The 112534-nt window shown below is 66.9% G+C and carries 102 protein-coding genes and 4 tRNA genes; 40 read left to right on the forward strand and 66 right to left on the reverse strand.

The window, feature by feature from the left end; genetic code table 11:
* Positions 1 to 78: 78 nt before the first annotated feature.
* The 6 genes from J8I34_RS16165 to J8I34_RS16190 form a co-directional block, all read right to left on the reverse strand.
* Positions 79 to 1077 (reverse strand): tripartite tricarboxylate transporter substrate binding protein, encoded by a 999-nt coding sequence (locus J8I34_RS16165; RefSeq protein ID WP_209806440.1) that lies wholly within the window; start codon positions 1075 to 1077, stop codon positions 79 to 81.
* Between the two features lie 133 nt (positions 1078 to 1210).
* Positions 1211 to 2044, reverse strand: a complete 834-nt coding sequence (locus J8I34_RS16170; RefSeq protein ID WP_029047688.1) for a phosphate/phosphite/phosphonate ABC transporter substrate-binding protein — start codon at positions 2042 to 2044, stop codon at positions 1211 to 1213.
* Complete coding sequence (locus J8I34_RS16175; RefSeq protein WP_029047689.1) at positions 2041 to 3042, reverse strand: ornithine cyclodeaminase family protein; 1002 nt, start codon at positions 3040 to 3042, stop codon at positions 2041 to 2043. Before J8I34_RS16175 ends, J8I34_RS16170 begins: the two co-directional genes overlap by 4 nt.
* A 386-nt stretch (positions 3043 to 3428) precedes the next feature.
* Positions 3429 to 3698, reverse strand: coding sequence for a hypothetical protein (locus tag J8I34_RS16180; protein WP_029047690.1), 270 nt, complete (start codon positions 3696 to 3698; stop codon positions 3429 to 3431).
* Complete coding sequence (locus tag J8I34_RS16185; RefSeq protein ID WP_209806441.1) at positions 3695 to 5107, reverse strand: LutB/LldF family L-lactate oxidation iron-sulfur protein; 1413 nt, start codon at positions 5105 to 5107, stop codon at positions 3695 to 3697. Before J8I34_RS16185 ends, J8I34_RS16180 begins: the two co-directional genes overlap by 4 nt.
* 17 nt (positions 5108 to 5124) lie before the next feature.
* Positions 5125 to 5850, reverse strand: coding sequence for a (Fe-S)-binding protein (locus J8I34_RS16190; RefSeq protein WP_029047692.1), 726 nt, complete (start codon positions 5848 to 5850; stop codon positions 5125 to 5127).
* Positions 5851 to 6085: 235 nt separating this feature from the next.
* On the opposite strand from J8I34_RS16190, the gene J8I34_RS16195 reads away from it, so the two are divergent.
* From J8I34_RS16195 to J8I34_RS16205, 3 genes are all read left to right on the forward strand, one after another.
* Positions 6086 to 6871, forward strand: a complete 786-nt coding sequence (locus J8I34_RS16195) for an IclR family transcriptional regulator (RefSeq protein ID WP_029047693.1) — start codon at positions 6086 to 6088, stop codon at positions 6869 to 6871.
* A gap of 154 nt (positions 6872 to 7025) precedes the next feature.
* A complete protein-coding gene (locus J8I34_RS16200) occupies positions 7026 to 7754 on the forward strand; it encodes a FadR/GntR family transcriptional regulator (protein ID WP_209806442.1) in 729 nt (242 codons plus the stop codon).
* 22 nt (positions 7755 to 7776) lie between these two features.
* Positions 7777 to 9189 carry an FAD-binding oxidoreductase gene (locus J8I34_RS16205; RefSeq protein ID WP_209806443.1) on the forward strand — a complete coding sequence of 471 codons (1413 nt, stop codon included), beginning with the start codon at positions 7777 to 7779 and terminating at the stop codon, positions 9187 to 9189.
* Between the two features lie 63 nt (positions 9190 to 9252).
* Here J8I34_RS16205 and pbpG read toward each other — a convergent pair whose 3' ends face one another.
* From pbpG to J8I34_RS16230, 5 genes are all read right to left on the reverse strand, one after another.
* Positions 9253 to 10467 carry a D-alanyl-D-alanine endopeptidase gene (gene pbpG, locus J8I34_RS16210; protein WP_156914389.1) on the reverse strand — a complete coding sequence of 405 codons (1215 nt, stop codon included), beginning with the start codon at positions 10465 to 10467 and terminating at the stop codon, positions 9253 to 9255.
* Positions 10468 to 10718: 251 nt separating this feature from the next.
* Positions 10719 to 11432 carry a nitroreductase gene (locus J8I34_RS16215; RefSeq protein ID WP_209770538.1) on the reverse strand — a complete coding sequence of 238 codons (714 nt, stop codon included), beginning with the start codon at positions 11430 to 11432 and terminating at the stop codon, positions 10719 to 10721.
* A 25-nt stretch (positions 11433 to 11457) separates the two neighbouring features.
* Positions 11458 to 11904: an acyl-CoA thioesterase gene (locus J8I34_RS16220; RefSeq protein WP_029047698.1), complete on the reverse strand. Its 447-nt coding sequence runs from the start codon at positions 11902 to 11904 to the stop codon at positions 11458 to 11460.
* A 97-nt stretch (positions 11905 to 12001) separates the two neighbouring features.
* Entirely contained in the window at positions 12002 to 12928 is a 927-nt protein-coding gene (locus J8I34_RS16225) for a DMT family transporter (protein ID WP_209806444.1), read from the reverse strand.
* Positions 12925 to 13845, reverse strand: coding sequence for a histone deacetylase family protein (locus tag J8I34_RS16230; protein ID WP_209806445.1), 921 nt, complete (start codon positions 13843 to 13845; stop codon positions 12925 to 12927). The genes J8I34_RS16225 and J8I34_RS16230 overlap by 4 nt, the downstream gene beginning before the upstream one ends.
* A 359-nt stretch (positions 13846 to 14204) precedes the next feature.
* Between J8I34_RS16230 and phaP1 the strand changes: the two genes are divergently transcribed.
* The gene (phaP1, locus tag J8I34_RS16235) at positions 14205 to 14783 is read left to right on the forward strand and encodes a TIGR01841 family phasin PhaP1 (RefSeq protein WP_029047701.1); all 579 of its coding nucleotides are present in this window, start codon (positions 14205 to 14207) and stop codon (positions 14781 to 14783) included.
* 360 nt (positions 14784 to 15143) lie between these two features.
* Here phaP1 and lpdA read toward each other — a convergent pair whose 3' ends face one another.
* The 4 genes from lpdA to aceE form a co-directional block, all read right to left on the reverse strand.
* Entirely contained in the window at positions 15144 to 16916 is a 1773-nt protein-coding gene (lpdA, locus tag J8I34_RS16240; RefSeq protein WP_209806446.1) for a dihydrolipoyl dehydrogenase, read from the reverse strand.
* A gap of 33 nt (positions 16917 to 16949) precedes the next feature.
* Positions 16950 to 17579: an Ntn hydrolase family protein gene (locus J8I34_RS16245; RefSeq protein ID WP_029047703.1), complete on the reverse strand. Its 630-nt coding sequence runs from the start codon at positions 17577 to 17579 to the stop codon at positions 16950 to 16952.
* Between the two features lie 59 nt (positions 17580 to 17638).
* A complete protein-coding gene (gene aceF, locus J8I34_RS16250; protein ID WP_209806447.1) occupies positions 17639 to 19312 on the reverse strand; it encodes a dihydrolipoyllysine-residue acetyltransferase in 1674 nt (557 codons plus the stop codon).
* A 167-nt stretch (positions 19313 to 19479) separates the two neighbouring features.
* Positions 19480 to 22167, reverse strand: a complete 2688-nt coding sequence (gene aceE / locus J8I34_RS16255) for a pyruvate dehydrogenase (acetyl-transferring), homodimeric type (protein ID WP_209806448.1) — start codon at positions 22165 to 22167, stop codon at positions 19480 to 19482.
* A 421-nt stretch (positions 22168 to 22588) separates the two neighbouring features.
* Between aceE and J8I34_RS16260 the strand changes: the two genes are divergently transcribed.
* Together J8I34_RS16260 and J8I34_RS16265 are read left to right on the forward strand one after the other, a co-directional pair.
* Positions 22589 to 25174: a PAS domain-containing sensor histidine kinase gene (locus J8I34_RS16260; protein ID WP_029047706.1), complete on the forward strand. Its 2586-nt coding sequence runs from the start codon at positions 22589 to 22591 to the stop codon at positions 25172 to 25174.
* 148 nt (positions 25175 to 25322) lie between these two features.
* Positions 25323 to 25955: a response regulator transcription factor gene (locus J8I34_RS16265; protein ID WP_029047707.1), complete on the forward strand. Its 633-nt coding sequence runs from the start codon at positions 25323 to 25325 to the stop codon at positions 25953 to 25955.
* 85 nt (positions 25956 to 26040) lie between these two features.
* On the opposite strand, the gene J8I34_RS16270 is transcribed toward J8I34_RS16265, so the two are convergent.
* Complete coding sequence (locus J8I34_RS16270; RefSeq protein ID WP_209770553.1) at positions 26041 to 26721, reverse strand: hypothetical protein; 681 nt, start codon at positions 26719 to 26721, stop codon at positions 26041 to 26043.
* A gap of 195 nt (positions 26722 to 26916) precedes the next feature.
* Between J8I34_RS16270 and folD the strand changes: the two genes are divergently transcribed.
* The 4 genes from folD (at position 26917) to J8I34_RS16290 (ending at position 32723) form a co-directional block, all read left to right on the forward strand.
* Positions 26917 to 27768, forward strand: a complete 852-nt coding sequence (gene folD, locus J8I34_RS16275) for a bifunctional methylenetetrahydrofolate dehydrogenase/methenyltetrahydrofolate cyclohydrolase FolD (RefSeq protein ID WP_029047709.1) — start codon at positions 26917 to 26919, stop codon at positions 27766 to 27768.
* Between the two features lie 133 nt (positions 27769 to 27901).
* Positions 27902 to 29995, forward strand: coding sequence for a M3 family metallopeptidase (locus J8I34_RS16280; RefSeq protein ID WP_209806449.1), 2094 nt, complete (start codon positions 27902 to 27904; stop codon positions 29993 to 29995).
* Positions 29992 to 30822 carry an exodeoxyribonuclease III gene (gene xth, locus J8I34_RS16285; RefSeq protein ID WP_198030827.1) on the forward strand — a complete coding sequence of 277 codons (831 nt, stop codon included), beginning with the start codon at positions 29992 to 29994 and terminating at the stop codon, positions 30820 to 30822. The genes J8I34_RS16280 and xth overlap by 4 nt, the downstream gene beginning before the upstream one ends.
* 53 nt (positions 30823 to 30875) lie before the next feature.
* Positions 30876 to 32723 (forward strand): SulP family inorganic anion transporter, encoded by a 1848-nt coding sequence (locus tag J8I34_RS16290; protein ID WP_245175961.1) that lies wholly within the window; start codon positions 30876 to 30878, stop codon positions 32721 to 32723.
* Positions 32724 to 32954: 231 nt separating this feature from the next.
* On the opposite strand, the gene J8I34_RS16295 is transcribed toward J8I34_RS16290, so the two are convergent.
* On the reverse strand, positions 32955 to 33218 hold the full coding sequence (locus tag J8I34_RS16295) for a DUF1488 family protein (RefSeq protein ID WP_029047712.1): 264 nt from the start codon (positions 33216 to 33218) through the stop codon (positions 32955 to 32957).
* Positions 33219 to 33443: 225 nt separating this feature from the next.
* Here J8I34_RS16295 and J8I34_RS16300 point away from each other — a divergent pair.
* Positions 33444 to 33519, forward strand: a tRNA-Lys gene (locus J8I34_RS16300).
* Between the two features lie 120 nt (positions 33520 to 33639).
* Here the strand turns inward: J8I34_RS16300 and J8I34_RS16305 are convergent.
* Both J8I34_RS16305 and J8I34_RS16310 read right to left on the reverse strand, forming a co-directional pair.
* Positions 33640 to 35028: an 8-oxoguanine deaminase gene (locus J8I34_RS16305; protein WP_209806450.1), complete on the reverse strand. Its 1389-nt coding sequence runs from the start codon at positions 35026 to 35028 to the stop codon at positions 33640 to 33642.
* 123 nt (positions 35029 to 35151) lie between these two features.
* Complete coding sequence (locus J8I34_RS16310; protein WP_209770567.1) at positions 35152 to 36060, reverse strand: LysR family transcriptional regulator; 909 nt, start codon at positions 36058 to 36060, stop codon at positions 35152 to 35154.
* Positions 36061 to 36199: 139 nt separating this feature from the next.
* Here J8I34_RS16310 and J8I34_RS16315 point away from each other — a divergent pair.
* The 3 genes from J8I34_RS16315 to J8I34_RS16325 all read left to right on the forward strand — a co-directional run bounded on the left by J8I34_RS16315 (position 36200) and on the right by J8I34_RS16325 (position 38307).
* Positions 36200 to 36275, forward strand: a tRNA-Lys gene (locus J8I34_RS16315).
* Positions 36276 to 36641: 366 nt separating this feature from the next.
* A complete protein-coding gene (locus tag J8I34_RS16320; protein ID WP_209770569.1) occupies positions 36642 to 37622 on the forward strand; it encodes a Bug family tripartite tricarboxylate transporter substrate binding protein in 981 nt (326 codons plus the stop codon).
* A gap of 322 nt (positions 37623 to 37944) precedes the next feature.
* Positions 37945 to 38307 (forward strand): hypothetical protein, encoded by a 363-nt coding sequence (locus tag J8I34_RS16325; protein WP_209770573.1) that lies wholly within the window; start codon positions 37945 to 37947, stop codon positions 38305 to 38307.
* A 68-nt stretch (positions 38308 to 38375) separates the two neighbouring features.
* Here J8I34_RS16325 and scpC read toward each other — a convergent pair whose 3' ends face one another.
* On the reverse strand, positions 38376 to 39893 hold the full coding sequence (gene scpC, locus J8I34_RS16330) for a succinyl-CoA:acetate CoA-transferase ScpC (RefSeq protein WP_209806451.1): 1518 nt from the start codon (positions 39891 to 39893) through the stop codon (positions 38376 to 38378).
* 410 nt (positions 39894 to 40303) lie between these two features.
* On the opposite strand from scpC, the gene J8I34_RS16335 reads away from it, so the two are divergent.
* A complete protein-coding gene (locus J8I34_RS16335; protein ID WP_029047718.1) occupies positions 40304 to 40906 on the forward strand; it encodes a winged helix DNA-binding protein in 603 nt (200 codons plus the stop codon).
* A gap of 206 nt (positions 40907 to 41112) precedes the next feature.
* Entirely contained in the window at positions 41113 to 45981 is a 4869-nt protein-coding gene (locus J8I34_RS16340; RefSeq protein ID WP_209806452.1) for an NAD-glutamate dehydrogenase, read from the forward strand.
* A 44-nt stretch (positions 45982 to 46025) separates the two neighbouring features.
* On the opposite strand, the gene J8I34_RS16345 is transcribed toward J8I34_RS16340, so the two are convergent.
* The 4 genes from J8I34_RS16345 to J8I34_RS16360 all read right to left on the reverse strand — a co-directional run bounded on the left by J8I34_RS16345 (position 46026) and on the right by J8I34_RS16360 (position 47571).
* Positions 46026 to 46403: a hypothetical protein gene (locus tag J8I34_RS16345; RefSeq protein WP_245175962.1), complete on the reverse strand. Its 378-nt coding sequence runs from the start codon at positions 46401 to 46403 to the stop codon at positions 46026 to 46028.
* Between the two features lie 109 nt (positions 46404 to 46512).
* Entirely contained in the window at positions 46513 to 46701 is a 189-nt protein-coding gene (locus J8I34_RS16350; RefSeq protein WP_029047721.1) for a hypothetical protein, read from the reverse strand.
* 41 nt (positions 46702 to 46742) lie between these two features.
* The gene (locus J8I34_RS16355) at positions 46743 to 47132 is read right to left on the reverse strand and encodes a DUF6566 family protein (protein WP_029047722.1); all 390 of its coding nucleotides are present in this window, start codon (positions 47130 to 47132) and stop codon (positions 46743 to 46745) included.
* A 184-nt stretch (positions 47133 to 47316) separates the two neighbouring features.
* Positions 47317 to 47571 carry a hypothetical protein gene (locus J8I34_RS16360; RefSeq protein ID WP_209806453.1) on the reverse strand — a complete coding sequence of 85 codons (255 nt, stop codon included), beginning with the start codon at positions 47569 to 47571 and terminating at the stop codon, positions 47317 to 47319.
* Between the two features lie 116 nt (positions 47572 to 47687).
* Between J8I34_RS16360 and J8I34_RS16365 the strand changes: the two genes are divergently transcribed.
* Together J8I34_RS16365 and J8I34_RS16370 are read left to right on the forward strand one after the other, a co-directional pair.
* Positions 47688 to 48194, forward strand: coding sequence for a cupin domain-containing protein (locus J8I34_RS16365; protein WP_029047724.1), 507 nt, complete (start codon positions 47688 to 47690; stop codon positions 48192 to 48194).
* 192 nt (positions 48195 to 48386) lie between these two features.
* Positions 48387 to 48635: a hypothetical protein gene (locus J8I34_RS16370; protein ID WP_029047725.1), complete on the forward strand. Its 249-nt coding sequence runs from the start codon at positions 48387 to 48389 to the stop codon at positions 48633 to 48635.
* A 115-nt stretch (positions 48636 to 48750) separates the two neighbouring features.
* Here J8I34_RS16370 and J8I34_RS16375 read toward each other — a convergent pair whose 3' ends face one another.
* From J8I34_RS16375 to phaZc, 14 genes are all read right to left on the reverse strand, one after another.
* Complete coding sequence (locus tag J8I34_RS16375; RefSeq protein WP_245175963.1) at positions 48751 to 49032, reverse strand: hypothetical protein; 282 nt, start codon at positions 49030 to 49032, stop codon at positions 48751 to 48753.
* 133 nt (positions 49033 to 49165) lie between these two features.
* Positions 49166 to 49242 (reverse strand) — tRNA-Pro (locus J8I34_RS16380).
* 56 nt (positions 49243 to 49298) lie between these two features.
* Entirely contained in the window at positions 49299 to 49721 is a 423-nt protein-coding gene (locus tag J8I34_RS16385; protein ID WP_029047726.1) for a MerR family transcriptional regulator, read from the reverse strand.
* Between the two features lie 133 nt (positions 49722 to 49854).
* Positions 49855 to 50265: an integration host factor subunit alpha gene (locus J8I34_RS16390; RefSeq protein WP_029047727.1), complete on the reverse strand. Its 411-nt coding sequence runs from the start codon at positions 50263 to 50265 to the stop codon at positions 49855 to 49857.
* An 89-nt stretch (positions 50266 to 50354) separates the two neighbouring features.
* Entirely contained in the window at positions 50355 to 52802 is a 2448-nt protein-coding gene (gene pheT / locus J8I34_RS16395) for a phenylalanine--tRNA ligase subunit beta (RefSeq protein WP_209806454.1), read from the reverse strand.
* Positions 52803 to 52872: 70 nt separating this feature from the next.
* Positions 52873 to 53904 carry a phenylalanine--tRNA ligase subunit alpha gene (pheS, locus tag J8I34_RS16400; RefSeq protein WP_029047729.1) on the reverse strand — a complete coding sequence of 344 codons (1032 nt, stop codon included), beginning with the start codon at positions 53902 to 53904 and terminating at the stop codon, positions 52873 to 52875.
* 250 nt (positions 53905 to 54154) lie between these two features.
* Positions 54155 to 54511 carry a 50S ribosomal protein L20 gene (rplT, locus tag J8I34_RS16405; protein ID WP_008650487.1) on the reverse strand — a complete coding sequence of 119 codons (357 nt, stop codon included), beginning with the start codon at positions 54509 to 54511 and terminating at the stop codon, positions 54155 to 54157.
* A gap of 28 nt (positions 54512 to 54539) precedes the next feature.
* Entirely contained in the window at positions 54540 to 54737 is a 198-nt protein-coding gene (gene rpmI / locus J8I34_RS16410; RefSeq protein WP_006575466.1) for a 50S ribosomal protein L35, read from the reverse strand.
* A gap of 169 nt (positions 54738 to 54906) precedes the next feature.
* Positions 54907 to 55428: a translation initiation factor IF-3 gene (gene infC / locus J8I34_RS16415; RefSeq protein ID WP_081479471.1), complete on the reverse strand. Its 522-nt coding sequence runs from the start codon at positions 55426 to 55428 to the stop codon at positions 54907 to 54909.
* Positions 55429 to 55476: 48 nt separating this feature from the next.
* Positions 55477 to 57384, reverse strand: coding sequence for a threonine--tRNA ligase (gene thrS / locus J8I34_RS16420; protein ID WP_029047730.1), 1908 nt, complete (start codon positions 57382 to 57384; stop codon positions 55477 to 55479).
* Between the two features lie 384 nt (positions 57385 to 57768).
* Positions 57769 to 57845 (reverse strand) — tRNA-Val (locus J8I34_RS16425).
* 21 nt (positions 57846 to 57866) lie between these two features.
* Positions 57867 to 60092: a RelA/SpoT family protein gene (locus tag J8I34_RS16430; protein WP_029047731.1), complete on the reverse strand. Its 2226-nt coding sequence runs from the start codon at positions 60090 to 60092 to the stop codon at positions 57867 to 57869.
* Between the two features lie 15 nt (positions 60093 to 60107).
* A complete protein-coding gene (locus J8I34_RS16435; RefSeq protein ID WP_029047732.1) occupies positions 60108 to 60470 on the reverse strand; it encodes a RidA family protein in 363 nt (120 codons plus the stop codon).
* A 50-nt stretch (positions 60471 to 60520) separates the two neighbouring features.
* Complete coding sequence (gene phaZc / locus J8I34_RS16440) at positions 60521 to 61399, reverse strand: 3-hydroxybutyrate-oligomer hydrolase PhaZc (protein ID WP_209806455.1); 879 nt, start codon at positions 61397 to 61399, stop codon at positions 60521 to 60523.
* A gap of 243 nt (positions 61400 to 61642) precedes the next feature.
* Between phaZc and J8I34_RS16445 the strand changes: the two genes are divergently transcribed.
* Together J8I34_RS16445 and J8I34_RS16450 are read left to right on the forward strand one after the other, a co-directional pair.
* Positions 61643 to 62419: a 3-hydroxybutyrate dehydrogenase gene (locus J8I34_RS16445; protein WP_029047734.1), complete on the forward strand. Its 777-nt coding sequence runs from the start codon at positions 61643 to 61645 to the stop codon at positions 62417 to 62419.
* 16 nt (positions 62420 to 62435) lie between these two features.
* A complete protein-coding gene (locus J8I34_RS16450) occupies positions 62436 to 62924 on the forward strand; it encodes a DUF411 domain-containing protein (RefSeq protein WP_029047735.1) in 489 nt (162 codons plus the stop codon).
* 52 nt (positions 62925 to 62976) lie between these two features.
* On the opposite strand, the gene J8I34_RS16455 is transcribed toward J8I34_RS16450, so the two are convergent.
* From J8I34_RS16455 to J8I34_RS16465, 3 genes are all read right to left on the reverse strand, one after another.
* A complete protein-coding gene (locus J8I34_RS16455) occupies positions 62977 to 63357 on the reverse strand; it encodes a putative zinc-binding protein (RefSeq protein ID WP_029047736.1) in 381 nt (126 codons plus the stop codon).
* Between the two features lie 205 nt (positions 63358 to 63562).
* Positions 63563 to 64201, reverse strand: coding sequence for a CoA transferase subunit B (locus J8I34_RS16460; protein WP_029047737.1), 639 nt, complete (start codon positions 64199 to 64201; stop codon positions 63563 to 63565).
* A 12-nt stretch (positions 64202 to 64213) separates the two neighbouring features.
* Complete coding sequence (locus J8I34_RS16465) at positions 64214 to 64915, reverse strand: CoA transferase subunit A (protein WP_209806456.1); 702 nt, start codon at positions 64913 to 64915, stop codon at positions 64214 to 64216.
* A gap of 180 nt (positions 64916 to 65095) precedes the next feature.
* Here J8I34_RS16465 and J8I34_RS16470 point away from each other — a divergent pair, with 180 nt between their 5' ends.
* On the forward strand, positions 65096 to 65641 hold the full coding sequence (locus J8I34_RS16470) for a PAS and helix-turn-helix domain-containing protein (protein WP_029047739.1): 546 nt from the start codon (positions 65096 to 65098) through the stop codon (positions 65639 to 65641).
* A gap of 15 nt (positions 65642 to 65656) precedes the next feature.
* Here the strand turns inward: J8I34_RS16470 and J8I34_RS16475 are convergent, their stop codons facing one another.
* The 5 genes from J8I34_RS16475 to J8I34_RS16495 all read right to left on the reverse strand — a co-directional run bounded on the left by J8I34_RS16475 (position 65657) and on the right by J8I34_RS16495 (position 70168).
* Positions 65657 to 66058 (reverse strand): acyl-CoA thioesterase, encoded by a 402-nt coding sequence (locus tag J8I34_RS16475; protein ID WP_029047740.1) that lies wholly within the window; start codon positions 66056 to 66058, stop codon positions 65657 to 65659.
* Positions 66059 to 66110: 52 nt separating this feature from the next.
* Positions 66111 to 67139: a DctP family TRAP transporter solute-binding subunit gene (locus J8I34_RS16480; RefSeq protein ID WP_209770594.1), complete on the reverse strand. Its 1029-nt coding sequence runs from the start codon at positions 67137 to 67139 to the stop codon at positions 66111 to 66113.
* Between the two features lie 62 nt (positions 67140 to 67201).
* Positions 67202 to 68506, reverse strand: coding sequence for a TRAP transporter large permease (locus J8I34_RS16485; RefSeq protein WP_207951277.1), 1305 nt, complete (start codon positions 68504 to 68506; stop codon positions 67202 to 67204).
* The gene (locus J8I34_RS16490; protein ID WP_209770603.1) at positions 68503 to 69105 is read right to left on the reverse strand and encodes a TRAP transporter small permease; all 603 of its coding nucleotides are present in this window, start codon (positions 69103 to 69105) and stop codon (positions 68503 to 68505) included. The genes J8I34_RS16485 and J8I34_RS16490 overlap by 4 nt, the downstream gene beginning before the upstream one ends.
* Positions 69106 to 69382: 277 nt before the next feature.
* A complete protein-coding gene (locus J8I34_RS16495) occupies positions 69383 to 70168 on the reverse strand; it encodes an SDR family oxidoreductase (RefSeq protein ID WP_029049693.1) in 786 nt (261 codons plus the stop codon).
* Between the two features lie 302 nt (positions 70169 to 70470).
* Between J8I34_RS16495 and J8I34_RS16500 the strand changes: the two genes are divergently transcribed.
* A complete protein-coding gene (locus tag J8I34_RS16500) occupies positions 70471 to 72159 on the forward strand; it encodes an electron transfer flavoprotein-ubiquinone oxidoreductase (protein ID WP_209806457.1) in 1689 nt (562 codons plus the stop codon).
* A gap of 81 nt (positions 72160 to 72240) precedes the next feature.
* On the opposite strand, the gene J8I34_RS16505 is transcribed toward J8I34_RS16500, so the two are convergent.
* Positions 72241 to 73146, reverse strand: a complete 906-nt coding sequence (locus J8I34_RS16505) for a flagellar brake protein (protein WP_209806458.1) — start codon at positions 73144 to 73146, stop codon at positions 72241 to 72243.
* 246 nt (positions 73147 to 73392) lie between these two features.
* Between J8I34_RS16505 and J8I34_RS16510 the strand changes: the two genes are divergently transcribed.
* Together J8I34_RS16510 and J8I34_RS16515 are read left to right on the forward strand one after the other, a co-directional pair.
* Positions 73393 to 74103 (forward strand): FadR/GntR family transcriptional regulator, encoded by a 711-nt coding sequence (locus J8I34_RS16510; RefSeq protein WP_209770616.1) that lies wholly within the window; start codon positions 73393 to 73395, stop codon positions 74101 to 74103.
* 69 nt (positions 74104 to 74172) lie between these two features.
* A complete protein-coding gene (locus J8I34_RS16515) occupies positions 74173 to 75279 on the forward strand; it encodes an NAD(P)/FAD-dependent oxidoreductase (protein WP_209770618.1) in 1107 nt (368 codons plus the stop codon).
* On the opposite strand, the gene J8I34_RS16520 is transcribed toward J8I34_RS16515, so the two are convergent.
* The 5 genes from J8I34_RS16520 to J8I34_RS16540 all read right to left on the reverse strand — a co-directional run bounded on the left by J8I34_RS16520 (position 75201) and on the right by J8I34_RS16540 (position 80964).
* Positions 75201 to 76484, reverse strand: coding sequence for an MFS transporter (locus tag J8I34_RS16520; protein WP_245175964.1), 1284 nt, complete (start codon positions 76482 to 76484; stop codon positions 75201 to 75203). The genes J8I34_RS16515 and J8I34_RS16520 overlap by 79 nt on opposite strands.
* Position 76485: 1 nt before the next feature.
* Entirely contained in the window at positions 76486 to 77607 is a 1122-nt protein-coding gene (gene aroC, locus J8I34_RS16525) for a chorismate synthase (protein ID WP_209806459.1), read from the reverse strand.
* Between the two features lie 74 nt (positions 77608 to 77681).
* Complete coding sequence (locus J8I34_RS16530; protein WP_029049700.1) at positions 77682 to 78404, reverse strand: glutathione S-transferase C-terminal domain-containing protein; 723 nt, start codon at positions 78402 to 78404, stop codon at positions 77682 to 77684.
* A 33-nt stretch (positions 78405 to 78437) separates the two neighbouring features.
* Positions 78438 to 80336, reverse strand: a complete 1899-nt coding sequence (locus tag J8I34_RS16535; RefSeq protein ID WP_209806460.1) for an MFS transporter — start codon at positions 80334 to 80336, stop codon at positions 78438 to 78440.
* A gap of 184 nt (positions 80337 to 80520) precedes the next feature.
* Positions 80521 to 80964 carry a CBS domain-containing protein gene (locus J8I34_RS16540; RefSeq protein WP_029049702.1) on the reverse strand — a complete coding sequence of 148 codons (444 nt, stop codon included), beginning with the start codon at positions 80962 to 80964 and terminating at the stop codon, positions 80521 to 80523.
* 236 nt (positions 80965 to 81200) lie between these two features.
* Here J8I34_RS16540 and J8I34_RS16545 point away from each other — a divergent pair, with 236 nt between their 5' ends.
* The 3 genes from J8I34_RS16545 to J8I34_RS16555 all read left to right on the forward strand — a co-directional run bounded on the left by J8I34_RS16545 (position 81201) and on the right by J8I34_RS16555 (position 83749).
* Complete coding sequence (locus J8I34_RS16545) at positions 81201 to 82508, forward strand: O-acetylhomoserine aminocarboxypropyltransferase (protein WP_029049703.1); 1308 nt, start codon at positions 81201 to 81203, stop codon at positions 82506 to 82508.
* Positions 82508 to 83332, forward strand: a complete 825-nt coding sequence (locus J8I34_RS16550) for an alpha/beta fold hydrolase (protein WP_029049704.1) — start codon at positions 82508 to 82510, stop codon at positions 83330 to 83332. The genes J8I34_RS16545 and J8I34_RS16550 overlap by 1 nt, the downstream gene beginning before the upstream one ends.
* Before the next feature lie 99 nt (positions 83333 to 83431).
* Positions 83432 to 83749 carry an Mpo1-like protein gene (locus J8I34_RS16555; protein ID WP_209770630.1) on the forward strand — a complete coding sequence of 106 codons (318 nt, stop codon included), beginning with the start codon at positions 83432 to 83434 and terminating at the stop codon, positions 83747 to 83749.
* A 62-nt stretch (positions 83750 to 83811) separates the two neighbouring features.
* On the opposite strand, the gene J8I34_RS16560 is transcribed toward J8I34_RS16555, so the two are convergent.
* Positions 83812 to 85152: a YihY family inner membrane protein gene (locus J8I34_RS16560; RefSeq protein ID WP_209770639.1), complete on the reverse strand. Its 1341-nt coding sequence runs from the start codon at positions 85150 to 85152 to the stop codon at positions 83812 to 83814.
* Positions 85153 to 85337: 185 nt separating this feature from the next.
* On the opposite strand from J8I34_RS16560, the gene wrbA reads away from it, so the two are divergent.
* The 3 genes from wrbA to J8I34_RS16575 are packed head-to-tail and all read left to right on the forward strand — an operon-like array spanning position 85338 to position 87796.
* Complete coding sequence (gene wrbA, locus J8I34_RS16565) at positions 85338 to 85940, forward strand: NAD(P)H:quinone oxidoreductase (RefSeq protein WP_029049707.1); 603 nt, start codon at positions 85338 to 85340, stop codon at positions 85938 to 85940.
* On the forward strand, positions 85937 to 86344 hold the full coding sequence (locus J8I34_RS16570; protein ID WP_029049708.1) for a DUF2069 domain-containing protein: 408 nt from the start codon (positions 85937 to 85939) through the stop codon (positions 86342 to 86344). The genes wrbA and J8I34_RS16570 overlap by 4 nt, the downstream gene beginning before the upstream one ends.
* A 33-nt stretch (positions 86345 to 86377) precedes the next feature.
* Entirely contained in the window at positions 86378 to 87796 is a 1419-nt protein-coding gene (locus tag J8I34_RS16575; protein WP_209806461.1) for an FAD-binding oxidoreductase, read from the forward strand.
* A 6-nt stretch (positions 87797 to 87802) separates the two neighbouring features.
* Here J8I34_RS16575 and J8I34_RS16580 read toward each other — a convergent pair whose 3' ends face one another.
* The 9 genes from J8I34_RS16580 to J8I34_RS16620 form a co-directional block, all read right to left on the reverse strand.
* Positions 87803 to 88669 (reverse strand): N-formylglutamate amidohydrolase, encoded by an 867-nt coding sequence (locus J8I34_RS16580; protein ID WP_209806462.1) that lies wholly within the window; start codon positions 88667 to 88669, stop codon positions 87803 to 87805.
* 2 nt (positions 88670 to 88671) lie between these two features.
* Complete coding sequence (locus tag J8I34_RS16585) at positions 88672 to 89682, reverse strand: porin (protein ID WP_209806463.1); 1011 nt, start codon at positions 89680 to 89682, stop codon at positions 88672 to 88674.
* Positions 89683 to 89915: 233 nt separating this feature from the next.
* Positions 89916 to 90875, reverse strand: a complete 960-nt coding sequence (locus tag J8I34_RS16590; protein ID WP_029050023.1) for an ABC transporter ATP-binding protein — start codon at positions 90873 to 90875, stop codon at positions 89916 to 89918.
* Positions 90872 to 91840: an ABC transporter ATP-binding protein gene (locus J8I34_RS16595; protein WP_209806464.1), complete on the reverse strand. Its 969-nt coding sequence runs from the start codon at positions 91838 to 91840 to the stop codon at positions 90872 to 90874. Before J8I34_RS16595 ends, J8I34_RS16590 begins: the two co-directional genes overlap by 4 nt.
* A 15-nt stretch (positions 91841 to 91855) precedes the next feature.
* Complete coding sequence (locus J8I34_RS16600; protein ID WP_209806465.1) at positions 91856 to 92815, reverse strand: ABC transporter permease; 960 nt, start codon at positions 92813 to 92815, stop codon at positions 91856 to 91858.
* Between the two features lie 54 nt (positions 92816 to 92869).
* Complete coding sequence (locus J8I34_RS16605; protein WP_209806466.1) at positions 92870 to 93841, reverse strand: ABC transporter permease; 972 nt, start codon at positions 93839 to 93841, stop codon at positions 92870 to 92872.
* Positions 93842 to 93866: 25 nt separating this feature from the next.
* The gene (locus J8I34_RS16610; RefSeq protein ID WP_209806467.1) at positions 93867 to 95501 is read right to left on the reverse strand and encodes an ABC transporter substrate-binding protein; all 1635 of its coding nucleotides are present in this window, start codon (positions 95499 to 95501) and stop codon (positions 93867 to 93869) included.
* A 149-nt stretch (positions 95502 to 95650) separates the two neighbouring features.
* The gene (locus tag J8I34_RS16615; RefSeq protein WP_029050028.1) at positions 95651 to 96409 is read right to left on the reverse strand and encodes an IclR family transcriptional regulator; all 759 of its coding nucleotides are present in this window, start codon (positions 96407 to 96409) and stop codon (positions 95651 to 95653) included.
* On the reverse strand, positions 96409 to 97224 hold the full coding sequence (locus J8I34_RS16620) for a hypothetical protein (protein ID WP_371748085.1): 816 nt from the start codon (positions 97222 to 97224) through the stop codon (positions 96409 to 96411). The genes J8I34_RS16615 and J8I34_RS16620 overlap by 1 nt, the downstream gene beginning before the upstream one ends.
* A 202-nt stretch (positions 97225 to 97426) precedes the next feature.
* Here J8I34_RS16620 and J8I34_RS16625 point away from each other — a divergent pair, with 202 nt between their 5' ends.
* The 8 genes from J8I34_RS16625 (at position 97427) to J8I34_RS16660 (ending at position 106860) form a co-directional block, all read left to right on the forward strand.
* Entirely contained in the window at positions 97427 to 98041 is a 615-nt protein-coding gene (locus tag J8I34_RS16625; protein WP_209806468.1) for a CoA transferase, read from the forward strand.
* 221 nt (positions 98042 to 98262) lie between these two features.
* A complete protein-coding gene (locus J8I34_RS16630; RefSeq protein WP_209806469.1) occupies positions 98263 to 99243 on the forward strand; it encodes a Bug family tripartite tricarboxylate transporter substrate binding protein in 981 nt (326 codons plus the stop codon).
* 300 nt (positions 99244 to 99543) lie between these two features.
* On the forward strand, positions 99544 to 102393 hold the full coding sequence (locus J8I34_RS16635) for a winged helix-turn-helix domain-containing protein (protein ID WP_209806470.1): 2850 nt from the start codon (positions 99544 to 99546) through the stop codon (positions 102391 to 102393).
* Positions 102394 to 102733: 340 nt separating this feature from the next.
* Positions 102734 to 103873, forward strand: coding sequence for an acyl-CoA dehydrogenase family protein (locus J8I34_RS16640; protein WP_209806471.1), 1140 nt, complete (start codon positions 102734 to 102736; stop codon positions 103871 to 103873).
* 37 nt (positions 103874 to 103910) lie between these two features.
* Positions 103911 to 105098 (forward strand): lipid-transfer protein, encoded by a 1188-nt coding sequence (locus J8I34_RS16645; protein ID WP_209806472.1) that lies wholly within the window; start codon positions 103911 to 103913, stop codon positions 105096 to 105098.
* Positions 105099 to 105124: 26 nt separating this feature from the next.
* Positions 105125 to 105565, forward strand: a complete 441-nt coding sequence (locus tag J8I34_RS16650; protein ID WP_209806473.1) for a MaoC family dehydratase N-terminal domain-containing protein — start codon at positions 105125 to 105127, stop codon at positions 105563 to 105565.
* 14 nt (positions 105566 to 105579) lie between these two features.
* Positions 105580 to 106008 carry a MaoC family dehydratase gene (locus J8I34_RS16655; protein WP_209770662.1) on the forward strand — a complete coding sequence of 143 codons (429 nt, stop codon included), beginning with the start codon at positions 105580 to 105582 and terminating at the stop codon, positions 106006 to 106008.
* 27 nt (positions 106009 to 106035) lie between these two features.
* Complete coding sequence (locus tag J8I34_RS16660) at positions 106036 to 106860, forward strand: SDR family NAD(P)-dependent oxidoreductase (protein WP_209770664.1); 825 nt, start codon at positions 106036 to 106038, stop codon at positions 106858 to 106860.
* Positions 106861 to 106976: 116 nt separating this feature from the next.
* On the opposite strand, the gene J8I34_RS16665 is transcribed toward J8I34_RS16660, so the two are convergent.
* The 3 genes from J8I34_RS16665 to J8I34_RS16675 form a co-directional block, all read right to left on the reverse strand.
* A complete protein-coding gene (locus J8I34_RS16665) occupies positions 106977 to 107855 on the reverse strand; it encodes a pirin family protein (protein WP_209806474.1) in 879 nt (292 codons plus the stop codon).
* Between the two features lie 189 nt (positions 107856 to 108044).
* Positions 108045 to 108515, reverse strand: a complete 471-nt coding sequence (locus J8I34_RS16670; protein WP_209806475.1) for a MaoC family dehydratase — start codon at positions 108513 to 108515, stop codon at positions 108045 to 108047.
* Positions 108516 to 108564: 49 nt separating this feature from the next.
* Complete coding sequence (locus J8I34_RS16675; protein ID WP_029049777.1) at positions 108565 to 109548, reverse strand: tripartite tricarboxylate transporter substrate binding protein; 984 nt, start codon at positions 109546 to 109548, stop codon at positions 108565 to 108567.
* A 163-nt stretch (positions 109549 to 109711) separates the two neighbouring features.
* Between J8I34_RS16675 and J8I34_RS16680 the strand changes: the two genes are divergently transcribed.
* A complete protein-coding gene (locus J8I34_RS16680; protein WP_209806476.1) occupies positions 109712 to 110611 on the forward strand; it encodes a LysR family transcriptional regulator in 900 nt (299 codons plus the stop codon).
* A 132-nt stretch (positions 110612 to 110743) separates the two neighbouring features.
* The gene (locus J8I34_RS16685; RefSeq protein ID WP_209806477.1) at positions 110744 to 111934 is read left to right on the forward strand and encodes a CaiB/BaiF CoA transferase family protein; all 1191 of its coding nucleotides are present in this window, start codon (positions 110744 to 110746) and stop codon (positions 111932 to 111934) included.
* A gap of 64 nt (positions 111935 to 111998) precedes the next feature.
* Here J8I34_RS16685 and J8I34_RS16690 read toward each other — a convergent pair whose 3' ends face one another.
* Positions 111999 to 112433, reverse strand: coding sequence for a VOC family protein (locus J8I34_RS16690; RefSeq protein ID WP_029049774.1), 435 nt, complete (start codon positions 112431 to 112433; stop codon positions 111999 to 112001).
* Positions 112434 to 112534 lie beyond the last annotated feature (101 nt).

Below are 112534 nucleotides of genomic sequence, written 5' to 3' on the forward strand. Positions count from 1 at the left end.
GGCTACATAATAGTCTCAAAAATAGCCGAAACCCAGCGCCGATGCGGGTTCCGGCTATTTGGGAAGTCAAAGTTCGGGCTAGTCGATCGTGATACGGCGCTGCTTGATCACTCCCGCCCACCGCGTACTCTCCTTCTGGATGGCCGCAGCCAGCTGCTGCGGCGTACCGCCCGCCGCCTCCATCCCCAGCGTCGCCAGCTTTTCCTTCAGCACCGCATCGGCCAGCACCGCGTCGACGTGCTGGCTGAGCTTGCGCACGACCTCAGGCGGCGTACCCGCCGGTGCCATCAACGCATACCACGACACCGCCTCGAACTTCGGGAAGCCCTGCTCCGCGATCGTCGGCACATCGGGCAGCACCGTCGAGCGCTGGGCGCTGGCCACGCCCAAGGCACGCAGCTTGCCGGCCTTGATGTAAGGCAGTGCCGCCGACAGCTGGGCGAACATCATCGTCACCTGCCCGCCGACCACATCGGTCATGGCGGGGCTCACGCCCTTGTACGGTACGTGGTTCAGCTTGACGTTGGCATCGAGCTGCAGCAGTTCGCCGGCCAGGTGCGCCTGGCTGCCGGCGCCGGGCGAGGCGAAGCTCAGTTCGCCGGGCTTCTGCGCGGCAAGCTTGAGCAGATCCGCCAGTGACCTGACAGGCGTGGCCGCGTTGACCACCAGCACGTTTTCAGCGGTGGCGAGCATCGCCACCGGCGCCAGGTCGGACTGCTTGTAAGGCAGGTTCGGCATCAGCGTGGGATTCACCGCGATATTGCCGACCGGCACCAGCGCGAGGGTGTAGCCATCGGGCGCGGCCTTGGCCACCATGTCGACACCAATGGTGCCGGCGGCGCCGGCCTTGTTCTCGACCAGCACGCTTTGGCCGGTGGCCTTGGCAACGCCTTCCCCGACGGCGCGCGCCAGCACGTCGGCCGGGCCACCGGGGGCGAATGGCACCACAATGCGCACCGGCTTGGCGGGATACGCCGGCGGCTGGGCATGCGCCGCCGCTGCGCCGAACCATGTCGCGCAGGCTGCCGCGCAAGCGAACAGGCACTGCGTGGCAAGGCGCCGGATGTCAGGATTCATGAAAGGATTCAAAGCAGCATTTACAGCGAATTTCATGACGGTTTCCCCAATTTGGCAGTAATCAGGCTATGGCTCCTCCACCGCGCCGGCAGTCTTGTTCTCGCCAATGGCCGTGTGCGGTCCGACGCGTTGCCTATCCCGTGCCCCGCTCTCCGGCCGCGGGATCGGTCAGCGCAAAGCTCGCCAGATCCGCTTCGTTCGCCATCGCGGGCAGGCAGGCGTAGTCGGCGGGTTGCACCGCGGCGAAGCGCGCCAGCCCCAGCATGGCCAGCAGCGCGGCGCCCGCGGCATCCTCATGCATGCCCAGCAATGCCGCGCGCACGCGCGCACACTGCTGCGGATCGGCTCCCGCCGATGCGACCAGCACCGGGATCGGTGCGGGCGGCGTCAGCGCCAGCGTCTTCAGTTGCGCAACAAGCCCAGGGGCATAGCGGCGCAGCAGGTCCATCACATAGCTGTCGATCACCCCCACTTCAGCATCGCCTGCAAGCACGGCACCGATGACCTCGCTCGGCGTTGGCGTCACCATCGCAGCGGGCCGGTACAGCGCCCGCGTACCCGCCGGTGCCAGCCGCATCAGGTAATGGCGCGGCGCGTTATAGCCCGAGTTCGACTCAGGCAACATGCATGCCAGCCGCCCGCCGAAAGTCTGCGCCAGCGACTGCGCCGGCGCATCGGCGCGCATGATGAACTCCGTGAAGTACACTGGCCGTCCGTCGTAACGCGACCGCGACGGAACCGGCGCGGCCAGCAACTGCGGCGTTACCGGCGCGCTCGCGTACGGATAGCCGCACATGAACACGCAGCCGCAGTCCTGCCTCGCCCACAGCGCGTTAATCGGCTCTGGCGCCGGATGCCCGACATACGGCAACGCCACGCCCGCACGCTCGGAAACGCGCGCCAGCAGTGCGCGCCATGCCCCTTCGGCCTGCGGCGTTACCGCGTACATGCGGGCATTGGCGATCATGCGTACACCAGCTTCTGGCCCAGCCCGCGCTGCCCGGCCTTCTTCAGGATGGCGTGTCCCAGCGCGATATCGCTCAGCGACAGGCCGCGGTGCCAGAACAGGTTGGTCTCGTCGTCGCTCTGGCGGCCCGGCTTGCGTCCGGCGGCGATCTCGCCCAGTTCGCCGTATAGCGTCTGTTCCGACAGCTTGCCCGCTTCGACATGCGCGCGCAGCGAGCCGAACATGCCGCCCTTGCACTGCCCCCAGTCGTCCACCACCATCCTCGTCATGATGTCGGTCAGCGACAACTCGACCGCGCTCATGGTGCCGTAGGGCACCACAAACGCGCCGGGCTTGATCCATTCGGTCTTGAGCATTGGCGTCGGGCGTTCCAGGCGCGAGGCCTCGACCACGATGTCGGCGCCACGCACGCACGACTCCCAGTCCTCGGTCACGACGATCTTCTTGCCGAGATCGCGCTCCAGCCGCGCGGCAAAGGCATTGCGGCTTTCCGGCCGGCGCGAATGCACGCGGATCTCGTCGAAGTCATAGAGGCTGTCGAGCAGGCGCACGTTCCAGTACGAGGTGCCGCGCGCGCCGATGTGGCCCAGCACCTTGCTGTCGCGGCGTGCCAGGTGCTTGGCGCCGAGCGCGGTCAGCGCGCCGGTGCGGGCATCGGTGATGAAGGTGGCATCGATCACCGCTACCGGCATGCCGGTGCGCGGATCGAACAGGTTCAGCATGGCCATCTCCGAAGGCAGGCCAAGCTTGTAGTTGTCGACGAAATCGCCAACGACCTTGACGCCGGCCAGCCCCAGCGGCGCCACGTAGCCGCGCAGCACGTTGAAGTGGCCGTTGAAGGCGGGATCCGGCATCAGGTGCACGCGCGGCTCGATCACGGTCTGGCCGTTGCCCTGCGCGACCAGTGCCTGCTCCACCGCCTCGATGATTTCGGCGTCGGTCATTTCCAGCCGCGCAATGTCCCGGCCGTTGAGGTAGGTAAGATGAATATCAGCCATATGGTCGCCGCCCTCCAGGTCAGTGTGTGTGGTGTATCGATGGAGTCCAGTTTAGGTATGGCGCCATTGACTGTCATATGCTTATATGTCCGCCACCCTTAACATCAGGTTAATCCCACGAGAATGAACCTGCGCGCAAGCGAGGCGGTCGCTTGGCGAAGTCAAGGCGGTCTTTAAGGGGATCGAGCCTGCTGGCACGAGATGTTCGGCAACGCTGGCGATCCGGCCCGGCATGCAGGTTCAGGTCGAGCGGGCCTGTGTGGCGGGGGCGTTGTGCAGGCGGAGCCGCTGTCGCGGCTGTCGCTGGAATTCGTGGAGACGCTGAAGGGATGATGAAGCGTTGCGCGGAAGGGGCCGCTGAAGGGCCCCGGCGAAGCGTTGCGGCCTCAGGCCGTTGCCGCCTTGTCCAGCCAGCGCGCCAGCTGGTCCGTCACCGCGCTGCTCGAGAACGAGCAGCTGTCCTGCGCAAACACTGCCGACATCTCCAGCCTGCGTAGCAGTTCTTCCATCGCCTGCCCATAGACAGGAGGCAGCGTCAGCCCGCTGCCGGCATCGCGCCATGCGCGCACGAGTTCCTGCGCGGGCATCGACCCGGTAACGTGCTGGTCCAGTGCGGCGCGCATGCGCGCCAGCGTTTCCGTGTTGGCTGCGCTCATGAACGCGCCCTCCTTTCCTTGTAGAGTTCGCGGAACGTGCGGCCCGACGGGGCCGGCATGTCGCGGGTTTCGGTCCAGCCCTTGCCGGCCATCGGCAGGCTGGTGATCAGCCGGTTGCCGCCGCCCATGCGGCCCAGCAGCCAGGCACCGATGCGCGTGGCAAAGGCATACAGGTCGGGCCGCTTCGCCACGTAGCCCCAGGCCTTCAGCGCAAACCGCTCCTGCCACGGCCGCAGACCGCGTTCCATCTGCTTCTCGCGCAGCTTGCGCAGCAGATCCGACAGCGGGATAGAAGCCGGGCAGACCCGGTTGCACTCGCCGCACAGGGTCGCCGCCTGCGGCAGGTCCACCGCATTCGCCAGGCCTACGTAGCTGGGCGTCAGCACGCTGCCCATCGGCCCCGGATAGACCCAGCCATAGGCATGGCCGCCGATCTTCTGGTAGACCGGGCAATGGTTCATGCACGCGCCGCAGCGGATGCAGCGCAGCATCTCCTGGAAGTCGCCGCCGATCAGCCCCGAGCGGCCGCCGTCGACCAGTACGAAGTACATATGATCGGGGCCGTCGCGTTCGCCTTCGGCGCGCGGGCCGGTCAGCAGCGAGAAATAGTTGGAGATCGCCTGGCCAGTGGCCGAACGCGGCAGCAGGCGCATGACCGTGGCCAGGTCTTCCAGCGTCGGCAACACCTTCTCGATGCCGGTCACGGCCACGTGCACGCGCGGCATCACCGTGCACATGCCTTCGTTGCCTTCGTTGGTGACCACCGCCACCGAGCCGGTCTCGGCAATGATGAAGTTGCCGCCGGTCACGCCCATGTCGGCGCTCAGGAATTCGGGGCGCAGCACTTCGCGCGCCTCGCGGGTCATCTCCGGGATGTCGGTCAGGCGCGGCTTGTGGTGGACTCTGGCGAACAGGTCGGCGATCTCGTCCTTGTCCTTGTGCACCACCGGCGCAATGATGTGCGACGGCGGCTCCGAGTCGTTGATCTGCAGGATGTACTCGCCGAGGTCGGTCTCGATACTCTGCACGCCCATCTCGCCCAGCACCTGGTTCAGGCGCATTTCCTCGGTCACCATCGACTTGCTCTTGATGACCTTCTTCACGCCGTGCTTCTGCGCGATCTCGGCGACCAGGCGCGCGGCGTCGGCGGTGGTCTCGGCGAACAGCACCGTGGCGCCGCGCCTGGTAGCGTTCTGCTCGAACGTCGCCAGCCAGACGTCGAGGTCTTCGAGCGCGCGGTTGCGGCGTTCCTTCAGCGCCTCGCGCGTCGCGTCGAAGTCGATGTCGCGGATGGCATCGGCGCGTGCCGTGACGAACTTGGTCGAGAGCTTCTTCAGGTTCTGCTGCAGGCGCTGGTCGGCCAGCTTCTGGCCGGCGCGCGCCTTGAATTCCATGCTGTGGACTTGCATCGTGGCGTCTCTCGTGGTCAGGCGTCGCCGGCCAGCACCTGGGCGATATGCAGCACGCGGGTCTGGCTGTCGCCGGTGCGGCGCAGCCGGCCTTCGATATTGAGGATGCAGCCGAGGTCGCCCAGCACCACCGCGCCAGCGCCGCTGGCCTTGATGTTGGCGCACTTCTCGTCGACGATGGCCGTCGAGATATTGCCGTACTTGACCGAGAAGGTGCCGCCGAAGCCGCAGCAGGCTTCGCAGTCCTTCATCTCGGTCAGCTGCACGCCGGGCAGGCGCGACAGCAGCTCGCGCGGCTGCTGCTTGATACCCAGCTCGCGCAAGCCGGAACAGGAGTCATGGTAGGTAATGTGCCCGGCAAAGCTGGACGGCAGCGTCTCGACGCGCGCCACGTTGACCAGGAAATCGGTCAGCTCGTACACCCGTTCCCGCAGGCGCGCATAGCGGCCGTTCAATTCCGGATCGTCGCGCAGCAGGTCGCCGTAGTGGTGGCTGATCATGCCGCCGCAGCTTCCCGACGGGACCACGATGTAGTCGAACATCTCGAACTCGCGCAGGAATTTCTCGGCGAGATCCCGCGAGACGGCGCGCTCGCCCGAGTTGTACGCCGGCTGGCCGCAGCAGGTCTGCGCCTCGGGCACCATGACCTCGTAGCCGGCGGCTTCCAGCAGCTTGAGCACCGAAAATCCGATCTCCGGACGCATCAGGTCCACCAGGCAGGTGGCGAACAGACCGACTCGCATTGTTGGCTTCTCCAGACCCCAAAAACCCCGCAATTATGCGCGCCTTGGACCGCGCGTGGCGCACAAACGGTTCATCGCCGCATTGAATCCGGTGCAAATCAGATCACTTTGCCGGATGACATCACCCCAGGATTCTTACGGTAATGTCATTTCACCTATTGAAATTTTCACGATGCGAGATAGAATCAGGCAAACACATAAAAATGCCGCAAAGCAACATTTCTCTCTCCTAGCTATGTCCGAAGCAGACAAGTCACCGGGCAAGACGTCCATCCAGGTCATCGAGCGCATGATGACGCTGCTGGACGCCCTCGCCCAGCACGCCGACCCGGTCAGCCTGAAAGAGCTGTCGCTGGCCACAGGCCTGCACCCCTCGACCGCCCACCGCATCCTTAACGACATGGTGGCCTGCCGTTTCGTCGATCGCTCCGATCCGGGCAGCTACCGTCTTGGCATGCGCCTGCTGGAACTGGGCAACCTGGTCAAGGCGCGCCTGTCGGTGCGCGACGCCGCGCTGGCGCCGATGCGCGCGCTGCACCGCGTCACCGGGCAGACGGTCAACCTGTCGGTGCGACAGGGCGACGAGATCGTTTATATCGAGCGCGCCTATAGCGAGCGCTCCGGCATGCAGGTGGTGCGCGCCATCGGCGGCCGTGCGCCGCTGCACCTGACCTCGGTCGGCAAGCTGTTCCTGGCCGCCGACGAGTCGGCGCGCGTTCGCAACTACGCCACCCGCACCGGGCTGGCCGGACATACCCGGACCTCGATCACCGACCTGACCAAGCTGGAGCGCGAGCTGAACTGGGTCCGCACCAACGGCTATGCCCGCGACAACGAAGAGCTGGAACTGGGCGTGCGCTGCATTGCCGCCGGCATTTACGACGACTCGCGCCGGCTGGTGGCGGGCCTGTCACTGTCTGCCCCGGCCGACCGGCTCCAGGACAGCTGGCTGCAGAACCTGAAGGAAACCGCGCTGCAGATCTCGCGCGGCATGGGCTACGTATCAGAAGCCGCTGCCTGAGCGCAGCTTCGTTCCGCCAGCACCACGACGCGCGGGCCGCCAGCGATGGCGCCCCGCGCGTTTTGCATCCGGCGCCGGACATATCAGGATCAGGCTCAACACTAACGTTTACCCTTAGTTTTCAGATAACCAGCAAACCTTATAATCGCCCACCATGCGAACCCGTGCCGTCACCCTCACCGAACAGGTCACCCGCCAGGTGCGCGCCGATATCGAAAGCGGCGCGTACCCGGTCGGGACCCGGCTGCCGACCGGCAAGCAGCTCTCGGAGCAGTACGGCGTCAGCGCCGCGGTGATACGCGAAGTCACCGAGCATCTGCGTTCGCAGGGCTTTGTCGAGACGCGCCAGGGTGTCGGCTGCACCGTGCGCTCGCGCACCGGCGCGGCGGGATTCCAGCTGCCGCGCGAGCCGGATATCGACGCCGCCGGCCTGGCGGACCTGTATGACCTGCGCATCGACCTGGAGGGCGCCGCGGCCGCACTGGCGGCGGTGCGCCGCACCGATGACGACATCGCCGCGCTGGCAGGGCTGCTGCAGCGGCTGCATGCCCACCTCTACGACGGGCAGCCGGCAGCCGATATCGACGCGGCCTTCCATATCGGCATCGCCGCGGCGACGCATAACCCGTACTACCGCCAGTTGCTGCAGTACCTGAACCTGCAGCTGCACCAGGCGGTCGCCACCGCGCGCGCCAACACGCTGCGCCAGCCTGGGCTGGCCGAAGGCGTGCATGGCGAGCATGAAGCCATCGTCGACGCGATCCGCCGCGGCGACGCCGAAGCGGCCCGGAGCGCAGCGGTCACCCACCTGCAGAACGCGGCGCGGCGTCTTGGCCTGACGCTGCGCGCGCGTGCCGCCAGCCCGTCCCTCGCACAGTCCTGACACCACGGAAACACGGAACAACATGCAAACCGCTCAACTCGCCCAACGCCTCACCGAAGCGCTCGGTGCCGACACTGTCCTGACCAACCCGGACGACATCGCACCGTGGCTGTCGGACTGGCGCGGCATCTATCGCGGGCAGGCACAGGCAGTTGTGCGTCCGCGCAATGTGGAACAAGTCTCGCGCACACTGGCGCTGTGCCAGCAGGCAGCGGCACCAGTGGTGCCGCGCGGCGGCAATACCGGCCTGTGCGGCGGCGCCACGCCCGACGCGCAGGCCGCCAACGTGGTGCTGAGCCTGGACCGCATGAACGCGGTACGTTCGCTCGACACCATCGCCAATACCATGGTGGCCGAAGCCGGCTGCATCCTCGGCAACCTGCGCCGTGCCGCACAGGAAGCCAACCGGCTGCTGCCCCTTTCGCTGGCGGCCGAGGATTCGTGCCAGATCGGCGGCAACCTTGCGACCAATGCCGGCGGCGTCAACGTGGTGCGCTACGGCATGACGCGCGAACTGGTACTTGGCGTGGAAGCCGTGCTGCCCAACGGCGAGGTGTTCAACGGCTTGCGCACGCTGCGCAAGGACAACACCGGCTATGACCTGAAGCAGTTGCTGATCGGCTCGGAAGGCACGCTGGGCGTGATCACGGCGGCGGCGTTGCGGCTGTTCCCGCGCACCGATACGCGCAGCGTGGTGCTGGCGGCGGTTGCCTCGCCGGCGCAATCGCTGGAGCTGTATGAACTGCTGTTCGCGCAATGCGGCGCGCGCCTGCAGGCGTTCGAGTTCTTTACCGGCGATTGCCTGGACCTGGTGCTGGTGCACGCGGAAGGCGTGCAGGAACCGTTCGCGCAGCGCTACCCGGCCTATGTGCTGGTGGAACTGGCGGACACCACGGATGAGGATGCACTCAACGCGCTGCTGGAGCGCGTGATCGGCGAAGCGCTGGAGCGCGAACTGTGCCTGGACGCGGCGGTCTCGGCATCGCTGGCGCAGTTGCAGGCGATGTGGAAACTGCGCGAGGAAATCTCCGAAGCACAGCGCGCCGATGGCCCGCACCTGAAGCACGACGTGTCGCTGCCGATCGAGCAGATCCCGGCGTTCATAACGTCAATGGAAAGCCGCCTGCGCGCGCTCGACCCGGCGATCCGGCCTTTTGTCTTCGGCCACTTCGGCGATGGCAACCTGCACTACAACCTGTCGCGCCCGGCCGGCGCCCCCAGGGACTGGGCAGCGACCCATGGCGATGCGGTCACTGACGCGGTGCTGGATGAAGTGATGCGCTACGGCGGCAGCATCAGCGCCGAGCACGGCATCGGCCAGCTCAAGCGCCATGCCTTCCTGGCGGTCAAGGATCCGCTGGAGTTGCGGCTGATGCGGGAGATCAAGGCGGTGTTCGATCCGGCCGGGATCATGAACCCCGGCAAGCTGCTCTGAGCGCTGTCGCGCTGGCAAAAAAAACGCGCCGGGCTCCGGCGCGTTTTCATTGCAGGTCAGCGATCAGATGCCGCGAGCCTGCTGCGAAGCCAGGATCGCGTGCGCGCCGCCCGGGCGCTGCGTCAGGTTAGGGGAAGAGGGAAAGCCGTGCGGCTGCGACGGCGAATGCTCGAGCCAGTCCTTGACCCGGTTGGCATCGGCAAAACGCGACAGCTTGCCCGCCGAATCCAGGAACACCATCACCACGTTGCGGCCCTGCACGCGCGCCTGCATCACCAGGCACTGGCCTGCCTCGGAGATAAAGCCAGTCTTCTGCAGGCCGATCTCCCAGTTGCCGCCGCGCACCAGGCGGTTGGTGCTGACATAGTGCTGCGTGCGGCCCATCACGTTGACTTCATGCTCGGTCTGGGTCGAGAACTCGCGGATGGTCGGGTTGCGGTACGCGGCATTGACCATGCGCACCAGGTCCATCGCGCTCGACACATTGCTGCTCGACAGGCCACTCGAGTCGACGAAATGGCTGTCGTTCATGCCCAGCTCGCGCGCCTTGCGGTTCATCGCCTGCACGAAAGCCGGCAGCCCGCCCGGATAGTGGCGGCCCAGCGCCGAGGCGGCGCGGTTCTCGGACGACATCAGCGCCAGCAGCAGCAGTTCCTGGCGGGTCAGCTGCGTACCGAAGCGCAGGCGCGAGCTGCTGTGCTTCTCGGTGTCGCGATCGTCCTCGGTGATGGTCAGCACCTCGTCCATCGGCAGGCGCGCGTCCATCACCACCAGCGCGGTCATCAGCTTGGTGATCGAGGCGATCGGCAGCACGGCCGAGGCGTTCTTCTGGAACAGCACCTCGTTGGAGCCCTGGTCCATCACCAGCGCCACGCTGGAGCGCAGCGCCAGTGCGTCTTCGGTATCGCGCAGCCCCATCGCCTCGCCCAGCGACGGCTTGGCCGGCGTGAACACGGCGCGCACCGGCGCGGCGCGATGCGCGGCCACGACCTGGCGCTTGCCGTTTTTCAGCACGATCACCTTGCGGCCGGAACCGGCTTCACTCCTGGCGACCCTGCTGCTGCGCGACTTCGCGGACACAGTCTTGGAAGCGGATTTTTTGGTGACTTTAGCGGTAGTTGCCTGCTTTTTAGACGCTTTTTGCGTACTTGCAGACTTGCTGGCAGCCTCAGCGACGGGAGCTGCAACCATCGACACCGACACCAGCACCGCGGCGGCAACGGCGGACAAGGGCGTGGAGCCGAAGAATCTGGAAAAAATGGAATCAGACCGAAACATGATTCGTTCAGCGCATCAGGAATGGCGCTAGTGTAGGAAATTAAGAAATTGTTAGCAAGATTAAAGACTTACAGACGCTCCTTAAAGTTCGATTTGCAAACATTTCCACATGGTGGAAAAAGTTGACCTCAGGTCACGTTCGCAAACGAACTGCATTCGCTCCGCCTTGCTCACCCCAGTAACAATTGCGGCCAGTACGGCATTTCGCTCTCTATATCGGCAGCAATCGTTACACATTGATACAAACCTCTCTATGAGAGGAAACGCGCAAACCCGCTTACCGGCTCCCGTTCGGTGGCCAGGCGGTTTTCCGGCGCGTCCGGATCCGCAAACCCCAGCGACATGCCGCACACCACCATTTCTTCGGGTGGCAGCAGCAAATGGCTGCCAATGATCTTGTGGAACTGCGTGAACGCCGCCTGCGGGCAGGTATCCAGCCCGCGCCCCCGCGCGGCAACCATGATGCTTTGCAGGAACATGCCGTAGTCGAGCCAGCTGCCCTGCTCCATGATGCGATCGATGGTGAAGATCATGCCCACCGGCGCATCGAAGAAACGGAAATTGCGCGCGTGCTGCTCATGCATGCGCGCCTTGTCCTCGCGGCTGATCTCAAGCAGGCCATACAGGTCCCAGCCCACCTTGCGCCGCCTCGCCAGGTACGGGTTGGCCCATTCGCGGGGATAGTACGGGTATTCCTCCAGGTACTTGGCATCGCGCTCAGGGTCGTCGTAAGCGGCAAGGACATCGGCGCACAGCTTTGCCTTGGCCTCGCCCGACAGGACATAGACCCGCCAAGGCTGCGTATTGGTGCCGGAGGGGGCGCGGCTGGCGACGGCCAGGATCTCTTCCACGGTCTCGCGCGGCACGGGCGTATCGAGAAAGGCCCGCACCGAACGCCGCGTCAGGATCGCGCGATCCACACACGCCACGGCGTCCTGCGAACCCGGTTGCATCTCGAGGGACATCTTGTTCGTCTCCATCGCCCCGCCCTCACCCTTGCGCGCCTGCGACCGCCAGCGGCAGCAGCGCCTCGCGCAGCGGCGCCGGCAGCGGTACCGGCCGGCGCGTGGCGCGATCGACATAGACGTGGATGAAATGCCCCTGCGCGGCGGCAACCTCGTTGTCGCCGCTGAACAGGCCGACCTCATAGCGCACGCTCGACGTGCCGAGCCTGGCGACGCGCAAGCCTGCGACCACGGTCTCCGGGAAGCTGAGCGACGAGAAGTAATTGCACTGCGTCTCGATCACCAGCCCGATGGTCTTGCCCGACTCGAGATCGAGCGCCCCCTGCCGGATCAGGTAGGTATTCACCACGGTGTCAAAATAACTGTAGTAGACAACGTTGTTAACGTGGCCATAGACATCGTTATCCATCCAACGCGTCGTGATCGGCTGGAAGTACGGATAGGCACTGCGCGGCTCGGCTTGTGGTTTCATGGGGCGAGGAAGGAACTGGGCAGGAACGGAAAGTGGAATCGGAGTGCGCCAGGGCAACTGTTGACGCGTTCGCAACCGCAACACGAACGCACCAGCGCTACCTGCGGATGACCAGTGCCACGCCTAACGCAGCAAGCACCATGCCGGCGGCGGCGAGCGGCGGGAAGCGTTCGCCGAAGAGCAGCCAGGCCATCACGGCGGTGGTCGGTGGCGTCAGATACATGAGGCTAGACACCCTGGTCGCCGCACCTTGGCGGATCAGCAGGAACAGCAGCGAGATGGCGCCGATCGACAACGCCACCACCGACCACGCCAGCGCGCCGATCATGGCGGCGGTCCACTGCACTTCGCGGGTCTCGAACAGGAACATGAACGGCAGGCAGGCCAGCGCGGCGGCGCCGAACTGGATCACGGATCCCATGCGCAGGTCGAACACCGGGCAGAAGTGCTTCTGGTAGACGGTGCCGACGGCAATGCTGATCAGCGCGCCGACCGCCAGCGCCAGGCCTGCCGGCGTCAGCGCGCTGGTGCCGAGCTTGTTGGCCACCACCAGCGCCACGCCGGCGATGCCCAGCAGCAAGCCCAGCCACTGGTGCCCGCTGATGCGCTCGCCCAGCCGTGCGGCGATCAGCGCGGTCAGGATCGGCTGCATGCCTGCGATCAGCGCCGACACGCCGGCCGGCATGCCGAGCCTGATCGCCGCCCACACGCCGCCGAGGTAGCCGGCCTGCAGCAGCAAGCCCGCCACGGCAAGATGGCCGACCATGCGCCAGTCGGCATGCGCCGTGCCCGCCGCGCGCGGCAACGGCACGCCGGCCAGCAGCACGAACGGCACCATCAGCACCAGCACGCCGACAAAGCGCAGAAACAGGAATGTCATCGGTTCCGCGTACGGCATGCCGTACTTGGCGACGATGAAGCCGGTGCTCCAGATCAGCACGAACAGCCACGGCATCGCCGCCACCCATGCCGTCCGGCGGGCGGCGGCATCGGCCGTGCGGCCGGGTTCTGCGGCGGCGCTCATGACGCCGCCGCCAGCACGCCGTGGCGGGCATGGTATTGCGCGGCCAGGCGCACGGTCTGCGCATGGACCGCGACCGTGTCTTCGATCTGGTTACCGTAGCCGCCGGCCATCGCCACCGCTACCGGGAGGCCACGCGCCATGGCGGCGTCGAATACCAGCCGGTCACGCCGTGCCAAGCCAGCGAAGGTCAGTTTGAGCCGCCCGAGCCGGTCGCCCTCGTGCGGATCGGCGCCGGCCAGGTAGATCAGCAGGTCGGGCGCGAAGCGGCTGAACAGCGTATCCAGCGCCACCTGCAACGAATGCGCATAGGCGTCGTCGTCGCAGCCGTCCGGCAGCCCGACGTCGAGGTCGCTGGCTTCCTTGCGGAACGGATAGTTCTTCTCGCCGTGCAGCGACAGCGTGAACGCAGAGGGATCGCCTTGCAGGATCGACGCCGTGCCGTTGCCCTGGTGCACGTCGAGATCGACCACCGCCACGCGGCGCACGTCGCCGTCGCGCTGCAGCACGCGCGCCGCGATGGCCGCGTCGTTGAACACGCAGAAGCCGCCACCCTTGTCGGCATACGCGTGGTGCGTGCCGCCGGCGAGGTTCACGGCAATGCCTTCGCGCAAGGCTGCCCGGCACGCTTCAATGGTGGCGCCGGCGGAGCGCCGCGAGCGCTCGACCATGGCTTCGGACCACGGGAAGCCGATTTCGCGCTGGCGGGCAGCATCCAGCGTGCCAGCGGAAGCGGCCTGGACGTATTCCGGCGTATGCGCCAGCAGCAGCGCATCGTCGCCGGCGCGCGGCGCCTCGGCCAGGCGCAAACCGGGAATCTGGGTTGCAACCGTGTCGCGCAGCATGCTGTACTTGCGCATCGGGAAACGGTGTCCCGGCGGCAGCGGCAACACGAAATGGTCGGCGTAGAAGGCAAGCATGGATCGGCCTGTGCGGTTCTGTTCACGTCTTGTCGGTTTCGCAGGCGGCGGCCAGCCGTACAGCGAGGGAATCCGCGATGGTAGCACCGCTCACCGCACCTCGCCGCCTAGCCAAAATGGCTGCTGCGGCACAAATACCAGCACAGCGGCCCAATATTTTTGTGCAACGCACAAAATGCGCTTGACATTAAACCTGGCTTCCCTAGAATTGGAATTGTTGCGGCGCATCAAACCATCGGGCGCGGCACACAACCACCCACCTACGCCTGGGCTGGCCGAAGCGGGACACACCGTCACGGCCTTGACATCTAGGCGGCTTATTTTTGCTTGACCTTGAAGTTCACCACTGGAGACCAGCAATGATCCTGACCCCGGAACAAGTCGCAGCAGCGCAAAAAGCAAACCTGGAAACGCTGTTCGGCCTGACTACCAAGGCATTTGAAGGCGTCGAAAAGCTTGTCGAACTGAACCTGCAGGTCGTGAAGACCACGTTGGCCGAAAACGTGGAAAATGCCAAGAAGGCCCTGTCGGCCAAGGACGCACAGGAACTGCTGGCCCTGCAGGCCGCAGCCGTGCAGCCGGTCGCCGAGAAGACCCTGGCTTACACCCGTCACCTGTACGAAATCGCTTCGGAAACCCAGAGCGAGTTCACCAAGGTGGCCGAGGCCCAACTGGCCGAAGGCTCGAAGAACGTGCAGGCGCTGGTCGAGAACTTCGCCAAGAACGCCCCGGCCGGTTCGGAATCGACCGTGGCCATCGTGAAGTCGGCGATCTCGGCTGCCAACAACGCCTACGAGTCGGTGCAGAAGGCGACCAAGCAAGCCGTGGAAATCGCTGAAACCAACTTCCAGGCCGCTGCTTCCGCCGCCACCAAGGCTGCCCAGCAAGCCAGCGCCACGGCCCGTACGGCCACGGCGAAGAAGGCTACGGTTGCCTGATAGCTGTTTGCCTTGACGATGGACCGGCTCCGGCCGGTCCGTTGGCAAAGCGCATCGATTCGGCATCTTGCCGGTGCGTTTTGCCAACGATGATGGTGGTGTCCCGACCGAGGATAGCGGCACTGCCTAGTCTGCCGATGTCTCCTCGGTACCGCGGTCTCCTTGTCCAAAGGTATCGTTAAAGCCTGGCCTGCAGAGGCCGGGCTTTTTTTTGCCCGTTTCGTTCTTCCTTCCCGCTTGTATAAGGCCCCGCCCCGCTGGCTCCATCCGTTGGTGGGTTTGACTTCTGGCGGTTAATTGCATTAACAGGGCAAAAAAGAACCCGCCCGAAGGCGGGTTCTGCGTTTCCGTCGGGAACGCTCAGCGCTTGCGCGGCGGCGGCACGTCGGTACACGTGCCTTCGTAGATCTCCGCCGCCATGCCGATCGATTCGCCCAGCGTCGGGTGCGGGTGGATGGTCTTGCCGATATCCACCGCATCCGCGCCCATCTCGATCGCCAGGCACACTTCGCTGATCAGGTCGCCGGCATGCATACCGACGATACCGCCGCCGATCACGCGATGCGTTTCCTCGTCGAAGATCAGCTTGGTAAAGCCCTCGTCGCGGCCGTTGGCAATGGCGCGGCCCGAAGCGGCCCACGGGAACACACCCTTGCTGTACTTGATGCCCTGCGCCTTGCACTCGTCTTCGGTCAGGCCGGCCCAGGCCACTTCCGGATCGGTAAAGGCCACCGACGGGATCTGCTTGGCATCGAAGAATGCCTTCTCGCCATGCGCGGCTTCCGCGGCCACGTGGGCTTCATGCACCGCCTTGTGCGCCAGCATCGGCTGGCCCACGACGTCGCCGATCGCGAAGATATGCGGCACGTTGGTGCGCATCTGCTTGTCGACGTTGATAAAGCCGCGGTCGGTCACGGCCACGCCCGCCTTCTCGGCGGCGATGCGCTTGCCGTTGGGCGCGCGGCCCACCGACACCAGCACCAGGTCGTAGCGCTGCGCCTCGGACGGCGCCTGCTCGCCCTCGAACTTGACGTAGATGCCATCCGGCTTGGCTTCCACCCCGACGGTCTTGGTATTCAGCATGACCTTGCCGAAGCGGTCCTTGTTCTTCTTTTCCCAGACCTTGACCAGATCGCGGTCGGCACCGCCCATCAGGCCCGGCAGCATTTCGACGACATCGATCTCGGCGCCCAGCGTGCTGTACACCGTGGCCATTTCCAGACCGATGATGCCACCGCCGATGACCAGCATCTTGTTGGGCACTTCCGGCAGTTCGAGCGCGCCGGTCGAGTCGACGATGCGCGGGTCTTCCGGAATGAACGGCAGCTTCACCGGCTGGCTGCCGGCGGCAATGATGGCCTTCTCGAAGCGGATCACGGTCTTCTTGCCAGTGCTGCGCTTGCCCTCGCCCTCGGTCAGCTCGACTTCCATGTGGTGCGGATCGAGGAAGTTGCCGATGCCGCGCACCACCTGCACCTTGCGCGCCTTGGCCATGCCGGCCAGGCCGCCGGTCAGCTTGCCGACTACCTGGTTCTTGTAGTGGCGCAGGCCGTCGAGGTCGATCTTGGCTTCGCCGAACAGGATGCCGTGGGCGGCCAGCGCCTTGGCTTCGTCGATCACGGCGGCGTTGTGCAGCAGCGCCTTGGAGGGGATGCAGCCCACGTTCAGGCAGACGCCGCCAAGCGTGCTGTAGCGTTCCACCAGCACCGTGTTCATGCCCAGGTCGGCAGCACGGAAGGCGGCCGAGTAGCCGCCAGGGCCAGCGCCCAGCACCAGCATGTCGCACTGGATGTCGGCACCGCCGCCATGCGTTGCCGCGGCCGGTGCCGCGGCGGCCGGCGCAGGGGCCGGAGCCGGAGCCGGAGCTTGAGCGGGCGCCGGTGCAGCGGCGGCTGCCTGGGCCTCCACGGTGCAGATCACCGCGCCCTGGCCGACCTTGTTGCCCACCTTGACCTTGACCTCCACCACCTTGCCTGCTGCCGACGACGGCACGTCCATGCTCGCCTTGTCGGACTCCAGCACGATCAGGGACTGCTCCAGTTCGACCGTATCGCCGGCCTTGACCAGTACCTCGATCACTTCCACCGCGTCGAAATCGCCGATATCCGGCACCTTGACTTCGATCACACTCATATTTGCTCCTCAATACGCGCCCGCCTCTCGGCTTCAGGGCGCGCCGTCGTTGTTGGTTGCCGCATCCGCCCCCGGGGCTGCGCCATTGTCTGCTTCGTGCAGCTGGACCGTATGGACCTCGATCGGCCCCGATGAACTCTTGTCGAACTCCACGCCCGCATCGACGCCGATGCGCGCGATCTCGCCCGCATCCAGGTCCGGCCGGTCATACACCGCGTGCATTGCGCCCAGCGCGTAGTTGCGGCCCGAGCCGATGCCCCAGAAGCGGTCGAACGAAAACACCTCGCGATACGAGTAGACGCCGAAGATGCCCGCCGGATTGGCGATCAGGCAGACGATCTGCGACGACTCGTAGGGATCGTCCTCGTCTTCCTTGGTGTTGACGAAGTAGTCCGTCTTCAGCTTCTCATGCACCTTCAGGAAGGTGCGGAACACGTCGTCGCGCGAGCCCAGCCTGCACTCCTCACCCAGGCCAGCCAGCAGCGTGCGCATGACCGGGAAGTGCGCGGTCGTCCCGGCCAGCGCGATAAAGCCGTCGCCGACCGGAAAGACCTTCTGGTTGCGCTCATACGCGCGCGACAGCCGCGTATCGCCGAAGGTGACCAGCGCGTCCGCCGCGATCGCCACCTCGGCGCCCTTCTTGACGACAACACAGGTAGTCATGGCTCGCTCCTATCGTCCGGCTTGGGCGCACACCGGCAATGCCGGTGCGCGCTGCCGAGTTAGAGCAGGATACGGCGGAAGTCCGCCAGCAGTTGCGCGAAGTACGTGTTGAAGCGCGCGGCCTCGGCGCCGTCGATGACGCGATGGTCCCACGACAGCGACAGCGGCAGCGTCAGGCGCGGCGCAAACTGCTTGCCGTCCCACACCGGCTTCTGGAACGACTTGCACACGCCCATGATGGCCACTTCCGGCGCATTGATGATGGGCGTGAAGTACGTGCCGCCCAGGCCGCCCAGCGACGAGATCGAGAAGCAGCCGCCCTGCATCTGGTCCGGCTTGAGCTTGCCGTCGCGCGCCAGCTTGGCCAGCTCGCTCATTTCCTGGCTGATCTCCAGCACGCCCTTCTTGTCGGCGTCCTTGATCACCGGCACGACCAGGCCGTTCGGGGTGTCGGCGGCGAACCCGATGTTGAAGTACTTTTTCAGCACCAGATTGTCACCGTCGAGCGACGCATTGAAGTTCGGGAACTTCTTCAGCGCCGCGACCGTGGCCTTGATCATGAAGGCCAGCATGGTCACCTTGATGCCGGACTTCTCGTTTTCCTTGTTCAGCTGCACGCGGAAGGCTTCCAGCTCGGTGATGTCCGCTTCGTCATGGTTGGTGACGTGCGGGATCATGACCCAGTTGCGGTGCAGGTTGGCGCCGGAAATCTTCTTGATGCGCGACAGGGCCTTGCTTTCCACCTCGCCGAAGCGGGTGAAATCGACCTTCGGCCACGGCAGCAGGCCGAGCTCGCCACCACCGCCGCCGCCAGCCGCGGCCGCCTGGGCCGGCGCAGCGGCCTGGCCGGTCATTACGCCCTTGACGTAGTTCTGCACGTCCTGCTGGGTGATGCGGCCCTTGGGACCGGTGCCGGCCACGCGCGACACGTCGACGCCCAGCTCGCGCGCGAACTTGCGCACCGAGGGGCTGGCATGGGCGGTCTTGCCGCTTACGCCAGCGACGGCCGGTGCGACGGCAGCCGCTGCTGCCGGAGCCGGAGCTGCAACCGGTGCCGGGGCGGGCGCGCTGGCAGCCGCCGGTGCCGGAGCCGCCGCGGCAGCCGGAGCCGGTGCTGCGGCCGCGCCAGCGCCTTCCAGGATCAGCAGCAGCGTACCCTCGGACACGTTGTCGCCAACCTTGACCTTGACTTCCTTGACCACGCCGCCCTGCGGCGAGGGCACGTCCATGGTGGCCTTGTCGGACTCCAGCGTCACCAGCGCGTCTTCCGCGCTGATGGTGTCGCCCGGCTTGACGTGGACTTCGATGACCGGCACAGCGTCGTAGTCGCCGATATCAGGCACCTTGACTTCGATGGTGCCGCCACCGCTCGCGGCTGGGGCTGCCGCGGGAGCTGCTGCCGGCGCGGGAGCGGGCGCGGGCGCGGGTGCTGCAGCAGCCGGCGCCGGAGCCGGCGCTGCGGCCGCGGCAGGCGGTGCTGCAGAGGCCTCGTTGGCCGCTTCCAGCATCACCAGCACCGAGCCTTCGGACACGTTGTCGCCCACCTTGATGCGGACGTCCTTGACCACGCCGGCCTGCGGCGAGGGCACGTCCATGGTGGCCTTGTCCGACTCCAGCGTCACCAGCGCGTCTTCCGCGTTGATGCTGTCGCCGGGTTTCACATGCACTTCGATGACGGGGACGGCGTCATAGTCGCCGATATCCGGCACCTTGATTTCAATTGCTTGACTCATACAGTGTCTCCTGGGCAGGCCGGCGCGCGCGACATCCGCAAGCGGCGAGATTACCTTCGCCGCCCGCTTCTGTCACGCCGCCATGCCGCAAGGCGCCAGCCGGCGGTTTGCCGGGGCGCCCGCGGCACGGCGTCGCCGTACTGCGGGGGTGGGTGCAGGCTGCCGGATCAGACCGACATCGGGTTGGGCTTGCTCGGGTCGAGGTTGTACTTCTTGATGGCCTCGGCCACCTTGTCACGGCTGATGGCGCCCTCGTCGGCCAGCGCCTTGAGCGCGGCCAGCGTGACCCAGTGGCGGTCCACTTCAAAGAAGTGGCGCAGCTTCTCGCGGGTATCCGAGCGGCCGAAGCCGTCGGTGCCCAGCACCACGTAGCGGCGCGGCACGAACGGACGGATCTGCTCGGCGAAGGCGCGCACGTAGTCGGTCGAGGCGATCACCGGGCCGCGGGCTGACTTCAGCTTCTGCGTGACAAAGGCTTCGCGCTGGGCTTCGGCCGGGTGCAGCAGGTTGAAGCGCTCGGCAGCCTGGCCTTCGCGGGCCAGCTCGGTGAAGCTCGGGCAGCTCCACAGGTCGGACTCGACGCCCCAGTCCTTCTTCAGCAGTTCGGCGGCGGCGACCACCTCGCGGAAGATCGTACCCGAGCCCAGCAACTGCACGCGCGGCGCGTTGCTGTTCTCGACGCCCTTGCGGAACTGGTACATGCCCTTGACGATGTCCTTCTCTACGCCAGCCGGCATTTCCGGATGCTCGTAGTTCTCGTTCATCACCGTCAGGTAGTAGTAGACGTCTTCCTGCTCGGCGTACATGCGGCGCAGGCCGTCCTGCATGATCACCGCCAGTTCGTACTGGTAGGTCGGGTCGTACGAGATGCAGTTCGGGATCGCGGCGTGGAACACGTGCGAGTGGCCGTCTTCGTGCTGCAGGCCTTCGCCGTTCAGCGTGGTGCGGCCGGCGGTGCCGCCCAGCAGGAAGCCACGCGAGCGCATGTCGGCAGCGGCCCAGCACAGGTCGCCGATACGCTGGATGCCGAACATCGAGTAGTAGATGTAGAACGGGATCATCTGCACGCCGTGCGTCGAGTACGACGTGGCGGCGGCGATCCAGTCGCACATGGCGCCGGCTTCGTTGATGCCTTCCTGCAGCACCTGGCCAGTCTGCGATTCCTTGTAGAACATCAGCTGGTCATGGTCTTCCGGCACGTACTTCTGGCCTTCCTGGTTCCAGATGCCGACCTGGCGGAACAGGCCTTCCATGCCGAAGGTGCGCGATTCGTCCGGCACGATGGGCACCACGTGCTTGCCGATCTGCTTGTCCTTGAGCAGCGTGTTCAGGATCCGCACGAAGGCCATGGTGGTGGACACTTCGCGGCCTTCGCCGGTGGCTTTCAGCAGCGCGTCGAACGCGGACAGCTGCGGGATCTGCAGCGCTTCGGCCTTCTGGCGGCGGGCCGGCAGGTAGCCGCCCAGGTTCATGCGCGCCTGGCGCATGTATTCCAGTTCCTTCGAGCCTTCTTCGAAGGTCAGGTACGGCACCTCGTCGAGCTTGTCGTCGGGCACGGGAATATTGAACTGGTCGCGGAACTTGCGGATCGCGTCCACCGGCATCTTCTTCTGCTGGTGGGCCACGTTCATGGCCTGGCCGGCATCGCCCATGCCATAGCCCTTGATGGTCTTGGCCAGGATCAGCGTCGGCTGGCCCTTGTGCTCGCTCGCGGCCTTGTAGGCGGCGTAGATCTTGTGCGGGTCGTGGCCGCCGCGGTTCAGGCGCCAGATGTCCTCGTCGGACCAGTCGGCGACCATCGCCTTCAGCTCAGGCGTGTTGAAGAAGTGCTCGCGGACGTAGGCGCCATCCTTGGCCTTCATGGTCTGGTACTCGCCGTCCACGCAGTCCATCATGCGTTTCATCAGCAGGCCCTTGGTGTCGCGCGCCAGCAGCGAATCCCACTTGCTGCCCCACACCACCTTGATCACGTTCCAGCCGGCACCGCGGAACTCGGATTCCAGTTCCTGGATGATCTTGCCGTTGCCGCGCACCGGGCCATCCAGGCGCTGCAGGTTGCAGTTGATGACGAAGACCAGGTTGTCGAGCTTCTCGCGGCCAGCCATGCCGATCGCACCCAGCGATTCCGGCTCGTCGGTCTCGCCGTCGCCCAGGAAGGCCCACACCTTGCGATCGCCGGCCTTGGCCAGGCCGCGGCTGTCCAGGTACTTCATGAAACGGGCCTGGTAGATGGCCATGATCGGGCCCAGCCCCATCGACACGGTCGGGAACTGCCAGAAGTCCGGCATCAGCCACGGGTGCGGGTATGACGAGATGCCCTTGCCGTCCACTTCCTGGCGGAAATTGTCGAGCTGGTCCGGGGTCAGGCGGCCCAGCAGGAAGGCGCGCGAGTACACGCCCGGTGCCGAGTGGCCCTGCACGAAGACCAGGTCGCCACCGCTCTGTTCCGAGGGGGCGCGCCAGAAATGGTTGTAGCCGACGTCATACAGCGTGGCCGCCGAGGCAAACGAGGAGATATGGCCGCCGACGTTGGTGTGCTTGTTGGCGCGCAGCACCATCGCCATGGCGTTCCAGCGGGTGTACGAGCGGATGCGGTGCTCGATGTCCTGGTCGCCGGGGATGCGGGCCTGCTGCTCCACCGGGATGGTGTTGATGTACTGCGTCTCGGCGTGGAACGGCTGGGTCACGCCGTTCACGCGTGCGTACTCGATCTGCTTGTCGATCAGGAACGCGGCGCGCGCCGGTCCCTCGGCTGCGAGGACGCCCTGCAAGGCATCCAGCCATTCATGGGTTTCCTGGGGATCGGCGTCGTTGGCGCTGGATGCGCCGAGAATCTGCTCTGGTACGGCGGACATGACTGTCTCCTGGGTGAATTCGTGCTTCCGTGCCTGCGCTTCCGGCGCCGGCTCTGGGGCTCTACGGGTTGACTCGCACCGTTGCGGGTTCGGCGCTGCCGCGCCTTGCATCGGGCCGCCGCCGGGGTACCTGTTCCGGTTCCTCCGCACGGCAGGCGCATGGCTACCGCCCGCATTCTTGGGTCGAACCGATTCTATGGAAGCCTATGGGGCAACACAAGTGAAATTTTCAAATTGCGATATCGTTTTTTACAATGCGAAATAATACCGCAGCGCATCAAGAGCCATGCCCCGACCCGCATGGCGCCAGACGCAAGGGCGCCCACGCGGACAGCGCCGAGGGGGATTTCATTGGCGCTTTCCCCAAGCGACGCACTGCAATAATCTCGGTACACTGAACGGTCAGCCGTCAATACCTCCCATGCCGTTCCTCGATCGCTTCCTTTCCCGCCTGCGTGCAGCCATGCTTTCGCCCGATGCCTCGGGCACAGCCAAGGCCGCCGGAGGCGATACCGGCCACACCCCTTCCGCGGCCGCCGGGCTTGGTCCGATCGACACGCTCGGCCCCGACGACGGCGCGCCGGTGGCGGCCCCGCGCGGCCTGTGGTGGCTGCGCTGGCGCAACCTTGTCGCCACCAGCTGGTTCATGTTCATCCCGCTGGTCGCGATCGTGCTGTTCACGGTGGCGATGGGCGTGATCCTGTGGTCGCTGCACGAGACCGAGCGCCAGCAGCAGCGTGATGCGCTGTACCGCGACGCCGCCTGGGCGCAGCAGCGCGTGCGCCTGTCGCTGCTCAGCAACCAGGACCAGCTGGCCTCGCTGGCGCGCGACATCGCCGCCGCGCAGCTGGAGCAAGGCGCTTACCGCACCGCCGCCCAGGAAATCCTGCGCGAGAACCCGGAGATCGTCTTTGTCAACTGGCTCGACGCCACCAAGCGCGGCCGCTGGTCGCTGCCGTCGACGTCCGAATTCGCGGTGCGCCTGCGCGAGAACCAGGACCAGCCGCTCGAGCCGGAAGTGCTGGACACCTTCGATGCCGCGCGCGAGACCCAGCGCGTGGTCTACTCGCGCCCGCTGGTCAACGACCGCGGCGACAGCTTCATGCTGATGCAGGTGCCGATCGTGCGCGACAACGAGTTCCTCGGCACGCTCGGCGCGCTGTACTCGATCAACGGCATCCTCACGCACCTGCTGCCGCCGGAGCTGACCGAGCGCTACCGCTTCTCGCTGATCGACAAGAACAACCAGACCCGCGCCAGCACCTCGCTGCGGCCGGTGCCCGGCAACGCGCTGTCGTACGAAGTGCTGCTGGACCCGCCCGGCCACTCGCTGTCGCTGCGCGCCGACGCCTACCCGCCGCCGTCGAACCTGCCCAACAACATGCTGCTGTGGCTGGTGGTGGGCCTTTCCTGCTTCCTGCTGTGGAGCCTGTGGAGCATGTGGCGCCATACCAGCCGCCGCTCCGAGGCGCAGCGCGCGCTGCTGGCCGAGACCTCGTTCCGGCGCGCGATGGAAAACTCGATGCTGATCGGCCTGCGCGCGCTCGACCTGAACGGCCGCATCACCTATGTCAATCCGGCCTTCTGCCGCATGACCGGCTGGCAGGAGAACGACCTGGTCGGCCGCCTGCCGCCCTTCCCCTACTGGCCGCCGAACGACCAGCAGGAGATGCAGAAGCAGATCGACCTGACGCTGCAGGGCAAGTCGCCCGCCGGCGGCTACGAGATGCGCACGATGCGCCGCGACGGCAGCAGCTTCTACGCGCGCATGTACGTGTCGCCGCTGGTCGACAGCCGCGGCCGCCATACCGGCTGGATGAGCTCGATGACGGACATCACCGAGCCCAAGCGCGCGCGCGAGGAACTGGCCGCCGCGCATGACCGCTTCACCACGGTGCTGGAGAGCCTGGACGCCGCGGTGTCGGTGCTCGCCACCGACAAGGCCGAGCTGCTGTTCGCCAACCGCTATTACCGCCAGCTGTTCGGCTGGGAGGCCGAGGGCCACCTCAAGCTCGCCGGCGACGATCTCGACAAGGAACAGGTCTCGAGCGACAACACCGATTACGTCGACGCCTACGCCGGCCTGCCCGCTTCCGAGTTGATGCCCTACGCGTCGGACGCGCGCGAGGTGTTCGTGCCCGACATGCAGAAATGGTTTGAAGTGCGCCGCCGCTATATCCAGTGGGTCGACGGTCACCTGGCGCAGATGCAGATCGCCACCGACATCACCGTGCGCAAGGCCGCCGAGGAAATGGCGCGCCAGCATGAAGAACGCCTGCAGTTCACCAGCCGCCTGACCACCATGGGCGAGATGGCGTCGTCGCTGGCGCACGAGCTGAACCAGCCGCTGGCGGCGATCAACAACTACTGCATGGGCGCGGTGGCACGGCTGCGTTCGGGCCGCAGCACGCCGGAGGACCTGATCCCGGTACTCGAGAAAACTTCCGCGCAGGCCGTGCGCGCGGGCACCATCATCAGCCGCATCCGCGGCTTTGTGAAACGCAGCCAGCCGCAGCGGCGCGAAGCGGCGCTGCACGATATCGTCGCCGATGCCGTGGGCCTGGCCGACCTGGAAGCGACCCGGCGCCGCGTCACCATCCTGACCCGGCTGCCGGCGCCGCCGGTGGCAATCTATGTCGACCCGGTACTGATCGAGCAGGTGCTGGTGAACCTGCTCAAGAACGCGGTCGAAGCCATGGCCGGCCTGCCGGCGTTGCGCGCCGGCGGCGTGGTGCGCCTGCATGCGCGCGTGGAGCCGGGCGAGATCGGCGACAACATCCATATCGACGTCATCGACCAGGGTCCGGGCGTCGACGAAGCCACCAAGGAGCGCCTGTTCGAGCCCTTCTTCAGTACCAAGTCCGACGGCATGGGCATGGGGCTGAATATCTGCCGCTCGATCATCGAGTCGCACCAGGGCCGGCTGTGGGTGGAGAACAATGTCGACGGCATTGGCTGCACCTTCAAGATCATGCTGCCGCTGCATCCCGTGATGGCTGAGCAATAACCCCGCATTCCACCGCTGTCCGAATCGTTCCGGACATCCCCGGCAGGCCGGCGCCAGACTCCCTGCGCATGTGGGGGCCCTGTCTCGCCACAGAGGCCCCGGGGCGGTTACACTTCGCAGCAATGAATTGTTGTCCCGAGGAGACTACATGACCGCAACGCCAAACCCCACGCCCCACCGCGGCGAGACCGTGTTCATCGTCGACGACGATGAAGCCATGCGCGACTCGCTGACCTGGTTGCTGGAGGGCAATGGCTACCAGGTACGCAGCTTTACCAGCGCCGAGCAGTTCCTCGCCGCCTATGACGCCAGCCAGGTGTCCTGCCTGATCCTCGACGTGCGCATGCCCGGCATGAGCGGCCCGGAACTGCAGGAGCGGATGATCGCCGAGAATATCAATATCCCGATCGTCTTCATCACCGGCCACGGCGACGTGCCGATGGCGGTATCGACCATGAAGCGCGGTGCCATCGATTTCATCGAGAAGCCGTTCGACGAATCCGAGCTGCGCGCGCTGGTCGAGCGCATGCTGCAGAAGGCCCGCACCGACCATTCCGCCGCACGCGAGCAGCGCGCCGCCAAGGATTTGCTGGGCAAGCTGACCACGCGCGAGCAGCAGGTGCTGGAGCGCATCGTGGCTGGCCGCCTGAACAAGCAGATCGCCGATGACCTGGGCATTTCCATCAAGACAGTGGAGGCGCACCGCGCCAACATCATGGAAAAGCTCAACGTCAACACGGTGGCAGACCTGCTGCGCCTGGCGCTGTCGCGCAACAGCTGACGCCGCCGGGGCCCGTCAGCACCATGCGCTGGCCCTGTCATGTGGCCGCCCGCCTCCCGGGCGCGCGCAAGCGCCCGCTTTCTGCCTAGTTATTCAGGTATTCCTCGTCCCGGAAGGTGACCACCCATTGCGGCCGGTAGACCACAAAGATGGCCACCAGCATGCCGGTCAGGAACGCCTCGCCAAACGCCAGGATCACCGTTGCCGTCAGCGTATCGGCCACGGTGAACGGCAGTCCCGGCGCCATCACGTGCCGCCACGCCGCCTGCGCCGCGCTGGCGCCCAGCGCCGCCACTCCCGCGGTGAAATAGCCGTGCCCCAGGATAAAGACGAACGGATGACGCGGCAGCCAGCGCCGCAGCAGCGCCTGCAGGCCGGCCGAGATCAGTGCCGGCACCAGCGCCAGCCAGGTATAGCGCACCCACAGCGAGGGCCAGTCGAACAGCGCCCAGCTGTGCCCGGCCAGGTATTCGAGCCCGAACAGCGACACCAGGTCCACCACGAACAGCGACAGCAGCGCCAGTGGCAGCCCGAACAACGTCACCATCAGCGTGGCGCCCAGCAACTGGATCACCAGCCCGCCGACCAGCGTGGCGCGTACCGTCCACAGCAGCGCCACCAGCACCATCGCCCCCAGCCAGGCGTGCTGCAGCGAATTGCGCCGCAGCAATTGCCACGGGCGGCGTGCCAGCGCCCACAGCAGTCCGGTGAGGGACACGACGACCAGCAGCGGGTCTGACAGCAGGGACGGGAGCGCGGTGTGCATACATCCGATGCTACCAGCCCTGCACCCGTACCAGCCTTGCATCCGATCAAGCTGCGCGCGCCAGCCCGCACCGACCCTTTATAATTCGCCTTTGATCCGCATGCCCGCATGACGGGCGCACGCCACCCGCGGCCAAAGCAATCTGCCGGATCCGTTCAAATTCGCACAAACCCGCCCAAACCGGTCTTTTCCTCCATGTCTGCCCAACTGATCGACGGCAACGCCCTTGCCAAACAAATCCGCTCCGAAGCCGCCCAGCGCGCCGCCAGCCTGACCGAGCGCGGTCACCGCCCCGGCCTGGCCGTGATCCTGGTCGGCGAGGATCCGGCCAGCCAGGTCTACGTGCGCAACAAGGTCAAGGCCTGCCAGGACAACGGCTTCCACTCCTCGCTGGACCGTTACCCGGCCGACCTGTCCGAGGCGGAATTGCTGGCCCGCATCGACGCGCTCAACCAGGACCCGAGCATCCACGGCATCCTGGTGCAGCTGCCGCTGCCCAAGCACATCGACAGCCACAAGGTGCTGGAAGCGATCGCCCCGGAAAAGGACGTCGACGGCTTCCACGTTGCCAATGCCGGCGCGCTGATGACCGGCGCCCCGCTGTTCCGCCCGTGCACGCCTTACGGCTGCATGAAGATGCTGGAGTCGATCCAGTACCCGCTGCGCGGCGCGCGTGCCGTGGTGGTCGGCGCCTCCAACATCGTCGGCAAGCCGATGGCGATGCTGCTGCTCCAGGCCGGCGCCACCGTCACCATCTGCAACAGCAAGACGCGCGATATCGGCGCCCACACCCGCGAGGCCGACGTGATCGTCGCCGCGGTCGGCAAGCGCAACCTGATTACCGCCGACATGGTCAAGCCGGGCGCCGTCGTGATCGACGTGGGCATGAACCGCGACGACAACGGCAAGCTGTGCGGCGACGTTGACTTCGCCGGCGTGCGCGAGGTGGCGGGCTACGTCACGCCGGTGCCGGGCGGCGTCGGCCCGATGACCATCACCATGCTGCTGGTCAACACGCTGGAAGCGGCGGAACGCGCCGCGGGCTGACGCGCCCGCGCGTTCGGCGTACATCCGGCGCACATCCGACGTACAGTACGCCACAAGGGGTGCTGGAAATGCCCGCCCCCCGCCCCCATCTGCGGGGCATCGACCTTTGAGGCCAGCCAACCGAGAACACGCCATGGACCAAGCCGCACAAGCCACCCCGGCCAACAATCCGCTGCTGGACTTTTCCGACCTGCCCCGCTTCGCCGAGATCCGGCCCGAGCACATCAGCCCGGCGCTGGACGTGCTGCTGGAACGCGCGCAGCAGGCCGTCGCCCGTGCCGAGGACCCTGCCACGCCAGCCGACTGGGCCAACGCCGTGCAGGCACTGGAAGCCGCCACAGAGCCGCTGGGCCGCGCGTGGGGCGTGGTCAGCCACCTGAGCGCCGTCGCCGACACGCCGGAGCTGCGCAAGGCGCACGCCGACAACCTGCCGCGCATGACCGAGTTCTGGTCGTCGCTCGGCCAGAGCCTGGCGCTGTATGAAAAGTACAAGGCGCTGGCCGCCAGCCCCGAATTCGCGGGCATGAGCGCAGCCCGCCACCAGCTGATCGACAATGAGCTGCGCGGCTTCCGCCTGGGCGGCGCCGAGCTGCCTGAAGACCAGAAGCCGCGCTTCGCCGAGATCCAGGAGCAGCAGGCGCAGCTGTCCAAGGCCTTCTCCGACCACGTGCTCGACGCCACCAACACCTACGCACTGGTTATCGAGGACGAGGCACGCCTGGCCGGCCTGCCCGACGATGCAAAGGAAGCCGCCCGCCACGCCGCCGGGAAAGACGGCAAGGCCGGCTGGAAATTCACGCTGCACTTCCCCTCATACTTCCCGGTGCTGCAGTACGCCGACGACCGCGCGCTGCGCCAGACGCTGTACGAGGCCAATGTCACGCGCGCCTCGGAACTGGGCGCGCAATACGGCCAGGGCCAGGGCGAGTGGGACAACACGGCCAACATGCGCGACCAGCTGGCGCTGCGCCGCGAAGAAGCGCAGATGCTCGGCTACCAGTGCTACGGCGAAGTCTCGCTGGTGCCGAAGATGGCCGAATCGCCGGCCGAAGTGCTGAAGTTCCTCGACGAGCTCGCCGTCAAGGCACGGCCCTTCGCCGAGAAGGACTGGGCCGAACTGAAGGCCTTCGCCGCCGCCGAACTCGGCCTGTCCGACCTGCAGCCGTGGGACGTGGCCTACGCCTCGGAAAAGCTGCGCCAGCAGCGCTACGCGTTCTCCGAGCACGAGGTCAAGCAGTACTTCCCGGAGCCCAAGGTACTGGAAGGCCTGTTCGGCGTGGTGCAGAAACTGTTCTCGGTACGCATCGAGGCCGAGCCGGCGCAGACCTGGCACAAGGACGTGCGCTTCTTCCGAGTGACCACCGCCGACGGCACGCTGCTGGCCCAGTTCTACATCGACCTGTACGCGCGCGAAGGCAAGCGCGGCGGCGCGTGGATGGACGACGCCCGCGGCCGCAAGGTGCTGGTGCACGGCGGCGTGCAGACGCCGGTCGCGTACCTGACCTGCAACTTCTCCGCGCCGGTGGGCAACAAGCCCGCGCTGTTCACGCACGACGAAGTGATCACGCTGTTCCATGAGTTCGGCCACGGCCTGCACCACATGCTGACGCAGGTGGGCGAGCTGGGCGTATCGGGCATCAACGGCGTGGAATGGGATGCGGTGGAGCTGCCGTCGCAGTTCATGGAGAACTTCTGCTGGGAATACGAAGTGCTGACCGGCATGACGCAGCACGTCGACACTGGCGCCCCGCTGCCACGCGCGCTGTTCGACCGCATGCTGGCCGCCAAGAACTTCCAGAACGGCATGATGACGCTGCGCCAGATCGTGTTCTCGTCGTTCGACATGCACCTGCACACGGACTTCGACCCGGCCGGCGCCGCCTCGGTGCTGGATCTGTCGCGCCAGATCAATGACCGCGTGCACGTGGTGCCGCAGCATCCGCTGTCGCGCTGGCCGAACACCTTCAGCCATATCTTTGCCGGCGGCTACGCGGCGGGCTACTACAGCTACAAGTGGGCGGAGGTGCTGTCGGCCGACGTCTACGCTGCGTTCGAGGAAGCGGCACAGCTGTCGGGCACCGTGCTCGACAGCGAGACCGGCGCACGCTACCAGCGCGAGATCCTGTCGGTGGGCGGCAGCCGCCCGGCAATGGAATCCTTCGTCGCCTTCCGCGGCCGCGCGCCGCAGATCGATGCGCTGCTGCGCCACGGCGGGATGGCGGCATGAGCGCGGTTGCACTGCCCACCACCGGTCCGCTGCGGATCGCCAGCTGGAATGTCAATTCCCTGAAGGTGCGCCTGCCGCAGGTGCTGCAATGGCTGGCCGAGCAGGACCAGGCCGGCGCGCCGATCGACGCGCTGTGCCTGCAGGAACTGAAGCTGCCGGACGACAAGTATCCGCTGGCCGAACTGGAGAATGCCGGCTTCCACAGCATCTATACCGGCCAGAAGACATACAACGGCGTTGCCATCCTCGCCCGCGACGCCAGCATGCCCGGGCCGGTCGACGTGGTGCGCAACATCCCCGGCTTCGAGGACGCGCAGCAGCGCGTGATCGCCGCCACCTACGGCGACCTGCGGCTGGTCTGTGCCTACTTCCCCAACGGCCAGTCGCCCGAGTCGGAGAAGTTCACGTACAAGCTCAAGTGGCTGGAAGCGATGACCGCGTGGCTGCGCGAGGAAATGCAGCGCCATCCGCGCCTCGCGCTGCTGGGCGACTTCAATATCGCGCCCGAGGACCGTGATGTGCACGACCCGGCCAAGTGGGTAGGCCAGAACCTCGTGTCGCCGCCGGAGCGCGCCGCCTTTGCCGCACTGGTGGAGCTGGGCCTGGCCGATGCCTTCCGCAGGTTCGAGCAGCCGGAGAAGAGCTTCTCCTGGTGGGACTACCGCATGATGGCGTTCCGCCGCAATGCCGGGCTGCGCATTGACCATATCCTGCTGTCGCCGGCGCTGGTGGAGCAATGCTCCGGCTGCGTGATCGACCGCGTGCCGCGCACCTGGGAGCAGCCTTCGGACCACACGCCCGTGGTTGCCACGCTGCACTGCGGCTAGCCCCCCATATACGGCCCCGTGCAGGCCGCCGACGAGTCAGTACCTGCTCTCCCATGACAGCATCCACGCAAGGCACTTTCCTGCATCGCATGTTCCCGTGGCGCCAGCGCATCGACCGCGCCACGCTGCGCGCCGACGTGGTCGCCGGCCTGCTCGGCGCGGTGCTGGTATTGCCGCAGGGCGTTGCCTTCGCCACGCTGGCCGGACTGCCGCCGCAGTACGGCATCTACAGCGCGGTGGTGCCCTGCATCGTCGCGGCGCTGTTCGGTTCGAGCTGGCACGTGATGTCAGGGCCGACCAATGCCAATTCGCTGGCGATGTTCGCGATGCTGAGCCCGCTCGCGTTCGCCGGCAGCCCCGCGTATATCGGGCTGGCGCTGACGGTGACCATCGTGGTCGGCGTGATGCAGCTAGCGGTCGGCACGCTGCGGCTCGGTTCGCTCGCCAACTTTATTTCGCCGTCGGTGCTGCTCGGTTTCACCTGCGGTGCCGCGACCCTGATCGGGCTGTATGCGCTGAAGGATGTGTTCGGCCTGCAAGTGCCGACCGGCACCAGCGCCTTCGGCGTGCTGCGCCACCTGGCCGGACACGCCGACACCATCAACTGGTCCGCGGCGGCCGTCGCTGCCGTGACGCTGGCGGTGACGCTGCTGTGCAAGCGGCTGTGGCGCAAGCTGCCGTTCATGCTGCTGGGCCTGCTGGCCGGCTATGGCGTGGCGCTGCTGCTGAACCAGGCAGGCACCGGCACCCAGCATGTGAACGTGGTCGGGCCGATCCCGTCGGCGCTGCCGCATTTCCATGTGCCCGACCTCGACTGGCGCAAGCTCCCCGACCTGCTCGGCATCGCCTCGGCACTGACCATCGTCGCGCTGGGCCAGTCGATCTCGATCGCCAAGGCGGTGGCGCTGCGCTCGGGGCAGCATATCGATGCCAACCGCGAATTCATCGGCCAGGGCCTGTCCAATATCGCCGGCGGCTTTTTCTCCGGCTATATCTCGTGCGGCTCGCTCAACCGCTCTATGCCCAACTTTGAAGCCGGCGCGCGCACACCGCTGGCCAGCGTGTTCTCGGCGCTGTGGCTGGTAGCGCTGGTCGCGCTCAGCGCGCCGCTGCTGGCGCAGATCCCGATGGCGGCGATCGGCGCCATGCTGCTGCTGGTGGCGTGGGGACTGCTCGATATCGCACGGCTGCGGCGCATCTTCACGCTGAGCCGTACCGAGTTCGCGATTGCCATCGGCACCTTCGCCGCGACGCTGGTGATCCGGCTCGAGATGGCGGTGCTGCTCGGCACCGTGTTGTCACTGGTGGCCTACCTGTACCGGACCTCCAGGCCGGCAGTGCGCAGCCTGGTGCCGGATGCCGACGACCCGGACCGGCGCTTCACGCCGCTGGACGAACTGCACCGTCCGCAGCCGGAGTGCCCGCAGCTCAAGCTGCTGCGCATGGAAGGCGCGATCTACTTCGGCGCCGTGCAGTACGTGACCGACCGCCTGCACTGGCTGCGCACGGTCAATGCCGGCCAGACGCACTTGCTGGCGATGACCAAGAGCATGAATTTCATCGACCTGGCAGGCGCGGAGATGTGGGAAAACGAGCTGGTCGAGCGCCGCGCCATGGGCGGCGACCTCTACTTCCACCGCCCACGCACACAGGTGCTGCAGACGTGGGAGCAGACCGGCTTCAGCAACAAGCTGGGGCCGGACCATATCTTCCCGACCAAGCGGCAGGCGCTGCACACGATCATCGGCAAGCTCTCGCCCGAGATCTGCGCGCAGTGCCGCGTCAGGATCTTTGAAGAATGCGCGTCACGGCCGGGAGCATCCGCTCACGACGCCGTCAATGCGGATGCGGCCAGCAGCGCACCGCGGCCGGGGGCATGCGCCACTGCGGCGGCACGCTGACGCGTCGCGCTGATACGTCGCACACAAGATGCCGTCAGCAAGAAAAAAACGCTGAGGACAGTGTTAAACAACCGGAAATTGAAACAGCAAGGAAGACGTTGGTGCCTGCGCCGGCGTTGCCGGGCCGGGTACGCAAGGCCGGACGGCCATGAGCGTTGATCTAGGCGGTGATGCCTGATGGTGGATGGGCGCCCGCGGCATGCCGACGGCTGGCCGGGGCATCCATCCTCATCAGATCGGCGCCACGTGGGCGCGCTTGACGACGATTGGCTGGGGCGCGCCCTGCTCGATCAGCACCACGGCGGCGCGTTCGATGGTTTCGCGGCCGGCACGGAATGCCTCTTCCAGCGACAGCACCTGGTCTGCGCTGAAGCCTTCCCACAGTGCCTCGCGTGTCACTACGCAAGTCACTTTCTCGCCATTGACGATCGCCTGAAAGAGCAAGCCTTCATTGTTGATGTCGTAGCGCTCTTGCTCTTGGAATTTAATATCCATCGGTGCAGCCCTCCATATGCAAGTGGAGAAGAATCCTAACATGGCTCCGGCGATATCGTGCGGATCCAGCTTGTGCGATTGCGCTCAATCCGAAGACCAGCAAGGGTGGCGTTCGGTTCCGTTCACCTGACGGTTGCCGGCATCGGCATGCGCGAAAGCGTTGCGCCGGGTTGCGCGCAAACTGTTGACAGCGCCGAAAATCATGCTAGAATCTCGTTCTTCGTTGGGGCGTTAGCTCAGTTGGTAGAGCAGCGGACTCTTAATCCGTAGGTCGAGTGTTCGAGTCACTCACGCCCCACCAGCGAATACAAGAAGGCCGGAAGCAGCAATGCTTCCGGCCTTTTGCTTTTCCGTCCGGTGTTTCGTCGAACGCTGGCGCAGGCATGCAATGCCTGCGCCAGGTCGCCTCGCTGCAGTCAGGTCAGGCGCCGACGCTGGCGCGCTCGAACAGCGTGCGCGCCAATGCGCGATGCCGCGTCAGCACGCTGGGCAGGTCCGCTGTCAGCAGCACACCATCGCGCACCACTTCGCGGCCGTTGATCACGCTCGCTGCGACATTGGCCGGGGTGCAGAACACCAGCGAAGCGACCAGGTCGTGGCCGCCGCCGGCAAAGCCCACCCCTGACATATCGAAGGCAACAAAGTCCGCCGACATGCCCGGCGCGAGCGCGCCGATATCGTCGCGGTTGAGCACGCGTGCGCCCCCCAGCGTGGCGATCTCCAGCGCCTCGCGCGCGCTCATCGCGGCCGGGCCATAGCCGACGCGCTGCAGCAGCATGGCCTGGCGCGCTTCGCCCAGCATGTGCGCGCCATCGTTCGAGGCGCTGCCGTCGACACCCAGGCCGACCGGCACGCCGGCTTCGCGCATCGCGCGCACCGGTGCAATGCCCGAGGCGAGCCGCATGTTCGAGCACGGGCAATGCGCCACGCCGGTGCCGGTACGCGCGAACAGCGCAATGCCCTCTTCATCGAGCTTCACGCAGTGCGCATGCCAGACGTCGTGACCGACCCAGCCCAGGTCTTCGGCATACTGCGCCGGCGTCAGCCCGAACTTCTCGCGCGAGTACGCGATGTCGTTGTCATTCTCGGCCAGGTGGGTGTGCAACGACACGCCGTAATGGCGCGCCATCACCGCCGACTCGCGCATGAGATCGCGCGACACCGAGAACGGCGAGCACGGCGCCAGCACCACGCGCAGCATCGCGTGGCGCGCGCCGTCGTGGTACTGCTCGACCAGCCGCTGGCTGTCGCGCAGGATCGCGGCCTCATCTTCGACCACGACGTCGGGCGGCAGGCCGCCCTTGCTTTGGCCCACGCTCATCGAGCCGCGCGCGGCGTGGAAGCGCATACCCATCTCCTGCGCGGCGGCGATCGAATCGTCCAGGCGCGAACCGTTGGGGAACAGGTAGAGGTGATCGCTGGTGGTGGTGCAGCCGGACAGCATCAGCTCGGCCATCGCGGTCCTGGTCGACACGGCGATCATTTCCGGCGTCAGGTGCGACCACAGCATGAACAGGTTGGTCAGCCACGAGAACAGCTCGGCATCCTGCGCGGCGGGCACGGCGCGCGTCAGGCTCTGGTACATGTGGTGATGCGTGTTGACCAGGCCTGGCGTCACCACGCGGCCGCGCATGTCGAGGACCTGCGCGCTGCCGTCGTCGACCATGCGGCGGTATTGCGCCGGCAGGTCGGCCGTCGGACCGACCCATTGCACCGCCGGCCCTTCGGCGACCAGCGCGCCGTCGCGGATCTCGCGGCGCTGCGCGTCCATGGTGACGAGTACGTCGGCGTTCAGGGCAATCAGGGTCATGGCGGCATTCCTTCGGTTCTTGGGGGACAGATGCCGCCAGTCTAAGGCGAAGGCATGCTCGCGCCTAAGCATCGAATTCCGAGCACCTATGTCCACAAAAAGTGGACACCTGCGCCATCCCGACTAGCGGGCCTGGGCGAACAACGTGGCCAGCGCATCGCCGATGCGCTCGGCCATCAGTTCCGCGGCCGCGGATAGGGTGCCGCGGGCACGCGCCACCAGCGTCAGCGTCTGCCCCTGCAGGTGGCGGTCGCGCAGCGGCACGTACACCAGCGCCTGTCGCGCGCGCTCCTCCATGACATCGAGCGGGTTCAGCAGCGCCACGCCGGTGCCCAGCATGACCAGCTGGCGGATCAGCACGGTCGAGGTCGACTCCGCCACTGGCGACACTTCGATGGCATTGCGGGAGAAGGCGGCATCCAGCAGCGCGCGGATCGACAGCGACGGCGCGGGCAGGATCAGCGGATAGCCGACGCATTCGCTCAGCAGCACGGACGGATGCGCCGCCAGCGCATGGCCCGGCGGCACCACCGCGCCAATCTGCCAGTCGCTGCTGGCCAGCGCGCGGAAGGCGGGCAGTTCCGGCAGATCGTAGCCAAGCCCGAGATCGGCATCGCCCTGCTCGACCGCCGCGACGATCCCGGCGACCGGCAGGTCATTGACGCGCACCACGATGCCCGGGTAGCGCTGGCGGAAGTCATGCACCAGCGACGGCATCAGCGAGCCGGCCAGCCCCGCGGTGACCGCCACGGTGACGTCGCCGCGGCGAGCGCCCTTGAATTCTTCGATACGCTCGCGCAGTGCTTCATGCTCGCGCAGCGTCTGGCGGACGTGGGCCAGCACCATCTCGCCCAGGGGCGTCAGCCGCAGCCGCTTGTTGATGCGCTCGAACAGCGGCGCCCCCAGTTCGGCTTCCAGGTCAAGGATCTGCCGGTTCACGGCCGTTGGCGCCACGTGCAGGTGCTCGGCCGCCTTGCGGATCGAACCGCGGCGGACAACCTCGTCGAGATAGCGCAGGACTCTGGCGTGCATGGGCTGGCGGTGTGTACCGGATATCAGGGCGTGCCGAATTGTAGCGGCGGGCGCAAGCCCTGCTGCCGCCCGCCTTGGCAAGAATGGCGAAAGGGTATTGCGCAGTATCCGATACCTTGCTACAATCTTTTTCTTCGTTGGGGCGTTAGCTCAGTTGGTAGAGCAGCGGACTCTTAATCCGTAGGTCGAGTGTTCGAGTCACTCACGCCCCACCAGCGAATTCAGGAAAAAGCCGGAAGCTTGCTTCCGGCTTTTTTCATTTTGGCCTGCCCTTTCCCTTCCTTTCCGGCGCCTGCGCAAACCGTGATCGGCCGCACGGCACTTCCGCTGTTTTCTTGATACGCGGGTTGTCACCAATACCCTTCTGCGCCCTTTCCCGGTTGAATCGCTTCCGCGCACGTTGTGGAACATGGTTCCGTATCGCGGAACCATCGCAATGTGCAGGCCGCTGCCGCACCCCGGAGCGGCCGGGTCAGCCGGCGGGGAAGACTGACGGCGCGGGGCGCACGATGGCGTTGCGCCCGAGAGAACGCCCGCAGCCCGCCTGGCAAGCAATCAGTGAAAGAAGAACGGAGGCATCCTTGAAAGCAGTCAACAAAGCAGGCGCAGCCGCCTGCGTCGCAGCCATCGGCCTGGCCTGTGCCGGCCTTGCCCAGGCGCAGTCCTACCCCACCAAGCCGATCCGCCTGATCGTCCCGTTCGCGGCCGGCGGCACCACCGATATCGTCGCGCGCGCGGTCTCCGACAGCCTGGGCCGCGAGCTGGGCCAGCCGGTGGTGGTCGAAAACCGCGGCGGCGGCGGTGGCGCGATCGGGGCCGACGCGCTGGCCAAGTCCGCGCCGGACGGCTACACGCTCGGCATCGCCACGGTCAGCACCATGGCGACCAACCCGGCCACCAATCCGAAGAATCCGTACGACCCGCTCAAGGACTTCGTGCCGATCACCAACCTGGTCAACGTGCCCAACGTGCTGACGGTGAACCCCAAGGTGCCGGCCAAGACGCTGAAGGAATTCGTCGCGCTGCTGAAGGCCAACCCCGGCAAGTACAGCTACGCTTCCGCCGGCAAGGGCAGCATCTCGCACCTGGATGGCGAGCTGTTCAAGGACATCACCAAGACCGACATGGTCCATATCCCCTACCGCGGATCGGGCCCGGCGCTGAACGACACGCTGGCCGGCCAGGTCAACGCGCAGTTCGACAACCTGCCGTCGTCGATGCCGCATATCCAGGCCGGCAAGCTGCGCGCGCTGGCGGTGGCGGCACCCAAGCGCGTCGAAGGCCTGCCGGACGTGCCGACCTTTGCCGAAGCGGGCATGAAGGACATGAACAACATGGCCTGGTACGGCCTGGTCGCGCCGGCCGGCACGCCCGCTGCCATCATCACGCGCGTGCACGACGCCGCGGTCAAGGCCCTGCAGGACCCGAACGTGAAGCGCCGGCTGGCTGAAAGCGGCGCCTACACTGACGGCAATACCTCGGCCCAGTACGCCGCGCAGATCAAGCGCGAACTCGACCTGCGCAAGAAGATTGCGCATGACCAGAACATCACGCTGGAATAACCGGCGCTCTACACAAAGAGCTCAGCAAACGGCTGCCCGATGGCAGCCGTTTTTTCGTCTGGACGTCACCAAACGTGCCGATAACGGCACTAATGCTGGGAAATTTCCACTCCCATCAACTGAATCTTGATCTTGAACAGGACGCAAGACCCGCCCAAGCGTTTCAATATCCCTAGAAGAAACTTTCACTTTGCGGACACGCGCCAACTCGGTACATTAGCTGGGTGATCCGCCACACGGCCGGCACCGCATGCCGGTCCACGCTCGGCCCCAACCCGGCATCGCGCAGGCGCTGCGATGCCGAATTCGCGAGGATAAAGAGATGCTGAAGAAGACCGTTTCGACCCTGATCGTTGCAGCATTCGCCGCTGTGGGTGCGACGCAGGTGTATGCACAGAAGAACTACACCGATGGCGGCGACCTGTACGGCGGCAGCCATACCAAGAAGCAGGCCAGCCCGAACCAGAATCCGGCAAAGTCGGGCAAGTTCGATCCCTACACCGATGGCGCCAAGCAGTCGACGCGCACCGACCTGACCAACTCGGGCAAGAAGGTCGACCCGAACACCGACGGCGCCAAGGCCGGCAAGTACGATCCGTACACCGACGGCGCCAAGACCGGCAAGTACGATCCGTACACCGATGGCGCCAAGGCGCCTGCCAGCCAGGGCAACAAGGCGCAGTAAGCCTGCAACAGCCAAGTTAAAACAGCCCGCTTCGGCGGGCTGTTTTGTTTTTTGGCCGATGGTCGCCGTCAGGCAGCCAGCGCCTGCGCCGGTTGTGCGGGCCGCATCGTGCCGCGATCGCGGAAGCCGACATGCCAGGACAACGCCTCCTCCAGCAGGTGGGGCGTCTGGCCGCCGTGGGCGCTTGCGCGGCGGAAATAATCGCCCAGCAACTCGCGGTATTGCGGACCGGCGCAATTGGCGATGATGGTGCGGGCGCGCTCGCGCGGCGCCAGGCCGCGCAGGTCAGCCAGGCCGTGCTCGGTGACGATGATGTCGACGTCGTGCTCGGTGTGGTCCACATGCGCCACCATCGGCACGATGCTCGAGACATCGCCCCCCTTGGCCACCGACTTGGTTACGAACACCGACAGGTGCGCATTGCGCGCAAAGTCGCCGGAGCCGCCGATGCCGTTCATCATGTGGGTGCCGCCTACGTGCGTGGAATTGACATTGCCGTAGATGTCGCACTCCAGCGCGGTGTTGATGGTGATCAGACCCAGCCGGCGCAGGATCTCGGGATGGTTGCTGATCTCCTGCGGGCGCAGCAGCAGCCGCGAACGGTAGCGGTCCAGGTTCGACAGGAAGCGCTGGTAGACCTCGCGCGTCAGCGTCACCGACGAGGCCGAGGCAAACGATAGCCGGCCCGCATCGAGCAATTCGATGGTGCTGTCCTGCAGCACCTCGGAATACATCTTCAGGTCGCGGAACGGCGAGTCGACCAGCCCGTGCAGCACGGCGTTGGCAATCGTGCCGATGCCGGCCTGCAGCGGCTGAAGCGATGGCGACAGCTTGCCGGCGCGCACTTCGCGCAGCAGGAAGTCATTGAGGTGGCCGGCGATGCCGCGGGTTTCGTCGTCGGGCGGCAGCGCATTGGAGGGGCTGTCGTCCTTGGCGGTGATGACGATGGCGGCAATCTTTTCAGGATCGATCGGGATGTACGGCAGGCCGATGCGCTGTTCCGGAGCGATCAGCGGGATCGGCTGGCGGTACGGGCGCTGGACCGGGAAATAGATGTCATGCAGCCCTTCCAGCTCCAGCGGCATGTTCATGTTGATCTCGACGATCACCTTGCGCGCCAGCATGGCAAAGCTTGCCGAATTGCCCACCGAGGTGCTGGGGATGATGCCACCCTGCTCGGTGATGGCCACGGCCTCGACCACCGCCACGTCGACCGGCGCGATCTGGCCGGAACGCAGCTGCTCGACGGTTTCGGACAGGTGCTGGTCGATGAACATGACTTCGCCGGCGTTGATCTTGCGGCGCAGCGTGCCATCGGACTGGAACGGCAGGCGGCGCGCGATCACGTCGGCCTCGGACAGGACACGGTCGATGTCGTTGCCGAGCGAGGCGCCCGTCATCAGGGTGATGCGCAGCGGCTCCGTCGCCGCGCGCCGCGCCAGTGCGAACGGGACTTCCTTGCAGTCGCCCGCGCGGGTGAAACCGCTCATGCCCACGGTCATGCCGTCGCGGATCAGCGCGGCGGCTTCGTCGGCCGAGACTACCTTGTCATGCAGCCTGGCCAGGCGAATGCGTTCCTTGTACATCGTGATCTCCGGTCTGGCGGCGCAGGCCCTTGCCCGTGCCGCTCGCCCCGTGCCTTTGCTTGCCGGCAGGCTGGCTTGCGGGGTCTCCGGCTGGCAGTGTAGCCAGCCGCCTCCATTCCGGCTGGGATTTAAAGTCATGCATCCCAGTCGGATTTTTCATAACACCGGCTGATCGATGGGGCGCCCGCAACACTAAGTTCAGCCAGCGTCTCAGGGCATACCCGCAATGTCACAAAAATGGCAAAAGTTTCTGGTAGTGTCTCGCCCTATCGGCTGAACGGATCCCAGAGAGGTCCGGCAACCGTGCCGCCCGGGCCGGCCATGCTCGGCCCATCAACCCGTTGCACAAGCGTGGCGGGTACTCGCAGCATCGTAGTGGCGGCAAATTTAAAAATCAGGAGACGCCATTCATGCAGCCCAGACCTCTCGAACCCAACGAGCCGGTCGTCCTTGCACTGGTCGACGCCGTCACCGCCTGGCAGGACGCCCTGGAGCAGACCCTCTCCGCCTCTGGCCTGAATTACGCCAAATGGCTTTTGCTGCGCGCGATCAGGCGCGGCGACTTCGTACGCGGCGCGCCATTGCCGGGCGCCATGCCGATCGATGTTCCGCAGTCTGAACTGCTGCTGCATGAACTGCGCCGCGACGGCTGGATCGAGTACGCCGAGGCCAATTCGCCCCGCATGCCCCGCATCTCCGACACCGCCGCGAGCCGCCTGGAACGCGCCTCGCAGGCGCTCAGCGCGCTGCACAGCGTGTCGGTAGCACCGTTCAGCCCGCAGGAACGCGTGGCGCTGGGCAGCCTGCTGGAACGGATGAAGATCCGGCTGAACGACCACACCACGCGCCAGATCCGCGTGGGCGGCGAAGCCGCGCGCCAGGACAAGCCGGCGACTGCCGGCGGGGCCGCGGCCCAGGCCGGCATGGCGGCGTCCGTCGTCCCCTGCACGGGACTGCTCCCGGTTGCGCATCGCCCGGCCTCTTGTCCTACCCTCGCCAGCGCGCGCTTCTGACGCGCGCGCCCAGGCCGGTGGCCGCCTCCCTTGCAGGCGGACCGGCCGCACTGTACGGATCCCTCGCTTTCTTCGCGACTTTGTCCCGCCGGGTGCGTTGATTTTTCCTAAAGTATGAGCATGCCCCGGCACATGCCGGACCGGCGGCGAAATTGCCGCGCGGGCCGCACTGGCCGCGTCGTCCATCGATACCGCGAGGAGGGATCATGCCGCAGGAGAACGAAGACAAAGTCGCGCACCTGCTGGACGAACTGCTTGCGTTTGCGCGGGAGCGGCTGCCGGCGGCGACATTCGGCGTCGCCGAGCCCTTCCTGCGGCACTATTACGACCAGGCCGACACCGACGACCTGCTGCACCGCGAGGTCGAGGACCTGTATGGCGCCGTGATGGCGCACTGGCAGACCGCGCAGAAGTTCGTCCCAGGCAGCGCGCGCATTCGCATCTACAACCCCACCCTGGAAGAGCATGGCTGGCACTCCGACCATACCGTGGTCGAGATCGTCAACGACGACATGCCCTTCCTGGTCGACTCCGTGACCATGGAGATCAACCGGCAAGGGTTGGCTTTGCATTCGGCGATCCACCCGGTGTTCCGCGTCTGGCGTAGCGCCGCCGGCGGAATCGAGCGCATCGCCCTGGGCGGCGCCAGCGAACCCGGCGACGATTCGCGCCTGGAATCCTTCATCCACTTCGAGGTCGACCGCAGCGGCGAGGCCGCCCGGCTGGACGCGCTGCGCAGCGGCATCGCGCGCGTACTGGGCGACGTGCGCGCCGCGGTGGAAGACTGGCCGGCGATGTGCGACGTCACCCAGGCCACCATCGCCGCGATGGCGCAGGCGCCTCATGCCGCCTCGCCCGACAGCACCGAGGCCCGCGCCTTCCTGGAATGGATGATGGACGACCATTTCACCTTCCTCGGCCAGCGCGACTACCAGCTGGTGGCACAGGAAGGGCGCTATTTCCTGCGCGGCGTGCCGGGCTCGGGCGCGGGTATCCTCCGCGAGAGCCTGCGCGAGCCGGACGCGCAGGACCTGACGCCGCTGCCCGCCGCGGCCACCGCCATCATCGAGGGGCCCGCGCCGATCTTCGTCACCAAGGCCAACTCGCGCGCCAGCGTGCACCGGCCGGGCTATCTCGACTATGTCGGTGTCAAGCTGCTGGATGCGCAGGGCCAGCTGTTCGGCGAGCGCCGCTTCGTGGGCCTGTACACCTCGACCGCCTACACGGCGCCGATCGCCGAGATCCCGCTGGTGCGGCGCAAGTGCGCCAATATCCTGGCGCGCGCCGGCTTCCTCACCAAGGGCCATCTGTACAAGTCGCTGGTCACCATCCTCGAGCAATACCCGCGCGACGAGCTGTTCCAGGCGAGCGAGGATGAACTGTTCGACATCACCACCGGCATCCTGCGGCTGCAGGAGCACCAGCGCACACGGCTGTTCGTGCGGCGCGACCGTTTCGACCGCTTTGTCTCGTGCCTGGTGTTCGTGCCGCGCGACAAGTACAACACCGACCTGCGCCAGAAGATCCAGAAGCTGCTGACCGCGGCCTTCCACGGCACCAGTTGCGAATTCACGCCGCTGCTGTCGGAATCGCCGCTGGCGCGCATCCAGCTGACCGTGCGCGGCGAGCCAGGCACGATGCCGCATGTCGATACCGCGGAGCTGGAGCAGCGCATTGTCCATGCCAGCCGCCGCTGGCAGGACGACCTTGCCGAAGCGCTGCACGAGAGCCACGGCGAAGAACAGGGCAACCGGCTGCTGCAGCGCTATGGCGCCTCGTTCCCCGCGGGCTACCGCGAAGACTACCCCGCCCGGACCGCCGTGCGCGACATCGAGCTGATGGAGCACGCGCTGCGCGCCCACCACAGCGCGCGCGGCATGGCCATGAACCTGTACCGGCCGATCGAGGCCGCGCCGGGTGCGTTCCGTTTCAAGGTCTACCGTGCCGGCGAGCCGATCGCACTGTCGCACAGCCTGCCCATGCTCGAACACCTGGGCGTGCGCGTGGACGAAGAGCGCCCATATCTGATCGAGCCGGACAGCGCCGCGCCGGTGTGGGTCCATGACTTCGGGCTGGAGATCGCCGACAGCGGCGGCGCGGCGGATTTCGATATTGCGCGCGTCAAGGCGCTGTTCGAAGACGCCTTTGCGCGCGCCTGGCATGGCGAAATCGAGAACGACGACCTCAACCGGCTGGTGCTGCGCGCCGAGCTGGCCGCACGCGACGTCACCATCCTGCGCGCCTACGCGCGCTATTTGCGCCAGGTCGGCTCGACCTTCAGCGATGCCTATATCGAGCGCGCGCTGACCGGCAATGCGGGCATCGCGGCGATGCTGGTGGCGCTGTTCATCGCGCGCTTCGACACCGTCAGCCAGGTGGCCGCCGACACCGCGCGCCAGGCACGCTGCGACAAGCTGCTGGCCGATATCGAAGCCGCGCTCGACAAGGTGCCCAACCTCGACGAGGACCGCATCCTGCGGCTCTTTCTGGGCGTGATCCAGGCCACGGTGCGCACCAACTATTTCCACCGCGGCGAGGACGGCCAGCCGCGTCCCTATGTGTCGTTCAAGTTCAACCCGGCGCTGGTGCCCGGGCTGCCCGAGCCGCGGCCGATGTTCGAGATATGGGTCTACTCGCCGCGCGTCGAGGGCGTGCACCTGCGCGGCGGCCGCGTCGCGCGCGGCGGGCTGCGCTGGTCCGACCGCCGCGAAGACTTCCGCACCGAGGTGCTGGGGCTGATGAAGGCGCAGATGGTCAAGAACACGGTGATCGTGCCGGTGGGTTCCAAGGGCGGCTTCGTGGTCAAGCGCCCGCCCCCGCCAACCGACCGCGATGCGTTCCTGCAGGAAGGGATCGCCTGCTATCAGACCTTCCTGCGCGGGCTGCTGGACCTGACCGACAACCTTGTCGGCGGCCAGCTGGTGCCGCCACCCGACGTGGTGCGCCATGACGACAACGATCCCTACCTCGTGGTCGCGGCCGACAAGGGCACCGCGACGTTCTCTGACTTCGCCAACGCGATTTCCGCCGAGTATGGCTTCTGGCTCGACGATGCCTTCGCCTCCGGTGGCTCGGTCGGTTACGACCACAAGAAGATGGGCATCACCGCGCGCGGCGCGTGGGAGTCGGTCAAGCGGCATTTCCGCGAGATGGGCGTCGATATCCAGACCACGGACTTCACCGTGGCCGGCGTCGGCGACATGTCGGGCGATGTCTTCGGCAACGGCATGCTGCTGTCGCCGCATATCAAGCTGGTGGCCGCCTTCGACCACCGTCACATCTTCCTCGACCCCGCCCCGGATCCCGCGCGCACGCTGGAGGAACGCACGCGGCTGTTCAATCTGCCGCGCTCGAGCTGGGCCGACTACGATGCCACGCTGATCTCCGCCGGCGGCGGCATCTTCCCGCGCACGGCCAAGACCATCGCACTGACGCCGCAGGTGCAGGCGGTGCTCGGCATCACGGCCAGCGCGCTGTCGCCGGCCGAGCTGATCCACGCCATTTTGATGGCGCCGGTCGACCTGCTTTACAACGGCGGCATCGGCACCTACGTCAAGTCGAGCCAGGAAACGCACCTGCAGGCCGGAGACCGCACCAACGACGCGGTGCGCGTCAACGGCAACGAACTGCGCTGCAAGGTGGTCGGCGAAGGCGGCAACCTGGGCTTTACCCAGCTGGGCCGCATCGAATTCGCGCGCAAGGGCGGCCGCATCAACACCGATGCCATCGACAACTCGGCCGGCGTGGACTGCTCCGACCATGAGGTCAATATCAAGATCCTGCTTGGCCTGGTGATGGCCGATGGCGAGATGACCGAGAAGCAGCGCAACAAGCTGCTGGCCGAGATGACCGACGAGGTCGGCCTGCTGGTGCTGCAGGACAACTACTACCAGACCCAGGCGCTGTCGGTGGCCGGGCGCCACGCCACGGCGCTGCTCGATGGCGAGGCGCGGCTGGTGCGCTGGCTGGAGCGCGCCGGGCGGCTGAACCGGGCGCTGGAATTCCTGCCTTCCGACGAAGATATCGCCGAGCGCAAGCTGGCCGGCGAAGGTCTCACGTCGCCCGAGCGCGCGGTGCTGCTGGCGTACAGCAAGATGTGGCTGTACGACGCGCTGCTGGATTCCGACGTGCCCGAAGACCCGCTGGTCGGCGGCCTGCTGGCCGATTACTTCCCGGTGCCGCTGCGCCAGCGTCACGGCGAAACCATGCATCGCCACCCGCTGCGCCGCGAGATCCTGTCGACGCACCTGACCAACATGCTGGTCAACCGCATCGGCGCAACCTTCGTGCATCGGATCATGGAAGAAACCGACGCGCGCCCGGCCGACATCGTGCGCGCCTGCCTGATTGCACGCGACGTGTTCGGGCTGACCGCGCTGTGGCAGGAAATCGATGCGCTGGACAACCGCGTGCCCGATGCCGAGCAGGCGCGCATGTTCGGCGAGGTGGCGGTACTGCTGGAGCGGGCCTGCCTGTGGTTTATCCGCTATCTGCGCAGCGGCGGCCAGGCCGGCGCCGAACTGGCGCACTTTACGCAGGCGGCGCAGTGGCTGGTGCCGCAGTTGCCGCAGTTGCTGCCAAAGGCCGATGCCGCAGCGCTGGCGGAACATGCCAGGACCTTCTCCGATGCCGGTGTCGACGAGGCGCTCGCCTTGCGCGTTGCCGGCAGCGAGATTTCAGCGGCCGCGCTGGATATCGCCGAAGTGGCCAACGCGTGCGAGCGCAGCCTCGATCTGGTTGCCGGGGTGTATTTCGCGCTGGACAGCCACCTGAGCTTCAGCTGGCTGCGCGAGCGTGCGCAGGCGCTGCCTTCGGACACGCACTGGGACCTGCTGGCGCGCACCACCACGCTGGAAGACCTGGGCCGGCTCAAGCGCGCGCTGACTGTCAGCGTGCTGTCGCAGCAGGGGGAACTGCAATCGCCGGAGGCGATGATCGATGCCTGGCGTGCCAGCCGCCATGGCGCGCTGGAGCGGTTTACGCGCATGCTGGCCGACCAGCGCGCATCGGGTGCGGCGGGGCTGTCGATGCTGTCGGTCGCGGTGCGCGAGATCGGGATGCTGGAGCGCGGCTAGCGCGCCAGCCGTTGCGCCGGCAAGGCGCCGCAGAGGCGGCGTGCTTACTCGTCCGCGCCCGCAGCGTGCGCGGCATCGTCGTCGCTGTCTTCTTTGATGTGCGAGTCGAGCCCGTCGTCGTCCCGGCGGGCGCGCAGCTCCAGCCCGAGCAGCACCAGCAGCTCGAACGCATCTGATAAAAGGTGCTTCTGCCGAGGCAGCAGGCTGGCATAAGGCATGTCGTAGATCGACTGGTGCGCGGCGCGCTGCCCCTTGAGGCCGCGGTCGCGCGCGATATCCGACAGCAGCGCGGCAAACCCGGACAGGTCCTGCGCCGCCAGCGCCGAATTCAATACCCTGGCGATGACTTCCGGGGAAGCGTTTGCCCAGCCCATGCGTTCAGCATTGGAAGCGGAGTGTTGAGGGAAGTCGGCAAAGTCCATTTTGTGTTTAACGGTTTTGCCCGAACGAGCTTAAGTCGGCAGCCATGTGAATTTGACCCCACAGGCGTGGGGTGCTGCACAGGCTTGCGGCGCCGGGACGGCTAGCGGGCTAGCGCGCTGCCGGCTTCGCGGCTACCTGCCGATAGACCGTGGTGCCGTCGCGCGCGGTGCGGGCCTCGACATGGTTGCGGGCACCGCATTGCGGGCAGCGAAATACCGGCCCCTGCCCTTCGTTGCGGATCTGCACCTCGTCCGGCTCCCAGCGGGCGCCGCAAGCCTGGTTCCCACAAACAAACATGAACTCTCCTGAAAATTGATAATCAAGGCTCGATAGCCCACTCAACCATTGCGTTGCACCCACTGCCGCGCCCACGAAATCGCCGCGGCGCGGGCATCCTCCGGCGTGGCATGCGTGGCCGGCGGCGCGCCGCCTTCCAGCACGACGGCGCCAGACTCCCAAATATCGCACAACGCCTTGAAACGACCCGGCCCCAACGCGTGGCAGAACACGTGGATGACAAAGCCGCGATACTCGACCACGTCGGTCGCGTCATCCGTCAGCGCACGGTCGGCGCTGGCATCGGATGGCACCACGGGTGCGTCCGTACGCGGATCCGGCCTGCCTCGCGCCGGACTTGCCCACAGCAACGCCGCGCAGGCACTGCCCAGCGCCGCGCCAAGCGCCACGCCCAGGCCAAACCAGCACGCCTTGCTTTCACACCGCGCCATCGGCATCCCCTGTCAGCGGCCTCCTGCCAGCCATCCTGTCACCTGCGCAAAGCAGCAGGCAGCGTGCACCCGTATTGCTTTCAAGGTTATACCAATCCGGAAAGAGGCCATTAGCGGGGCACGCCGCGCATCAAACAAGAATCTGGAGCGTGACCCGCCCGCGCGCGGCGACTATACTGTATATTTATACAGTTATCCGGCAGGCGTCCTGCTTTGGCTGCGCTGCCGCATGGTCCTTGCCATATCCCCTGTTTATGCCCCTGTACCAGTCCGATTCCATCCTGCTTGAGGCTTCCACTTCGGCGACGGTGCCGAATCCCTGCGCCTGCCCTGCGGCGGCGTCAGCATTGATGCCGGCGCCCTCATCGTCCACGGCATCGAGCCCGACCTGCTCCGGTCGCTGCGCTGGACGCCCGATTTCCTCTCGTTCGAAGCGCACGGCACGCGCCATCGCTACCCGGTCAGCCGCCCCGCGCTGGTCGGCCCCGCGCAGGCACGCTTCGCCCTGCTTTAAGCTATGGCTTCCGCCTGCGCCAGGCCACGCCAAACAACCACATGCCAGACCGCAGCCTTGCCGCCAACGAACTGATCCGCACGCTTGAACTGAAATCGCACCCGGAAGGCGGCTTCTACCGCGAAACCTACCGCAGCGAAGAACGCGTCTTGTGCGCCGACCAGCGTACACGCGAAGCCAGCACCGCAATCTACTACATGCTGTGCGGCAACGACTATTCCGCGTGGCACCGGATCCGTTCCGACGAGTTGTGGCACTTCCACGCCGGCTCGCCGCTAGATGTGCACAGCATCGCCGACGGCCGTCTCGTCACGCAGCGTCTCGGCGATCCGTTGCGCCACGCCGGCGCGTCCTTCCAGGCGATGGTGCCCGCCGGCCGGTGGTTTGCCGCGGAACGCGTGGACCTGGCAGACGGCGTCGACTTTGCGCTGGTCGGTTGTACCGTGGCTCCGGCCTTCCAGTTCAGCGAGTTCGAACTGGCCGATGCGGCCGCGCTTGCTGGCCTGGCGAGCGGCCATGACGCCCTGCTGCACCGACTCTCGCGATAGCGGCGGGCGCGGCAAAAAAACAGCCCGCCGCGGCGGGGTGCGGGCGGGCCGGTCAGGACTGCTGCGCCAGTCTACGCCGCCACTGCGCACCCCCATCAGCAGAGAATCCTGATATCCACCGCCTTTTTCCGCCGACAGTCCGCGCAGCAGCGCTATACTGTATATTCATACAGTATTCCCCCTGTACTTCCCATGTCACCCGAACCCGCCAACTGCCCCGTTTGCGGCGCCGCCGCCGAGCGCCTGCGTGCCGCACCGCGCGGCTACCTGTACACCTGTCCCCGCTGCGGCAGCTTCCAGATCAGTTCCCGCGCGCTGTCATGCCGCCCCGGCCTGCCGGCCTCGGCGCGCGAGGATATCCGCCGGCTGCGCGCTTATGGCCACCTGCCGCTGCTGGATCTGACGCGGGATGGTGTCAGCATCGGTCCTGGCACGCTCTGACCAACGGGCAACAACAAAACAGGACTAAACAGTACGCGATGTTCCGATCATGCCATGGCCGCAGCCAGAGCATTCTCGAAGGCGCAATGCGGAACGCTTGCGGCGAAGGTCGCGCTCATGAACGCTTGCACTCAACCTTCTCTTCATACTCTCCATCCTCGTCCCATTTACGCTCGATCAGGCACGGACCGTCGCGGTACTTTTCCTTGTGCTCATAGCCGCGCGGACCGCCCTTGCATTTGCGCTCTTCCTTGTATTCGCCATCCCGCTTGACCTCGCGCTCGATCTTGCAGGGGCCGCTGCGGAATTTTTCCTTGAGCTCGGCGCCGGCATGGGACACGCGTGAAGCAAACACGCAGGAGAGGATGAGGACGGCGGTGAGGAGCGTTCGGACCATGGGGAGACAGTGCGCAAGAGACGACCGAGCTTAGCAACAGCCGGTCGGGCAGGCTGTATCAAAGCGTTACGGCTGGAGGCCGGCTCCGGGAAAGAAAAAACCCGCTTGGCATTCACCAAGCGGGTTTCTTGTCTGGTCGGGGCGAGAGGATTTGAACCTCCGACCACCTGCACCCCATGCAGGTACGCTACCAGGCTGCGCTACGCCCCGAAAGAAGGAGATTATATCAGAAGCATTTCGCGTATGACTAGCTTCCGTCGCACAAATTATCCCTGCTTCGCGATCTCGCGCAGCTGCGCGAGCAGGTGCTGCACCTCGACCAGTTCATCGCGCAGGCCGGCCACATCAATCGACAGCGCCGCCGGACTTTCCTCGCGTCGTTCGTCGGCGGCTTCCGACACAGCGGCGGCGTGATGACGGCCTTCGTCGAGCCGGTTGCGCGCGCCGTTGATGGTGAAGCCCTGCTCGTACAGCAACTCGCGGATGCGCCGGATCAGCAGCACTTCATGGTGCTGGTAGTAGCGGCGGTTGCCGCGGCGCTTGACCGGCTTGAGCTGCGTGAACTCCTGCTCCCAGTAGCGCAGGACATGCGGCTTGACGGCGCAAAGCTCGCTCACCTCACCGATGGTGAAGTAGCGCTTGGCCGGGATCGGCGGCAACGCGATGCGTTCGCTGGATTTGTCCGACATGCAGTGTGTAGACGAGCGTCAGGCCATGCCGGCCATGAGGTTGGCGCGCAGGTTTTGCGCGCCCAGAAGGATACCGATGCAGGCCTGCGGAAGCAATCCGCCTTTCGGGTGGAAGCCGTGACGTGATGAAGCGTCAGCCGGCAATGTCCGCGCGTTCTTCCACCAGGCCCTTGAGCTTCTGGCTGGCGTGGAACGTCACGACCCGGCGCGCGGTGATCGGAATCACTTCACCGGTCTTGGGATTTCGGCCGGGCCGCTGCGGCTTGTCGCGCAGCTGGAAGTTGCCGAAGCCGGACAGCTTGACGCTGTCGCCCTGCTCCAGCGCTTCGCGGATGACGTCGAAGAAGGCTTCGACCATGTCCTTGGATTCGCGCTTGTTCAGGCCGACCTGGTCGAACAGCATCTCGGCAAGCTCGGCCTTGGTCAGCGTGGGAACTTCGGGCGCGCGGGTATCCGGCGTCGCGTCGTCAAGGGTGGAAGCCTGCCGGTCGCTCATGTCACCCAGTGCTGCAGCGGTCATGGAATTCGCGTCTCGATCAATCATGTCGATCGCTCTAGTGTCTGTCTGGCGATCCGCCCGGGGCCAGGCCCGGGCGCCCTTGTTTATCGTAAGCCGTCGCTAGTGGCGTCGGTCTAGCCGCGCAGCCGGGCCTGGAAGGCCTCTGTCAGCGCGTCGACCATGGAGCGCACTGCGCTGTCGACGGTTTCGTCCTGGAGGGTCGACCCAGTATCTTGCAAGGTCACCCGGAACGCAAGGCTTTTCTCGTCCGCGCCGATGGCGGCCGAAGCGGCCTTGGGACGGAACTCGTCGAACAGCACCAGGCTCTGGCAGAAGCGGCCGTAGCCCTGTTTTTCCAGCGCCGCGCGCATGGTGTCGAGCATGTCCTGCACGCGTACCGATTGCTTCACCACCACGGCAAGGTCGCGCACTGCGGCCGGGAACTTGGAGATTTCGGTGTACGTGGGCAGGCCGGTCTCGCGCAGCGCGTCGAGCTGCAGTTCGAACAGCACCGGCGCGTGCTGCAGTTCATACTCCTGCAGCCAGCGCGGATGCAGTTCACCGACCAAGCCAACAGGCTTGCCGTCGACCAGCACGCGCGCGGCGCGACCAGGATGCAGCGCCGGGTGCGACACCGGCTCGAAGCGCGGCACGCGCGGATGGAACAGCGCCTCGACATCGCCCTTGACGTCGAAGAAGTCGACGTTGCGCGTGGCGATGCCCCATTGCTCCTCAAACGCCGGGCCGTAGGCGATGCCCGCGGCCATCATCGGCTGGTGGTAGCCGGCCACCGTCAGGCCGCCGTCCTTCACGTTCTCGTCGCGATGGAACACGCGGCCCACCTCGAACATGCGCACGCGCGCGGCCTTGCGGTTCAGGTTGTAGCGCACCTTGTCGACCAGGCCACCGACCAGCGACGAACGCATCACGGCCAGCTGGCTGGCGATCGGGTTCAGCAGGCGGATCGGCTTGTCGTTGGCGGCGAAGTCGCGTTCCCACTTCTCTTCGACGAAGGCGAAGTTGATGACTTCCTGGTAGTCGCGCGCAGCCAGCGCGTGGCGCACCACGTGTGTCGAGCGGCGTGCTTCGTTGGTCGGGCGCATTTCGCTTTCGGCGACCGGCGGGCGCGCCGGGATGCGCTCGAAGCCGTAGATGCGCGCGACTTCCTCGATCAGGTCCTCCTCGATCTCGATGTCGAAGCGGTAGCTCGGCGGCGTGACTTCGAACACTTCGCCTTCGGCGCCTTGCGCGCGCGCGAACGGCAGCTGCAGACGCTGGAACACGTCGGCGATGGCAGCCGGCGACAGCTCGATGCCGAGCACGCGCTCGGCGCGCGCCACGCGCAGGCTGACCGGCTTGCGCACCGGCAGGTTGACCACGTGGTCGTCCACCGGACCGGCCTGGCCGCCGCAGATCTCGAGGATCAGCGCAGTGATGCGCTCGATATGCTCGACGGTGGTGGCGTAGTCCACGCCGCGCTCGAAACGGTGCCCCGCGTCGGTCGAGAAGTTGTAGCGGCGGCTGCGGCCCTGGATCGCGGCCGGCCACCAGAATGCGGCTTCAAGATAGATGTCGGTGGTGTCGAGCGTGACGGCAGTGCTGTCGCCGCCCATGATGCCGGCCAGGCTTTCGATTTCCTTGTCGTCGGCAATCACGCCAACCTGCTCGTCGACCTCGATGGTATTGCCGTTCAGCAGCTTGATCTGCTCGCCCTTGCGGCCCCAGCGCACGTCCAGGCCGCCGTGGATCTTGTGCAGGTCGAACACGTGCGACGGACGGCCCAGCTCCAGCATCACGTAGTTCGAGATATCGACCAGCGCGGACACGCTGCGCTGGCCCGAGCGCTCCAGGCGCTGCACCATCCACAGCGGCGTGACGGCACGCGCATTGACGCCGCGGATGATGCGGCCGGAGAAGCGGCCGCACAGGTCGGGCGCCGACACCTTGACCGGTAGCTTGTCCTGGATCGTCACCGGCACCGGCTTCATGTCGGGCAGGTTCAGCGCGGCACCGGTCAGGGCCGAGACTTCGCGCGCAACGCCGTGGATCGACAGGCAATCCGCCTTGTTCGGCGTCAGCTTGATGACGAAGACCTGGTCATCCAGGTCCAGGTACTCGCGGATGTTCTGGCCGACCGGCGCATCTTCCGGCAGCACCATCAGGCCGCCGTGCTCTTCCGACAGCTTCAGTTCGCGCGCCGAGCACAGCATGCCGTAGCTATCCACGCCACGCAGCTTGCCGACCTTGATCTCGAACGGCTGGCCGCCGTCCTCCGCCGGCGGCAGCACCGCGCCGACCAGTGCGCACGGCACCTTGATGCCGGGCTTGACGTTAGGCGCGCCGCAGACGATCTGCAGGGTCTCGCCGGTGCCGGCATCGACCTGGCACACGTTGAGGCGGTCGGCGTTGGGATGGCGCTCGGTCGACAGCACGTGCGCGACCACCACTTTGTCGAACGGCGGCGCGACCGGGCCCACCTCTTCCACTTCCAGCCCGGCCATGGTCAGGCTGTGCGACAGCGCGTCGGTGGAGATCTTTTCAGGGTTGGCGAAGGTGCGAAGCCAGGATTCCGAGAATTGCATGGCGCTTCTGATCCGGTAAGTATTCTGTGTAGTCGGTGACGAGTGTTGCGGCGGCTGAATCAGCCCCGCGTCAAGCGAACTGGCGCAGGAAGCGCACGTCGCCCTCGAAGAAGAGGCGCAGGTCATTGATGCCATAGCGCAGCATGGTCAGGCGCTCGAGGCCGGAGCCGAACGCGAAACCGATATAGCGCTCGGGATCGAGGCCCATGTTGCGCAGCACGTTCGGGTGCACCTGGCCCGAACCGGAAATTTCCAGCCATTTCCCATTGCCGAAGGCCATGTCGATTTCCGCCGACGGCTCGGTGAACGGGAAGTACGACGGACGGAAGCGCACCTGGATGTCATCGCGCTCGAAGAACTTGCGCAGGAAATCGGTGTACACGCCCTTCAGGTCGGCAAAGCTGACGTCCTCGCCGATCCACAGGCCTTCGACCTGGTTGAACATCGGCGAGTGGGTGGCGTCGCTGTCGACGCGATAGGTACGGCCCGGGCAGATCACCTTGATCGGCGGCATCGCCTTGCCCGCGTACTTCTCCACGTGCATCTTCGCGTAGCGCACCTGCATCGGGCTGGTGTGCGTGCGCAGCAGCAGGAGCTTGTCGTCGCTGTCGCGGCCATCCACGTAGAACGTATCCTGCATCGAACGCGCCGGATGGTTGTCCGGGTTGTTCAGCGCGGTGAAGTTCATCCAGTCGGTTTCGATTTCGGGGCCGTCGGCCACGTCGAAGCCGATCGAACCGAAGATCTGCTCGACGCGCTCCCAGGTACGCATCACCGGATGCAGGCTGCCGCGGGCAACCGCGCGGCCCGGCAGCGTGACGTCGATGGCTTCGGCGGCCAGGCGCGCGTTCATCAGGGCATCGGCCAGCGCCTGGCGTCGCGCCTGCAGCGCGGCTTCCACCTGTTGCTTGACCTGGTTGATGCGCGCGCCCTCGCTCTTGCGGGTCTCCGGGTCGAGCTTGCCGAGGCCCTTGAGCAGCTCGGTCAGCGCGCCGGTCTTGCCCAGGAAGCGGGCCTTCTCGTTTTCCAGCGTGGCGTTGTCATTGGCGGCGGCGAAAGCGGCCTGGGCGTCAGCGACGATTTGGTCCAGATCCTGGGACATGGCGGCGGTCGTGGAGTGTTCTGACGTCGGCGGTGCAATGTCGAAAGACAAAGCCGGCCCGACGCGGGTTGGCACTACGTGCGGTATGCGTTTCCGGATGCCGTCTCGATAACAAACGCAAAACGGTATCCGGAACCGCAAATAAAAACGGGGCTCGGTGAGGAGCCCCGTTTCAGCGGACCATGCGGTCAGCGGTCGACCTTGCGGTCGGTGCTTGCCCGGCGGCGCTTACGCGCTGCCGCAGCCGGCATCAGGCAACGGTGGCTTTCACCTGGTTGACGATGGCGGCAAAGGCAGGCTTGTCGTGAATAGCCATGTCCGACAGCACCTTGCGGTCCAGTTCAATCGAGGCCTTCTTCAGACCGTTCATGAACACGCTGTAGGTCATGCCATGCTCACGCGTCGCGGCATTGATACGCGCAATCCACAGGGCGCGGAACACGCGCTTCTTGTTGCGGCGATCGCGGTACGCGTACTGGCCAGCACGCATGACCGCCTGCTTGGCGATGCGATAGACATTATTGCGACGGCCGCGGTAACCCTTGGCAGCGTCGATGACTTTCTTGTGACGGGCCCGTGCAGTGACCCCACGCTTTACTCGAGGCATGTAATTCTCCTTTCGTTATCGTCAGGGGTTATGCGTAAGGCATCATCGCGCGCACCGACTTCAGGTTCGTCTCATGGACGTCCTGGGTACCGCGCAGTTGACGCTTGTTCTTGGTGGTCTTCTTGGTCAGGATGTGACGCTTGAAGGCCTGGCCACGCTTGAACGAACCGTTCGGACGGGCAGTAAAGCGCTTGGAGGCGCTTTTCTTCGTCTTCATCTTCGGCATGAAAAACTCCAGCTCATATGACATGCATGCAGGTGGCCGGCTCACGCCGACTCTTGCAAGACCCGCATCCACTTGTTGTTGCGCGTGCGTCCCTTGCGGGCGACGCGCGACTTCCGCACGAAGCAACGCCGGGATGCGTTGGCATCCCGGCCGCTGCACCGCGCAAGAATTACTTCTTCTTCTTGGGGGCGAGCACCATCACCATCTGGCGCCCTTCCATCTTCGGCATCTGCTCGACCTGGCCGATCTCTTCCAGATCCGCCTTCAGGCGTTCGAGCATGCGCGCGCCGATTTCCTGGTGGGCCATCTCGCGACCACGGAACCGCAGCGTGATCTTGGTCTTGTCGCCATCTTCCAGGAAGCGCTTCAGGTTGCGCAGCTTGACGTTGTAGTCGCCGTCATCCGTACCCGGCCGGAACTTGACTTCCTTGACCTGGATGATCTTCTGCTTCAGCTTGGCCTCGTGGGCGCGCTTGGCTTCCTCGTACTTGAACTTCCCGTAATCCATGATCCGGGCGACGGGCGGAGTCGCGTTCGGGGCGATCTCCACCAGGTCCAAGTCCTTGTCCTCAGCCAGCCGCAGAGCGTCCATGAACTTGACGATGCCGAGCTGCTCGTTATCAACCCCTACCAGGCGCAGCTCAGGCGCGCTGATTTCCCGGTTGATGCGATGACCTTTGTCCGTAGCGATGTTGCGTTACCTCAAGAAGACAAAAAAACAAGCCGTGCTCACCACCCATCAGGCTTTGCTGGCGACGTCGTGTTGCAGACGCTCAACAAACGCGGAGACGGGCATCACACCCAGATCCACGTTGCCACGGGCACGCACGGCCACTTGATTGGCATCCCTTTCCTTGTCGCCTACCACTAGCAGGTAAGGAACCTTCTGAAGGGAATGCTCGCGGATTTTATACGTAATTTTCTCGTTACGCAAATCAGCCTTGGCCCTAAACCCTTGTTTTTGCAGCAATTGCACGACGTTTTCGGCGTATTCCGCCTGCGAATCCGCAATATTCATGACCACGACCTGATCCGGGGCCAACCAGGCGGGCAACGCGCCGGCGTGATTTTCCAGCAGGATGCCCAGGAAGCGCTCGAAAGAGCCCAGGATCGCGCGATGCAGCATGACCGGGCGCTTGCGCGAGTTGTCCTCGGCGACGTATTCGGCACCCAGGCGCTCCGGCAGCACCAGGTCAAGCTGCAGCGTGCCGCATTGCCAGGAGCGGCCGATCGCGTCCTTGATGTGGTATTCCACCTTCGGGCCGTAGAAAGCGCCCTCGCCCGGCAGCTCTTCCCATTCCACGCCGCAGGCGCGCAGCGCCAGGCGCAGGCCTTCTTCGGCGTGGTCCCAGACCTCGTCGGAGCCGGCGCGCTGCTCGGGGCGCAGCGACAGCTTCACCGAAACGTTCTTGAAGCCGAAGTCGTCGTAGACCGAGAATGCCAGTTCGTTGAACGCCTTGGCCTCGGCCACGATCTGCTCTTCCGTGCAGAAGATGTGGGCATCGTCCTGCACAAAGCCGCGCACGCGCATCAGGCCATGCAGCGCGCCCGAGGGCTCGTTGCGGTGACAGGCACCGAATTCAGCCAGGCGCAGCGGCAGGTCGCGGTACGAGCGCAGGCCGTGATTGAAGATCTGCACGTGGCCGGGGCAGTTCATCGGCTTGATCGCGTAGTCGTGCTTCTCCGACTCCGTGACGAACATGTTCTCTTTGTAGTTCTGCCAGTGGCCGGACTTTTCCCAGAGCGAACGGTCCATCACCTGCGGCGTACGCACTTCGTCATAGCCGGCGTCGCCCAAGCGGCCGCGCATGTATTGCTCGACGGCCTGCCATACCTGCCACCCCTTCGGGTGCCAGAACACCATGCCGGGCGCCTCTTCCTGCAGGTGGAACAGGTCGAGCGTCTTGCCCAGCTTGCGGTGGTCGCGCTTCTCGGCCTCTTCCAGCATGTGCAGGTAGGCTTCCTGGTCTTCCTTTTTGGCCCAGGCCGTACCGTAGACGCGCTGCAGCATCTCGTTGTTGGAGTCCCCGCGCCAGTAGGCGCCGGCCACCTTCATCAACTTGAAGACCTTGAGCTTGCCCGTCGACGGCACGTGCGGGCCGCGGCACAGGTCGACGAACTTGCCTTCGCGGTACAGGCCGATTTCCTGGTCGGCCGGGATCGAGGCAATGATCTCGGCCTTGTACTTCTCGCCCATCGACTCGAACAGCGCCACCGCCTCATCGCGGTTCCACACTTCGCGCGTGACCTTCTCGTCCTTGCGGGAGAGCTCCGTCATCTTCTTCTCGATGGCGGCCAGGTCTTCCGGCGTGAAGGGACGCTTGTAGGCGAAGTCGTAGTAGAAGCCGTTCTCGATCACCGGCCCGATCGTTACCTGCGCTTCCGGATACAGTTCCTTGACGGCGTAGGCCAGCAAGTGCGCCGTGGAGTGGCGGATGATGTCGACGCCGTCGGCATCCTTGTCCGTGACGATGGCCAGCCGGGCATCGTCTTCGATCTTGTAGCTCGTGTCGACCAGCTGGCCGTCGACCTTGCCGGCCAGCGCGGCCTTGGCCAGGCCGGAACCGATGCTCTGCGCTACTTCGGCAACCGTCACCGGGCCCGGAAACTCGCGGCGGGACCCATCCGGCAGCGTGATTGCGATCATTTGGACTCTCCAGGATTCCGCCGGCGGCGCGCTGCGCCTCGGCCAGGCGGATCAAACTGCATCTTGCGGGGACCGGTCCGCGGCTGCACGGCCCGGCGATTGCTCTCTTGCTGCACACCACGCCGCCAAAGCGCGCGAGAGCGGCAGCTTATCAGGCTGCTGGCAGGCGACAGGCGAAAAAAAACGCGGCCAAGGCCGCGTTTCTCTTTGTCAAACCCGATTCAACCGGGTCGGAAGGCGCACCTCGACTACTGTCGCTTGCCAGCGGTAGTAGTTCGCGGTGTCATGAACATAATGCCTTTCCGTTCCATTTCAGGTTGAATCGGACTTGCCGCACTTCGTTGTTAGTGCACGATGCACTGCGCACGATTTACTGCAATTCGTTGGTAGGCTCGATTGGACTCGAACCAACGACCCCCACCATGTCAAGGTGGTGCTCTAACCAGCTGAGCTACGAGCCTAGCGAAGACGCAAGTATAGCATCACTTTCTTTTTGCCTGCAATACCCCCTGTACCTCTTCGATCAGCGACAGCGCGCGCTGCAGTTGCGTCGCCTCCGACACCTCGGCGGTGAACTGCATGCGCGCCACGCCCTTGCTCGACAAGGTCTTCACGCCGGTGACGTTGATCTTCTCGCGCGACAGCACTTCCGAGATATCGCGCAGCAGCCCTTGCCGGTCGATGGCTTCGACATGGATGTCGACCGGGTAGACCGCGGCATGGCTTTTCTTGCCCCACTCGGTCTGGATCACCCGCTCCGGCGCGCGCGCCGAGAGCTGCTGGAAGGTATGGCAGTTGCGCCGGTGGATCGACACCCCGCGTCCGCGCGTGACAAAGCCGACGATATCGTCCGGCGGCGCCGGCTTGCAGCAGCGCGACATCTGCGTCATCAGCGAATCCACGCCCACCACCAGCACGCCGCTCTTGGCACCGCGCGCCACGCTGGTGGCGCGGCTCTTCTTGGTGACGGCGTCTTCCTCGCTGAGCGGTGCCTGGGTTTCGCCTTCCGGGTGGCGCAGCGCGTGCTCGACATGGCGCAGGCTGAACTCGTCCTTGGCCACCGCGGCGAACAGGTCGTCCGGCGTCTTGAAGTTCAGCCGCGCGGCCAGGTCTTCCAGCTTGACCGCAGTCTTGCCCTCGCGCTGCAGGGTCTTGTCGATCAGCGCGCGCCCCTGCGCGATGGTCTCCTGCGAATCGAGCGCGTTGAACCACGCCCGCACCTTGGCGCGCGCACGGCTGCTGGCCAGGTAGCCAAGCTCCGCGTTGAGCCAGTCGCGCGACGGCCCGCCCTGCTTGACCGCGATGATCTCGACGGTCTGGCCGTTCTTCAGCGTGGTATTCAGCGGCACCATGGTGCCGTCCACGCGTGCACCCCGGCAGCGGTGGCCGAGGTCGCTGTGCAGGTAATAGGCAAAGTCCAGTGGCGTCGCGCCCTGCGGCAGCGCCACCACGCGGGCCTGCGGCGTCAGCACGTAGATGTGGTCGTCGATCGCGGCGTGCTTGAGCTGCTCCCACTCGTCGTGGGCCACGCTGTGGTCGGCATCGTCCTTCCATGCCAGCAGCTGGCGCAGCCAGGCGATTTTCTCGTCGTAGCGTTCGCTGGCGGAGAACTGCCCACCGTAGCCCTTGTTGCCCGCTTCCTTGTAGCGCCAGTGCGCCGCCACGCCGTATTCGGCGAAGTGGTGCATCTCGTGCGTGCGGATCTGCACCTCGAAGGCGCGGCCGTCATCGCCGATCACCACGGTGTGCAGCGACTTGTAGCCGTTGGCCTTGGGCCGCGAGATGTAGTCGTCGAACTCGCGCGGGATCGGCTGCCAGATATGGTGGACGATACCCAGTACCGTATAGCAGTCCTTGATATCGTCAACGATCACACGGAAGGCGCGCACATCGTACAGGTCGGCGAAATCCAGCTCCTTGCCGCGCATCTTCTTCCAGATGCTGTAGATGTGCTTGGGCCGGCCGCTCACCTCGGCACGGATGCCGGCGGCCGTGAGCTCGGACTGCAGCCGCGCGATGGCGCCGGCGATATAGCCTTCGCGCTCGATGCGCTTTTCGTCCAGCAGCCTGGCGATGCGCTTGTAGGTGTCGGGCTGCTCGAAGCGGAACGCCAGGTCTTCCAGCTCCCACTTCATCTGCCAGATACCCAAGCGGTTGGCCAGCGGCGCGTAGATGTCGAGCGTTTCGCGCGCCACGCCCGGGGTCGGCGTGCGCTTGGTCTCGGCCATCCAGCGCAGCGTCTGCAGCCGCGAGGCCAGCCGCACCAGCACCACGCGAATGTCCTGCGCGAACGCGAGCAGCATCTTGCGCAGCGCCTCGACCTGCTCGTGGCGCGCCTGCGCCTCGTTCTTCGATGGCGCGGCCACTTCCACCTCAGGGCGATTGCCGGCGATGGCACCGATGCGCAGCAGCTGCCGCACGCCATTGACCAGCCGCGCCACTTCTTCGCCGAAGCACGGCTCGATCTCGGCCTCGGTCTCGGGCACGAATGCGGCCAGCCCGAACAGGCAGGCGGCCGCGCGCGCGGCATCGTCCACGCGCAGCCCATCGAGGATGCGCAGCATCCCCTCGGCGTGCGATTGCACGGTCTCACCCGTAGGCAGCGCCACGCCGGCGCCGTGCTCGCGCACGTAGGCCAGTGCACGGCCCACCAGTTCAGCATCCGGAATGCCTACGACCCGGCCAGCCAGGTCGGTCGACGTCACCATGTCCCTAGGCCTGCATCAGTTGAGCGCAGCGGTCACCACCACTTCGATCAGGTAATCGGGATTGGCCAGGCGGGCTTCCACCGTGGCGCGCGGGGGCGTGTTGCCTTGGGGCACCCAGGCGTCCCAGACCTCGTTCATCTCGCCGATCAGGTCGATACTGGTGAGGAAGATCTGGCACGACAGGATGCGGGTCTTGTCGCTGCCGGCCTCGGCCAGCAGGCGGTCGATATGGCCGAGCACCTCGCGCGTCTGGCCGCGGATATCGGCCTTGGGGTCGACCTCGGGCACCTGCCCGGCCAGGTAGACCACGCCGTTGTAGACCGCATATTCGGACAAACGCTTGCCCACGTGGGCGCGCTTCAGTTCAAGGTTACTCATGACAATGCGTTGATCGATAAAAAGACAGGTCCGCCGCGCGATGCGCAAACTCACCCGACAAAGAACTGCCGGGCAATCGCGATCTGCGCCGGATCGACAAAGGTTGGCGCATGCCCCACTTCAGGGACTTCCACCGAGCTCACATGCTTGCCGCGCGCCACCATCTCGGCAACGGTCTCGCGCAGCAGCAGGTCGGACTGCGCGCCGCGCACCACCAGCACCGGGGCTTCGATGGCCTCGAAGCTGCGCCACAGCGCGGCCTCGCCCGCCGCCACCGTTTCCGGCGTGGACTTGCGGAAGGGCATGGCCAGCTGCGGGTCGTAATGCAAGCCCCATTCCAGGCCCTCGCCGCCCTGCACCGGCTTCAGGATGGCGGCGTTGAGCTCGCGCCACTGCTCCGGCGTATGGCGCCCGAACGACGCGCTGATGGTCTGCAGGTAGGCCAGCCCTTCCTCGAAGGTCTTGAAGCGCACCGGCAGGCCCAGGTAGGCACCAATGCGCTCCACTGCCGACGGCGCGATCCTGGGGCCGACGTCGTTCAGCAGCAGCTTGCGCACCGGCGACCTGGGCAGCCCTGCCAGCCCCATGCCGATCAGCCCGCCCATCGAGGTGCCGAACCAGTCCACCTGCTCGACATTGAGCCGGGCAATCAGCGTGACCATGTCGGACACGTACTGCGGCACGATGTAGCCGTCCGGATTGGCCAGCCATTCCGAGCGGCCGCGCCCGACCACATCTGGGCATACCACGCGATAGTCGCCGCACAGCGCGCTGGCGACCGCATCGAAGTCGCGGCCGGTACGCGTCAGCCCGTGCGCGCACACCAGCACGCGGGGATTCGCGGAATCTCCCCATTCGTGGTAGGCCATGCGGTGCAGGCCCGCCGGACTGATGCACTGGACAAAACCGAGGCGCGGACTGGCAGACATCTGGACTCCCTGACGGACCCGGCCGGGACCGCGAAAAAGCGGCGCTGCCGGTGGTTGAGCAAAACTGGATTGTACGCCGCACCGGGTACAATGCCACAGCACACTGTCTGCGCCACCGCACGCGCCCACACGTCGATGCGTGTCGATGCGTGTCGATGCGTGGCGGTGCCAGACCAGGCGGTCCCGGCCACCCCGGGGCTGCCCTTTCCTTCCTGTGGAATCTCTCTCTCGACGGAGGCTTACATGCTCAAAGGCAAGACCGCTCTGGTGACTGGCTCGACCAGCGGTATCGGGCTCGGCATCGCAAAGGCGCTGGCGGCCCAGGGCGCCAGCATCATCGTCAATGGCTTTGGTGATGTGGACGCCGCAAAGAACGAGATCGCGCAGGCCGGCCAGGGCATCAAGGTCGGCTACCACGGCGCGGACATGAGCAAGTCGGCGGAGATCGAGGACATGATGCGCTATGCGCAGGCCGACTTCGGCGGCGCCGACATCCTGGTCAACAATGCCGGCATCCAGCATGTGGCCCCGATCGAGGACTTTCCCACCGAGCGCTGGGACGCCATCATCGCCATCAACCTGACTTCCGCGTTCCACACCACCCGCCTTGCGCTGCCCGGCATGCGCCAGAAGAACTGGGGCCGCATCATCAACGTGGCCTCGGCGCACGGGCTGGTGGCGTCGGCACAGAAATCGGCCTACGTGGCAGCCAAGCACGGCATCGTCGGTTTGACCAAGGTGACCGCGCTGGAAACCGCGCAGACCGGCGTGACCGCCAACGCGATCTGCCCGGGCTGGGTGCTGACGCCGCTGGTGCAGAAGCAGGTCGAAGCCCGCGCGCAGAAGGAAGGCATCCCGGTCGAGCAGGCCAAGCGTGAGCTGGTGCTGGAGAAGCAGCCCTCGGGCGAGTTCGTGACGCCCGACGAACTGGGCGCGCTGGCCGTGTTCCTGTCATCGGACGCGGCCCGGCAGGTGCGCGGCGCGATCTGGAACATGGATGGCGGCTGGGTGGCGCAGTAAGGCGCAAGGAGCAACGATGCAACGACGACGTTTTCTCGGCACCCTGGGCGCGCTGGCGCTCGGCACGCTCGCCGTGGGCGTGCTGGGGCCCGCGGCCGATGCGTTCGCGCAGGCCAGGCCACTCGCCATCGATGTCTACAAGAGCCCGCTGTGCGGGTGCTGCGAGGAATGGGTCAAGCACCTGCGCGCCAATGGCTTCGCCGTGACGGTGCATGACGTCGAGGATACCGGCGAATACCGCAAGCGCTTCGGCATGCCGGAACGCTTCGGCTCCTGCCATACCGGCCATATCGGCGGCTATGCGATCGAGGGACACGTGCCGGCCGCCGATATCCGCAAGCTGCTGGCCGCCAAGCCCAAGGCGGTCGGGCTGGCGGTGCCGGGCATGCCGGTCGGCTCGCCGGGTATGGAACAGGGCCCGCGCAAGGATCCCTTCGACGTGCTGCTGGTCAAGGCCGACGGCGCGGCGTCGGTGTTCACCCGTTACAACAAGCCGGCGGCCTGACGCACCGCCTTGCCGGATGCGCCGCCGCGCGTCCGGCCTGCCTTACGCTGGCCTACGCACCCGCAAGGCTTTCCAGAGCCGCCTCGACTTCCCGCCACACCGCCTCGGTCTCGCCCTCGGTGCATTCGCCGTGCTGGCGCTTGACCGCACCCAGCCGGTTCAGCACCAGGTGCTGGTTCGGCACCACGCCCACGTTTGCCAGGCAAGCCTGCACGCAAGCCAGCGGGCAGCCGTCCAGCGCCAGGATCGGCCGGCCCGATTGCGCCACGCGCGTCAGCGCCGGCACGCCGCCACCCACGCCGCTGATGCACGACATTTCCGCGCGGCCGCCGCGGTCCAGCCGCACCGCGCAGGCATTGGCCAGTTGCGCCACGCTGGAGCAGCCGGAGCAGGCGTACACCAGTGGCAGGGATCGGGTTGGGGAAGCCGGCATCGCGCACCTTCCGAAAGGACTTGTGTTGGCAGGACCACGCCTGCTGGGAATCGGCCAGCATAGTGACTTGTGCGGGAGCGGGCCATTCGCCGATAGAGCTAGCCCGCACAGCCGATCGGCGTAGTCGGTTACCCCAGCGCCAAAATGAAAAAGCCCTGTGGCGCAATGCGCTACAGGGCCCGTCAGGCAATGGCCGAAGGCTTGCTTACAGCAGCGGCGCCCCGGTCTTCGCCTGAATTTCCTCGCGGCTGACGCCCGGTGCGGTTTCGACCAGCTTCAGGCCGTCGGCAGTCACGTCCATCACGCCCAGGTCGGTGATGATGCGATTGACCACGCCCACGCCGGTCAGCGGCAGGTTGCACTGCTTCAGGATCTTGATGTCCTCGGTGCCGTCCTTCTTCTTGGCGGTGTGCTCCATCAGCACCACCACGCGGCCGACACCGGCGACCAGGTCCATCGCGCCGCCCATGCCCTTGACCATTTTGCCCGGGATCATCCAGTTGGCGAGGTCACCCTTCTCGCTGACCTGCATTGCGCCCAGGATGGCCAGGTTGATGTGGCCGCCGCGGATCATCGCGAACGAGTCGGCCGACGAGAAGATCGACGAACCCGGCAGCGTCGTCACGGTCTGCTTGCCGGCGTTGATCATGTCGGCGTCGACCTGGTCTTCGGTCGGGAACGGGCCGATGCCAAGCAGGCCGTTTTCGGACTGCAGCCACACTTCCATGCCCTCGGGCACCCAGTTGGCGACCAGCGTCGGCAGGCCGATGCCCAGGTTGACGTAGAAACCGTCCTGCAGCTCGGCCGCGGCGCGCGCGGCCATTTCGTCACGTGTCCATGCCATGATGGTGTCTCCTTAGCTGGCCGCGCGCACGGTGCGCTGCTCGATGCGTTTCTCGGGGTTGGTGTTCAGCACCAGGCGCTTCACGAAGATGCCGGCGAGGTGGATCTCGTCCGGGTCCAGCTCGCCGGTCTCGACGATGTGCTCGACCTCGGCCACGGTGAACTTGCCCGCCATCGCGCACATCGGGTTGAAGTTGCGCGCGGTGCGGCGGAACACCAGGTTGCCGGCCTTGTCGGCCTTCCAGGCCTTGACCAGCGCCACGTCGGCGGTCAGCGAACGCTCCATCACGTATTGCTCGCCGTTGAACTCGCGGATTTCCTTGCCTTCGGCGACAACGGTGCCGACACCGGTCTTGGTGAAGAAGGCGGGGATGCCGGAGCCGCCGGCACGCAGCTTCTCTGCCAGCGTGCCCTGCGGCGTGAATTCCAGCTCGAGTTCGCCCGCCAGGTACTGGCGCTCGAATTCCTTGTTCTCGCCCACGTAGGACGAGATCATCTTCTTGATCTGGCGGGTGGCCAGCAGCAGCCCCAGGCCGAAGCCATCGACGCCGGCGTTGTTGGAGATGCAGGTCAGCTGTTTGGCGCCGCTGTCGCGCAGCGCACCGATCAGTGCCTCGGGAATGCCGCACAGGCCGAAACCGCCAACGGCGATCGTCTGGCCGTCGCGGACGACGCCTGCAAGCGCTTCTGCGGCGCTGGCGTAGACCTTGTTCATGTTCGCTCCTTCCTCGGTAGTTCCTCGGGGTTTCGCTGTCGTGCTTCCGCCGCCGGCTTGTGCGGTGGGCGACGCAGGGAAATTGTAACGGTACAATCGGCGACAACCGCCGTCTCTCGTCCGACCGACAGGATACGCAAGCCGCGCCGGCAACGCCATTACGTAAAAATACATAAGCAGATGCCCGCCATCGACTACCAGACCGCTTTCCAGCTCGCCCCCGTGGGCCTGGTGCTGTCACGCGAGCGCGTGATCGAGGACTGCAACGAAGAAGTCTGCCGCATCTTCGGCACCACGCGCGAGGCCCTGTTGGGGCAGTCGTTCCAGGTGCTCTACCCCACCGTCGACGAGTTCGAGCGCACCGGCGCCCGCATTGCGCCGATCATGAACAGGCATGGGATGTATTCGGACGAGCGCATCATGAAGCGCGCTGGCGGCGAGCTGTTCTGGTGCCATGTCACCGGCCGCGCGCTGGACCGCGCGCAGCCGCTGGGCGCGGGGATCTGGACCTTTGAAGACCTGTCGCAGAAGCGGCAGGTGACGGCGGAGCTGACCGCGCGCGAACGCGAGATCGCGGCGCAGCTGGTGGAAGGCAAGACCAGCAAGCAGATCGGCAAGCTGCTGGCGATCAGCCCGCGCACGGTGGACATCTACCGGGCGCGGCTGATGAAGAAGTACGGGGCGAGTACGTCGGTGGATCTGGTCCAGCGGTTGGTCAACCACTGAGCGCAGCCAGCCGCGTCAGCCTTCGATGATCGCCCGAATCTCCGCAGGCACCGGCACCGATTTCTCCAACGCATAATCGCACCACACCACCTTGGCCCCACCCTCGGCCCACACCACGTCGGGCAGATCGGTGCGGCGGATTTCCATGCGCGTTTCGAAACTGGTGCGCCCCAGTTGCCCCGCATAAACGCGGCATTCGATATCGCCCGGATAGCGCAGCTGCTTCAGGAAGGTCATATGGGCATTGATGATGACCGGCCCCTGCCCTCGCGCATCCTTGCCGCCGCGCCCCAGCGACGCGAACCACTCGATGCGCGCCTGCTCCAGATACTGGAAATAGATGGTGTTGTTGACATGGCCCATCGCATCCATGTCGCCCCAGCGGATCGGCATGACCACCGTATAGACGTGTTTCATCACAACCTCCAATGCAACAGGCCCGCCAACACTGGCGGGCCTGCTTCATGACTTAGCGCTTGGCGATCGCGCCTTCGGCCTTGGTCACCAGGTCGGTGCCGATCTGCTTTTTCCACTTGTCGTAGACCTTGGCGGTCGCCTTGCGGAAGGCATCATGCTCGGCCGGCGTCAGATGCGTGACCTTGACGCCGTGGGCTTCCATGTCCTTCCAGGCGGGCGCGCCGGCCTCGGCCAGGCCCTTGCGGGCCAGCGCGATTTCCTGCTTGCCGGCGTCGATGGCGGCCTGCTTGACGATCTCGCGGTCGGCCGGGGTCCAGCTTTCCCAGATCTGCTTGTTGACCACGAAGATCAGCGGGTCAGCCACGTAACCCCAGGCCGTGACGAACTTCTGGCCGACCGTGTACAGCTTGGCGGCAGCGAACACCGACTGCGGGTTCTCCTGGCCGTCGACCGCGCCCGAGGCCATCGCCGGCTGCGCGTCGGCCCAGCTCATCTGGGTCGGGTTGGCGCCCAGCGCGTTGAAGGTCTCGATGTACAGCGGCGAGCCGACTACGCGCAGCTTCAGCCCCTTGAGGTCTTCCGGCTTGCGGATCTCGCGCTTGGAGTTCGACACCTCGCGGAAACCGTTCTCGCCCCAGGCCAGCGGCACCACGCCGGCCTTTTCCAGCGTGGTGAAGATCGACTTGCCGACTTCGCCCTGCGTCAGCGCATCCAGTGCCTTGTAGTCGGGCATCAGGAACGGCAGCGAGAACAGGTTAAGTTCCTTGACCTGCGGCGACCAGTTGATGGTCGAGCCGACGGCCATGTCGATCACGCCCTGGCGGATGGCCGAGAACTCGCGGGTCTGGTCGCCGGCCACCAGCGAGGTGCCCGGGTACAGCTTGATATTGATGCGGCCATTGGTGCGCTGCTTGACCAGGTCAGCCCAGATCTCGCCGCCCTTGCCCCACGGGAAAGCCGGGCCGAGTACCAGCGACATCTTGTACTCGGACTTGTAGGTCTGGGCCATCGCGCCGGCGGGGGCGAAGGCGGAAGCGGCAATGGCGGCAGCCGTTGCGAGCATCAGGGCACGACGTTTCATTTCATCTCCTCTCGGGAAAGTGTCAGTTCTTGTTTGTGAATGCGCAAAGAAGTCAACGGCGATCAATAGCCGAGGTATTCCGGCAGCCAGGTCGCCAGCGGCGGATAGGCCAGCACCATCAGCATGGCGATGAACATCGCCAGCAGCATCCAGATCACCCAGGGCACGGTTTCTTCCATGCGCACGCGGGCGATCCGGCACGACACCATCAGGTTCACGGCCAGCGGCGGCGTGAACTGGCCAAGCGCCACTTTCAGCGTCAGCACCACGCCGAACCACACCGGGTTCCAGTGGAAGGCATTGGCGATCGGCAGCAGCAGCGGCACGAAGATCAGGAAGATCGAGATGCCGTCCAGGAACATGCCGACCGTCATCAGCAGCAGCACGATCAGCGCGAGCACGCCGTACTCACCCAGGCCAGAGGTGGCGATTGCCTGCGCCAGCGGATCGATCACGCCCAGCGTCGACAGCGCATAGGCAAAGATGCCGGCCAGCGCCACCACGAGCAGGATCACGGCAGAGGTTTCGGCCGCTTCCTGGAAGATCGTGAACAGGTCGCGCATGCCGATGCTGCGGTACACCACCATGCCGACGAAGAGGCCATAGACGACAGCCACCACGGCGGCTTCGGTCGGCGTGAACCAGCCCGCGCGCATGCCGCCGAGGATCAGGAACGGCGCCACCAGGCCCCATGCCGCTTCGCGCAGGCTCTTCCAGAACGGCGGGCGCGGCAGCGCGGCTTCGGCGGCGCCCATGTTGTGCTTGCGCGCCAGCCACACCGCCGGCACGATCAGCGCGACGCCGGCCAGCACGCCGGGGATCATGCCCGCGGCGAACAGCGCCGGCACCGACGCCCCGGGCACCAGCACGCTGTAGATGATGAAGGCCACCGACGGCGGGATCAGGATGTCGGTCGCGGCCGCCGCGCCGACCACCGCGGCGCTGTACGAGCCCGGATAGCCGGCACGCGACATCGCCGCGATCATCACCCCGCCGACCGCGGCCGCATTGGCCGGGCCCGAACCGGAAATGCCGCCAAGGAACATCGCCACCAGGATCGCCACCAGCGGCAGCATGCCCGGTCCGCGCCCGACCACGGCAATGGCAAAGGTCACCAGCCGCTGCGCCACGCCGGAACGGTCGAAGATCGACCCCACCAGCACGAACATGGGAATCGCCAGCAGCGGGTACTTGGCCAGTCCGGCGTAGAAGTTCTGCGGCACGGCCAGCAGGCCGAACATCTGGGTATCCAGGTTGGACAGGCCGATCGCGACCAGCCCACCCAGCCCCAGCGACACGCCGATGGGCACGCCCAGCAGCATCAGGCCGATAAAGACCACGAACAGGATGATGGCAACCAGCGTCATTGCGCACGCTCCTTCGCGGCCCTGTTCTCTTCATGCAGCGCCTTGAGCGCGCGCACGTTGCGCACCAGCAGGCCCAGCGCGCGCAGCGAGATGCCGGCCGACAGCACCGGCAGCCAGATCGAGTACCACCAGCTTGGCACGCCGATGCCGGGCGAGGTTTCGCCAAAGGCGTACTCATCCCATGTAATGCGCGCGCCCAGCACCGCCAGCGCGATGAACATCACCGCCACCGCCAGTGCCGACAGGATCGCCAGCCGGCGCTGGCGCGCCGCGCTGCCGCGCTCAAAAAAGAATTCAATGCGGATATTGCGATCGCGCGCCACCGCCGCGCTGCCGGCGACCAGCGCCAGCACGATCATCAGGAAGACCGAGAATTCCTCGGTCCAGGCAAACGACTCGTCGGTGAAATACCGGACTACCACGTTGGCGAAGGTGATGCCGACCAGCAGCAGCATCACGATCACGCCGATCCAGTCCTCGAGGCGGGGTGAAACCCGGAATTCAGTGTCCTGCGCTTCGTCTGCCGCCTGCGGGATCACCGCGGAATCGACGACGTGTTGCGGCACGGCATTGCGCCGTGCTTCTTCTTGTTGCTCCATCTCCCCGGCCTCCGGTCCAGGGCCGCTTGGGCCAGGCGGCCACTGCGGCATTTTTTACTTGTATGTAAAGACTTAGTCTAAAGACATGGCGGATTATGCCAAGACTGGCACACCGCGCATCAACTTTCTTTTATCGGAAACTGGAAGCCGCGCTCGAAAGCCCGCCCCAAGGGGACCGGATAAGCCCTGGGGTGGCCATTGGCGATGCTCCGCCGCACGCTTGTGGCGCGCGGGCGGGAGCGGTGGAAAGCGGGCGGCGCGGCGCCGGCGGCCGGGCTCAGACCATGCCGTCGTCGGCGGTGATCACGGCGCCGTTGATGAATTGCGACTGGTCGGACGCCAGCAGCAACAGCAGGCCGTCGAGATCGTCGGGCTTGCCCAGGCGCTTGCGCGGCAGCATCTGGATCAGTTTCTGGCCGGCGTCCGAATCCCAGTGGTGGTGGTTGATCTCGGTATCGATATAGCCGGGACAGATCGCATTGGTATTGATGCCGTGGCGCGCCCATTCAAGCGCCATGGCCTTGGTCATGTGCACCACCGACGCCTTGCTCATGCAATAGATGCCGATTTGCGACAGCACCTTCAGGCCGGCCACCGACGCGACATTGACGATGCGCGCCTGCGGCAGCGGACTGCCGTTCTTCTCGGCGCCCTTGGCCCGGGCAATCATGCGCTTGGCGACTTCCTGCGCGACGAAGAAGGCGCCGCGCGTATTGGTGTCGAAGACAAAATCGAAATCGTCCGGGGTCACATCGGTCAGCTTCTGCGTCGTCGACACGCCCGAATTGTTGACCAGGATGTCGATCGAGCCGGCTTCGGTTTCCGCATGCGCCACGGCGGCGCGGATACTGTCCGGATCGGTGACGTCCAGCCGCACCACGTGCGCGCTGCCACCCTCGGCCTCGATCGCCGCGCGCAGTTCCTTGAGCCGCTCGGTGCGGCGCGAGGCCAGCACAACCTTGGCCCCGGCGGCGGCCAGCACCGTAGCGAAACGCGAGCCGAGCCCGCTCGAGGCGCCGGTGACCAGCGCTACCTTGCCTTCCAGATTGATCGACAAACCCATGATGACCTCTTGTGCGGGCGCCCTTCCAGCCTCTTCGGGTGCGGAAGGCAGCATATCGAAAAAAAGAACGACCGTTCCAAAAAAATCCTTGCCTGTGGGTGGCGAGTCCCGGACAATGCCGGAGATTCTAAGAACTTGGCCTGCAAAGCGAAAGAGGGAAAACGAGCGATCCGGCCGGCTATCGGCCGCAAACAGCCGTCAAAATCCCTTGCCATGCCCCGCCGGCGCAAGTTCGAGCAGAACGGTCACCGCACTTCCCACAATTGCATAGCTAGCAGCAAAGAAATAGAGGGTTAGAGACAATGGATCAGCAACAGCTCCTGGAGCAGTTCGGCCCGCGTGAAGCCATGGAATACGACGTGGTCGTCGTTGGCGGCGGCCCCGCCGGCCTGGCCACGGCCATCCGCCTGAAGCAACTCGCGCAGGAGAAAGGCAGCGACGTCAACGTATGCGTGCTGGAAAAGGGTTCCGAACCCGGCGCGCATATCCTGTCGGGCGCCATCATGGATCCGCGCGCCCTCAACGAGCTGATCCCGAACTGGCAAGAGCTGGGCGCGCCGCTGAACCAGCCGGTCACCGAAGACAAGTTCCTGTTCCTGAACGAGTCGGGCTCGAAGGGCACGCCGCCCGCGCTGCTGCCCGAGTGCTTCCACAACCACGGCAACTACATCGTCAGCCTGTCGAACTTCGTGCGCTGGCTGGGCCAGCAGGCCGAGGCGCTGGGCGTCGAGATCTTCCCGGGCTTCCCCGCCGCCGAGGTGCTGTACAACGAAGACGGCTCGGTCAAGGGCGTGGCCACCGGCAACATGGGCATCAGCAAGGAAGGCGAGCCCACCGACAACTTCCAGCTCGGCATGGAACTGCATGCCAAGTACACCATCTTCGCCGAAGGCGCGCGCGGCCACCTGGGCAGGCAGCTGATCGACAAGTTCGGCCTGGATGCCGGCAAGGATCCGCAGAGCTACGGCATCGGCCTGAAGGAACTGTGGGAAATCGACCCGGCCAAGCACAAGCCCGGCCTGGTGGTGCACACCGCCGGCTGGCCGCTGGACCCGGCCACCTATGGCGGCTCGTTCCTGTACCACATGGAAGACAACAAGGTCGCGGTCGGCTTTGTGGTCGGCCTGGACTACACCAACCCTTGGCTGTCGCCGTTCGAGGAATTCCAGCGCTTCAAGACGCACCCGGAAATCCGCCAGTACTTCGAGGGCGGCAAGCGCCTGTCGTACGGCGCGCGCGCCATCACCGCCGGCGGCCTGCTGTCGCTGCCCAAGACCGTGTTCCCGGGCGGCGCGCTGGTCGGCTGCGATGCCGGCTACCTGAACGCCTCGCGCATCAAGGGCAGCCACGCCGCGATCAAGACCGGCATGCTGGCCGCCGAGGCCGCCTATGACGCGCTGCAGGGCGGCCGCCAGCACGACGAGCTGACCGCCTACCCCGCCGCGTTCGAGCAAAGCTGGCTGTACAAGGAGCTGCTGCAGGCCAAGAACTTCAAGCAGTGGTTCAAGAAGGGCCGCACCACCGCGACGCTGATGACCGGCATCGAGCAATGGCTGCTGCCCAAGCTGGGCATCCGCAACCCGCCCTGGACCATCCACCGCGTCAAGCCGGACCATGTGTACCTGAAGCCGGCGGCCGAGTGCGAGAAGATCGTCTACCCGAAGCCGGACGGCAAGCTGACCTTCGACCGCCTCAGCTCGGTGTTCATCAGCAACACCAACCACGAGGAAAACCAGCCGGCGCACCTGACGCTGAAGGACGCCAGCGTGCCGGTCAGCATCAACTGGGACAAGTACGCCGGCCCCGAGTCGCGCTACTGCCCGGCGGGTGTGTACGAGTTCGTGCAGGACGAGACCTCGGGCAAGGAACGGCTGCAGATCAACGCGCAGAACTGCGTGCACTGCAAGACCTGCGATATCAAGGATCCGACACAGAACATCGTGTGGGTCACGCCGGAAGGCGGCGGCGGTCCGAACTACGTCGGCATGTAAGGCCCCCGGGCGCGCAAGCGCCTGGCGCATGGAACGGCACCGGTTTCCCCGGTGCCGTTTTTTATTTCTTGCGGCCGCCGGCTACAGCGGCAGTCGCGTCGTGGACAGCAGCTGTTCGTAGATGTAGCACTGCAGCAGCGTCATCTCGCGCTCTGCCAGCACGTCGAAGGCCACACCGAAGGCCGGGAAATCGGTATCGTCCTGGCTCGCTGCACCCGGCGCCACCCGGACCCAGCCGTCGACCATGACTTCGCTGTCGAATGAGGCGGCCCGCAGCTGGAAGCGCAGCCGCACGCGGCTGCCCGGGGCGGGCGAAGGCGCGGTGGTCTGCACCAGCGCACCACCGGTGCTGAGGTCGGACAGCAGCGCCAGCCGGGCCGCACCCGCCCGAACCGCGACGGCCACGGCCACGGCATGATCGCCATCGTCGTCCTCCGGGGGCCGGGTCAGGTATGCCGCCAGCCGCGTCGGCACGCGCGCCGCCTTGCGGACCGGGGTTGCGTGCAGGTTGGTCGGCGCCGACAGCACCAGGTAGCGGAACGGACTGCGGCAGACCGCGGTGATGGTCGAGGTAAAGCTGTGGATCGCCTGGCCCGAAAAGCCGCGCAGCAGCACGGTGGCGCCCGCCTGCAGCGGCAAGTCGCACCCGCCCAGTTGCGGCCAGGTCACGAACAGCCCCTGATCGATAAAGCCGATCAGGCGGCTCGCGGCGGCGCGTGCGGAGTCGCCTTCATGCTTGACGTGGAGCAGCGTGCCGACCTGCAGGCCGAACGGCCCGGGCGCCGTGCGCGTGCCGGCATCGTCTGTGTCGTCGGTGTCATCGCTATTGCCGGCGCGGCAGACCACGCCATGGCGGAACACCAGCGCGAGGTCGCGCGCATCGGGGATGATGCTGCCGCTGCCGAGCACCAGGTTGCCTTCGCCGTCAAGCAGCGACCAGGGCAGCGGGTGTCCGACCGGAAGATCGTTGGGAGTGAGCTGGATCATGGCTGTTTGCAAAGGGCCCCCGCGTTTGTCGCCGCGCGTGGGGCATGGCAAACCCACGGCGGAGCTGCCGGGCAGTATCCGCCACCTGTATCAGGGTTTTATCGGCCAAAAAGCAGCAGAAGTTGAGCGGATGCCGATGGGCCTAGGCCGTCATATGTAGCACCCGCCCTCTGCGGAAGGCTTGACGCGCGACAACTTCGGCACCACAATCGCATAAAGCTGTCTGACAGCCTGACATATCCAGCCATGACCCTGCACCGCCCGGCCTCGCTAGCCAGCCGCATTGCCCAGTCCTTGCACGACGCCATCCTCGCCGGCCGCTACGCCGCGGGCGCACGCCTGCCCGCCGAAGCAAGCCTGGCCGACACCTTCGGCGTGAGCCGGCCGATCGTGCGCGAGGCTATTGCCCAACTCAAGGCCGATGGCGTACTGGTCACGCGCAAGGGCTCTGGCGCCTTTGTTTCGGAAACCCCGGGCGGCCAGGCCTGGCGCGTGGCGAGCGCGCCGGATGGCGGGCCCACGCTGGCGCAGCTTTTCGAGTTGCGCCGCGTGGTCGAAACCGCCTGCGCCGAGATGGCGGCCGAGCGCCGCACCACGGCCGACGTCGACGCGATCCGCGCCGCACTCGCGACCATGCAGGCACAGGCCGACGGCCATGGCGACATGGCCATGTCGGCCGCGGCCGACATGGCCTTCCACCACGCCATCGCCGAAGCCGCGCACAACCCCTGCTTCACCGGCCTCACCGATTTCGTCAGCCAGCAGATGCTGGCGGCACGGCAGCGGGCCTGGGAGAACACCGCGCGGCTCGGCGCCGCTACCGGCGCTCCGCGTGCCGCCGACACCGAACACACGGCGCTGGCCGACGCCATCGCCGCCGGCAATGCCCCCGCGGCGCGCGAGGCCGCGCAACGGCACCTGTCCGCAGCGGCCGCGCGGCTGGGCCTGGCGGGCTGAATCCCGCCACACATCGACCAGCACTGCATAACCAGCACTGCAACAAACCACAGCAACAAGGAAACGAGCATGGAAAAGGTGGACTGCGTCGTCATCGGCGCTGGTGTCGTAGGACTGGCGGCCGCGCGCGCCCTCGCCCTGCAAGGCCGCGAGGTGATCATCCTGGAAGCCGAGAACGCCTTCGGCACCATCACCAGCGCTCGCAACAGCGAAGTCATCCACGCCGGCATCTACTACCCCGCCGGTTCGCTGAAGGCAGAGTTGTGCGTGCGCGGCAAGGCCATGCTGTACGACTACTGCGCCACGCACCACGTCGAGCACCAGCGCTGCGGCAAGCTGATCGTCGCCACCAGCGAGGCGCAAGTGGCCACGCTCGACGGCATCCGCGCCAAGGCCGCGGCCAACGGCGTCGGCGACCTGCGGCTGCTCTCGCGCGACGAAGCGCAGGCACTGGAACCGCAGCTGCAATGCCATGCCGCACTGCTGTCGCCCTCCACCGGCATTGTCGACAGCCACGGCCTGATGACCGCGCTGCTGGGCGATGCCGAGAACGCAGGTGCGATGCTGGCCGTGCAGTCGCCGGTGCTGGGCGGCGCGGTCACGGCGGACGGGATTCGGCTGGAAGTGGGCAGCGAGGATGGCGGCGCCACCACGCTGCTGGCGCGCACGGTGGTGAACTCGGCCGGCCTGACCGCGCCGGAACTGGCGCGCCGCCTCGATGGCATGCCCGAGGCCCATATCCCGCCGCAGTACTATGCCAAGGGCTGCTATTTCACGCTGGCCGGGCGCGCCCCGTTCTCGCGGCTGATCTATCCGGTGCCCGAGGCCGCTGGCCTGGGCGTGCACCTGACGCTGGACCTGGGTGGCCAGGCACGCTTCGGCCCCAATGTGCGCTGGATCGACGACATCGAGTACAGCGTCGACCCGTCCGATGCCGACAGCTTCTATGACGAAGTGCGGCGCTACTGGCCGGGACTGGCCGATAACTCGCTGCAGCCGGGCTATGCGGGCATCCGCCCCAAGATCAGCGGCCCGCGCGAAGTGGCGGCGGATTTCCGCATCGACGGCCCCGCCGTGCACGGCGTGCCGGGGCTGGTTCACCTGTTCGGCATCGAGTCGCCGGGGTTGACCTCGTCGCTGGCGATCGCCGAGCGCGTCTGCGCCGCGCTGGCCTGAAGCGCATCGCCGCCTGCCGCACCTTCCGCGCGGAAGCTCATCGCCGCGCAGAAGGCACCAGCCGCCGCGGCCACGGCGGCCAGCCCGAAGGTGTGTTCCGGCGCCAGCGCATTCCAGGTCCAGCCCATCACCAGCCCGCCGAGCGTGCCGCCGACGCCGTAGGAAATCCCCGTGTACAGCGCCTGCCCGCGCCCCTGCAACGGGCCGGCAAACCATGCCTGCAGCCGCTTCAGGCTGGCGCTGTGGTGCGCGGCGAAGGTGGCCGCGTGCAGCACCTGCACCAGCGCCATCAGCCAGGCAAACTGCGCGAAGTAGCCGGTCAGGCCGAAGCGGACCGCCGCCAGCACGAAAGTGCCCGCCAGGATGGTGCGCAGCGCGAAACGCGCGAACAACAGGCCCTGGTAATAGAAGAAGACGATTTCGGCGACCACGCCGATGGTCCACATCACCCCGATGGCGAACTTGCCGTAGCCGAGCTTCTCCAGCCACAGCGAATAGAACACGTACAGCGCGGCGTGCGCGAACATCATCAGGAAGGCCGACGCCAGGAACCATGCCACGTCCGGCCGGCGCAGCAGCGGCAGCGCGCGCGGCGCGGGCAGGCGCGGCCCGTCGTCGGCGGCATCGCGCATGGTCAGCACCACGCCCGCCAGGATCGCCAGCAAGCCGCTGGCCACCCACGGGAACGCGCGCATGCCGACCGCCTCGAACAGCGCCCCGCCGGCCAGCACCGCGCCGATAAAGCCGACCGAGCCGAACATGCGGATGCGGCCATAGCTATGGTCGAAGGCGCCATGGCGGCGCAGCGTGGAGATGGTGAGGGCATCGCCCAGCGGCGACATCGCGCTGGTAAGCAGGCTCAGCGTCAGCATCATCGCCATCATGCCGCCGTAGCTGCCCACGCCGGGCAGCATCAGGAACGCCAGCAGCGAGGTGAACGCGCTCACGCGCAGGACGCGCACGCGCGTGTGCATCACGTCGGAGAGCCAGCCCCACAGGTAGGGTCCGACGATGCGGCTGACCTGGAAGCTGGCCATCAGCACGCCGATCTGCACGGGATTGAAACCGCGATCGGCGAAATACAGGCTCACGTACGGCGAGATGACGCCGACGTAGCCGTAGTAGCCGAGATAGAAAAGCCCGAAGCGGGCGTAGTCCGGGCGAGCGGTGCCAGTGGCCCCGCCCGCCCCAGGCAGCGGAGTCAACTCAGCGCGTCTGGCTGGCCTGCGCCGGTGCCTGCGCCGGAATCTGCGGCGTGTCGGTCCTGACGTCGCCGCATTGCGCGCGGTGGCGCAGCGCGTGGTCCATCAGCACCAGCGCCAGCATGGCCTCGGCGATCGGCGTGGCGCGGATGCCGACGCACGGGTCGTGGCGGCCGAAGGTCTCGACCGTGGCGGCATTGCCGGCCTTGTCGATCGACTCGCGCGGCGTGCGGATCGAGGACGTCGGCTTGATCGCCAGCGACACGGTGACATCCTGTCCGGTGGAGATGCCGCCCAGCACGCCGCCCGAATTGTTGGTGCGGAAGCCCTCGGAGGTCAGCTCGTCGCCATGCACGCTGCCGCGCTGGGACACGCTGTCGAAGCCGGCGCCGATTTCCACGCCCTTGACCGCATTGATGCCCATCATCGCGTGCGCGATGTCGGCGTCGAGGCGGTCGAACAGCGGCTCGCCCAGTCCGACCGGCACGTTGCTGGCCACCACCTCGATGCGCGCGCCGACCGAATCGCCGTCGCGGCGCAGCGCGTCCATATAGGTTTCCAGCTCGGGAATGATGTCGGCGTTGGGCGCGAAGAACGGATTCTCGGGCACATGCGACCAGTCGGCGAACGGCACCGCGATCTCGCCGAGCTGCGACATGTAGCCCCGGATCTCGGTGCCGTACTGCTCGCGCAGCCATTTCTTGGCCACCGCCGCAGCGGCCACCACCGGCGCCGTCAGGCGAGCCGACGACCGGCCGCCGCCGCGATAGTCGCGGATGCCGTACTTCTGCCAGTAGGTGTAGTCGGCGTGGCCCGGGCGGAAGGTCTCGACGATATTGCCGTAGTCCTTGCTGCGCTGGTCGGTATTGCGGATCAGCAGGCAGATCGGCGTGCCGGTGGTCTTGCCTTCGAACACGCCGGACAGGATCTCCACCTGGTCGGGTTCCTTGCGCTGGGTGACATGGCGCGAGGTGCCGGGCTTGCGGCGGTCCAGGTCGCCCTGGATATCGGCTTCGCTCAGCGCCATGCCCGGCGGGCAGCCATCCACCACCGCGCCGATGGCGGGGCCGTGCGATTCGCCGAAGGTGGTGACAGTGAAGAGCAGGCCAAGGGTGTTGCCGGACATGATGGAAACCGCACAGGAATTGGGGACGGCCTCCATTGTAAGGCCATTGCCCGCCCGCGGGCGGCCCGGCTGGCTCAGGCTGGCGCGCTTTCCGGAGCGAACTCGGGGTAGAACTCCGCCCGCATCCGGTCCATATAGGCCACCAGGTTGGCATGCCCTTCCGCCGCGGTGCGGATCGGCGTGTCGAACACCGGGCACAGCAGGCTGCCGGCAAAGGCGAACAGCGTGGCGTCGGCGCCGCATGGCTTGTCGCCCATCAGGTAGCGCTTTTCGCCCAGGATATCGGCGATGGAGGTCACGCCCTTGGTGGCCAGCGCGACCAGTTCTTCCTCGCTGTGCCGGCCCAGGCCCTGCCCCCACAGCGTCTTCCTGACCTTGTAGCGCACCAGCCGCTCGGCCAGCCCGCGCACCGGAGCCGGCACGCCGCGAAAGAACTGCGCCGGGCCGCGGTCGAAATTGGCCTGGTCGAGCCAGCGCACCCGCGCCACCGCCCAGTACAGGTGGTCTTCCATCAGCTTCTCGGCGGCCCAGGCGATGCCGCGCTCGGCCGGGCTCAGGCCGGCGTCGAAGTCGATGTGGTAAGTCTTCTCGATATGCCAGCGGATCATGGTCGAGTCCGCCACGATGCGGCCCATGTCATCCAGGTACGGCAGCTTGCCCTTGGGCGCGCGCCGCAGGCTGCCGCGGCGGGCGTGGTACGGCAGGCCGGCAAGCTTGAGCAGCATCTCGGCCTTGGTGACGAACGGGCTGGCGTCAGGCAGCCCAAAGGCCGGGCCGAAGGTATAGAGCGTGATCATCGTGGCTCGGGCTCCGCGGAGAAGAACATGCGTTCAGCGCCAGTCGCCGCGCAGGGCCTGCACCATCTGCTGCAGCCCTTCGGGCGTGGCCGCCTCCGGCGGCACCGGCTCGCCCACTACCAGTTCCAGCCGGCTCAGGATGCCGCGGCGGAACGGCCGCGACATCGCCGGCGCGTCCTTGCGCGAGAAGAAGCTGCCCCACAGCCCGCGCAGCGCCATCGGCACCACCGGCACCGGCGTGCGGCGGATGATCTGCTGCACGCCCTGGCGGAACGGGTTGATCTCGCCGGTGGCGGTGATCTTGCCCTCCGGGAAGATGCAGACCAGGTCGCCCTCCTCCAGCGCCTGCGCCACGCTGTCATACGCGCGCTTGAGCATGTCGGGGTTTTCGTGCGCGGGCGCGATCGGGATCGCGCGGGCCTGGCGGAAGAACCACGACAGCAGAGGCACGCCGAAGATGCGGTAGTCCATCACGAAGCGCACCGGGCGCGGGCTGCATGCCATCAGCACCACCGCGTCGGCAAAGCTGACATGGTTGCAGACCAGCACGGCGGGCCCATCGGCTGGAATGCGCTCGGCGTTCACGCGGCGCAGCCGGTACAACGTATGCACCAGGCCCCAGGCGATAAAGCGCAGCAGGAATTCCGGCACCAGCGAGTAGATATAGACCGCCACCACCGCATTGAGCAGCCCCACCACCAGGTACAGCTGCGGGATGCTGTAGCCGGCCAGCGCCATCGCCACGCCCAGCAGCGACGCCGCGATCATGAAGAAGCTGTTCAGGATGTTGTTGGCGGCGATGATGCGCGCGCGGTGCGTAGGCGCGCTGCGGCTCTGGATCAGCGCGTACAGCGGCACGCTGTAGAAGCCGCCGAACATCGCCAGCAGGAACAGGTCGGCCAGCACGCGCCAGTGCCGCGCCTCGGCCAGGAAGCCGTCGATGCCGGTGAGCGCGGCCGGCGGCTGTCCGTGGCTGGCAAAGTACAGGTCGATGGCAAACACCGTCATGCCGATCGAGCCGAACGGCACCAGTCCGATCTCGACATGGCGCCCGGACAGCCGCTCGCACAGCAGCGAGCCGGTGCCAATGCCCAGCGAGAACACCGCCAGCAGCAGCGTGACCACGTTCTGGTCGCCGCCCAGCACATCCTTGGCATAGCTGAAGAACGAGGTCAGGAAGGTCGCGCCGAGGAACCACAGCCACGAAATCCCGAGCAGGCTCAGGAATACCGTGCGATTGCCGCGCGCCAGCACCAGGTTGCGCCAGGTCTCGGAAAACGGGTTCCAGTTGATGCGCAGCTCGGGCTGCGGCGCCGGCGACACCGGGATCCCGCCCGACACCAAGCGCCCGGCCACGGCGATCGCCACGCAGACGGCGCCTACATACAGCGGCCCCACAACCGTGCCGCCCTGCTGCAATCCCGCCAACTCGCCGCCGACCAGCGTTCCGATCAGGATCGCGACGAAGGTGCCCATCTCGACCAGTCCGTTGCCGCCGACCAGTTCGCTTTCATCCAGGTGCTGCGGCAGGTAGGCGAACTTGACCGGCCCGAACAGCGTCGAATGCAGCCCCATCAGGAACGTGCCGGCGTAGAGCAGCGGCGCGCTATGCCAGGCAAAACCCGCCAGGCCCAGCACCATGATGGCGATTTCCAGCGACTTCACCAGCCGGATCAGGCGCGACTTCTCCATCTTGTCGGCGACCTGCCCGCTGGTGGCGGAGAACAACACGAACGGCGCGATAAAGATGGCCGAGATCAGGAAAGCGGCGCTGCGCGCGTCCACGCCGTCGAACAGCGCGGTGTGGTAGGTCACCAGCGAGGTAAAGGCGACCTTGAAGACGTTGTCGTTCATCGCCCCCAGGAACTGGGTCCAGAAAAAGGGGGCGAAGCGGCGCGCGCCGAGCAGTCGGAACTGGCTGTGTTGGCTCATGAATGACCGGTCGGCCCGCTGGGGCCGCCGCGGAAATGGAAACGCCGGCTAGTTTGCCGGAGCCGGAAACCGGCCGCCATCATGCCACCACCACGCGGCCGCGCGGCGCCAGTCGCAACAAATTTCCGAAGGGGGAGCTGCAGGATGGGCTGCGCCGCCGCCTGGGCGAGCGCAGGCCGGGCGTTCAGGCCCGCTCTTCCGGCCAGTCGCGGATATAGGCCTTGAGCATCTTGTTCTCGAAGCTCTGGTCCTCGACCACCGCCTTGGCAACATCGTAGAAGGAAATCACGCCCATCAGCGTGCGGTTGTCGAGGATCGGCAGGTAGCGGGTGTGACGCTCAAGCATCATCCGGCGAACTTCATTGACGTCGGTTTCCATGGTGCAGGTCAACGGGGCATCGTCCATCACCTTGCGGATGCTGGTGGTGCCAAGGGTGCCCCCGTTGCGGGCCAGGGTCTCGATGATCTCGCGGAAAGTCAGCATGCCAACCAGGTCGCCGTATTCCATCACCACCAGCGAGCCGATATCCCGCTCGGCCATGGTGTTGACGGCGACCAGCAAGGAAGTGTCAGGCGTCACGGTGTAGAGCGTATTGCCCTTGATCTGCAGGATGTCGCTGACTTTCATTTTGGTCTCCACTGCCTTGTACTTTGCTGTGCTGATTTGCGCCGAACGCATCGCGGGGCGATGCCGGTCGCTTCGTTATCTGTTCCGGGATGTGCGGGCAGAGATGCCCGTGCGAACGATCCTAGCCCAAACCAGTCGGCAAAGTAAAGCAGGAGGCCGGTTTGCGGGTGATCAGCCAGCGTGGGCGTGCGCACGATGCTACGATGCTGGCCGGAGATAACCACACCTGACCGACCATGTCCGGAACCCGCTTCGATACGCTGGCGCTGCACGCCGGCGCCGCGCCCGACCCCGCCACGGGGGCGCGCGCCACCCCCATCCACCTGACCACCTCCTTCGTGTTCCGCGACAGCGAGCACGCGGCGTCGCTGTTCAACATGGAGCGAGCGGGCCACGTCTATTCGCGCATCTCCAACCCGACCGTGGCCGTGCTGGAAGAGCGCATCGCCGCGCTGGAGAACGGCGCCGGCGCGATCGCCACCGCCTCGGGCCAGGCCGCGCTGCACCTGGCCGTGGCCACGTTGATGGGAGCCGGCTCGCACGTGGTGGCGTCGTCGGCGCTGTACGGCGGCTCGCACAACCTGCTGCACTACACGCTGCGCCGCTTCGGCATCGAGACCACCTTCGTCAAGGCGCGCGACATCGACGCCTGGCGCGCCGCGATCCGCCCCAATACCAGGCTGCTGTTCGGCGAGACGCTGGGCAACCCGGGGCTCGACGTGCTGGATATCCCCACGCTGGCGCAGCTCGGCCAGGACCACGGCATCCCGCTGCTGGTCGACTCGACCTTCACCACGCCCTACCTGCTGCGCCCGTTCGATCTCGGCGCGGGCCTGCTGTACCACTCGGCGACCAAGTTCCTGGGCGGCCATGGCACCACCATCGGCGGCGTACTGGTGGAGGGCGGCACTTTCGATTTCGAGAAGTCGGGCCGCTTCCCCGAGCTGTCCGAGCCCTACGAGGGCTTCCACAACATGGTGTTCACCGAGGAAAGCACGGTGGCGCCCTTCCTGCTGCGCGCGCGCCGCGAAGGCCTGCGCGACTTCGGCGCCTGCATGAACCCGATGGCCGCGTGGCAGCTGCTGCAAGGCGTGGAGACGCTGCCGCTGCGCATGAGCCGCCACGTCGACAATACCCGCAAGGTGGTGCAGTTCCTGGCTTCGCACCCGATGGTGGAGTCGGTGTCCTACCCCGAGCTGGAATCGCACCCCGACTACGAGCTGGCCAAGCGCCTGCTCCCGCGCGGCTGCGGCGCGGTGTTCAGCTTCAACCTGAAGGGCAACCGCCTGGCGGGCCAGCGCTTCATCGAAAGCATGTCGCTGTTTTCGCACCTGGCCAACGTCGGCGATGCGCGCTCGCTGGTGATCCACCCGGCCTCGACCACGCACTTCCGCATGGATGCGGCGGCGCTGCAGTCGGCCGGCATCGCCGAGGGCACGATCCGCCTGTCGATCGGCCTGGAAGACCCGGACGACCTGATCGACGACCTCAAGCGCGGCCTGAAGTCCGCCGAGAAGACCATGAGCAAGGGAGGCCAGGCCTGATGGAACTGAACCTTGCAGGCCAGCCGGCCTACGCCTATACCGGCGGCAAACCCTTCGATCCCGCCCTGCCCTGCGCCGTGTTCGTCCATGGCGCGCAGAACGACCACAGCGTGTGGGTGCTGCAGACGCGCTGGTTCGCCAACCACGGCTTCTCGGTGCTGGCGGTGGACCTGCCCGGCCATAACCGCAGCCAGGGCGCGCCGCTGGCCACTGTCGAAGCCATGGCGGACTGGGTGATGGCGCTGGTGGCCGCCGCCGGCGTCAAGGCACCGGCCTTCGTGTTCGGCCACAGCATGGGTTCGCTGATCGCGCTGGAATGCGCGGCGCGGCATCCGCAGGCGGTGCGCGGCATCGCCCTGCTGGCCACGGCCTACCCGATGAAGGTTTCCGATGCGCTGCTCGATGCGTCGCTGAACCGCGAGAGCGAGGCCATCGCCATGGTCAACGACTGGTCGCATTCGAGCCTGGCCAACAAGCCCTCGTCGCCGGGTCCCGGCGCCTGGATGCACGGCGGCAGCCAGCGGCTGATGGAGCGCGTATCGCGCAACAACCCGCAGGCACATGTGTTCCACAACGACTTCTCCGCCTGCAATGCCTACGCGCACGGCGAGGAAGCCGCCGCCGCTGCGGCCTGCCCGGCGCTGTTCATCACCGGCAGCAAGGACATGATGACCTCGCCCAGGGCGGCGCAGGCGCTGGCCGGCAAGATGGCGAAGGCCAGCGTGGTGTCGGTGCCGTGCGGCCATGCGCTGATGGGCGAGCGCCCGGACGAAGTGCTGGACGCGCTGGCTGGCTTTGCGCGCAAGGTGGTGGCGGCCGGCTGATGCTGCCCCGGATGGCTGGCCGTCCGTGCCGGCAGCCATCCTCCTTCCATGGGAGCAGAAGGTCTACACTGCACAAAACAAGACCTGCCGGAGACAGCCATGGCCCACGCCCGAGCGCGAGAGTTCGAGAACTTCGCGGCCTTCTACCCCTACTACCTGAGCGAGCACCAGAACCGCACCTGCCGGCGGCTGCATTTCATCGGTTCGACCGTGGCGTTGCTGTGCCTGGCGGCGCTGGTGGTGACCGGCAATGCATGGTGGCTGCTGGGTGCCGTGGTCGCCGGCTATGCCTTCGCCTGGGTCGGCCATTTCGGCTTCGAGAAAAACCGGCCGGCGACCTTCCGCCATCCGCTCTACAGCCTGATGGGCGACTGGGTCATGTACGCCGATATCTGGCGCGGCAGGATCCCGTTCTAAGACAGCTTGACCGTCGGTCGCGAACCGTCGACCGCTAACCGTCGGCTGCTAACCGTCGGCTGCTATACCTGCCCGTGCCAGCCCGGCGGCACCACTTCCAGCGTGCGCCGCTGCGGCGCGGCGTCGTCCGCCGCGGGTGGCGGGCCGGATGGGTGCTGGTTGAAGACCGCCTCCAGCGTCTGATCCAGACGCGGATTGTCCAGCACCGACCTGAGCGACTCCGCGCCACGCAGGTGCTGCGCCAGCGCGGTGCGCGACAGTCGCGGCAGGTTCAGCACCAGCCGGTCGTGCAGCATGCGCAGCGTCACCTGCGACGGATCGCACAGCAAGGCCCAGTGGGCCTGTCCGCGCTCCTGCTGCAGCCGCCCGACCAGGTGCATGGTTTTCAGCTTGCCGAGCAGCCCCGCCAGGTAATCCGCTTCCACGCGCAGCTTGCGTCCCAGGTCGAGCTCCCCCACGCTGCGCGGCACCTCGTCGCGGGCGCGGTAGAGCAGCAGCAGCACGCCCAGCGCATCGAAGAACTCGCTGCCGGCAAAGGTGCGGCGGCGCCAGTAGCCCTGCCGGATCACCGGCAGGTTGGCGGCGATGGTCGCGCCCAGCAGCGTCACCAGCCAGCTCAGGTAGATCCACAGCAGGAAGATCGGCAGCGCCGCAAAGGTGCCGTAGACCGCCGTATAGGCCGGGATATGCGTGATGAAATAGCCGAAGCCGCGCTTGGCGAACTCGAACGCGATCGCGGCCACCACGCCGGCGACGATGGCATCGCGCCACTCCACGTAGGCATTGGGCACCGCAGTGTACAGGAAGGCAAAGGCCAGCGCCGACAGCACCACCGGCGTCGCGCTGACCAGCAGGCCGATCCCCACCGGCATGGTGCCGACGTAGCCCGCCGAGATCGAGATCAGGTACGAGCTGATCGACAGGCTCGCGCCGATCAGCACCGGCCCGAAGGTCAGCACTGCCCAGAACACCAGCACCCGCTGCGCCAGGGGGCGGCGCTGCTTGACGCGCCAGATCGCGTTGAGCGCGTCCTCCACCGTCAGCATGGTCAGCACCGACGTCACCATCAGCCCGCCCAGGCCCATCGCCGTCAGCCCGCGCGCGCTCTTGGCGAACTGGCCGATGTAGCGCGAGATCGATTCGCTGACGTTGCCGGGAATCAGGTTCTGGAACAGGAACGCCTCGATGGCATTGCGGAAATCGCGGAACACCGGGAACGCGGCCAGCAGCGCGAACGCGACCGTCAGCACCGGTACCACGGCCAGCACAGTGGTAAATGTCAGGCTCGCGGAGACCTGCGGCAGCCGGTCCTCGCCGGCGCGGCGCGCGACATAGCGCGCCAGTGCGCGGACCTTCTGCAGGTTCCATTCCCTGCGCAGACGGGCGGCGCGGGTACCAAGCATGCGTCAGCAATCTCCCTGGATAGATGGGTCGGTTTGAACGATGGCAGCGGCCGGCAAGTGGACAGGCAACTGCCGGGATGCGGAAGCGGCGCTTCGCGGGGAGCGCGCGCGGGGGCACCTCTATAATACGCGCATTGCCTGCGGCACCCGCCGCCCCCTTCCGGCAGCGCCGGCCATCCCGCTCCATGACCGACATCCTCGTCCTGTATTACAGCCGCCACGGCAGCACCCGCAAACTCGCCGAACTGATCGCGCATGGCATCGACAGCGTCCCCGGCGCCCAGGCGCGCCTGCGCACCGTGCCGCCGGTCTCGACCGTGTGCGAGGCCACCGCCCCCGACATCCCCGCCGACGGCCCGCCTTACGCGGAGCTGCGCGACCTGGAAGAATGCGCCGGCCTGGCGCTGGGCAGCCCCACGCGCTTCGGCAACATGGCCGCGCCGGTCAAGTATTTCCTGGACGGCACCGTGGCCCAGTGGCTGTCGGGCGCGCTGACCGGCAAGCCCGCCTGCGTGTTCACCGCCACCGGCACCCTGCACGGTGGCCAGGAGACCACGCTGCTGTCGATGATGCTGCCGCTGCTGCACCACGGCATGCTGATCATGGGCCTGCCCTATTCCGAGAAGGGCCTGATGACGACCACGTCGGGCGGCACGCCGTACGGCCCCAGCCACCATGCCTATGTCGACAACCGCGGCCCCATCACCGACGACGAATCGGCGCTGGCGATGGCGATGGGCCGGCGCCTGGCGCAAGCCGCGCTGCGCCTGTCCGGGGCGCACGCATGAACACGCCCGCCGACAGCGACAGCGCGCTGCACAGCCCCTGGCTGCACCGGATCAGCGCGGGCAGCCTGGTGGCGCTGATGGCGCTGTGCATCGCCTGGGAATGGTTCCTGGCGCCGCTGCGCCCGGGCGGCTCGTGGCTGATCATCAAGTTCCTGCCGCTGCTGCTGCCGCTGCGCGGCGTGCTGACGCGCAACCGCTATACCATGCAGTGGTCGTCGATGCTGATCCTGCTGTTCTTCACCGAGGGCATCGTGCGCGCCACCAGCGATCGCGGCTTCTCGGCGACGCTGGCCTGGGTGGAGGTGGCGCTGACGCTGGTGTTCTTCACCAGTACCATCCTGTACCTGCGGCCGTACAAGCGCCGCGCCCGCGCGGCGGCCAAGGCAGCGCCGCGAAAGCGCTGAGCCGGCGCTCCCCATGCAATCGATTCTCCGCCCATGACCTCGTCCCAAGACTCCTTCCTCGCCCTGTGCCGCGCCGCGCTGGGCCCGCAGCACGTGCTGACCGGGGCCGCCGACAAGGCCTCCTACCTGACCGACTGGCGCAAGCGCTATAGCGGCGAGGCGCTGGCCGTTCTGCGTCCCGGCACCACCGAGGAAGTCGCCGCCGCGGTCCATGCCTGCCATGCGCACAAGGTGGCGGTGGTGCCGCAGGGCGGCAATACCGGCCTGTGCGGCGGCGCCACGCCGGCGGCCGGGCGCGATGCGGTGGTACTGTCGCTGCAGCGGCTCAACCGCATCCGCCAGGTCGATCCGCTCAACAACACCATTACCGTCGAAGCGGGCGTGGTGCTGCAGCACGTGCAGGACGTGGCGCGCGAGCACGGCCGGCTGTTTCCGCTGAGCCTGGCGGCCGAGGGCAGCTGCACCATCGGCGGCAACCTGTCGACCAATGCCGGCGGCACCGCGGTGCTGCGCTATGGCAATACGCGCGAGCTGTGCCTGGGGCTGGAGGTAGTGACGCCGACGGGCGACACCTGGCATGGCCTGCGCGGCCTGCGCAAGGACAATACCGGTTACGACCTGCGCGACCTGTATATCGGCGCCGAAGGCACGCTCGGCATCATCACCGCCGCCGTGATGAAGCTGTTCCCGCTGCCGCGCGCCTCGGTCACCGCGCTGGCCGCGGTGCAGAGCCCGCGCGCCGCGCTGGCGCTGCTGGCGATCGCGCAGTCGTATGCGGGTGCAATGCTGACCGGCTTCGAGCTGATGTCGGCGCGCTGCATGGCGCTGGTGACGCAGCACTACCCCCAGCTGCGCTATCCATTCGCCGACATCCACCCGCAGCTGGTGCTGATGGAGCTGTCCGACAGCGAGGGCGAAGCCCACGCGCGCGGCATCTTCGAATCGCTGATGAACGCCGCCTTCGACGCCGGCGTGGCGATTGACGCCGTGGTGGCCGAATCGGTGCAGCAGTCGCGCGATTTCTGGAACCTGCGCGAGCATATCCCGCTGGCGCAGGTCGAGGACGGCAAGAACATCAAGCACGATATCGCCGTGCCAGTCTCGCGCGTGGCCGACTTCATCGAGACCACCGACGCGCTGCTGCAGAACGCCTTCCCAGGCGCGCGCATGGTGACCTTCGGCCATCTCGGCGATGGCAACCTGCACTACAACGTCTCGCCGCCGGACGGCGTCGACCATGACGCCTTCCTGGCCAACCAGGACCAGGTCAACCGCATCGTGCACGACAGCGTGCGCTCGCACTGCGGCTCGATCTCGGCCGAGCATGGCGTGGGCCAGCTCAAGCGCGAGGCACTGCAGCACTACAAGAGCGAGGTCGAGCTGGCGTTAATGCGCGCGATCAAGGGCGCGCTGGACCCGCTGGGGCTGATGAACCCGGGCAAGGTGCTCTGAACACGCTCATGCGCCGCGCGCCAGCTCCGCGCGGATATGGTCCGCCACGCGCTCGAGCAGCTGGTCGAGGTGGCCATGCAGCCTGGCGAACCCGTCATGCGGCACGAAGCGTGCCTCGTCCAGGTACAGCGCGCGGTTGATCTCGATCTGCAGGCTGTAGCGCCCGCGCGCCGGGTCCGAATACGCTGTCACCAGTTCCGCGCCCTTGTACGGCCAGTTGATGCCGACCTGGTAGCCAAAGCCACGCAGGCATTGCCCGACCAGCTCGATGAATGCTTCCGGACAGGTGGTGCCGTCGCGGTTGCTGATGACAAAATCCGGCCGCTCCGAGCCATGGTCCACGTTCATGGCATTGCCGCGCGACTTCATCGAATGACAGTCGAGATGCCACACCGCGCCGAAGCGCGCATGGTGCGCCGCCATCGCGCGGGCAAGCGCGGCATGGTAGGGATCGTAGTACGTCTTCAGCAGATGCTCGGCCATGGCGGGCGACAGCGGCGCGCCGTAGACCGGCACGCCCGGCAGCGCCAGCCGGCGCAGCACGCCCATGCCGCGGCCGGCCTTGTCGCTCGGCCGTAGCGCGAACGGCATGGCGCCGTCGACCAGCGCCGGGTCGATATCGTCGCGGGCACGGTTCACGTCCACCAGCCAGCGCGGAAACTCCGCGCACAGCAGCGTGCCGCCCACCGCGGGCGCATGCTCGAACAGCTCGTCGACATAGGCGTCCCAGCCGGTCAGCAGGGCTTCGGGCGAAGCCGCCAGCGGCAGCCCGGCCGGCAGGCTGCCGGCGCGGGCTTGCCCGCTGTGCGGAGAATCGACCATCAGCGGCAAAGCCGCGCCAGCCGGTTCGGTCAGCGTATAGGGAAATGTCATGCTCAGAATTTGTGCTGGATGCCGATGCCGGCCGTGGTCACGGTATCGCCGTCCTTGTGCGAGTTCGGGTCCTCTCGATCGAAGAAGACATAGGGCATGGTGCGCTTGCTGAGGCGGTAGCCATAGGCGGCCTGCACTTTCTTCAGGCGGCCCTGCGGATCGCGCTGCACCGCGCGCTCCATGTAGTTGACGGTCACGCTGTGCGCGCCGTACGGCACGGTGAAGCCGACCAGCCAGTACGGCACGTCGGTGCGCGTCGTGGCGGTGCCGGCGTAGCGGTCGCGCCCGTAGAGCCCGTAGACGTTGACCACGGTGAAGTCATAGGACGCCACCCCCTGCACCTTGTCGCGGAAGTCGTTGGCAACCAGCCCGCCGGTCTTGGCATCGCGCGAATAGCCCAGGCCCGCCGCAAACTTGCCTGCCGCATAGTTCAGGCCGATGTCGTACTGGCGGAGATCGTCCTCCGCCTTCACCGGAGAGCTGGCGTTGGGCGTGGCCGGATCAGGACCGGCCAGGTTCACGCGCGCCCGCACGGAAAAGCCACCAAAGTCGGGCGTCATGTAGCCGAGCGCATTGGACACGCGGTTGCGCGCGTTCAGCACCTTGGTGCCGATCGCGGTGGCGCCGGCATCGTGGATGGCAAAGTCTACGTTCTGCGTCACCTGCGAATAGATCGGCGAACCGACGATGGTGGCGGAATCCAGCCGGCCCAGCGCAATCGCGCCAAAGCCGCCCTGCAGCCCGACGAAGGCATTGCGGAACTGCGGGTTGGTGGCCACGCCGCTGTCGGCGGCAAATCCCTGCTCCAGGCCGAACGCGGCGCGCAGTCCGCCGCCGAGGTCTTCGCTGCCACGCATGCCCCAGCGCGATGCGTTGTCGACCATCTGCGTGGCCGAGCCGTCCGGCCCCTTCTGGTATTCGATATCGGTATCGATGCGGCCGTACAGCGTCACCGATGCGTCGGCCGCGGCCGACAGCAAGGCTAGCGCGCTACCGATGCAGGCGTGGCGCACTTGCCGCCGATAGAGTCCCCGATCTGGTCCCCGATCTGGTCCCCAATATGGTCTGACTTGAATCATGGCTTTTCTCCCTTTCCCTGGTTGGCGATGGATGACTTCCCCCCGTTTGGATCTCCCGTCTGCCGTCGTCTTGTTCTTGCGCGCGGCGCGAACGCTCCCCCGCCGTCCCGCCATGGCGGGACGGCAGCGCAATTCCGGGAGCGAGGCGTGCCGCGTGCGGCGGCTAGCTAGTCATTCAGGTGGCAGGCGGACAGGCGTCCGCCGAGATCGCGCAGCACCGGCACTTCGGCGGCGCAGCGTGCGCTGGCATGCGGGCAGCGCGGATGGAAGGCGCAGCCGGTGGGCGGCGCCAGCGGGCTCGGCAACTCGCCGCGGATCGGCTGGTGGCAGGCGGTGCCGCCGCCCAGCCGCGGCGCGTCGGCAAGCAGCGCGCGGGTATATGGGTGATTGGGCGCTGCGAACACCGTACGGGCATCGCCGCTCTCGACGACGCGGCCCAGGTACATGATCGCGACGCGGTCGGACATGTGCTCCACCACCGCCAGGTTGTGGCTGATGAAGACGTAGGTCAGCCCATGCTCACGCCGCAGCGCCATGAACAGGTTGATGATTTGCGCCTGCACCGAGACATCGAGCGCGGACACGGCCTCATCGCAGATCAGCAGCCGCGGGCGCAGCGCCAGCGCACGGGCGATCGCCACGCGCTGGCGCTGGCCGCCGGAAAACTCGTGCGGATAGCGCTCGGCGTAGCTGGGGTCCAGCCCGACCTGCTGCAGCAGGTCGCCGGCCAGTTCCGTAGCCCGCGCGCGGCTGACCATGCGATGGTAGACCGCGCCCTCGGTAATGGCCTGGCCGATGCGCAGCCGCGGATTGAGCGAGGCATAGGGATTCTGGAACACCATCTGCACCGCGCGGTGATAGGCGGCCGATTCGACATCGGCGCGCCGCCCTTCCCACGCAATCTCGCCGCCGCTCTGCGGCAGCAGCCCGGCCAGCATGCGGCCCAGCGTGGACTTGCCGCAGCCGGACTCGCCGACCACGCCGAGCACCTCGCCCTTGCGCACCTGCAGCGAGACCTCATTGACGGCATGCACCGCCTGCACCGGTTTGCCGGCCATGCGGCCCAGCAGGCCAGGCTTCAGCGAAAAGCGTTTCTGCAATTGGCGGGTTTCAAGCAGCACGGTCATGCCGACTCCAATGGATAAAAACAGCGCAGCGTGCGGCCACGCACCACGGTTGCCGCGGGCGGCTCGCTGCAGGCCCCGCGCACGCGCGGACAGCGCGGCGCGAAGGCGCATCCCGGCGGCAGCGCCGCCAGTGCCGGCGCGGCGCCGGGAATCGCGCGCAGCGTGGCGCCACGCATTTCAGGCGTGGGCAATGAATCGAGCAGCCCGCGCGTGTACGGATGCAGCGGCCGCGCGATCACCTCGGCCACCGGCCCCTGCTCCACCACCCTGCCGGCGTACATCACGCAGACCCGGTCGACCAGGTCCTTGACCACGGCCAGGTCATGGCTGATCCAGATCGCCGCTGCGCCGGTCTCGCGCACCAGCTGCTTCATCTCGTACAGGATCTGCGCCTGGATGGTGACGTCGAGCGCCGTGGTGGGCTCGTCGGCAATGATCAGGTCGGGCCGGTTGATCAGCGCATTGGCAATCGCCACGCGCTGGCGCATGCCGCCGGACAGCTCGTGCGGGTAGGCACGCATGCGCTCCTGCGGCGCCGGGATGCCCACGCGCGCCAGCGCATCGACCGCCTGCGCATGTGCCTGCGCGCGGGTGCGGCGGTGGTGTACCCGCACGGTCTCGACCAGTTGGTCGCCGACGCGCATCACCGGGTTCAGCGACATCATCGGGTCCTGGAACACCATCGCGATGCGGTCGCCGCGCAACGCCCGCCACTGGCGCGGCGAGCACGCCAGCAACTCTTGCCCCTTGAAGCGGACCGAGCCGCCGGTGACGCGCCCGGGCGGGTCCAGCAGGTTCATCAGCGAGAACGCCGTCACCGACTTGCCCGAGCCGGACTCGCCGACGATGCCGAGAATTTCACCCGGCTCCAGCGCAAAGGAGACATCGTCGACGGCCTTCAATGCCTTGCGGCCGTTGGCCAATGCAAAGCTGGTGCTCAGCCCGGAGACTTCCAGTAGTGCCATGTCCGCCTCCCGGCCTCAGCCGTCCAGCCGCGGGTTCAGCACGCGGCGCAGGCGGTCGCCCACCAGGTTGATCGAGCCGATCAGCAGCACCAGGGCCACGCCCGGGAAAATGCTGATCCAGTACTTGTTCGACAGCATGTACTCGAAGCCGTTGGCGATCAGCATGCCGAGCGACGGCTGCGTGCGCGGCAGGCCGATGCCGAGGAAGCTCATGGTCGCTTCCAGCGTGATGGCATGCGCGATCTGCAGCGTGCCGGTCACGACCAGCGGCGCCATGCAGTTGGGCAGGATATGGCGGAACATCACACGCAGCGCCGGCAGCCCCTGGCCGAGCGCCGCCTCGACATACTCCTTGCGCCGCTCCACCTGCGCCGCGCCACGCACCGTGCGGGCAAAGTAGGCCCACTGCACGATCACCAGCGCCAGCAGCGTCTTGTCGACGCCCTGCCCCAGCACGGCCAGCAGGATCAGCGCCACCAGCACAGCCGGCAGGCTCAGCTGCAGGTCGACCACGCGCATGATCGCGGCATCGACGATGCCGCCGAAGTAAGCCGCCGCCAGGCCGACCGCGCTGCCGACCATCAGCGCCACCACCGCGCTGATCACGCCCACGCCCACACTGATGCGGATGCCATAGAAGATCGCGCTGACCAGGTCGCGGCCGGCGCCGTCGGTGCCGAGCCAGTAGTGCGCGTTGCCCTCATAGCCGGCGCTGCCGGGCGGCAGCTCGGAGTCGATCACCGACACCGTGGCCAGGTCATACGGGTTCTGCGGGCTGATGACATGGGCCAGCGCGGCGATCAACAGCAGGACCACGAGCAGCGCCAGTGCCGCCGCCGCGACGCGGTTGGCGACGAAGCGCCGCAGCAGCGAGGGCCGCGTGGAGGACGGGGTGATGGGCAGCGGCGCGTCAGGCGCGGCGCTCGCCGCCAGCGCCGGCACGGCAGTGTCAGGTTGGGATGCAGGCAGGGACATCGATGGGTTCTCGTTCGTTTTCCATGGTTTCTGTGGGGATGGATGCAGTCGGGCTCAGCCCGCCTTGTGGCGCAGCCGCGGATCGAGCACCACGTAGAGCAGGTCGACCACCAGGTTCAGCACCACGAACAGCACCAGCGTGACCAGCAGGTAGGCCACCACCACCGGGCGGTCCAGCGCCAGCACCGAATCGATGATCAGCTTGCCCATGCCCGGCCAGGAGAACACCGACTCGGTCACCACCGAGAAGGCAATCAGGTGTCCGAACTCCAGGCCCACCACGGTGATGATCGGGATCAGCACATTGGGCACCACGTGTCGCAGCACCAGCCGCGCGCCGCCCACGCCCTTGGCGCGGGCAAACTTGATGTACTCCTGCCCCGCCACGTCGCGCGTGCCGGCTTCGGCCAGCCGCGCCACCAGCGAGATCTTGAACAGCGACAGCGTCAGCGCCGGCAGCAGCAGGAAGCGGATCCCTTCCCAGGTGGTCACCGACAGCGGCATGCCCAGCACGGTGCTGACCGGACCTCGCCCGCCGGATGGCAGCCAGCCCAGGTTCACCGAGAACACCAGGATGCCGATCATGCCGACCCAGAACGTCGGCATGATCACGCCGCCCAGCGAGACCGCCATCAGCGCGCGCGCCAGCCGGCTGCCCGGCCTGAGCCCGGCGAACACGCCCATCGGGATGCCGATGCCCAGCGACAGCAGCAGCGCGGTCACGGCCAGCTCCAGCGTGGCGGGCACGCGGCTGACGATCAGCTCGATCGCGGGACGGTTGTAGATAAAGGAATCGCCCAGGTCGCCGCGCAGCGCGCCCTGCATGAAGCGCAGGTATTGCTGCAGCACCGGCAGGTCCAGCCCGAGCGCGTGGCGCGCGTCGGCAATTTCCTGCTCGGTGGCGGTGGGGCTGACCAGCAGGTGGACCGGGTCGCCGATCAGGTTGACGGCGCAGAAGGTCAGCACCGACATCAGCCACAGCACGACAAGGCTTTGCAGCAGCCGCTTCAACAGGGTTTCGAGCATAGCGATCAGGACAGGAAGCGGTGAGTCAGGGTTGCGCCGCAGTGGTTGCTGCAGGCGCTGCGGGGCGGATGTTGCCGGCGTAGGTAAAGCCGTCGGCGCGCGGCTGCACTTCCAGTCCGGCGCGATACGCCCAGGCGGCGCGCAGGTGGTGCAGCGGCACGATGCCAGCGTCGGCGGCCAGCATGCCAGCGGCGCGGCGCTGCAACTGCTCGCGCGGCGCCGGCGCCATGGTGCGCATGGAGGTTTCGATCAGCGCGTCCAGCGCGGGATTGGCATAGCCGCTGCGGTTGTTCGCGCCCAGGCCGGCGGCCTTGTCCTGCGCATGCGCCACCGCCACCAGCGGTTCCAGCGAATCGCCGCTGACCGCGCCGATGCCGAGCAGGAAGGCGCTGAACTCAGGCTTGCCGCCCTCGCCGCCCGAGGTGGCGCGCGTGATGTAGACCGAGTACGGCAACGTGCGCACTTCGGTGCGGATGCCGGCGCGGGTCAGCATTTGGCCCACGGCCTCGCAGGTCTTGGCATCGTTCAGGTAGCGGTCGCTCGGGCAATGCAGCGTCAGGCGAAAGCCGTCGGGATAGCCGGCCGCGATGAGCAGCCTGCGCACCTCGGCGGCATCGGCGCGCGGCGCGCGCACGTCCGGGGCAAAGCCGAAGAAACCTGCCGGCACCACCTGCCCGGCCGGCACCGAATCGCCCTTGGTCACGCGCGCCGCGATCAGGTCGCGGTCGATCGCGAGGCTGATGGCCTGGCGCACGCGCACGTCGCGCAACGGATTGGCGGGCAGCGGCCGGCCGGCGGCATCCTGCACATAGGGCGAGACCGCCCGCCCCTGGTCGAGCTGCAGGTAGTTCAGCATGTACGACGTCGCCGACACGGTGCGGATGCGGCCGTTGGTGCGCGCGAAGGCTTCGGCAATGCTGGCCGACGAGCCATCGATCACGTCCACCAGGCCCGACAGCAGCGCCGACGCACGCGCCGGCTCCTTGGGGATGAACTGGAACACCACCCGGTCCCACGGCTGCGCGCCGCCCCAGTAGCCGGGATTGCGCGCCAGCGTCAGCTGCTGGCCATGCTCCCACGCCACCAGCCGGTACGGGCCGGTGCCGATGCTCGCCCGGCCATGGGCGAAGTCCGCCTCGCGCACGCCCTGCCCCAGCCCGTGCGGCAGCATCGCCACCATGCCGATGTTCTGCGGCAGCACCGGGTTGGGCGTGCGGGTGCGCACGCGCAGCGTCAGCGGGCCCGTGGCCTCGACCGCCTCCACCGACTTCAGGTAGGTGCGGAAGGTGCGTGCGCCGGGCAGCTTGCGTGCGCGCTCGATCGAATAGCGCGCGTCCTGCGCGGTGAACGGCGCGCCATTGCTGAACTTCACGCCCGGGCGCAGCTGGAATTCCCAGTTGTGGTCATCCAGCTGGCGCCAGCCGGTGGCCAGCAGCGGCACCGGGCGCAAGGCGTTGTCGAGGCCGACCAGGGTCTCATACACGTGGCCCCACAGGTTGCGGCCGGCGGCGTCGAGCACATGCGGGTCGGCAGCACTCACCTCGGTCTTGTAGCCGATGCGCAGGTCGGCGCCATGGGCCGGCCGACCGGCGTCCGCCAGTGCGGACAAGGCCAAGGCGAGCGCCAGCGCGGCTTGGGGGAATCTCGTTGATCGAAACATTGTTTCATTTACCGATACGATGTGTCGGAGAATAAAACATCCAGACGAGGTCAGTAACGAGGGTTTACCCGGCAAAAGAAGAAATGAGGACAAAAAAAGCGGCGCCGAAGCGCCGCTCTTGACCGGACCATGGTTACGCGATCGCGGCGTCAGCCGCCGGCATATCCCAACGCCCGCGACAGCGCCGCGGCCTCTTCCACCACCATCGCGACATGCCTGGCCAGCGCCTCAGGCGTGGTCCGGCTGGCCGGGCTGGCGATGCTCAGCGATGCCACCACCGCACCGCCGTGGTCGCGCAACGGCGCCGCCGCCGACACCGCATCGGCATCACGCTCGCCCAGCGACACGGCGTGCCCGGCGGCACGGATCGCGGCAAGTTCCTCGCGCAGTTGTTCGGCGGTAGCAATGGTGCGCTCGGTAAAGCGCTCCAGGTTCTGCGCGGCCACGGCGTCAACCACCTCGGGCGCGGCGAAAGCCAGCAGCAGCTTGCCCGAGGCGCCCACATGCAGCGGCCGCCGGTTGCCCACCTCGGTATGAACGCGCACCGATTGCGACGATTCGTGCCGCGCCACGCAGACCGATTCCAGCCCGTCGCGCACGCGCACGATCACGTTCTCGCCGCAGGCCGCGCCGATCGCCGCCAGCCGCGGCGCCACCACCTTGACCAGGTCGAACTGGTCGCGCGCGGCGTTGCCCACCAGCAAGGCGTTGTAGCTGAGCTTGTAGACCGCCGCCGCGGGCTCGCGCGCGATCATGCCGCGATGCTCCAGCGTGGCCAGCAAGCGAAAGGCGCGCGCCTTGGTCAGCCCCGCGCGGCGAGCCAGCTCGGTCACCCCCAGTGAAGGATGTTCGGCCACCAGCATCAGCAGGCCCAGCGCCTCGTCCACCGCGTCAACGATGTATGTCATCAAGTCTTCTTGTATTCAGAAATGTCCCATCGCGGATTGTAGCGGTCGGCGCCGGCATGATCCTCAGCAGGACCTGCGCGCGCCGCACTGGGAGGGCAAGGCACGCGCGGTGAACCGAGGCAGATGGTCCAGACGGTGAACGGATCCGCCGCGCTGCGATGCTGCGTCCAGCGGGTCTTGCACGAGGCGCACTGGTGCTCGCGCGTCTCGCACGGCACACCCGCGCCGACGCTGCGCCACTGTGCCTCGCCCAGCGCGCGCAGCGCCCCATGGCCGTCGGCGCAGCGCGCATCCAGCCGCAGCCGCTCGCAATGGCAGCACAGCACCTGCGGCGATACGTTGGCCGCGTCGGGCGCCTGCATGGATTCCGCCGCCAGGGGCAGTACCGCGGCCAGAGCATCGTCCATCTGCGCGGTCATGCCGACACGGCTGCGTGTGCGGTGCAACGCCGCCCAATACAACGCGCGCACCGCGTGCGAACCTTCGCGCATGGCCGCCGCGCGGCAGCGCTCCGCATGACGGTGCAGCGGCAGGCCGAACTCCGCCGCCGAGGCAAAGCACACCACCTGTGACCGACCCGCGCGATCTTCGATCCAGCGCTCGAACAGCGCTGCCAGGCAGGCATGGTAGGCACCTTCACCGTGGTTCGCTTCGCCACCGGCCTGCGCCAGCGCGAGCCGGTGCGCATGGCGGCTGAGCGCGCGCACTTCCTGCCTGAGTTCGCCCAGCACCGGCAGCAGACGCGCCGGCGAAGCGGTCCGCACACGATGTCCGGCTCCTGTTGGCAATGCGCTGGCGCGCTGGGTCTGGCTCACTGCTGCCTCCGGCTCACTGGAATCTTCGCTTGCCGTGCGACCCGGTGCGGGCCGCCAGTCGGCGCCAGCAGATTATAGGAGTGCGATTGTGCGCTGCAAAAGCGGGTGGGTTCGCCGCCGACCGGCATTTGGTCTACTTGAGGCAGACGGCAACGCGCCGGCATGGGCGGCGCTCGCCTCCACCCCCACAGGAGATAGCGACATGGGCGTACTGAGCGGAATCCGCGTACTCGAATTCGAAGCCATCGGGCCGGGCCCGTTCGGCGCAATGCTGATGGCCGACATGGGCGCCGACGTGATCCGCGTCGACCGCCCCGTGGCCCCCGCCGACCTCGGCCCGAAGAAGAACGAGGGCGCCCGCCGCATCGACATCACCGGCCGCGGCCGGCGCTCGGTCACGCTGGACCTGAAGCAGCGCGCGGCGCTGGCGCTGATCGAGCGCGCCGACGTCGTGCTCGAAGGCTTCCGCCCCGGCACCATGGAACGCCTGGGCCTGGGGCCGGAGGTCGCGCTCGCGCGCAACCCGAAGCTGGTCTACGGGCGCATGACCGGCTGGGGCGCCTGCGTGGCGCCGGTGCTCGAGTTCAGCGAAGCGCCGCGGCACCCGCACCACCGCGCGCGCGGCAGCTTCATCGAGATTGACGGCGTGGTGCAGCCCGCGCCCGCGCCGCGTTTTCTCGGCACGCCGTCCGAGGTGCTGCGCGGCGCCCCCGAACGCGGCCAGCATGGCGCAGCCGCGCTGCGCGACTGGGGCTTCGACAGTGACGGCATCGCGCAACTCCGGGCCATGGGGCTTGGCGCGCTCGGGGCAAGCTGAGCCGCCGCTCCCTCCCTCCTTCCTGCTCTTCCCTTGCCGGCCGCACATGCGGCCGGCATCGTATCCGGCGCCCTGCACCCGCTCGGGGGCAGCGGTCTAGGGTAGACACTGATAGGACTATCCCGCCCCGCCCATTCCGGTGGGGGGTGCCGCCCCATCCCGTCCGCTACCTTGGTCGTACCCCGCCATTCCCACACCGTTGATCCATCGAGGCAAACGACATGCGCACCAAGACCTCCCTGATTGCATTCGCCCTGATCGCCTGCAGCGCCTGGAGCGCCACCAGCGGCGCGCAGACCTATCCGGCTCGCCCGATTACGCTGGTGGTGCCGGGGCCGCCCGGCGGCGCCACCGACACGCTCGCGCGCGCGCTGGCCGAAGAAATGGGCAAGCGCCTGGGCCAGACCATCATCGTCGACAACAAGCCCGGCGGCGCCGGCGTGATCGCGGTGCAGGCCATCACACGCGGCGCGCCTGACGGCTATACGATGCTGCTCAGCCATTCGGCGCCGCTGATCAATACGCCGCACTTGTACCGCAATGTGCAGTACGACGTGCGCCGCGACCTGTCCTTTGTCACCGAGCTGTGCGTCGGCAAGATCGTGCTGGCCGTCAACCGCGACGTGCCGGTCAAGAGCGTGCAGGAGCTGCTCGACTGGGCCGCGAAGAACAAGGGCAAGGTCAGCTACGGCTCGTATGGCGTCGGCACCTTCCCGCACCTGGTGGGCTCGCACCTGAACCAGACCCGCGGCCTGGACATGGCGCACGTCGCCTACAAGGGCGAGGCGCCCATGGCGCAGGACATGATCGCCGGCAACGTGTCGTGGGCGATCGGCTCGATGACCACGCTGGGGCCGCATATCAAGAGCGGTCGCGTGCGCCCGCTGGCCGTGATGGGCGAGCAGCGCATCAAGGAACTGCCCGAGGTACCGACCATGGCCGAGGCCGGGCTCAAGGAGCACGAGCTGCGCTCGCCGGCGTGGTTCGGCCTGTTCGTGCGTTCCGGCACGCCGGCGGCGATCCTGTCGCGGCTGGAAACGGAAGCACGCGCGTCGATCCTGTCGCCCGCCATGCGCACGCGCCTGGACGCGCCGGCCATGGAGCCGGTCGGCAACAGCCCGTCCGAGTTCCGGCGCGAATTCGATGCCACCGAGCCGGTGATCGCGCGCATGATCAAGACCAGCGGCGCCACCGCGGAATAGCCTGGGGCACTGCGCAATCGCGGGCGGACGATAAGGCCACGTGGCAACGCCCGGCATCGGCAAACCCTCACCCATCTGTCCCGGGCGGCATGCATGTGCTGCCTGCACCCTGGCGCGCTCAAGGCAGGACCGCCGCCATGCCGGCGGTCCTGCCGGGCCGCTATCGCCTGGCCGCGGCTTCTGCCATACAATCGCGGCAACAGCTGCCCGTTGCCGCGCCAGGGCTGGACGTCCTGGCGCCCGCGAGCCAGCGCAGCCGCTTGCATGGGCTTGCGCAGGCTTACCTATCCCGCCGCTCCGATGCCCCCCACGCCAGCCAACCCTCCGTCGCCACCCGGCAGCCAGCCCACCACGCTGCCCTCGCCGCCGTCGCGCCCGGCATCGCTGCGCAGCGCGGCGCGCGTGGTTGCGCGCGAACGGCTGCTGGCGCAGCTGACCGAGGCGCGCCGGCGGCGCTGCATCGTGCTGCAGGGACCGGCCGGCTACGGCAAGACCGCGCTGCTGAGCGCCTGGCGCCTTGACCTGCTGGCGCTGGGCTTCGACATGGCCGCGCTGGCGCTGGAACCCACCGACAACGAGCGCCAGCGCTGGCTCGACCGCGTGCTCGCCTGCCTGGCCGAGATCAGCCCCGACATTACCCGCGAGGCCGTGCTGCTGGCCGAACGCGGCACCGACGATGAAGCCGTCGAACGCGCCATCGTGGCGCTGGTGCGCGGCATCGGCGCTCATTCGCGTGAAGTGACGCTGGTGCTCGACGATGTGCATCACCTGGGCTCCGCACGCGTGTTGCAGCCGCTGCAATGGCTGCTCGACTACGCCCCGCCCAACTTCCACGTGGTACTCGCCACGCGCGCGGCGCTGCCGCTGTCGCTTGGGCGCCTGCGCGACCAGGGCCAGCTGCTGGAACTGGACCAGCGCGACCTGCGCTTCACGCTGGCCGAATCGCAGCACTTCCTGCGGGCCCAGCTGGGCGAGATCAGCGCGCGCGATGCGCGCCTGCTGCACGAGCTGGCCGACGGCTGGGTCGCCGGCCTGCAGCTGTTCGCCGCGCACTGGAAGCGCAAGAAGGCCAGCGCCAGCGGCCCGACCTTCGCCAGCGGCCTGGTGCAGGCCAACGTGCAGGACGCCGGCGCCTTTGCCGAATATTTCGAGCGCGATGTCCTGTCGCGGCTGGCGCCCGACGAAGCCGAACTGCTGGTGCGCGCGGCCGCGTGCGAACGCTTTACGGCATCGCTGTGCCAGGCGCTGGGCGAACAGGCGATGGGCGAGCACGAGGTGCTGGCCCTGCTGACGCGGCTGGAGCAAGAGAACCTCTTTATCACCCCCACTTCCGGCCCCGAACGCGAAGCCTGGTACCGCCTGCACCCGCTGCTGCGCGAAACCCTGGCCGAGCGCTTCCGCGCGCGCGGCGAGGCGCAGCGGCGCGCCATCCACGGGGCGGCCTGGCGCTGGTTCCGCGAACATCGCATGCTGGCCGAGGCGGTCCACCACGCCGTGCTCGCCGGCGATGCCGGCACCGCGGCCGAGCTGGTTGAACGCTATACCGACACCCTGATGGCGCGCGGCGAGGTACGCACGGCGCTGGGACTGCTGCGCCTGCTTCCCGCCAGCGAGATCCAGGCGCGTCCGGAACTGCGGCTGCTGGCGCTGCGCATGCAGATGCTCACGCGCGACCTCGACGGCTGTGCCGCGGCGGCCGACCGGCTCGAAGCCGATCTCGGACCCGCAATCGGTCCCGGCTACGCTTCGCTGCGCTACCGGCTGGCGCTGCTGCGCTTCAGCCTGGTGCTGCTGCGCGACGACACCGCCGGCGCGCTGGCGCTGCTGCCCGAGATCGAAGCCGCCCCGGCCGATATCGCGCCCTTCTACATGGGCTCGCGCAACAACCTGCTGTCGCTGCTGTACATGCACCTGGGCGACTACGAACGTGCGCGCGCGATCCACGCCGAGACGCCGCCGCTGCTGATCGACGGGGTGCCGCTGCTGGGCACCGCCAGCGGCATGCTCAACGGCCGCTGCCTGGCCGGGTTCAGCCACGCGATGGAAGGCAACGTGACGCAGGTCGAGCGGATCAGCCGCGACGTGCTGCGCGAAGCCGAGCTGGTGGGGCACGGCGGCGCCGGCGCCGAGCCGGAGTACTTTGCCGCCGCGCTGCTGGGCGAAGTGCTGTACGAGCACAACGACCTGGACGCCGCGCGCAAGCTGCTCGAAGACCGCGTCGACGTGCTGGAACGCGTCTCGATCCCCGATTCCGTGCTGCGCGTGCATACCGTACTGGCCGCGGCGCACTGGATCATCGGCCACCGGCTCGATGCCTTCGCGCAGCTGGAGCGCCTGGAGGACTATGGCACGCAGCAGGGCCTGGACAGGCTGGTGGCGCAGAGCCTGTCCAACCAGGTCCGCCTGCACCTGGCCAGCGGCGACATCGCCACGGCCGAAGCGGTGCTGGCCCGGCTCGACGCCATTGCCGCGCGCCACCGCGATGCGCCGCGCGGCTTCCTCGACGCCATCCACATGGTGACCGAGCGGGCCCACGTGATGGCCAGCCTCGCGCATGACGACCTGCGCGCCGCCTGGACGCGGCTGGCGCCGCTGATTGCCTACTGCGAAACGCGCGGCTGGCAGCGCCACGTGGCGCAGCTGCACATGCTGGCCGCGGGCGTCGCCATGCGCCGCGGCGATCCGGAGGGCGCGCGCGGGCATGCGCTCGAAGGCTTGCGCCGCGGGCACCGGCTCGGGCTGATGCGCAGCCTGATCGATGCCTACCCGGGCGCGATGCGGCAGATCGAAGACATCGCCGGCATGCCCGGGCTCGACCCGGTGCTGGCGTTCTACATCGAGCGGCTGCAGCGGGCCATGCCGGAGCGGGCACCGGCCGGAGCGGCGGCAGCCGGCGCAGCGCCCGCGGGATTGGCAGAGGGCCGCACCGAAGAACTGAGCGACCGCGAGGCCGATGTGGTGCGCCTGCTCGGCCAGGCGCTGCCCAACAAGAAGATCGCGCGCACGCTGGGCCTGTCGCCGGAGACGGTGAAATGGCACCTGCGCAATATCTTCCGCAAGCTCGGCGTGAGCAGCCGCGACGAGGCGGTGGCGCGCGTGCGCGACCGCGAGCTTGGCCAGGGCAGCCAGCCGGCCGACGGGGGGCGCTGACACCCCTTCACGCGCACGAGAACGCGCCCTCCGCGGCGCACGCCTCACACCGGTCCTCCTCCCGGCACCGGCCTCCTGCCCCCTACTCCCCTACTCCCCTACTCCCTGCCCCCTTCCCCCCCGCGCAGCCCGCGCGCGGCAACCGCGCCCACCCCACCACCTGACGCGGGTGGTGTTCGCGCCCCCCTCCCCCCCAGTACCTTAGCGACATGCCAGTGGCCCGGCCCGCAACCCGCCGGCGACCTGTGCCCGAACCGCATTCCCATTTCCCAGAAAACTCGTCACGCCGCAGACCGCACGCCGCCGGCGCCAAGTTGCGGGCAGACATCCGGAGACCTCCATGAACATCCAACGCACCATCTTCCGCGACGACCACGAGATGTTCCGCACCACGGTGCGGCGCTTCCTTGAGCGCGAATGCCTGCCCCGCCAGGCGGAGTGGGACAAGGCCGGCAAGGTCGACCGAGAGACCTGGCTCAAGGCCGGCCGCGAAGGGCTGCTGTGCGTGACGCTGCCGACCGAGTACGGCGGCGGCGGCGGCGACTTCGGCCACTCCGCCATCTTCAACGAAGAGCAGGCGCGCGCCGGCATCAGCGGCCCGGGCTTCGGCGTGCATTCCGACATCATCGCGCCGTACATCGCCCGCATCGGCAACGAGGAACAGAAGCAGCGCTGGCTGCCCAAGGTCTGCTCAGGTGAATACATCCTGGCGATCGGCATGACCGAGCCCGGCACCGGCAGCGACCTCAAGGCCATCCGCACCACCGCGATCCGCGAGGGCAACGAATACGTCATCAACGGCAGCAAGACCTTCATCTCCAACGGCCTGAACGCCGACCTGATCATCATGGTCTGCAAGACCGACCCGGGCGCTGGCTCGCGCGGCGTCAGCCTGATCGTGGTCGAAGCCGACCGTGAAGGCTTCCGCCGCGGCCGCAAGCTCGACAAGGTCGGCCAGCATGCGCAGGACACCGCCGAGCTGTTCTTCGACAACGTGCGCGTGCCGGTAGCCAACCTGCTCGGCGAAGAAGGCAAGGGCTTCGGCTACCTGATGGCCGAACTGCCGCAGGAACGCCTCTCGATCGCCATCAGCGCCGCGGCCAAGCTCGAAGCCTCGCTGGAGCACACGCTGGCCTACGTCAAGGACCGCAAGGCCTTCAACCAGACCGTGTGGGACTTCCAGAACACCAGGTTCAAGCTGGCCGACATCAAGGCGCAGGCGATCGCGGTGCGGCTGATGATCGACCACTACCTGGGCGAGCACATCCGCCGCCGCCTGACGCTGGAAGAAGCCGCAGTCGCCAAGCTGTACGCCACCGAGGCGCTGGGCCAGGCGCTGGACCAGATGGTGCAGCTGCACGGCGGCTACGGCTACATGCTCGAGTACCCGGTGGCGCGCGCCTTTGCCGATTCGCGCGTCACGCGCATCTACGGCGGCACCAGCGAAGTGATGCGCGAACTGATCTCGCGCAAGCTGTAACGCCACACCTATCCAGAACATCCATCGGAGGACACACATGACTCGCAAGGTTTTCGTCGCCGGCGCCGGCATGATCCCGTTCAAGAAGCCGGGCAGCAGCGACACCTATGATGTGATGGGCGCCACGGCCGTACGCCAGGCGCTGGAAGACGCCGGCCTGGGCTACGACGACGTGCAGCAGGCCTACGCCGGCTACGTCTACGGCGACTCCACCTGTGGCCAGAAGGCGCTGTACCAGGTCGGCATGACCGGCATCCCCGTCATCAACGTCAACAACAACTGCGCCACCGGCTCTTCGGCGCTGTTCCTGGCGCGCCAGGCCGTGCAGAGCGGCGCCGTGGACTGCGCGCTGGCGGTCGGCTTCGAGTACATGCAGCCCGGCGCGCTCAAGTCGCGCTGGGACGACCGCGCCCCGGCGCTGGAGCGCGCGCTCAACCTGGTCGACGAGCTGGTCGACCGCAAGGACCTGCCCAACGCCATTCGCCAGTTCTCCGGCGCGGGCAAGGCCCACATGGACAAGTACGGCACCAGGCTCGAGACCTTCGCCAGGATCCGCGCCAAGGCCAGCCGCCATGCCGCCAACAACCCGCTGGCCGTGTTTCGCAATGTATTGACTCCCGAAGAAGTGCTGGCCGCGCCGGCGCTGTGGGAAGGCGTGCTGACGCGCCTGATGGCCTGCCCGCCGACCTGCGGCGCGGCGGCCGCGATCGTGGTGTCGGAGGACTTCGCGCGCAGGAAAGGACTGAAGGCCGACGTGCTGATCGCCGGCCAGTCCCTGACCACCGACCGCCCCAGCACCTATGACGCGCGCGACATGATCCGCGTGGTCGGCTTCGACATGACCCGCGAGGGTTCGCAACTGGTGTACGAGCAGGCGGGAGTCGGCCCGCAGGACATCGACGTGATCGAACTGCACGACTGCTTCGCGCAGAACGAGCTGCTGACCTATGAAGGCCTGGGCCTGTGCGAGGAAGGCGGCGCCGAGCAGCTGGTCAACGACGGCGACAACACCTACGGCGGCAAGTGGGTGGTCAATCCGTCGGGCGGCCTGCTGTCCAAGGGCCACCCGCTGGGCGCCACCGGGCTGGCGCAGTGCTTCGAGATGGTCCGGCAACTGCGCGGCACCGCCGACAAGCGCCAGGTGGAAGGCGCGCGCCTGGCGCTCACGCACAACCTGGGGCTGGGCGGCGCCTGCGTCGTGACGCTGTACCAGAAGCACGCCTGAGCGCACGCATTCACGGGAGACTATCCATGATCGACAAGAAACACATCGGCAAGGTCGTCGCGGATTTCCGCACGTCCGCGCCGGCCAGCCAGCTGCGCTTCTTCGCCAAGGCCACCGGCCAGACCGATCCCATCTACCTCGACGAAGCCGCCGCGCGCGACGCCGGTCATCCCGGCCTGCCACTGCCGCCGACCTTCCTGTTCTCGCTCGAGCTGGCCAACCCGCCCAGCGCCTGGCGCGACGAGCTCGGCATCAAGCCCGAGCGCATCCTGCACGGCGAGCAGTCCTTCACCTACCACCGCATGGCCTACGCGGGCGACGTGCTGCACTTGCGCACCACCATCGAGGACATCTACGACAAGAAGAACGGTGCACTGGAGTTCGTGGTGCGCAATACGCGCGTGACCAACCAGGACGGCGAACACATTGCCGACCTGCGCAGCGTGCTGGTGCAACGCAACGGCTGAACCGGAGGCCCCACATGAGCAAACTGAGTTTCGACCAGGTCAAGGTGGGCGACACCCTGCCGCCGCTGACGCTGGAACCGATCAACCGCACCACGCTGGCGCTGTTCGCCGGCGCGTCGAACGACCACAACGCCATCCATATCGATACCGACTACGCGCGCAAGGCCGGCATGCCCGACGTGTTCGCGCACGGCATGCTGTCGATGGCCTACCTCGGCCGCCTGCTGACGCAGTGGGTCGACCAGCGCCAGCTGCGCCAGTTCGGCGTGCGCTTCGTCGGCATCACGCACCTGGGCCATCGCATCACCTGCAGCGGCCGCGTGGTGGAAAAGCTGGAAGCGGACGGCCCGGATGGCAAGGAGCAGCGCATCAGGCTGGAAATCCAGACCGCCAACCAGTACGGCGAAACCAAGATCCTCGGCGACGCGGTCGTTGCCCTGTAAATCCAATCGAGCACAAAGGAGTCAGCAATGGGAGCACTTGAAGGCAAGGTGGCACTGGTCACCGGTTCGGGCCGCGGCATCGGCAATGCGATCGCCAAACGCCTGGCGCGCGAAGGCGCGCGGCTGGTCATCAACGACCTCGACGCCGAACCGGCGCAGCAGACGGTGGAAGAGCTGAAGGCAATGGGCGTGGAGGCGGTGGCGTGCGTGGGCAACGTGACCGCGCCGGATTTCGCCGACCGCTTTGTCAACACGGCGATGAGCAACTTCAAGAGCATCGACATCATCGTCAACAACGCCGGTTTCACCTGGGACGACGTGGTGCAGAAGATGAGCGACGAACAGTGGTACGCCATCCTGGACTGCCACATGACCGCCCCGTTCCGCATCCTGCGCGCGGCCTACCCGCATATCAAGGCGCTGGCGGCTGCCGACAAGGAAGCCGGGCGCGAGGTGTACCGCAAGATCGTCAATATCTCGTCGACGTCCGGCCTGAACGGCAACGCCGGCCAGATCAACTACTCCGGCGCCAAGGCCGGCGTGATCGGCATGACCCGTGCGATGGCGCGCGAATGGGGCCGCTTCAACGTCAACGTGAACGCGGTCGCCTTCGGCCTGATCCACACCCGCATGACGTCGGCCGACGCCCATGCCGGCGCCACCGTCAACATCGAAGGGCGCGAGATCCGCGTCGGCCTGAACCCGGAAATGCTCAAGTCGCATGCCCAGCGCAACCCGCTCGGCCGCGGCGGCACGCCGGAGGAAGCGGCAGGCGGCGTGTACCTGTTCTGCTCGCCCGATTCGAACTACATCACCGGGCAGGTGATCGCGGTGGCGGGCAACGTGCAGTAAGTTCTCGGCATCGCAGGTCCGGCAAGGGTCCCGCGGGCTAATGCCGATCATTCAAGCATCGCGGACTACCCGTCGTTCCCGCCTGCGCGGGAACGACGGAGGCGAACTGAATGGTATTACCGGCTGCCGGTCGCCGCCATGTTGCCAAAGCGTCCGCTGCTGAAGTCCTCGAAGGCCTGCGCAATCTCCGCTTCCGTATTCATCACGAACGGGCCATGGCCGACGATGGGTTCGTCGATCGGCTCGCCGCTGAGCAGCAACACCACCGCGTCGCTGCCCGCCTCCAGCGTGACAGCGTCACCGGCGCCGTCCAGCACCACCATCTCGGCATCCCGGACCGTGGCCTCGGCATTGACGGTGACCCGGCCGCGCAGCACCACCAGCGCGGCATGCCAGCCATCGGGCAGCGGCAGCCTGACCGCGCCGCCCTGCGCCATGCGCATGTCCCAGACGTGCATCGGTGTAAAGGTGCGGGCCGGGCCCGCCTTGCCGCCGTACTCGCCAGCGATCACGCGCACGCTGCCCGCGCCATCGGGCAGCGCCACCGCGGGAATATCGCGGTCGACGATGGCCTGGTAGCCGGGTGCGGCCATCTTGTCGCGGGCGGGCAGGTTGACCCACAGCTGCACCATTTCCAGCGCGCCGCCGCTGCGGCTGAAGGCCGGCGAATGGAACTCTTCATGCAGGATGCCCGCGCCCGCGGTCATCCACTGCACATCACCGGGCCCGATCACGCCGCCCTGGCCGGTCGAATCGCGATGCGCGACTTCGCCCTTGTAGACGATCGTCACCGTCTCGAAGCCCCGGTGCGGATGCTGGCCCACGCCGCGTGGCGCCTGCGTCGGCGTAAAGTCAGCCGGGCCGGCATAGTCCAGCAGCAGGAACGGGCTGAGCTGCCTGCCATGGCTCTGGTAAGAGAACATCGAACGCACCGGAAAGCCGTTTCCGACCCAGTGCGAACGCGGTGCGCTGTAGACACCCAGGATGCGCTTCATGTCGATCTCCGGAAATGCCGGCCGGGACAGCCCGCGATGCGCGGATCTTGCCGAGGCGGCCGGCGCCAGGTTGATGGATCGATCATAGGTGTCGCGTGCCAGGTGCGGTAGACAGCGCCGGCGCATCGCAGCGTCCTGCCGCTGGAACGATGCCCCCGGCACCGCTCGCGGCTGGCTGGCCAGGCCGCATCAGCCCGCGCCGGCGCCGCGCTTGCGCAGCAGGTAACGCTGCGTTCCTTCCATCACGCACACGTCGTTCTGGTTGCGCACTTCGGACCGCATCGCCAGCACGCCGGTGGTGCGCCCCGGCACCAGCTCGCTGACCGTGAGACTGCTGTACAAGGTATCGCCGACGTAGACCGGGGCAAGGAAACGGCTGCTCTGTTCGATAAAGCCCTTCAGCGATTCCTCGACCATATGCGGGAACAGCCCCGCCCCTGCAGCGGTCTGGATCACGACCTGGAAGCCGTGCGCGAGCATGTGCGGCATGCCATGCGCGCGGCAATATTCGACGTCGTAGTGGACCGGATGGTTGTCGCCGCTGGCCAGCTGGAAGGCGGCGAACAGCGCGTCGGTCATGGTGCGGGACGGCAGGTTGAAACGCTCGCCGAGCTCGAAATCCTCGAAGTAGCGTTGGGGGCAAAGCTGGTAGGCCTTCATCGGTGCTCCTTGTTGCGTGGTATCGCTCGCGGTCTGCCGGGGATTCCGGTCATTCCGCCTTCATGTTGGTGGCAACGGCCACGCGTTTCCACTTGTCCAGTTCGGCACGCAGGAAATCGCGCAGGCCCTGCGGCGTCGGCTTGCTTTCCAGCACCAGGCCGAGCTCGTAGGCCTTGCTCTGCAGCGTCGGATCGCCGAGCGCCTCGCCAAGCGTCGCCGAAAGCTTCTGGATCACCGCAGGCGGCGTCTGGACCGGTGCGAACACGGCGTTCCAGGTGTAAGCCTCGTAACCGGCGACCGCTTCGGCGATCGCCGGCGTGTCCCTGGTCTGCGGCAGCCGTTTGGCCATCGACGTTCCCAGCAGCCGCACCGTGTCAGCACGCACCTGCGCCAGGCCGGTCGGCGCGCTGTCGAGCATGAATTCGACATGCCCGCCGATCAGGTCGGCCATGGCCGGCGCGCTGCCGCGATACGGCACGTGGACGGCCCGGGTGCCCGCGCTGTAGTTCAGCAGCTCGCCGGCAAGGTGCGGAGCGCTGCCGACACCGGCCGAGCCATAGTTGACTTTCCCCGGATGCGACTTCAGGTAGGCGATGAATTCCGGCAGCGTCCGGGCGGGCACGTGCTTGTTGACCACCAGCACCAGCGGCGCGCGCGCTGCCAGCCCGACAGGCGCGAAATCTTCCACCGTCCGATATGGCAGCCGTGCGTGGATGCTCGGGTTGACGGCATGCGCGACCGTGGTCAGCAGCAGCGTGTAGCCATCCGGTGCGGCCTTGGCCGCGGCTTCCGTGCCGACAATGGTGCCAGCGCCCGAACGGTTCTCGACCACCACCGTGGTGTTGAGCTTGCTGCCCCAGCTGGCCGCCAGGGAGCGGGCAAAAGTATCGGTCGGCCCGCCGGCTGCATAGGGCACGATCAGCCGCACCGGCCGCGCGGGGTAATCGGCCTGCGCCGCTGCCGGGGACACGCAGGCCAGCAATGCCGCTGCGCTGCCCAGGACGGTGGCGATCCTGCGCAAGTTTGAAGTCATGTCGGTCTCCTGGTTCTGGTTCGCGGCATCGCCATAGACTGGCTGCCGCGACGAGCGGAAATATAAAATCTGACGTTCAGAACACACCAGTCGAAAGCGCCACGGGTCCCGTTAGAAATCTTCTAAAGCGCCCGCCGGCGCGGCTGGAAAACCGGAGACAAGCATGCGTTTCGAACTGACCGACCTGCGCGTATTCCTTGCCATCGCACAGGCCAGGAGCGTCACCGGCGGCGCCTCGGATGTGCACCTGACGGCGCCTTCGGCCAGCTACCGTCTCAAGAACCTGGAACAGGCGATGGGCGTGCCGCTGTTCAACCGCACGCAGAAAGGCATGGCGCTGACGCCCGCCGGCGAAACGGTTTTGCGCTACGCGCAGGCCATCATGGAAAACGTGCAACGCCTGCAGCGCGAGATGCAGCGCCATACCGACGGTATCGAAGGACATATCCGGGTCTACGCCAACAGCAGCACCATGGCCAGCCTGCCGGCGGCGCTGAGCCGCTTCCTGGCTGCCTACCCCAACGTCAACGTCGACCTCGAAGAGCACCTGAGCGAAGACAGCGTGCGCGCGGTGATCGAAGACCGCGCCGACGTCGGCCTGGTGGCGGGTGCCATCGACCTGCGCGGGCTGGAGTTCATCCGCTATGGTGTCGATGAACTGATGTTCGTGGTGCCAGCACGGCATGCGCTGGGGATGCTGGACAAGGTCAGCCTGGCGCAAGCGCTGGAGCATGACCTGGTGACAGTCGGCAGCAAGAGCAGCAACTTCCTGTTCCTGGCCGACATGGCGGCGCGGGCCGGCATCAAGCCGCGCGTGCGCGTGCATGCGCCCGACTTTGCCGCGGCCATGCGCTGCGTGCAGGAAGGCGCCGGTATTTCGCTGGTGCCGCGTTCCGTGGCGGGCCCGTTGATCGCGCAGGGCACGGTGGAGGGCGTGGCACTCGATGAAGCGTGGGCGCGGCGCGAGCAGCGCATCGTGGTGCGAAGCCAGAACGCGCTGCCGGCCTATACGCGGGACTTTATCCGCTACGTTGCCGAATGGGGAACGCCCGAGGCAGCATAGCAGGCGGGGTATCGCAGCGTTCGAAACGCTCGAACAGGCCTTAGGAAATATCGACTATCCGGGCAGGAAGCACTGTTCCTATACTGGCTCGCCCCGGCCTGCGCGCCGTCCAGAACACTACCGCTTCCTGCCATGCAAACTCCTCCTCGCCCGCTCGATGGCATCACCGTCCTGGCGCTCGAGCACGCCATCGCCGCGCCCTTCGCCAGCCGCCAGCTCGCCGACCTCGGCGCACGTGTCATCAAGGTGGAACGCCCTGTCGTGGGCGATTTCGCGCGCGACTACGACCACACCGTGCATGGCCAGTCGTCCTTCTTCGTCTGGGCCAACCGCGGCAAGGAAAGCCTGGCGCTCGACCTGAAGAAGCCGGAGGCAAAGGCCGTGGTACGCAAGCTGCTTGCCGGGGCCGACATCTTTATCCAGAACCTGGCCCCCGGTGCGGCCCAGCGCATGGGGCTGGACTTCGCGTCATTGCATGAGGATTTTCCGCGCCTGATCGTTTGCGATATCTCCGGCTACGGCGACAGCGGCCCGTATCGCGACAAGAAGGCCTACGATCTGCTGATCCAGGCGGCGTCCGGCCTGATCTCGGTGACCGGCACCGACGGCGCACCGTCGCGCACCGGCATCTCGATCGCCGACATCGCCGCGGGCATGTATGCCTATACCGGCATCCTCTCGGCGCTGCTGCAGCGCGCCCGCACCGGCACGGGCTTGCGCGTCGAGGTCACCATGCTCGAGGCACTCGGCGAATGGATGTCGTATCCGCTGAACTTCGCCCACTACGGCGGCACGCCGCCTGCGCGCAATGGCGTGGCGCACCCCGGCATCGCGCCTTATGGGCAGTACCAGACCGGCGACGGCGCCAGCGTGATCTTCGGGCTGCAGAACGAGCGTGAATGGCAGCGCTTCTGCGTGGAGGTGCTGGAAGACCCCGCGCTGGCCGCGAACGAGCGTTTCAGCTCAAACCTGCAGCGCGTCGCCAATCGTGCCGAGCTGGATCAGGAGATCGGCCGGCACCTGCGGGGCATGACTCGCGAGCAACTGGTCGACCGGCTCGATCGCGGTGGGATCGCCAATTCGCCGTTGAACGACATGCACGACCTTTGGCGCCATCCGCAGCTCGCCGCGCGCGATCGCTGGCGCGACGTGCGTACGCCGGGTGGCGTGGTGCAGGCATTGTTGCCGCCCGCGACGCTGTCGGGCGTGGCCGCATGCATGGGCGATGTGCCGTCCGTGGGCGAGCATTCCGTCGCCGTGCTGCGATCGATCGGGATGCCGGATGCCGAGATCGAGGCCCTGGCGGCGGCCGGCGCCATCTGAGGCGCCAGGCGCGCCTGCGGCAGCCGGAGCGGCCGCCTGCCCTCCTCCAACGCTCGTTGCCGCTTTACTTGGCGAACAACGACGACAGGTCGGCGAAGGCCTTGATCTCCAGCGCATTACCCGACGGGTCAAGGAAGAACATGGTGGCTTGCTCGCCAGGCTCGCCCTTGAAGCGGATATGGGGTTCGATGATGAACCTGACGCCTGCCGCCCGTAGCTTTTCGGCCATCGCCTCCCATTCGGGAATCGACAGCACGGCGCCGAAGTGCCGCACCGGCACCTGGTCGCCATCGACCGCGCTGGTCTTGCTGTGGCCGACTTCCTCCGGTGCCAGGTGCGCCACGATCTGGTGGCCGAAGAAATTAAAGTCGATCCAGTCCGGCGAGCTGCGCCCTTCGGGGCAGCCGAGCAGCTCGCCATAGAATGCGCGCGCCTCGGCAAGGTCGCGCACGGGGAAGGCAAGGTGGAAGGGAGGAATGCTGGGGGCGGCAGTGGTCATGGGCTCGGACTAAGTGAGGCTTAGCAGGCTGCTGAAATACCGGCAGTGGACGTCAGCGCGACGACTTGCTGAATCGTTAATCTGAGGACTCCTTACAACCC

Source organism: Cupriavidus phytohabitans (genome assembly GCF_017815025.1).
Taxonomy (GTDB): domain Bacteria; phylum Pseudomonadota; class Gammaproteobacteria; order Burkholderiales; family Burkholderiaceae; genus Cupriavidus.

Bases quoted from the DNA above. Each gene is read 5' to 3' on its own strand.
- phaP1 (WP_029047701.1), top strand. From the start codon at position 14,205: ATGATCCTGACCCCGGAACAAGTCGCAGCAGCGCAAAAAGCAAACCTG.
- J8I34_RS16455 (WP_029047736.1), bottom strand. From the start codon at position 63,357: ATGCCGGCTTCCCCAACCCGATCCCTGCCACTGGTGTACGCCTGCTCC.
- J8I34_RS16190 (WP_029047692.1), bottom strand. From the start codon at position 5,850: ATGCGAGTCGGTCTGTTCGCCACCTGCCTGGTGGACCTGATGCGTCCG.
- J8I34_RS16600 (WP_209806465.1), bottom strand. From the start codon at position 92,815: ATGTCCCTGCCTGCATCCCAACCTGACACTGCCGTGCCGGCGCTGGCG.
- J8I34_RS16670 (WP_209806475.1), bottom strand. From the start codon at position 108,515: ATGAAGGCCTACCAGCTTTGCCCCCAACGCTACTTCGAGGATTTCGAG.
- thrS (WP_029047730.1), bottom strand. From the start codon at position 57,384: ATGATCGCAATCACGCTGCCGGATGGGTCCCGCCGCGAGTTTCCGGGC.
- J8I34_RS16675 (WP_029049777.1), bottom strand. From the start codon at position 109,548: ATGACTTCAAACTTGCGCAGGATCGCCACCGTCCTGGGCAGCGCAGCG.
- phaZc (WP_209806455.1), bottom strand. From the start codon at position 61,399: ATGTCTGCCAGTCCGCGCCTCGGTTTTGTCCAGTGCATCAGTCCGGCG.
- J8I34_RS16365 (WP_029047724.1), top strand. From the start codon at position 47,688: ATGCCAGACCGCAGCCTTGCCGCCAACGAACTGATCCGCACGCTTGAA.
- J8I34_RS16555 (WP_209770630.1), top strand. From the start codon at position 83,432: ATGGCCCACGCCCGAGCGCGAGAGTTCGAGAACTTCGCGGCCTTCTAC.
- aceE (WP_209806448.1), bottom strand. From the start codon at position 22,167: ATGTCCGCCGTACCAGAGCAGATTCTCGGCGCATCCAGCGCCAACGAC.
- xth (WP_198030827.1), top strand. From the start codon at position 29,992: ATGAGCGCGGTTGCACTGCCCACCACCGGTCCGCTGCGGATCGCCAGC.
- J8I34_RS16650 (WP_209806473.1), top strand. From the start codon at position 105,125: ATGATCGACAAGAAACACATCGGCAAGGTCGTCGCGGATTTCCGCACG.
- J8I34_RS16345 (WP_245175962.1), bottom strand. From the start codon at position 46,403: ATGGACTTTGCCGACTTCCCTCAACACTCCGCTTCCAATGCTGAACGC.
- J8I34_RS16580 (WP_209806462.1), bottom strand. From the start codon at position 88,669: ATGACATTTCCCTATACGCTGACCGAACCGGCTGGCGCGGCTTTGCCG.
- J8I34_RS16660 (WP_209770664.1), top strand. From the start codon at position 106,036: ATGGGAGCACTTGAAGGCAAGGTGGCACTGGTCACCGGTTCGGGCCGC.
- J8I34_RS16450 (WP_029047735.1), top strand. From the start codon at position 62,436: ATGCAACGACGACGTTTTCTCGGCACCCTGGGCGCGCTGGCGCTCGGC.
- J8I34_RS16225 (WP_209806444.1), bottom strand. From the start codon at position 12,928: ATGAGCGCCGCCGCAGAACCCGGCCGCACGGCCGATGCCGCCGCCCGC.
- J8I34_RS16570 (WP_029049708.1), top strand. From the start codon at position 85,937: ATGAACACGCCCGCCGACAGCGACAGCGCGCTGCACAGCCCCTGGCTG.
- J8I34_RS16335 (WP_029047718.1), top strand. From the start codon at position 40,304: ATGCAGCCCAGACCTCTCGAACCCAACGAGCCGGTCGTCCTTGCACTG.
- J8I34_RS16610 (WP_209806467.1), bottom strand. From the start codon at position 95,501: ATGTTTCGATCAACGAGATTCCCCCAAGCCGCGCTGGCGCTCGCCTTG.
- J8I34_RS16645 (WP_209806472.1), top strand. From the start codon at position 103,911: ATGACTCGCAAGGTTTTCGTCGCCGGCGCCGGCATGATCCCGTTCAAG.
- J8I34_RS16350 (WP_029047721.1), bottom strand. From the start codon at position 46,701: ATGTTTGTTTGTGGGAACCAGGCTTGCGGCGCCCGCTGGGAGCCGGAC.
- J8I34_RS16170 (WP_029047688.1), bottom strand. From the start codon at position 2,044: ATGATCGCCAATGCCCGCATGTACGCGGTAACGCCGCAGGCCGAAGGG.
- J8I34_RS16490 (WP_209770603.1), bottom strand. From the start codon at position 69,105: ATGGAGCAACAAGAAGAAGCACGGCGCAATGCCGTGCCGCAACACGTC.
- J8I34_RS16245 (WP_029047703.1), bottom strand. From the start codon at position 17,579: ATGACTACCTGTGTTGTCGTCAAGAAGGGCGCCGAGGTGGCGATCGCG.
- J8I34_RS16340 (WP_209806452.1), top strand. From the start codon at position 41,113: ATGCCGCAGGAGAACGAAGACAAAGTCGCGCACCTGCTGGACGAACTG.
- J8I34_RS16590 (WP_029050023.1), bottom strand. From the start codon at position 90,875: ATGACCGTGCTGCTTGAAACCCGCCAATTGCAGAAACGCTTTTCGCTG.
- J8I34_RS16310 (WP_209770567.1), bottom strand. From the start codon at position 36,060: ATGCACGCCAGAGTCCTGCGCTATCTCGACGAGGTTGTCCGCCGCGGT.
- J8I34_RS16665 (WP_209806474.1), bottom strand. From the start codon at position 107,855: ATGAAGCGCATCCTGGGTGTCTACAGCGCACCGCGTTCGCACTGGGTC.
- J8I34_RS16165 (WP_209806440.1), bottom strand. From the start codon at position 1,077: ATGAATCCTGACATCCGGCGCCTTGCCACGCAGTGCCTGTTCGCTTGC.
- J8I34_RS16495 (WP_029049693.1), bottom strand. From the start codon at position 70,168: ATGGGTTTGTCGATCAATCTGGAAGGCAAGGTAGCGCTGGTCACCGGC.
- J8I34_RS16445 (WP_029047734.1), top strand. From the start codon at position 61,643: ATGCTCAAAGGCAAGACCGCTCTGGTGACTGGCTCGACCAGCGGTATC.
- rplT (WP_008650487.1), bottom strand. From the start codon at position 54,511: ATGCCTCGAGTAAAGCGTGGGGTCACTGCACGGGCCCGTCACAAGAAA.
- J8I34_RS16200 (WP_209806442.1), top strand. From the start codon at position 7,026: ATGCGAACCCGTGCCGTCACCCTCACCGAACAGGTCACCCGCCAGGTG.
- pheT (WP_209806454.1), bottom strand. From the start codon at position 52,802: ATGCAATTCTCGGAATCCTGGCTTCGCACCTTCGCCAACCCTGAAAAG.
- J8I34_RS16215 (WP_209770538.1), bottom strand. From the start codon at position 11,432: ATGTCCCTCGAGATGCAACCGGGTTCGCAGGACGCCGTGGCGTGTGTG.
- J8I34_RS16195 (WP_029047693.1), top strand. From the start codon at position 6,086: ATGTCCGAAGCAGACAAGTCACCGGGCAAGACGTCCATCCAGGTCATC.
- J8I34_RS16515 (WP_209770618.1), top strand. From the start codon at position 74,173: ATGGAAAAGGTGGACTGCGTCGTCATCGGCGCTGGTGTCGTAGGACTG.
- J8I34_RS16640 (WP_209806471.1), top strand. From the start codon at position 102,734: ATGAACATCCAACGCACCATCTTCCGCGACGACCACGAGATGTTCCGC.
- J8I34_RS16475 (WP_029047740.1), bottom strand. From the start codon at position 66,058: ATGAAACACGTCTATACGGTGGTCATGCCGATCCGCTGGGGCGACATG.
- J8I34_RS16430 (WP_029047731.1), bottom strand. From the start codon at position 60,092: ATGGTGACGTCGACCGACCTGGCTGGCCGGGTCGTAGGCATTCCGGAT.
- J8I34_RS16535 (WP_209806460.1), bottom strand. From the start codon at position 80,336: ATGAGCCAACACAGCCAGTTCCGACTGCTCGGCGCGCGCCGCTTCGCC.
- J8I34_RS16605 (WP_209806466.1), bottom strand. From the start codon at position 93,841: ATGCTCGAAACCCTGTTGAAGCGGCTGCTGCAAAGCCTTGTCGTGCTG.
- J8I34_RS16470 (WP_029047739.1), top strand. From the start codon at position 65,096: ATGCCCGCCATCGACTACCAGACCGCTTTCCAGCTCGCCCCCGTGGGC.
- J8I34_RS16540 (WP_029049702.1), bottom strand. From the start codon at position 80,964: ATGAAAGTCAGCGACATCCTGCAGATCAAGGGCAATACGCTCTACACC.
- wrbA (WP_029049707.1), top strand. From the start codon at position 85,338: ATGACCGACATCCTCGTCCTGTATTACAGCCGCCACGGCAGCACCCGC.
- J8I34_RS16630 (WP_209806469.1), top strand. From the start codon at position 98,263: ATGCGCACCAAGACCTCCCTGATTGCATTCGCCCTGATCGCCTGCAGC.
- J8I34_RS16595 (WP_209806464.1), bottom strand. From the start codon at position 91,840: ATGGCACTACTGGAAGTCTCCGGGCTGAGCACCAGCTTTGCATTGGCC.
- aceF (WP_209806447.1), bottom strand. From the start codon at position 19,312: ATGAGTCAAGCAATTGAAATCAAGGTGCCGGATATCGGCGACTATGAC.
- J8I34_RS16260 (WP_029047706.1), top strand. From the start codon at position 22,589: ATGCCGTTCCTCGATCGCTTCCTTTCCCGCCTGCGTGCAGCCATGCTT.
- J8I34_RS16575 (WP_209806461.1), top strand. From the start codon at position 86,378: ATGACCTCGTCCCAAGACTCCTTCCTCGCCCTGTGCCGCGCCGCGCTG.
- J8I34_RS16635 (WP_209806470.1), top strand. From the start codon at position 99,544: ATGCCCCCCACGCCAGCCAACCCTCCGTCGCCACCCGGCAGCCAGCCC.
- J8I34_RS16375 (WP_245175963.1), bottom strand. From the start codon at position 49,032: ATGGTCCGAACGCTCCTCACCGCCGTCCTCATCCTCTCCTGCGTGTTT.
- J8I34_RS16690 (WP_029049774.1), bottom strand. From the start codon at position 112,433: ATGACCACTGCCGCCCCCAGCATTCCTCCCTTCCACCTTGCCTTCCCC.
- J8I34_RS16500 (WP_209806457.1), top strand. From the start codon at position 70,471: ATGGATCAGCAACAGCTCCTGGAGCAGTTCGGCCCGCGTGAAGCCATG.
- J8I34_RS16615 (WP_029050028.1), bottom strand. From the start codon at position 96,409: ATGACATACATCGTTGACGCGGTGGACGAGGCGCTGGGCCTGCTGATG.
- J8I34_RS16230 (WP_209806445.1), bottom strand. From the start codon at position 13,845: ATGCTTGCCTTCTACGCCGACCATTTCGTGTTGCCGCTGCCGCCGGGA.
- J8I34_RS16685 (WP_209806477.1), top strand. From the start codon at position 110,744: ATGCAAACTCCTCCTCGCCCGCTCGATGGCATCACCGTCCTGGCGCTC.
- scpC (WP_209806451.1), bottom strand. From the start codon at position 39,893: ATGTACAAGGAACGCATTCGCCTGGCCAGGCTGCATGACAAGGTAGTC.
- J8I34_RS16560 (WP_209770639.1), bottom strand. From the start codon at position 85,152: ATGCTTGGTACCCGCGCCGCCCGTCTGCGCAGGGAATGGAACCTGCAG.
- lpdA (WP_209806446.1), bottom strand. From the start codon at position 16,916: ATGAGTGTGATCGAAGTCAAGGTGCCGGATATCGGCGATTTCGACGCG.
- J8I34_RS16505 (WP_209806458.1), bottom strand. From the start codon at position 73,146: ATGATCCAGCTCACTCCCAACGATCTTCCGGTCGGACACCCGCTGCCC.
- J8I34_RS16355 (WP_029047722.1), bottom strand. From the start codon at position 47,132: ATGGCGCGGTGTGAAAGCAAGGCGTGCTGGTTTGGCCTGGGCGTGGCG.
- J8I34_RS16270 (WP_209770553.1), bottom strand. From the start codon at position 26,721: ATGCACACCGCGCTCCCGTCCCTGCTGTCAGACCCGCTGCTGGTCGTC.
- J8I34_RS16220 (WP_029047698.1), bottom strand. From the start codon at position 11,904: ATGAAACCACAAGCCGAGCCGCGCAGTGCCTATCCGTACTTCCAGCCG.
- pheS (WP_029047729.1), bottom strand. From the start codon at position 53,904: ATGTCCCAGGATCTGGACCAAATCGTCGCTGACGCCCAGGCCGCTTTC.
- J8I34_RS16295 (WP_029047712.1), bottom strand. From the start codon at position 33,218: ATGGATATTAAATTCCAAGAGCAAGAGCGCTACGACATCAACAATGAA.
- J8I34_RS16510 (WP_209770616.1), top strand. From the start codon at position 73,393: ATGACCCTGCACCGCCCGGCCTCGCTAGCCAGCCGCATTGCCCAGTCC.
- rpmI (WP_006575466.1), bottom strand. From the start codon at position 54,737: ATGCCGAAGATGAAGACGAAGAAAAGCGCCTCCAAGCGCTTTACTGCC.
- J8I34_RS16205 (WP_209806443.1), top strand. From the start codon at position 7,777: ATGCAAACCGCTCAACTCGCCCAACGCCTCACCGAAGCGCTCGGTGCC.
- J8I34_RS16465 (WP_209806456.1), bottom strand. From the start codon at position 64,915: ATGAACAAGGTCTACGCCAGCGCCGCAGAAGCGCTTGCAGGCGTCGTC.
- J8I34_RS16185 (WP_209806441.1), bottom strand. From the start codon at position 5,107: ATGCAAGTCCACAGCATGGAATTCAAGGCGCGCGCCGGCCAGAAGCTG.
- J8I34_RS16325 (WP_209770573.1), top strand. From the start codon at position 37,945: ATGCTGAAGAAGACCGTTTCGACCCTGATCGTTGCAGCATTCGCCGCT.
- J8I34_RS16280 (WP_209806449.1), top strand. From the start codon at position 27,902: ATGGACCAAGCCGCACAAGCCACCCCGGCCAACAATCCGCTGCTGGAC.
- aroC (WP_209806459.1), bottom strand. From the start codon at position 77,607: ATGTCCGGCAACACCCTTGGCCTGCTCTTCACTGTCACCACCTTCGGC.
- J8I34_RS16485 (WP_207951277.1), bottom strand. From the start codon at position 68,506: ATGACGCTGGTTGCCATCATCCTGTTCGTGGTCTTTATCGGCCTGATG.
- J8I34_RS16550 (WP_029049704.1), top strand. From the start codon at position 82,508: ATGGAACTGAACCTTGCAGGCCAGCCGGCCTACGCCTATACCGGCGGC.
- folD (WP_029047709.1), top strand. From the start codon at position 26,917: ATGTCTGCCCAACTGATCGACGGCAACGCCCTTGCCAAACAAATCCGC.
- J8I34_RS16680 (WP_209806476.1), top strand. From the start codon at position 109,712: ATGCGTTTCGAACTGACCGACCTGCGCGTATTCCTTGCCATCGCACAG.
- J8I34_RS16290 (WP_245175961.1), top strand. From the start codon at position 30,876: ATGACAGCATCCACGCAAGGCACTTTCCTGCATCGCATGTTCCCGTGG.
- J8I34_RS16655 (WP_209770662.1), top strand. From the start codon at position 105,580: ATGAGCAAACTGAGTTTCGACCAGGTCAAGGTGGGCGACACCCTGCCG.
- J8I34_RS16385 (WP_029047726.1), bottom strand. From the start codon at position 49,721: ATGTCGGACAAATCCAGCGAACGCATCGCGTTGCCGCCGATCCCGGCC.
- pbpG (WP_156914389.1), bottom strand. From the start codon at position 10,467: ATGTTTCGGTCTGATTCCATTTTTTCCAGATTCTTCGGCTCCACGCCC.
- J8I34_RS16180 (WP_029047690.1), bottom strand. From the start codon at position 3,698: ATGAGCGCAGCCAACACGGAAACGCTGGCGCGCATGCGCGCCGCACTG.
- J8I34_RS16305 (WP_209806450.1), bottom strand. From the start codon at position 35,028: ATGACCCTGATTGCCCTGAACGCCGACGTACTCGTCACCATGGACGCG.
- J8I34_RS16370 (WP_029047725.1), top strand. From the start codon at position 48,387: ATGTCACCCGAACCCGCCAACTGCCCCGTTTGCGGCGCCGCCGCCGAG.
- J8I34_RS16435 (WP_029047732.1), bottom strand. From the start codon at position 60,470: ATGAGTAACCTTGAACTGAAGCGCGCCCACGTGGGCAAGCGTTTGTCC.
- J8I34_RS16390 (WP_029047727.1), bottom strand. From the start codon at position 50,265: ATGATTGATCGAGACGCGAATTCCATGACCGCTGCAGCACTGGGTGAC.
- J8I34_RS16480 (WP_209770594.1), bottom strand. From the start codon at position 67,139: ATGAAACGTCGTGCCCTGATGCTCGCAACGGCTGCCGCCATTGCCGCT.
- J8I34_RS16460 (WP_029047737.1), bottom strand. From the start codon at position 64,201: ATGGCATGGACACGTGACGAAATGGCCGCGCGCGCCGCGGCCGAGCTG.
- J8I34_RS16625 (WP_209806468.1), top strand. From the start codon at position 97,427: ATGGGCGTACTGAGCGGAATCCGCGTACTCGAATTCGAAGCCATCGGG.
- J8I34_RS16265 (WP_029047707.1), top strand. From the start codon at position 25,323: ATGACCGCAACGCCAAACCCCACGCCCCACCGCGGCGAGACCGTGTTC.
- J8I34_RS16545 (WP_029049703.1), top strand. From the start codon at position 81,201: ATGTCCGGAACCCGCTTCGATACGCTGGCGCTGCACGCCGGCGCCGCG.
- J8I34_RS16530 (WP_029049700.1), bottom strand. From the start codon at position 78,404: ATGATCACGCTCTATACCTTCGGCCCGGCCTTTGGGCTGCCTGACGCC.
- J8I34_RS16175 (WP_029047689.1), bottom strand. From the start codon at position 3,042: ATGGCTGATATTCATCTTACCTACCTCAACGGCCGGGACATTGCGCGG.